Source organism: Staphylococcus borealis (assembly GCF_001224225.1).
Lineage (GTDB): Bacteria > Bacillota > Bacilli > Staphylococcales > Staphylococcaceae > Staphylococcus > Staphylococcus borealis.
This window is the reverse complement of the sequence record NZ_CUEE01000001.1, coordinates 403,699-519,041: the sequence shown is the minus strand read 5'-3', so window position 1 is coordinate 519,041 and position 115,343 is coordinate 403,699. Positions and strand designations below refer to the sequence as shown.

Genomic DNA, 115,343 nt, shown 5'->3' with positions numbered 1-115,343 from the left:
ATTCATGCCGATTATTGGGGCTATGGCTAGATACAGTTTAGGTTTAAAAATTGAATATAATCATGAAGACTATGATATCAGCAATATCTATGAAAATGTGGAGAGTGTAGGACATCTTGATGAAAATGAAAAAAACATGTTATTAAAAAGACTCTTTGATTTTGATAAGATATCTTCAATTAATCATCCTAGGATACTTAATTTTCAACCATTAAGTGAAGGTTCTGATAAAAAAGGAGAAATCAATATAGCTTTATATATAAGTAAAGCTTTTGATTTAAATAATAATTTAACTTGGAAAAACTTTATTAGTACAACCAAATCTCATAATTTAATGGAAAAAATGTTTTTTGATTCAATAAAAAAAATTGGTACTAAAGAAATAAAAAATAGTTTTGTCACATTACCAGATGATTTATTTACTACGCGAAAAGAAGACTTAGATTTTTTATTGAAATATAAAGATTTTGCTTTAAAAAATTTAGATAAATTCTTTGCTTTTTATTATTTTCAGTATATTACACAGACAGTTATCAATATTGATAATTTAAATAAAATTAAAAATGGAGTAGAGTTAGAGCCATTGTATTTCACATTAGATAGTGAAAAGTTATCCTCATCTAGGATTACATACAAAAAAGGATTTAATTATATTAAAGAGAGAAAAAAATATACTTTAACAAATGACAATTTAACAGGGTATTTAAATATTATAATTAAGGATATAAAAAATGACGATAAATTTTATTCATTAACAGAGATACTGAATTTTGATAATAATATGATAAAAAATATAAACTATGAATTAGCTAAAATGATGAGGATTTATAAAGAAAAATTGTCTAAGGAAGACGAAATATCAGATGATTTCATGGAGAATTTAAAGGTCTTCAAAAAATGGTTATACACTGATTTAGATGCTGCTACTAGTTCGCGATATTCAAAATCAATAGACGAAATTGGAGACTTATATTTTCTAAAAAGTCGTGGTAGTTTAGGGAAAACATTGACAATCAGGAACGACTTATTAATATTATTAACTTCAATAATTGTTAAGGATGAAAAGAAATTAATTAAAGAAGTTTTTGTAGAGTTTGAAAAACGAGGAGTCTTTTTTGATCGATATACAAAAGAAGATGTAGTTAATTTCTACGAGAAAATGAATATTCTTGATAAGAAAAGTGATAGTGGGGAGGTAAAGTATGTCAAACCAGTTTTATAATTTTTTAGATAAAGAATTAAGAGCTTATTTAAATAGCACTTCTTTAAACGCAGGGGATAGGTTCTTTTTGATATTAAATAATGACGATGAAATAAGTAGCTTAAAAACAGCAATTGAAAATTCAAAGGATAAGAAAGTTAACAGCTTCAGATCAAATGAATTCAGCTTTGAAACTATTTATTATATGATAAATGATAAAAAAGTAATCTTTGTTTTCGCGCACGATGGCGTTACCAATGATTTTTTAGTGACTATAAGAAATAAAGTATCTTTGCAAAAAGGAGAATGGGAAAATTCAGTAGTTATTTTCTTGATGAAAGAGGACTTAGATAGTATAACAGGCGGCTCATTAGATTTATCTAAAAAAGGAGCACCATTCCATACTAATTCTCTAAAGCAAAACTTAGATAAAATAGTTAATAAGGAGAATCATAGTTTAGAGAAACATGAAAGCGAAATTTTAAAATTTGTAATAGAAAGAAAATTCTCAGATGAACTTGTTAAATATACTTTGCTAGACTTTGAATCTGTATTTAGTATTATTCAACAAGGTGAAATTAAAAAAGAAGATTATTTAAAATTGGAGCTTTTTGAAGATAAACAATTAAAGAGTTTTTCAAATTCAACAAAAGATATAAAAAATAGGCTTATTGAAAATAGTGATTTATTTGAGACTGTTTCAGTTATACATGATAGAGGAAATATTAAAGAAGATATTGAAGAAAAATTCGGTGTCAGTGCCCCTCCTAAATTAGTAAAAGATAATTGGTATGAAGCGGAATTCGAGCCAATTAGAAAAAGTAAAGAGACGGTTGATAATGAAAAAAGGGTGAAAATAGAGTTTAATGATGAAGGATTTTATCATCAATTTAATAATATTGAAGTATGGAATAAAAATTCTGGGACAACTAAGGTTAAATCAAGAGAAAAAAATATAATTATCTTTAAAGAATTCTCAAACTTAGAAACTATAATCTTACCTTTTGACAAACATGATGACATTAATCCATCTTTTATTAATACTAATAGAGCGAAAATATATAACCTATCTAAAAAAGAGACGTCAAAAGTACAATTTAAATCTAAATCTAAAGGTAAATTAGTCATTGATCTTAGTGAAATTAAAAACGAAAATGAGTACTTTATTGATTTTACATATAAACATAATAATTCAACTTCTTTAACTTTTAAATTTAGGATTTTGTTAGTGAATTTTAATAGTTCCAATATTGAAAATCTTAAAACTAAGTATAAGTTGAAATATAATGTTCAAAAGAAAAAGGTTGAATTTATCTTAGATAATGTCGAAAATTTACTATCAATTAATGATGAAAATAATAATCTAAGTAAAGTGTTTGAAAATGGAGAAACTTACGATTTGAATGAAATTTCAAACTTAGACTTCAGTCCATTAGTTAATGCTGATATTGATAATATTTATATTAATTTAAAAATCAATGATATTGAGTATATAGTTAGATTAAGTGAATTTGTAAATAAACCGGTTCCAGTTTCAAGTTCTAATTTAATAAAAAAGGTTTTTGAGAAAAAAGAATCTATGATTGTTAAAGATAATATAGCTATTCAAGATACAAATGAATATTATCTATTTAATGATTTTAAAATCATAACGCAAATTGAAAAATCAATGATTGAAAACAACTTTACTAATGGAGTTATTAAAGATAACAAGCTAGTTGGCGAAACAAAAAGTTTACCGCCTTTAGTAGAAAAAGCATATAAGCAATTGTGTGAGGTAATAATTCAGAAAAAAACAGTTCCTAGTTTAATGTATTATGATGAGGACATTAGTAGAGCTGTTTCTAATTATTGTGAAACTATAGAAGAAGTATTGAAAAATTTAACTGATAATGAAAAAATCACTGAAAAAGAAATATTAAATGTACATGAATTAGGTACTGTGACCGATGATAATAATATATATTTCACCTCATTACATCCACTAATATTAAGATATGAATTAAATAAAACTGAACGTTTTAATGATGATGAAATAAGTGAAAAAGTTTTCAGAAAATATAATCCTATTGGCTTATTACCATATTTTGTAGATGTAGAGTCTAATTATTATTTCGCTAACTATACTGAAAGTGGAGCCAGATGGATTACATATAAACCTTTTGAGACTACAAATAAAATGAGCTCAGAAAAAATGCAGTTTATTATTAAAACACGTTTGAACAACTATAAACAACACTTTAAATATTTATTTGATATTAATAGGAACTATGCACTTAAAGTAAGGTACATTGATGTTAAAGATTATAAGACAGTTATTAAAGGAACTATTGAACACCTTTTAGATCAAATGAAAGATATAAAATCAATTCATTATTTAAATCCAGTAAATGTATATATGGATGCTATTGAAATTATTGATAATATATATGCTTTATATAACATTAAAGACAGCGATGAATTATTAGAAGCATATAATATAAAAATTCCTAGTAATATTAAAAAGAAATTTAACGAAGAAGATATATTGGAAACAATAAAATCTAAAATAAATATATTTGTTAATAAGCAAGAAGAAAATGTTTATCATATTACGTTTTTTAATTTTAATCAAGAACCTAAGTTTAGTGTGAGTAATCTTAAAGAAATTTACTCTTCTGTTACTAGTAAAGGTCTATTATCAAATATTAGCTATACTAAAATAGGTAATTCATATTTATCTGGATTTGGTACGAGAGGTATATCAGAGAATAACGATTTAATTTATAGTGCATTATTGTGGAATAGTTTTGTTTCTAATAATAAAAATTATCGATTAAATCCATATAAGAAGGATGAAGGAATCGTTAATAATGTTATTAGTATTGAAAATCAAAACCTTGATGGTGTTTTTAACGATACGAATTGGGTAACATTTATAGATCCTTCAGTTGATTTATCTTATTTCAATAGTAATGATTATGATTTGTATGTTATTCATTATAATGATCAAACTTCATCGTTTAATTATGAATCAATTACTGTAACAAATGATACAGAACAATATAGTAATATTCTTAAAGAATTTTTAAATAAAGTTAACGTAGATTATACTCCACAAAATATTGATAATATTATCCGATCTTTCAATATCCTTAATGGTGAATGGCTTTTATCAGTTATAGGAAATAGAGGGTCTAAATCAAATTACGGAGATCATTCTATTAGAGAAAAATTAAGTATTATTTCAGCATATAAACAAGTGTTGTCAATATTAGCCCATGAAAAAATAACTTGGATTCCAATTTCTATGGAAGAAGTACTTCGAGTGAGTAGACAACAAGGTCTGGATGCAAGTTCAGATGTTTTCTCGGCTAAGGAACTTAATCATAGTGGCTCTATTTCAGATGACTTGTTATTTATAGGCTTAGAATTGGAAGAAGAAAATGCAAATGTCCATTTTATGCCAGTTGAAGTAAAAGTCGGTATTAATCACACTAATGTGATTGAAAAAGCTAAAGTACAAATAAGTCATTTGTTTAAAGTACTGGAAAAAGAATTGATTACTCCATCTTCTCAAGTTTTAACTCAAGATTTTTATAGACAATTTTTCTTGAATTTATATTTTGGTAATTTAAATAAATTTATTGAAAATGGTGTAATTGTGGATGAAAAGATGCACTACATTTATGAGAAAAGAGCAGAAATTTTAAACGGTAACATTACTTTCTCTACTAAGATAAAGGATGAGTATGGTATAGGAATAGCAGTATTATTTAATCAAGAAAATAGTTTCAGAAAATTAATTAAAGACAGCGAGAAAAATGTATATGAATTACATTTAACTGAACTAGATGCGTATAATGACGCAGAAAAGGACTATGAAACTGTTAAACATGAAATATTAAACAATCAAAGAGGGATTGATTTAGCAAATTTACTAGTTTCCCATACAAATTATAATCTAACTAATGAAAATAGTGATGTGCCAACTTCCACTCTTGAAGATGAAAATAAAGTGAACAATGATTCGAATAAAGTGGAAATTCCTCCTACTAATGATTGGGAAGATAAACCTCCTGTTATTGAGGAAATAGAAAGAACTGAAGAAAATCACGATTTAGAAAATGTGAGAATTTTATTAGGAAATGCAAAAGGTAGTACTGAAAAAGTGTATTGGGAGTATGGTCATAAACAATTACCTAATCGCCATATATTAATTAGCGGCAAATCTGGACAAGGTAAAACTTACTTTATGCAATGTCTTCTATATGAAATGGCTAAAAATAAACTTGATAGTTTAGTAGTTGATTACACAGATGGTTTCTTAAACAACCAATTAGAAGAGGAATTTACACGAAAACTAGGAAATAATCTCAATACTAAATTTATTTTTAGAGATAAGCTTCCGATAAATCCTTTTAAAAGAAATGAAATAGACTTAGGTGGTTTTACCGTGCCAGAAGAAAATGATGATATAGCAGATAGAGTAGTTCAAATTATAGATTTCGTATTTAAACTTGGTATCCAACAAAGTAGTTTATTAAAAGAATCTATCAAAAGTGGTTTAGATATATATGGCGAAAACTTTACTTTCACTAAATTAAAACAAAGATTGATTGATCAAGAAACTACTAATGCTAATACTTTAGTTGGAAGAATTGACAAATTATTAGATAAGGATCCGTTTGCATATAACAACAATGAGTTTACTTGGAAAGAAATATTCAATAATGAAGGTAAAGTAACTATTATGCAATTAAAAGGTTTTGTTGCAAGTATTCAAAAAGTGATAACTGAATTCTTACTATGGGATTTATATAATTTTACCGAACGAGAAGGAAGTAAAAATGTTCCTATCCCTGTTTTATTAGATGAAATGCAGAACTTGAATCATAAAGAAAGTTCTCCTACAACTAAAATTTTAAAAGAGGGTAGAAAATTTGGATGGTCTTCATGGCTTGCTACACAGTCTATCAGCTCTATAAAAAATAACGGGGGAGATATTTCGGCACTATTTAATGCCGCTGAGCAAGTTCACTTTGCCCCACCGGAAGATCAAATCGCCTTTATTAGTAAGAATAAAAATAATGACGAAAAAAGAAAAATGGAACAAGATTTATCATCATTAAATAAAGGAGAATGTCTAGTTATAGGTTTTTCTAACATTAATGGAGAACTAGTCAAAAAAACAGAAATTGTTGAAGTAACTTCTTTAGAAGATAGGGAATAATTAAACTAGACCGCCTAATGGATAGTTATAAGACTACTCATTAGGCGGTTGTTTTAATTGTCTTTATTATTTTGACTGCTACCCTGAGCTGAACTACTTGAACTTTGTGTTGAACTACTTTGAGTTGTTGTTTTGTTCTGAGTATTCGGTTGAGAGGTTGCCGGTTGTTGTGTCGATGGTTGTGTACTTGGTTGTTGTGTTGTTTGTGTTTCTTTCGTCTTTTTCTCTGAAGTAGCACTTTCTGAACTATTTTGTCTAGAACTGTTGTCTTTTGTTTTAGATGATTGTGTTGCCGAGTTATTTGGTTGTGTCGAATAATTTTGTTGAGTATTTACATTATTGTTTGACGCTGGCTCTGATTGTGCATTTTCTCCATTATCAGATGCATTAGATTGAGATTCAGTTTGCGTTTCACTTGTTTTATCTTTTTTGTCTTTTTTATCATGTTTTTCAGTTTTATGGTCCTCGCTCGAATTTGAATGTTTAGTACCAGTTGCTGCAAAAAATATTGAAAAGCCTAAAGCAACAATAAGTAATAAAATGACGATACCTGCCAATACTTTTTTCAAGGTGTATCCTCCGTCCTTAATTCATTTCTTTATCTTATTATAATAAAACTTCATAAAATAGATAGTATTAACACAACTTTATAATATTAAATTTTGTTTACTAAAATTTTTGATAAATAGGTCTTAAGTACAGTGAATGTTTGTATGTATTGTGCGATAATATAAGTGAAGTGTAATTCTAATATAGAAAGAAGGACTAACATGAATAAAGTAGTTAAAACTATTGCCTCAACAACATTAGCATTTGGAACACTTTTAGGAGTGAGTAGCGCAGTACTACCAGTACAAGATACTGCCCATGCAGCAACTCAAACGAAAGGGTATTATTACGCTTATAATGGTTACGTTGATAAAGATGCTAAATTCTTAACAGATAAAAACTTTATTAACTCAATTAAGCATGACAACATTAAATTTAACGGTATTAAACTTGCTAAAACGAACAGTACAACAGTTAAAGAGAAGTATAATCAGAAATTTACTGGTGTAACGAGCGACGGTAAAAAAGCGAATAAGTTACAATTTATAGTTAAAGGTGATTTAACGTATAATCAACTTAAAAAAGCATATGGTAAAGATTTGAAAAAAGTAAAAGGCAACAAAAATGCCAAAGGTAGCGGTATTTACGTATACAAACCTAATAAAAATGGTTTAGCGGCATCATTCGTACTTAATGAAGGCAAAGTTGTAGAAGTAGATATTAGTTATGCAGGCTTTACAACAAGTAAATAACTTTAGATTTGGGAGTGGAACAACACAGTCGAAAGGAATGTGGTTCTACTCCCTTTATTTCAATGTAGCTAAAACGCAATACATGGTTCAGTGACAAGCATCACTCATTGCGTACCACACTTACTCTATATTACAAATAACCGCAAAATCGAGTTTCATTGTTTGTGAGCCATTCTCATTACTAATGGTGATACATCGATTCAATGAATCAATCCGACGTATATAGGCTGCAATGGATTGAATATAGCCATTTCTCCAATAACTAATCATCGCCAGTTGATGCTGTGTGAACTTGTAAGTCAGCTGACGATTAATCATTTCAAATTGATCGTCTGATAAAGAAGGCATGGCAATTTTATTCTGTTCCTCAATAAAATCATTCAATCGTTGATATTGTTCCGGCATTGTCGCAAATGGCGCCCACTTCACCATGCCACGTCCTTGAGGAATATTAGCGTCTAAATATTGTCTTGGTATTTTACGATAATCTGTTTCATATTTATATTCATCTGGCGCATTAGGATTTGGAATCATGTTAACCACCTCAACATCATTATAGAACATATGTTCGTACTTTGGAAGAGGTTTTTTACAATATAAATGAATTTTATATTTATGACGGAAAAGTAAAAAAGACTATATAAAAGAGCCATAAGTTTAACAAAGGGGAAGTAAACTTATGGCTATAGTCATTACATAATATAACTTTTTGTGAAGGAGTTAATGGGGATGTTACTCCTACATTTAGTATAACATAATTTATATAAAAACATTATTTAACGATTTGTGAAATTTAATTTTGTATAATTTGTAACATTCACACATTAAGCACAAATGATCTTTCCTTATCAAAGAATAAAAATTGTATAACCACTTTGAATAGCGTATGATATGTTTAGTTATAAAGAAAGAAGGTTATTCATTTGAGAAAATCAACGCAAACATTCGTCACTGCAACCTTGGCATTAAGCACATTATTCGGTGTAGGTGTTACCGGTACATTAACGGAAACATCTATCGCACATGCCGAATCTAAAACGATGTCAAACACGACGACTACTAAAGCCAATGCGACATCTGCCTATTACAATTATAAAGGGTATGCGGGTCAAGACGTATCTTTTGTATTAGATAAACATTTTAAAAATGCAGTAAAAGCTGAGAATGTCACATTTAATGGTGTTAAATTAAAGCCAACATCATCGACTAAAAATGTTAAAAAATATGATCAATATTTCAGAAATGTATCTAAAGACGGTAAAACAGCATCATTACTAGATTTAAAGGTGACTGGGCAATTATCATTAGACCAATTAAATAAAGTTTATGGTAAAGACTTACAAAAAATTGATAATCATAAACATAATACAACGGGTATTTACTACTACCACCCCAATACAAAGGGAATGACAGTTTGGTTTGATGTAGAAAAAGGTAAAGTGGATCGTGTAGTAATGGGCTATAGTACCGTGAAACAAGCAATGAAAGAAACGAAATAGCATAATGGTGACGCTCCGAAAGTTGAGTAATAATGCTCACTTTTGGAGTTTTTTTGTGAAAATAAATAAAAATTATAGCAAAATTCATGAAATAGCCAACACCACGATTTACGAAAAGATGATACGTTAAAGGTAAGAATACATACAGCTTTATGCTGTATAGGGGTAGAGGAGTTTATAATATGAAAAAGAGTAAACGTCTAGATCTCATCGAAACGGTAGTTAAGAATAATCGATTTAATAAAAAAGAAGAGATTGCAGATTATATTGATACACATTTTGGCGTACGTTATAGCATCACTACAATTTCAAGAGATTTAAAAGAATTAAAGATATTTAAAGTCCCAGCAGTAAGTAACCAATCGTATTATAAAAAGTTAGATAATACGCAACAAATGGATGCTAAAACGAAACTACTTCATTATTACGATAATGAAATTCAAAGTATCATCATCAAAGATAGTTACATACTAATCAAAACCTCTCCTGGATTTGCACAAGGTATAAATTATTTTATTGATCGCATGAATATTGCAGAAATCCTTGGAACAGTGGGGGGCAATGACACATTAATGGTACTTACAAATTCAGAGGAAATGGCAAAATATGTTCACTATAAACTGTTTAATCATAAATATTCAAATTAATGCATAAAATATAATGTAGATTTACGTTTTGATGTTATCTATAATAGTGTGTGAAACGCTTAAAATGCAATGTTCACATCTTGAGCGTTCATCGTGTTAAAAGTGAAATTGATAAGTGTTTATAAATACAGAATGATGCATAAAAAACTTTTTGGGTTAGACATCGGCATGTCAACATGAATGAAATATACATAATAATCACTAATTACCTAACATTATTGTATATTCAATCAAAAATATGCATTGAATAACCAAAAAGCATGAATTAACACACATTTAGAATGTGAAAACAATCACATAATGAAATCTGAAAGCGCTTTATACTCTAGTTGTAGATAAATAAAGGAGGAAATGAATATGACTCAAGGACCTATCCAAGTAAACAGTGAAATCGGCAGATTGAAAACAGTATTACTCAAACGACCTGGTAAAGAACTAGAAAATTTAGTACCAGATCACTTAAGTGGCTTGCTATTCGATGATATTCCTTATTTAAAAGTGGCACAAGAAGAACACGACAAATTTGCACAAACACTTCGTGATGAAGGTGTAGAAGTTGTTTATCTAGAAAAACTAGCAGCTGAAGCCATTGCAGATAAAGATGTGCGTGAACAATTTATTGACGATATTCTTGCAGAATCTCAAAAAACAGTCTTAGGACATGAAGCTGAAATTAAAACATTCTTTGAGACATTATCAGACCAAGAATTAATCGACAAAATTATGGCTGGTGTAAGAAAAGAAGAAATTGAACTTAAAACAACACATCTCGTTGAATATATGGATGATAGATATCCATTCTATTTAGACCCAATGCCTAACCTTTACTTTACACGTGACCCTCAAGCATCAGTAGGTAGAGGTATGACAATCAACAGAATGTATTGGAGAGCACGTCGTAGAGAATCTCTATTTATGACATACATTCTAAAATATCATCCAAGATTTAAAGATGCAGATGTACCGGTATGGTTAGACAGAAATTCACCATTTAACATCGAAGGTGGCGATGAGTTAATTCTTTCTAAAGATGCTTTAGCCATTGGTATTTCAGAGCGTACATCAGCACAAGCGATTGAACGCTTAGCACGTAATATATTCAAAGATGAATCTACAACATTCAAAAAAGTGATTGCGATTGAAATCCCAAATAGCCGTACGTTCATGCATTTAGATACCGTATTCACAATGATTGACTACGATAAATTCACAGTGCATTCAGCAATTTTCAAAGAAGAAAATAATATGAATTTATTTACAATTGAATACGATGAAGCCAAAGACGACATTAAAATTACACATTCTAATAAATTACGTGAAACACTTGCAGACGTACTTGGTGTTGAAAAAATCGAATTTATTCCAACAGGTAACGGTGATGTTATCGACGGTGCACGTGAACAATGGAATGACGGTTCAAATACATTATGTATCCGCCCAGGTGTAGTTGTGACTTACGACCGAAACTACGTATCAAACCAATTACTTCGTGACAAAGGCATTAAAGTACTTGAAATCACAGGTAGTGAGCTTGTTCGTGGACGTGGGGGCCCAAGATGTATGAGCCAACCATTATTTAGAGAAGAAATTTAAAGTATTTCGAGCAAATATAAGGACTTATTTTGAAAATACATCGCTGAGAAAGTGATGTAGCAATATAACACAAGGAGAAGGGTTTGAAGCAAGATTACCAATCAATTGAATAACGATGCTTCAAGCCCTTAATTTAAAAATAATCCTCCTTAGAAGGGGAAATGAATTATGAATGAATCAGACACAAACAAACTTGGTAAAACGTCACTCATTGGTTTAGTCATTGGTTCTATGATTGGTGGCGGTGCGTTCAACATCATTTCTGATATGGGTGGTCAAGCCGGTGGTTTAGCAATTATGATTGGTTGGATCATCACCGCAATTGGGATGATTTCACTCGCATTTGTCTTCCAAAATCTCACTAATGTAAGACCGGACTTAGAAGGCGGTATTTACAGTTATGCACAAGCTGGATTTGGTGACTTTATTGGTTTCTCAAGTGCTTGGGGCTATTGGTTTGCTGCTTTTCTAGGTAACGTAGCCTATGCAACATTATTGATGTCAGCGGTAGGTAACTTCTTCCCAATCTTCAAAGGTGGTAATACACTACCAAGTATTATCGTCGCTTCTTTCTTGCTATGGGGTGTGCACTTCTTAATACTTAGAGGTGTTGAAACCGCAGCTTTCATCAATAGTATTGTAACTGTTGCAAAGTTAATTCCTATATTCTTAGTTATCATTTGTATGATTGTAGTATTTAATTTCGATACATTCAAAGCAGGATTCTATGGCATGACAAGCGGAGGTACAGGTGTATTTAGTTGGGGCGATACAATGTCTCAAGTGAAGAGTACAATGCTTGTAACCGTATGGGTGTTCACTGGTATTGAAGGTGCAGTGGTATTCTCAGGTCGTGCTAAATCGAAAAAAGACGTAGGTACTGCTACCGTTATTGGACTTGTTTCAGTCCTCGTTATTTATTTCTTAATGACCGTCCTAGCACAGGGTGTCATTCAACAAAATCAAATTGCTGATCTTGCAAGTCCATCTATGGCACAAGTGTTAGAACATATCGTTGGTCATTGGGGTTCAGTTCTCGTCAACATTGGTTTAATCATTTCTGTATTAGGTGCATGGCTTGGTTGGACATTATTAGCTGGTGAGCTACCATTCATAGTGGCCAAAGATGGCTTGTTCCCAAAATGGTTTGCTAAAGAAAATAAAAATAAAGCACCTATTAATGCATTATTAATTACAAATATTTTAGTACAAATATTCTTAGTCAGCATGTTATTTACAGATAGTGCATATCAATTTGCATTTTCACTTGCATCAAGCGCGATTTTAATTCCGTATATGTTTAGTGCCTTTTATCAATTGAAATATACAATTGAACATAAAGGACATGCTACAGTGAAACAATGGGCAATCGGTATTATTGCATCTATCTATGCAATATGGCTTGTGTACGCTGCAGGTATTGATTACTTGTTATTAACCATGTTGCTCTATATCCCTGGTCTATTTGTTTATCGTTTTGTACAACGTAATAATCATAAACCGTTAACGAAAGGTGATTATATCTTATTTGCAGTCATCATCATACTTGCAGTGATAGGTATTATTCGCTTAGCGATGGGTAGCGTTTCAGTATTCTAATAAAAAGTTTTAAAAGGTTTAGGAGTGTATCTCAATGGCTGGAAAGACATTTATCAACAACAGAGATAATGATTTAAGTGAAGGACTCAAACAATTAGCGTCTTACTTAAATATTCCAACAGGTGTCATTCAAGCATTCAAGAGTGAGTGTTTCATACGACATTACAATAAAGGACAAATCATATATTATTCATCTGATCAACCGACATATGTGTATTTGTTACTAGACGGGATTGTTTTGCGTGAAACAATAAATGAAGATGGAGACGCTTATCGTAAGCTGAATAAAGCGCAGGTATTATTTCCGTTAAATCATCTCTTTCGGAAAATGGAATTAAACGAGATGTGCACAGCTATTACACCATGTAATGTAATAGGAATACCTAAAGATATGTTGGAATATCTTTGTAAAAATCATGACGACATATTTGTTACACTGTTCGAAAAGTTAAATAACGAACTTGAACTTCTAATGGAATACAATATGGCATTAACTACAAAATTGGCGAGAGAGCGCATTGAGAAAGTACTATATTATTTATGTCATGCAATAGGATGCGATCATGATGAATTTTACGAAATTAATCATATCATGACCATTCAACTACTAAGTGATTTAGCAGGTATTTCACGTGAAACAACAGGCCATATTGTACATGAACTAAAAGAAGAGAAAAAATTAATAAAAAATGGCAAAAATTGGATGATTATAAAGTAATACAATAAGACACAAAGATCCCTTTATATAAAAGAACGTTTATATTAAACTACCAAAACCGATATAAACACAATTGCTACTTTGAGTCCGGGATATAAAGTTCCTGGATACATAAGGTACCTCGTTCATTGAATTAAATGATGCGAAAGGTGCCTTATTTTTTATGCATTCTAATATGAAATGATATAGAAATGCAAAGTAATTTGGCGAGATGACTGAGAGAATCGCGCTTTGGTGACACCTTTGTCGAAAAAAGTGTAAAATGGATATAATAATTTATTATTAGAAGGGATGATAATGAATATGGCACTCATGACAATCAATTACTTCTCACCAGCTTTAGGTATGCAACAATCGTTTGTAGCAATCATTCCAGAAGACGCGAGTTTCTTCGACGATACATTATCGCCGAAATCGTACCAATCATTGATGCTACTGCATGGATTATCAAGTGATGCAACATCGTATACACGTTTCACAAGTATTGAGCGATATGCAGATGAACACCAATTGGCCATTATTATGCCGAATGCAGATCATAGTGGTTATGCGAATATGGCGTACGGTCATAGTTATTATGACCACATATTGGAAGTGTATCACTATGCGCATAAGTTACTGCCATTATCGACACAGCGTAAAGACAATTTTATTGCAGGACATTCAATGGGCGGGTATGGCACGATGAAATTTGCATTAACACAAGGCGAGCTTTTCGCTAAAGCATCACCATTATCTGCAGTCTTTCAGGCACAAGGACTAATGGAACTTGATTATACTGATTTTGCACCTAAAGCGATCACTGGGGAAGATACCAATATCAAAGGGACTGAACTCGATACATATCATTTAGTTGATGAAGCCGTTGACAAAGGCTTAACTCTACTTGAGTTATTCATTCAATGTGGGACAGAAGATTTCTTATATGAAGACAACCAACAATTTATGGCCTACTTGGATGATAAAGGGATAGACTATCAATATGAAGAAGGCCCAGGTGAACATGATTATGCCTTCTGGGATAAAGCGATTAAACGTACAATTGAATGGTTAGTGGAAGCATAAATAGGCGCCCAAATGATTTCATCATTATACGAAGATGGCGCCAATAAAGTGCTATCTTCGAGACTGAAACATAAATAATATGATCATGCTATTTTGCCAATTCGCAGTAGCTGACTGAACTGAGATATCGCTTAAATCAAGCATTTCTCAGTTCTAGTCATCCTTGCGGGCGGAGGCCCGGCAAAGAGAATTTCACTAAGAAATTCAACAAGCAAAGCAAGCTGGGAGTCGGAGCCCCAACACAAAAAATCACGAAAGAGATTTTACAAGCTAAGCAAGTTGGGGTTTGGGGCCCCAGCAAAGAGAATTTCATCAAGAAATTCAACAAGCAAAGCAAGCTGGGAGTGGACGACGAATTTTAAAAGAATCCTGATCCACACCCTATTAACTGTTGAATATCTAACTTGAGCGATTGACAAAAATGTAGCGACAACCTATCATAAATAATGAAAACGGTTTCATTGAAGGTGGGTACTATGGCGACAATTAAAGATGTAGCTCAGAGAGCGGGATTATCCATATCGACGGTTTCAAGGTATATGAACCATCATCCCTATATTTCTGAGGAAAAGAAAATTAAAATCCAACAAGCGATGGATGAACTGGATTATGTTCCGAATTCAATCGCGATGCAATTGCGCTCTAACAAGTCTTATACGATTGGCATTATTGTACCTAGAATTACGAATCCGTATTTCGCATACTTAATAGATGCAATTGACAAAGAAATTAAAGATACGCCATATCATACGTTAATCATGCAGACATATAATCATAAAGATGAAGAGTTACGGTTATTAAATATGTTTAAACAGAAGCACATTGCTGGCGTGATTATGGGTACGCTTGAAAATGATATAGAGGTTTTAGAACCGTATACGCAATATGGTCCTATCGTATTATCGGCGGATCAATCAACTCAGTCAGATAAAGTGAAAATCATACATACCAATCAACGTCAAACGACGTATGATGCCATTCAATACTTAATTAATAAAGGCTATCGTCATATAGCGTATTGTACAGATAATCATTACTATGATCATTGTTTCAATAAGCCTAGAAATATTGGGTTTAGAGAGGCAATGAAAGACAATGGTTTAGCCATTAGACGAGAGTGGATTTTTAATAATGTGCATACGATTGAAGACGGTGAACGCATAGGGGAAACATTGCTAGAACAAGACATGTTGCCAGATGCTATATTTACTGGCAGTGATGAAGTCGCATTAGGGTTAATTCATTTTTTAACTGAGCATCACATTGATATTCCCAATCAAATCGCGATTATGGGATATGATAACCAACCCATTTCTAGTTTATTGAAGATTCCTTTATCGACAGTGAATCAACCAGTTAATGACATTGGTAAGCAATTGATTCACTACTTACTGGCATTGCTTGAAGATACAACATTTGAAAGCAATCATGACGTATTAAAATTAAATATCGTAGAACGACAAAGTACATAAATAACGCCTTCCATTTCGAAGTTTAAACGAAGTGGAAGGCTAGTTTTGTTTTATTTAATTATTTCAATTGTGAATGGAACGACGTGGGATGTATTCTATTAATAATAAAACAATCCAAGGACTCACAAATTTTTAAAAAAGGAAAATATTTATAACTCTCTCTCGACTTTCCAATAGATAATAAATACCATACCATTACTACCAATTCTATGCCTAAACCGGCCATAATGATTAAATCATTGTTTCTCGCTATACCTACAATTTCAATCATGAGTCCGATAATTCCAAACAATATGATTACCCATAAGTATTTTAAAGAATAGATGCCATATTGTTTTTGTGCTTTAATCCAATTGCGATCATTGGCCATGGATTTCTTTGTTCGATAACCGTACCAACCGTTGCGCTCGGTAGGTGGATGGCATTTAAAGATGTAACCAAAGCACCCCATAATGATGCTTAGTGGTAATAATATCATGTTATAACTCCCTATAATAATTAATAAAAATATACAATTAAATGATATATTAAACTATTTTCTTATTCAAATTGCATCGAAATAAGTAATCTACTAAAATTAAATAAAAGCTATGATTATAAAGTGTTATGCAATTTATTTAAAGATGTTCTGAATATAAAAGACATTATAATGCTTCAATGAAAGAGGGCACGTATTGTGATTAAATATTATGTCAGCTGTATAATATTATTTTTTACTTTTGCTATCCTTTGTGGCATGACGTTAGCCGAAGATGTGACTGATGAGGCGTCAGTGGTTGCAGTCGGAGATAATTTAATACATCCGGTTGTGTATAATGATGCGATGCAACAAGATGGCACGTTTAATTTTAAACCTATGTATTCACACATTAAGCAGGACATACAAGCACCTGATCTTGCGTTTATTAATCAAGAATCTCCTTTAGGTGGTGATAATCGCCCATTTTCTGGATTTAAGCACTTTAATACACCAAGCCAAATTGCGCAAGATGTTGTCGCAACAGGCTTTGATATGGTCAATGGAGCCAATAATCATGCCTTAGATCAAGGTGATGAAGGGGTGTTAAATCATCTTAAGGCTTGGAAACCATTTGAAGATCATGTTTTATTTACAGGTGTTTTTAATTCGGAAAAGGACGCTCAAACAATACCAGTCATGACTGTAAATGGCATTAAGGTGAGTTTACTAAGTTATACATATGGTACAAATGATATGACATCACGCTATCCATATACGATTAAAACGTTTGATGAAAAAACGATTAAACGTGATGTAAGAAAAGCTAAACAACAAAGTGATGTCGTGATGGTGTCGGCCCATTGGGGGTTAGAGAATCATCATGAGCCAAATCGTACACAAAGGAAATATGCGCAATTATTTGCGAATGAAGGTGTAGATGTCGTAATAGGCACGCACCCCCATGTCATACAACCGGTTGAATGGGTGAAGAGTCAACATGGTCATCATCAAACATTGGTCGCTTATTCATTAGGTAATTTTCTGAATGGACAAGATACTGGAAATGAACATAATCAATTATTAGGAAGATTGAATTTTGATATCGTTAAAGCGCCTAAAGGTGCACACATAGAACATGTGAAGTGGACAAGTATGGTCAATCACTATCAGCAGTGGGATGAAACCGATAAAGACACGAGACATGATTTTGAAGTGTACAACTTAGATGATTATAATGAGAGTTTAGCGCAACAACATGGTTTGAGACACGACAATAAAAGTCAATGGAATCTTAAACATCTACAAGATATAACGAAAGACGTCATTGATTCCGACTATTTAGATGAAAAGAGTATATAAATAAAGCTATACACAAACAAGGGAGTGGGACAGAATTCTTTTAAATTCGTCGTCCCACCCCTGCAAAGGTGACTAGAACTGAGAAAAGCTTGATTTAAGCGCCTTCTCAGTTCAGTCAACTACTGCTAATTTGCTAAATAGCAGTATTATATTATTTATGTCCCAGACTCTTGATGTTTAGCAAAAGCAATATTTTTATTTATTTTGTGCTGCAAAGGCTTTTGAAATGTCGCGAAGTTTGGCTGGTGCGTCATCCCATTTCATTGTAACTTCAGTGAAGTGTAATTGTTCTGGTGCAGCGTTAATGGCGTCAAAGACGTTCTGTAAGTCATTAGAAGTCTTCACGTCATGCACAGCAACGTTATCGCCACCAAATACTTTCGGTAGCGCTTTATAATCCCACATACGGATATCATTGTACGTCTCTTCCATACCATGGATTAAGCGTTCTACTGTATAACCATCGTTATTAATCACGAAGATAATCGGTTTGATATCTTGGCGAATCATCGTAGATAATTCTTGAACTGTAAGTTGTAATGAGCCATCCCCGATTAATAAGATGTTACGGCGATTTGGATCAGCCATTTGCGTACCTAATGTAGCTGGTAGTGTGTAACCGATAGACCCCCATAATGGTTGCCCAATGAATGTCATATCTTTTGGTAAAGCTAAATCATACGCACCGAAGAATGATGTACCTTGTTCAGCTAATAAGACATCATCATCTTTAATAAAGTGTTGCATCATGTCAAAGTAAGTTGCTTGCGTTAAGATATCATCTGATAAAGTTATTTCATTTGTTGCTTCCTTTTTAAAAGGAGGGAACGTACCCTCATATCGATAATCAATTGTATTCAAGCCGTCGATTAAGCGAGGTAGCGTCACATCTTCAGTAGTTGTTTCGTTCAGCTTGAAGTTATGGTGATTAAGCATAACGACGTCATCAATATCAAATTCATAAGAGAAACCGGCTGTAGCTGAGTCAGTCAATTTAGCTCCAATATTTAAAATGGCATCACTATGATCGACATAATCTTTAATTTGATCTTCTGCAATTTTGCCATCATAAATACCAATATAATATGGATTCTCTTCGTTAAAGGCACCTTTACCTAGCGATAATTGAACGACTGGAATCTGTGTTCGATTAACAAATTGCTCAAGTGCTTCGTGTAAATGGAAACTATTAATTTCATGACCTGTAATAATGACGGGTTGTAATGCAGAACGTAATTTCTCTGCAACCATATCAATATAGTGCTCAACGTTGACGTCTGGTGCTGGTGTCACATCAAATGATGATTCCACCTCAATTTCAGTCATTGCAACATCAATAGGAAGATGAATGTGCACTGGGCGGCGTTCATGAATAGCAGCATTGATGACTCTAGGAATTTCAGTTGTAGCATTCTCAGCAGTAATGTACGCTTGTGCAGTCGTAATATGTTCAAACATTTTCTGATAGCTATCGAAACGACCTTCACCTAATGAGTGATGCACATAATTACCGGCTTGTTCTACTGCTTGTGTTGGTGCACCTGTAATCGCAATAACAGGGACACGTTCAGCATACGAACCTGCAATCCCGTTAACCGCGCTTAATTCACCTACACCAAATGTTGTAACAAGCACGCCTAGTCCATTGATACGTGCATAGCCATCCGCAGCATAACTCCCATTAAGTTCATTGGTTGTGCCAACCCATTCCACACCGTCATGACGCACGATGTCATCTAGAAATGCTAGGTTGAAATCGCCAGGAACACCAAATATTTTATCGACACCTGCACGATGTACTGCATCCATTAAGTATTGTCCTACACGTTGTTTCATATTCATTCCACCTTTATTTATAAATTAGAATACACTTACAATATAATTACATTAAATAATAAAGTCAATTGCGTTGACCTTTTTTCGACTGTTTTTTGAAAATTGATTATAATGTGGGTAATCATTCACAAATGGAAAAGGAAAGAAGCTTATGGATAGTAATAAAAATGATTATGAACATATGTTATTTTACTTCGCATATAAGACATTTATAAAAACGGCAGATGAAATTATTGAAAAATATGACATGAGTCGTCAACACCATCGCTTTTTATTCTTCATTAATAAATTGCCTGGTATTACCATTAAACAATTATTGAAAACACTTGAAATTTCTAAACAGGGATCACATGCGACGTTGCGCAAATTGAAAGAAGAAGGGCTTATTGTCGAACAAACATCTGAAGAAGATCGACGCGTGAAACAATTATTCCCAACACCTAAAGGAAGTAAGTTAGTGGATAAATTGAATAAAGCGCAAAATGAATTAATGCAACGTACATTTCAAAACGTGGGCCATGATTGGTATGACATCATGGAAGAATTATCGAATTACAGAGAAGGGTTTCAAGATATTCAGCATTTGAAAGATGAGTAAGAAAAAGGCATTGCGTAGTCGTTTACGCAATGCCTTTTAATAAGGTTTATTAGAAAGTTTTACCCATTTCTTGTGCTTCGGCAATTGAAGCGGCTTTGATTTCTTCCGTTCTTTCCGGTTGAGCATTGTGACCTTCAATAATGACATTTTCGTATGAAGGGACACCTAAGAAAGTCATAATTGTTCTTAAGTAACGGTCGCCACTTTCAACATCAGCAGCTGGACCTTCTGAGTAGAAGCCACCACGTGATTGAATGTGTAATACTTTTTTATCTGTTAAAAGACCTTGAGGACCTTCAGCAGTGTATTTGAAAGTTTTACCTGCAATTGAAATCGCATCAATGTATGCTTTTAATACAGGAGGGAATGAAAGATTCCACATTGGTGAAACGAACACATATTTATCCGCAGAAAGGAATTCTTCTAAGATTTCGCTGAAACGATCTACTTTTTGTTGTTCTTCTTTAGTAAGATCGTCACCATTTCTTAATTTACCCCAACCAGTTAATACATCTTTATCAATCACTGGAATATCTTCTTTGAATAAATCAATATGTTTTACTTCATCACTAGCGTGATTTTCTTTGTATGATTCAATAAATGCTTTACCAGCAGCCATAGAATTAGAAGCTAATTCATCTAATGGATGTGCTGTAATGTATAATAATTTTGCCACAGTCGTGCACCTCTAATAAATTTATTTCGAAATCGATATAATTAATATATTAGATTTTCAAATTATTGCAATACTTTTGATAAAAAATCAGACCAATGGTGTATAAGATAGTGAAACGTGACTTTAAAAATGAACGATTTTAAGTGTATAATATAGGTAAATTTAGATTTAAATATTTAAGAAATCTAATAAATGTAGAACCTTAAAGGAGTGACAGACATGAAGGGATTATTAATTACAGTAGTTTTAGGCGTAGCTGCATATGTTGGTTTCAAAAAATACCAAAACAAAGTAAACGAAATGCCAAATATTGAATATTAATATTTAAAACCAAGATATTTCTGTGTAGAAGTATCTTGGTTTTTTGTATACATATAATTTATTAGATAAATCACAACGGATGTAACGAATGAAAAGGGTTATTTGTTAAATATACGTTTTTTAAAATATAAAATAATTTATCTCGAGTGGACATATAATGACTGTTCAATATTATATAATGTACGGATAAAGAATTCTGAATCCTTTTATCGGAATTGGGGATAACACTGACTCAAATAATTAGGGAAAAACTACACATTGCGTATTGATGTAGTTTATTTGACACGCATTTACATGATATTTACATAAACTTAAACATATATTCGAAGTAATATTTTAAGATGAAGTGTAAAGGTTTTGTTAATTGTAAAAAATATGTTTTGTCAAGTTGAAGAAAAACAAAATTAATTCGTAATTACAAAGAATAATATTAATTATATTTTAAAATTTTGTTGTAAAAACCATGTTAAAAATATAAAATTAATATCGAAATTAGAATTTGGAGGTTGTCATGGAAAATACATTAGATTTATCGAAATTTATGAACGCTATTAAGAAAAATTGGAAGCTAATTGTTCTATTACCAATCATATTAATGCTAATTAGTTTATTAGTAACAGTGTTTTTAATGAAACCTAAATATGAAGCAAATACGCAAGTGCTAGTTAACCAAAAAGAAAAAAATTCGGAGTTAATGGCTCAAGAAGTCCAAAGTAATATTCAATTAGTAAATACATATTCTGAAATTTTAAAAAGTCCACGCATTATTGAAGACGTGGCTAAGAAAAACTCTAAATATTCAGCTGAAGACATAAAAGATATGTTAACCGTTACAACACAAGCTGAATCTCAAATACTAAATGTGAATGTTAAGAATGGAAGTAAGAAAGACGCAGAAAAAGTTGCAAATGATATTGCAAATGTATTTAGTGATAAAATGCCTGAAATTATGAATGTTGATAATGTATCAGTGTTATCTAAAGCAAACGGGACTGCAACTAAAGTATCACCTAATTTATTGTTAAATTTAGCAATAGGCCTCATTTTAGGGATTATAATCGCTATGATGATTGTCGTGTTAAAAGAATTGTTTGATAGAAGAATTAGAACGGAAGAAGATGTAAAACGTGAATTAGATATTCCAGTCCTAGGTTCAATTCAAAAATTAAAATAGGAGTAGAAAAATTATGGCTAAAAAAAATGAGAAACGTAAAAAGCTACAAACACCTTTATTTGTTGAAGATAAACCTAAATCAATTGTGAGTGAAAAAGTGAGAGGGATTCGATCTAATATTATGTTCTCAGGAGTTGAAGAGATTAGAAGCATTATTGTCACATCTGAGAAACCAGCAGCTGGTAAAAGTATTGTATCAGCCAATATTGCTATTACTTATGCGCAGGCAGGATATAAAACATTGATTATTGATGGTGACATGAGAAAGCCGACGCAACATTATCACTTTGAAACAACTAATTATGACGGATTATCAAATTTAATTATTGGAAAATCGGATTTTGATAAAGCGATTAGAAGTACAAGAATTAATAATTTAGATTTACTAACATCTGGTCCAATTCCACCAAATCCATCAGAATTAATAGCATCGTCTAATTTTACTAGTATACTAGATAAGTTATTTAGTATATATGATTTTATATTAATCGATACGCCACCAGTTATATCGGTGACGGATGCGCAAGTTTATTTAAGAAATGTAGATGACTGTGTACTTGTAATTGATACTGAACATAATAATAAAAACGAAATTAAAAAAGCAAAACGATTAATTGAACAAGCAGATGGACATCTTTTAGGTGCAATTCTAAATAAAACGCCTAAAGAAAAATCATCAACTTATTATTATTATGGAGATGATGAAAGTAATGATTGATATACACAATCATGTGCTAATAAATGTGGACGATGGGCCAAAGACGAAAGAAGATATGCTAAAGCTTCTTAAACAAGGACAAAGTGAAGGAGTTACTGAGATAATCGTAACTCCACATCACTTAAGTCCTCAATTTGATAATACCTACGAGAAAGTTAATGAGAAGTTACAACAAATTATAGACTTAGATGAAGTCAAAGAATTGGGAATTACGCTTCTTCCAGGTCAAGAAATAAGGATAAGCGATCAAATTTTACCGCAACTAAGAAAAGGCGAAGCTATTGGTTTGAATCATTCTAGATATTTATTGATTGAATTTCCATCTAGAGGGGTTCCTCACTATGCGAATCGTCTTTTCTTTGAATTGCAATCAGAAGGATACATACCAATCATTGCGCATCCAGAGAGAAATAAGGAAATTAGTCAAAATTTAGATGTACTCTATAATTTAATCAATCAAGGAGCGCTTGCTCAATTAACATCATCTTCATTACAAGGAATTCAAGGCAAAAAAATACAAAAAATTTCTATTCAAATGATTGAAAATAATTTGGTACATTTTATTGCATCAGACGCTCATCATGAATCTCAAAGACCATTCATAATGAAAAGCTTATACAATAACAAAAAATTAAAAAAATATGAAAAAAATATAGAAACTTTGATTAATAACGCTAAGTATATTGTTAATGATGAGGATGTAATAAAGAAACAACCTACTCAAAATTACAATGATAGAAAATTGTTTGGATTGTTTTAAAAGGAAAGTAAGTTAAGGGGGATAGACGTGTGGACAAGTTAAGTGCAAGAGGACGTCTTCTAATATTAATTATAATAGATTCACTTATTGTAGCTTTTTCAGTTTTTATTTGTTACAACATTTTAGAACCTTTTTTTGAGGGGTATTCAAGGAATCTTTTAATTGTTAATTCAATTGTATTACTGATTTCGCATCATGTCTTTGCATACATATTTAATCTTTATCATCGTGCTTGGGAGTACGCTAGTGTAAATGAACTTCTATTAATCGTAGAGTCGGTTACATGTTCAATTATCGCAACGATGATTTTAGTTCCAATCTTTACTGCACATCCACCGTTTTTCAGATTATATTTAATAACTTGGATGATGCATTTGATCCTTATAGGTGGTTCAAGAATTTCATGGAGAGTTACTAGAGGATTTGTAGTTGAAAAAAAACAAAAGAAAATACCGACGCTAATAGTAGGTGCAGGACGCGGTGGCTCATTATTAATTCGTCAAATGTTAAGAAGTCCTGAAATGGGGCTTGAACCAGTATTAGTTGTTGATGACGATCCACAAAAGAAAAAATTGACTATTGCTGAGGGCGTCAAAGTGCAAGGATTTATTGATGATATTCCAAATTTAGTTAATAAATATAGAATCAAGCGTATTATCATTGCCATACCTACACTTAAACCAGATCGGCTTAAAGAGATAAATAATATTTGTAATAGTACTGGAATCGAGTTATTCAAAATGCCAAGTATTGAACAAGTTCTTGCGGGTGAATTGGAAGTTAATCAATTAAAACGTGTAGAAGTTGAAGATTTACTTGGACGAGAACCAGTTGAATTAGATATGGCGATGATTTCTAAAGAACTCACGCATAAAACTATTATGGTTACTGGGGCAGGGGGATCCATTGGTTCTGAAATATGTAGACAGGTTTGCAAGTTTGAGCCAGAGCGTATTATTTTATTAGGCCACGGGGAAAATAGTATTTATCTTATTCATCAAGAATTAAATGCAATTTACAAGGATAAAATAGAAATTATTCCAATTATAGCCGATGTACAAAATGGAGAACGTATACAAGAAATTATGAATGATTATAAACCATATGCAGTATACCATGCTGCGGCACACAAGCATGTTCCATTAATGGAATATAACCCAATCGAAGCATTTAGAAATAATGTTTTAGGTACTAGAAATGTTGCAGCAGCAGCTAAAAATGCAGAAGTAAGAAAATTTGTAATGGTATCAACAGATAAAGCTGTAAATCCGCCAAATGTGATGGGTGCATCAAAACGTGTAGCTGAAATGGTAGTACAAAGTCTTAACGATGAAAATTGTAAAACAAACTTTGTAGCAGTTCGATTTGGTAATGTACTTGGTTCTCGTGGTTCTGTTATTCCATTATTTAAGAAACAAATTGAAGCGGGAGGTCCAGTTACTGTTACACACCCTGACATGACAAGATATTTCATGACAATTCCTGAAGCGTCTAGATTAGTATTGCAAGCTGGCGCTCTAGCTCAAGGTGGAGAAGTATTTGTGCTAGATATGGGTGAACCAGTGAAGATTGTGGATTTAGCGCGTAACTTAATTCGCTTAAGCGGTAAAACTGAGGATGAAATTCAAATTAAGTTTAGTGGTATACGCCCGGGAGAAAAAATGTACGAAGAACTACTTAATGAAAATGAAATACATCCTGAACAAGTCTACGAAAAAATATATAGAGGAAAAGTAAAAGACTTTTCTAAAGAAGAAGTAGATGCGATTATTGAAGATTTAGGTAATGACTTTAATAAAGACAAAATACTTAAGATTGCTAATGAATAGGAGAGTTAATATGTTTAAAGATAAAGTGTTGTTAATTACGGGTGGAACAGGATCATTCGGTAATGCGGTTATGGAAAGATTTCTAGACACTGATATTAAAGAAATTAGAGTGTTTTCTAGAGATGAGAAAAAACAAGACGATATGAGAAAAAAATATAACAATCCTAAATTGAAGTTTTACATTGGAGATGTTAGAGATTCACATAGTGTTGAAACAGCAATGAGGGAAGTTGATTATGTCTTTCATGCAGCGGCTTTAAAACAAGTGCCATCTTGTGAATTTTTTCCAATGGAAGCAGTTAAAACAAATGTTATTGGAACTGAGAACGTCTTACAAAATGCAATCAGAAATAACGTAAAAAAAGTGATTTGCTTATCTACTGATAAAGCTGCGTATCCAATCAATGCAATGGGTATTTCTAAATCTATGATGGAGAAAGTATTTGTTGCGAAATCAAGAAACGTTGATAGTGATCAAACATTAATTTGCGGGACTAGATACGGAAATGTTATGGCATCACGAGGTTCAGTAATTCCTTTGTTCATTGATAAGATTAAAGCTGGAGAACCTTTAACAGTTACGGATCCAAACATGACACGTTTCTTAATGAGTTTAGAAGAAGCTGTTGAATTAGTTGTTCATGCTTTCAAACATGCACAGACTGGCGATATTATGGTTCAAAAAGCACCAAGTTCAAAAGTTGGGGACTTGGCTGAAGCACTTTTACAATTATTCGAAGCAGATAATGAAATAAAAATTATTGGTACAAGACATGGTGAAAAACAAGCCGAAACGTTATTAACTAGAGAAGAATACGCACAATGTGAAGATATGGGTGATTATTTCCGAGTTCCAGCAGATTCACGTGATTTAAACTATAGCAATTACTATGAAGATGGAAACGAAAAAATCACAGAAGCGTATGAATACAATTCTGATAATACAAACATATTAACAGTTGAAGAAATTAAAGAAAAATTATTATCTTTAGAATATGTGAGAACTGAATTAAGCAATTATAAACAAGGTTAGGAGAATTTACATTGAAAATCGTTATAACTGGTTCAAATGGTTTTGTAGGGAAAAACTTAAAAGTAGATTTAAATGCAACTACAGATAATGAAATTCTAGAAGTAAATAGACAAACTACCGCAGAAGATATGAAAAAACATTTATTAGAAGCTGATTCAGTAGTTCATTTAGCAGGTATTAATAGACCGAAAAATGAAGAAGAGTTTAAAAAAGGCAATGTTGATTTTCTAAGTGAAGTATTGAATATCTTAAAAGACAATACTAAAAAACCAACAATTATTTTGTCATCGTCAATTCAAGCCGAAAATGATAATCCTTATGGAAATAGTAAACGACAAGGTGAAGGTGTACTTGAACAATTTTCAGAAGAAAATGGAAATAAAGTATTAATTTATCGTTTACCTAATTTATTCGGTAAATGGTGTAAACCGAACTACAATTCAGTTATTGCAACATTCTGTTATAAAATTGCTAGAGATGAAGAAATTCAAGTTAACGATGAAAATGTTGTGCTTAATTTAAATTACATTGATGATGTTATAAAAGAATTTAAAAACGCTATTGAAGGTCATCCGAATATTGAAAATGGAGAACCAAAAGTTCCAAATGTTTATGAAGTAAAACTTGAAACGATTACTAATTTATTATATGAATTTAAAGAAATTGCTGATAAAAAATCGCTTCCTAATACAGAAAACTCATTTGAAAAGTGTCTTTATAGTACATATTTAAGTTATCTTCCTGAAGATAAGTTTAGTTATCCTTTAAAAATGAATGTTGATAATAGAGGTTCATTTACAGAAATATTTAAAACTGTAGATAGAGGTCAAGTTTCAGTTAATATTTCTAAACCAGGTATTGTTAAAGGAAATCATTGGCATCACACCAAAAATGAAAAATTCTTAGTGGTTTCAGGTACGGGAGTAATACGTTTTAGAAAAATTGGTGAAGATGAAGTTACTGAATATCATGTGTCAGGTGAAAAATTAGAAGTAGTCGACATACCAGTTGGCTATACACATAATATTGAAAATTTAGGTGATACTGATATGGTAACAATCATGTGGGTAAACGAAATCTTTGATCCAAATAATCCAGACACATACTTTTTGGAGGTCTAAATAATGGAAAAATTAAAGTTAATGACAATTGTTGGAACTCGACCAGAAATTATTAGATTATCGGCCACGATTAAAGCTTGTGACAAATATTTTAATCAAGTATTAGTTCACACTGGTCAAAACTATGACTATACATTGAATCAAGTATTCTTTGAAGATTTAGAGTTAAGAGAGCCTGATCATTATTTGGAAGCTGTAGGTAGTCATTTAGGCGAAACAATGGGGAACATCCTGGCTAAATCATACGAAGTATTAGCTGAAGAACAACCAGATGCATTATTAATTTTAGGTGATACAAATAGTTGTTTAGCAGCAGTGTCTGCAAAGAGACTTAAAATTCCTGTATTCCATATGGAAGCAGGTAATAGATGCTTCGACCAAAATGTACCTGAAGAAATTAATCGTAAAATTGTTGACCATGTAAGTGATGTAAACTTGCCATATACAGAACATAGCAGACGTTACTTATTAGACGAAGGTTTCCAAAAACAGAACATTTTTGTAACTGGTTCACCTATGAAAGAAGTATTAGATGAATATGCTTATAAAATTGATGAGAGCGATATTTTAAATAAATTAGAACTTGAAGCTCAAAATTATATTTTAGTATCAGCACACCGTGAAGAAAATATTGATAATGAGAAAAACTTCCTATCATTAATGAATGCAATTAATGATATTGCTGAAAAATATCAAATTCCAGTTATTTACTCTACACACCCTAGAAGTTGGAAAAAAATCGAAGAAAGAAACTTTAAATTCCCTCCACTAGTTAGACAACTAAAACCATTTGGTTTCTTTGATTACAATGCGCTTCAAAAAAATGCGTTTGTAGTTTTATCAGATAGTGGTACTTTATCTGAAGAGTCATCAATTTTAAAATTCCCTGGTGTTTTAATTAGAACATCAACTGAAAGACCTGAAGTACTTGATAAAGGTACAGTGATTGTAGGTGGTATTTCATACGATAACCTTGTTCAATCAGTTGAATTAGCTAAATCTATGCAAGAAAATGATGAACCTATGATTGACTCTATCGATTATAAAGATACTAATGTATCAACTAAAGTAGTTAAAATTATTCAAAGTTATAAAGATATTATTAATCGCAATACTTGGAGAAAATAAAATTGGTTGAAAATAATAACATGAGAGGGACATGATAATGAAGATTCTAAATATAGTATCTAGCAATATCGTTCAAGATCCAAGAATTTTAAAACAAATGGATACTATTAAAAAGTTGACTAATCAACATTTAATGATTGGTATGAATAATAGTAGAGTTACAGATGAAAGATTATCTAGGTTAGATTTTAATTATATTTTATTTGGAAAAAGAAAAGATACTAAAACACTTGTTGGTAAAATATTAAAACGTATTAATTATGCAAGAAATGTTATAAATACAATTAAATCTTATAATCCTGATGTCATACATGCTAACGATTTTGATATATTATTTATGGTTTATTTGAGTGGTATAAAAAAAACAAATATTATATTTGATGCTCATGAAATTTACGCCAAAAACTCAATGATTAATAAATATGCAATTATTTCTAAAATTGTAGAATTAATTGAAAAGTATATTATAAAAAATAAAGTTAATCATTTTATTACAGTTAGTCATGCAGCAAAATCATATTATTTAGAAAAAGGTTACAAAAAAATGCCTAATGTAATAACTAATGCTCCTTTATTAGATGATTCAATAAAACTATCAAATCAAAAAAATATAGATGAAGTAGTTTATCAAGGTCAATTAGTTAAAAATCGTGGATATGAAGAATTTGTTCAAGCTTCTAATATTCAATTAGGGAAAAAAGTGAAATATATTATAAGAGGTTTCGGACCCTTAGAGAAAGAATTAAAAAATTTAGCTAAAATGACTAATAAAAATGCTGAAGTCGATAACCCAGTTGAAATAACTGAACTAGTTCGTAAATTAAGTGAGAGCGATATAGGCGTTGTTCTTACTAAACCTATATCTATAAATTATGAATATACAGTTTCAAATAAAATATTTGAATGTATTCATGCCGGATTACCTGTTATATTGTCACCAGTAAAAGAACATTATCAATTAAATAAAAAATACAATTTTGGGATTGTAATAGATAAGGTTACTTCCGAAAAAATTGCTGAAGCGGTTAATAAATTAGCCAATAACGAGGATTTATATTATGAATTACGCGAAAACGCTATAAAAGCTTCTAAAGAGCTTACTTGGCAAAATGAAAGTAAGAAATTAGTGGAATTGTATAAAAAATCAGTGTAGTGAAAGAAGGAGTAGAATGAAATTTTTTATGCTATGCTCAATAATAAGTATGAACTTATTTATTGTAGTATCGACTTTATTTAGTCAAGTCTTTCACTTAAACATAATTATGTTTTATTATCCAGTGATGGTATTAGTAATGGTTGGTACTATTTTAAGTTGCATATTTGATATCTTATCCTCAAAAAAATTACCTATTGGAATTATAGTATTAATAATAATATCTATTCTGATTTTAATAGCATTTTTTGTTTCACCGCATAATACGGAAAGATTATCAAAAAATACTATAAGATTTTTTGTATTATGGTGTGTACCAGCATCAATAGCTGGTATATATATTAAAAATTTTTCTAAAAAACAAGTGGAAAATTTTTTTAAATTAGTATTTATTATTTTTTCAATAACGTTTTTATTTGTAGTTCTAATTCCGTATATACTTGGTAAATTACCTACTCCAGTAGTTTATGGATTAATGAATTATCAAAATGCGTCATATTTAGCTGGCTTAACGGTTGGATTAGGATGCTATCTTATTTTAAAAGGAAATATAAAGTACAGAGGTTTTTATGTGATTATGACATTGATTACATTTCCTTCTGTATTTATTCCTGGTGGAAGAGGTGGAGCAATTCTATTAATACTTTACTCCTTGTTCACAATCATTTTAATAACTTTTAAAAGACGTGTTTCTATTTATCTTAAAATTGCAATTTACGCTATAGCTTTTATAGCAAGTATCACTTTACTTACTTTTGTCAGTAATGGAGAAAATAGAACTTTTTCATATATAAAAGATGGAAGTTTTGATATTAATGGAACTTCTGGTAGGGGGCCAATATATGAAATGGCTTTACATTATATTTCTGAAAAACCTTTGATTGGTTATGGCCCATTTAATTATTATCATTTGATTAATAATATCCCACACAATATAGTTTTAGAAATGTTATTATCATACGGATTTTTAGGACTAATAACTTTAGTTTTTCTATTGATTTTGGTCTTTACAAATTTTTGTAGAAACTATGATAAGAATTCAATTGACTTACTAGTCGTTTTTATTACTATTTACCCTATAACAATGTTAATGTTTAGTACAAACTATTTAGTAGTAGGTGAGTTGTGGTTTTCTTTATTTTATTTTTTAACTAAGGGACGAAAACAACATGTCAAAAAAGTTATTTATAATTGATACCTTAAAAACAATTTCAAGTTCATTGTTAATTGCGTTAGGACTACAATTTATTTCTTACCCATTCATTCATAGAATACTTGGGGATAAAGAATTTGGACAAATATTAACAATATATACAATAATCACTATTAGTAGTGTAGTTTTAGGTAACACACTTAATAACATTCGATTAATTAATGTCAATTATTATTCAGCTGATTATTATTATTCAAAGTTTCGCAAAGTATTACACATCTCTGTGGTAATTGAGACATTAATTTTATTTATTATATTTCAAACATTTTTTAATTTAAGAGTTTTGGACACTCTATTAATATTAGTAATTAATTATTTTATGTGCTTGAGAGTATATTTAAATGTCTTTTTTAGAATGAAACTTGACTATAATAAAATATTATATGTTGCTATTATTCAATTTATAGGTATGATGATCGGACTTTTAATCTTTTTAATAGTTCATTATTGGGTTATTGTATTTTTAGTAAGTGAATCTTTCGCTTTACTCTATACAGTTTATGAATTGAGAAGAGTTAAAACTCAATCTCACAATGCTAATTCAAAACCTATAGTTAAAGACTTTATTATGTTATTAAGTACGAACGGATTAAATAATATTAATTTATATTTAGATCGTTTAATAATTTTACCAATTATTGGGGGGGAGGCTGTAACGTTAGCCTTTTTAGCAACATTTATTGGGAAAATGCTAGCTACATTTATGTCTCCGATCAATAATGTATTATTATCTTATATTTCAGTGAATTCTAATTTAAATAAGTTTAAGCAGTATGTAAATGTAAACATTGTCTGCTTCATAGCTATGTTAATAGTGTTAGTAATTAGTTATCCCTTAACAATTTTTGTGGTTTCTAAGTTATATCAAGTAGATGTAAATAACATAAAAAACTTTATTATTATAGGAAATTTAGGAGTTTTGGTTAATTCAGTTACTATAGCAATACAAGCGCTTAATACGAGATATGCTTCTATTACAAAACAAGCTAATTATATAGCTACACATACTATTATTTACATTATACTAAGTTTATTTTTGACTAATAGTTATGGATTAGCAGGTTTTTTTGTAACAATGCTTATTTCAAATGTAATTAAGTTCCTAGTATTAAACGCAATGGGTTTTAAGAATGCCAAAAAGAGTGCATCGTAATAATTTAAACTTTAGTACAAAATTTTAAATGTAATAAACATATAAATTATATTTTGAGATGGAGGATAAAAATTTGAAATTAACAGTAGTAGGATTAGGATATATTGGATTACCGACTTCAATTATGTTTGCTAAACACGGTGTAGATGTATTAGGTGTAGATATTAATCAAAAAACAATTGATAGTTTGCAAAATGGTAAGGTTAATATTGAAGAACCAGGCTTACAAGAAGTATTTGAAGAAGTTCTAAAAAAAGGAAAACTAAAAGTTTCTACAAAGCCAGCTGAAGCTGATGCATTTATTATCTCTGTACCAACTCCTAATAATGATGATGAGTATGAATCTTGTGATATTTCTATCGTTCTAAGCGCGGTAAATAGTATTTTACCTTATCTGAAAAAAGGAGATACCATAATAGTTGAGTCTACTATCGCACCACGTACAATGGATGATCATGTTAAACCTGTTATTGAAAATGAAGGATTTACAATTGGTGAGGATATTTATTTAGTACACTGTCCAGAACGTGTGTTACCTGGAAAAATATTAGAAGAGTTAGTATACAATAACCGTATCATTGGTGGTGTGACGTCTAATTGTGTAGAAGCTGGTAAACGTGTTTACAATACATTTGTTCAAGGTGAAATGATTGAAACCAATGCTCGTACTGCTGAAATGAGTAAGCTAATGGAAAATACTTATCGTGACTTAAATATTGCATTAGCAAATGAACTTACAAAAATAAGTAATAATCTAGATATTAATGTTCTTGATGTTATTGAAATGGCTAATAAACATCCACGCGTAAATATTCATTTACCAGGTCCGGGTGTAGGAGGTCATTGTTTAGCAGTTGATCCATATTTCATCATTGCTAAAGACCCTGAACATTCACCATTAATTCAAAATGGTAGAAAAATTAATCGTTCAATGCCTGAATATGTAGTAGAAAATGTAAAACAAATTTTATCAGGTGTTGATAAAGCTAAAGTGGCGGTATTTGGTTTAACTTATAAAGGCGATGTAGATGACATTAGAGAATCTCCAGCTTTTGATATTTATAAATTACTACAAGAAGAAAATTTAGAAGTAGTAGCTTACGATCCACACGTAGAGTTAGATTTTATTGAAAAAGATATCACAAAAGCCACAACCGATGCGTCATTAGTATTAATCTTGACTGATCATTCAGAATTTAAAAACTTAAATGATGATGACTTTAAAAATATGAAAAATAAAGTGATTTTAGATACTAAAAATGTCGTTAAAACAAACTTTAATGAAGTTTCATACTTTAACTATGGTAATCTATTTAAAACAAGAGATATTGAGTTAAAAAACTAAAATAGGATTGTATTTAGAATATTCAATTAATAAGGGGTATAAAAAAATGAAAAAAATAATGACTATTTTTGGTACTCGTCCTGAAGCGATTAAAATGGCGCCTTTAGTTAAAGAATTACAAAAGAATGAAAATCTAAAGCCAGTGGTAGTAATTACTGCACAACATAGAGAAATGTTAGATAGTGTCTTGAATATTTTTGATGTAAAACCTGATCATGATTTAAATATTATGAAAGCTAATCAAACCTTAGCTGAACTCACGTCAAGAATTACAACTAAATTAGACGCTGTTATTAAAGAAGAAGAACCAGATATGGTGCTTGTTCACGGTGACACAACTTCTACATTTGTTGGCGGGTTAACTGCTTTTTATAACCAAACGCCAATTGGACATGTAGAAGCAGGTTTAAGAACTTGGAATAAGTATTCTCCGTTTCCTGAAGAAATGAATAGAGTCATGGTAAGTAATATGGCAGATTTAAACTTTGCTCCAACTAATAATGCTGCAGATAATTTGAGAAACGAAAACAAAGCTGAAGAAAGTATTGTGGTTACTGGTAATACTGCCATTGATGCAATGAAGACAACTATTAAAGAAGATTATCATTCTGATATTTTACAAAAACATAGTGATAAGAGAATTATTTTATTAACAGCTCATCGAAGAGAAAATACTGGAGAACCAATGCATAATATTTTCAAAGCAGTGAAACAACTAGTGGATGAGTATGAAGATATTGTAGTGGTTTATCCTATGCATAAAAATCCTAAAGTGAGAGACATTGCTAGTCAATATCTAGAAAATCATTCGAGAATAGAGCTTATTGAACCGCTCGATGTAGTAGATTTTCATAATTTCGCAAATCAATCTCATCTAATACTCACTGATTCAGGTGGTGTACAAGAAGAGGCCCCATCTTTAGGTAAACCAGTATTAGTATTACGAGATACAACTGAACGCCCTGAGGGTGTTCAAGCTGGTACCTTAAAAGTAATTGGTACTGATTTTAAGTCAGTTTTAGAAGAAACTAAGAACTTATTAGATAATAAAAATGAATATTTAAAAATGAGTAAAGCTAGCAATCCTTATGGTGATGGAGAAGCTTCAAAACGTATTTGTGAAAACATTGAATATTATTTTGAATTAAGAGCGGAAAAGCCAACCTCTTTTTAAATAATTAGATACATTTCTATACTAAAAAAATAGTATAGAAATGTATTTATCGAAAATTTTTAGGAGAGATAATATGAAAAGTGCAATCTTTTTGACTATCAAAGAAATGGACAATACAAATGAAACTGGTATTTATCATGATTTTATAAATGAGTTAAGTAAATACTATGATAAAGTTTTAGTCGTTTCCCCAACACAAAGAAGAAATAGAAATAAAACTCATATTAAAAGCTTTAAAAACATAAATATATTAAGAGTTAAGATTCCTAATATTACAAAAACAAATGTAATTGAAAAAGGAATTAGTACAGTATTAATTGAAAGTTTATATGACAAAGCTTTAAAAAAATTTTATAGTAAAGAGAAATTTGACACAATATTTTATTCTACTCCACCTATTACGTTTCCAAACCTAATTAGTAAATTAAAAAAACGTAATAATGCTACCACATATTTGATTTTGAAAGATATTTTCCCACAAAATGCTATAGATTTAAATATGTTTAAAAAAACGAGCCCTTTTTATAGTTTTTTTAGAATGAAAGAGAAAAAAACTTATAAAATTTCTGATTATATAGGAGTTATGTCTCCCAAGAATAAAGAATTTATTCTTAAACATAATAAGTTTATTAATCAAAATAAAGTTCATATATTTAGAAATGCATTGTATGATACTTCAAAAGAAATTGAAATTAATAAAGAAAAATTATATACCAAATATAATTTGAATCCTAATAAAATAACATTTATTTATGGAGGAAATTTGGGAGCTCCCCAAGGAGCAGAAAACATTAAAGAAGTAATAAAAAACTTTGACAATGTTGAAAAAGGACAATTAGTTATTGTGGGAAGTGGAACAAAATTTGCTGAAATACAAAATTATGGAGAAAAAATTGATAATGTTTATATCTTTAATCAATTACCAAAAAATGATTACGATGAACTTTTGAAAGTTAGTGATGTGGGTTTAATCTTCTTAGATAAAAGATTTACTATTCCTAATTATCCATCAAGATTATCAAGTTATTTGATGTTAAGTAAGCCAATATTGTCTATGACTGATCCAAATACAGATATTGGATTAGAAATAGTTAATAATCAATGTGGCTATTGGATTAACGACGGTAATGTTGATAATTTTATTAACAAAGCTATCGAAATTTCTAATAACCATGAGTTACGAACTGAGATGGGTAATTATTCTAAATTAATGTTCAACAATTATTTTAAAATTGAAAATAATGTAAAAGATATGATGAACTTCATTCATCGATATTAAAATTTTGTGAGGTGTAAAGATGTTAAAAAGATTACTAGATATATCTGTTAGTTCAATAGGATTGATCGTTTCGGCACCAATCACACTGACTACTGCTATACTCATCTCAAAAAAATTAGGCAAGCCTGTACTTTTCAAACAGACACGACCAGGAATAAATGGAAAACCTTTTGAAATATATAAGTTTAGAACAATGACTGACGAAAGAGATGAAAATGGTCAATTACTTCCTAATTCAGAAAGAATGACGGAGTTTGGAAGGTTAGTAAGAAAAACAAGTATTGATGAAATTCCTCAACTTATTAATGTTTTGAAAGGTGATATAAGTTTAGTGGGTCCTAGACCTTTATTGATGGAATATTTATCACTTTACAATGATGAACAAAAAAAACGTCATGATGTTAAACCTGGGATAACAGGATGGGCTCAAATAAATGGTAGAAATGCTATTTCTTGGGAACAAAAGTTTAAATTAGATATATTATATGTTGAAAATCAATCTCTTAAATTAGATATCTATATACTTTATAAAACTGTTTTAAATGTTTTAAAAAGAAAAGATATAAATGCAAGTGAAACAGTTTCAATGAAGAGATTTGAGGGAAACAAGACATGAAAAAAGTAATATTAATAGGTAACGGCGGGCATTCTAAAGTTATATCAGATATTATAAAATTATCTGAAGATTGTAAGCTTTGCGGTTATTTGGATCAAAAATATGAGCATAAAGATATTTCTAATGGACTAATATATGATAATATTGATAATTTTAAAAATTATGTAAAAGATTATCATTTTTTCATTGCAATAGGGAATAACAAAATTAGAAAAGAAATTTATGAAACTTTAAACTTACCTGATGAAAAGTATGTAACTTTAATTCATCCATCTGTTGTAATAGGTTCTAATGTACATATAGGTCAAGGCACTGTAGTTATGGGAAATGCGGTTATTAATGCTAGTACAAATATCGGTAATCAGTGCATTATAAATACATTAGCAAGTGTAGGACATGATATTAATATTAAGGATTTTGTTCATATTTCTCCCAACTCAACTCTTACTGGAGGGTCGGTTATCAATGAAGGAACTCAAATTGGAGCCGGTGCTTGCCTAATTCCATGTATACAAGTTGGAAAGAATTGTTTAGTTGGAGCTGGCGCTACAGTAGTGAATGATATTCCAGATAATAAATTAGTTGTAGGAAGTCCAGCGAAAGTTAAAAAAGAAATCTAGCGACTAAAATCTTTTTATAATAATAAAATTTTAAAAACATAATATTGAAAGAATTTAGGTTTAAGGAGTAGATTAAAGTGAAAGAAGAAAGAATATTTTTATCAAGACCTCATATGGGAGGTACAGAACTTGATTATATCCATGATGCATTTGAAAAAAATTGGGTGGCACCTTTAGGAGAAAACGTAACCGAATTTGAAAATAGTGTAAAAAACTATACTGGAATTAATTCAGCACTAGCTTTGACGAGTGGAACAGCTGCAATTCATTTAGCTTTAATTGAAAGTGGTGTACAAAAAGATGACGTTGTTTTTTGTAGTTCGTTAACTTTCAGTGCCTCAGCAAATCCAATTATTTATCAAGGTGCTAAGCCTGTCTTTATTGATTCAGATATGGATACTTGGAATATGTCACCTGTAGCTTTACGTAAAGCTTTTGAGAAATACGCTGAAAAAGGCATAACTCCTAAGGCTGTAGTCTCTGTTAATCTTTACGGTCAATCTGCTAAAATGGATGAAATTAAAGAGATTTGCAATCAATATGGTTCAATTCTAATTGAAGATGCTGCAGAATCACTTGGTGCAGAATATAATGGCAAAAAAAGTGGTACTTTCGGTGATTTTGGTATCTACTCATTTAATGGTAATAAAATTATTACTACTAGTGGCGGAGGTATGCTGATTTCTAATGATGAGAAAAGCATAGCGCATGCGTTATTTTTATCAACTCAGTCAAGAGATAAAGCCTTACACTATCAACATAGTGAATTAGGTTTTAACTACCGATTAAGTAATATTTCTGCAGGAATTGGTAGAGGACAAATGGAAGTATTAGATCAGCGTATTCAACGTCGCCGTGAAATTTTCGATAAGTATAATGCAACATTTGGTAGTATTGAAGGTTTTGACTTCCAACCAGAATTACCTAATTCGAAATCAAATCGTTGGTTAACTGCATTAACAATTGATGAAAGTAAAACTGGATTTAGCGCATTAGATTTAATTGATGCTTTACAACAAAATAATATTGAAGCACGTCCTGTTTGGAAACCAATGCACCTTCAACCATTCTTTGAATCTTATGACTATATAACGAGTGGAAATGATAATGGCGCATATTTATTTAATCATGGTGTATGTTTACCATCAGGTTCTGATATGACAGATGCGCAACAAAATCGAGTGATTGAAATTATTAAAAGTCTATAAAAAATGAGTGGTCAATGATTATGAAAAAAAAGAAATCAACTACTTTTAAAGTAATTATAACAATTTTGATTGTTTTATTAGTCCTTATTGTTGCTGCAGCTATTTTTATCTTTACGAAATTACATTCATTAAATAATTCGATTAACGAATCTTTAGATAGGGAGCATTCGCAATTAAGACATAAGGCTGCTAAAGAAGGGGATCCCATGACAGTTGTACTTTATGGTATAGATGATGATGCAGAGAGACAACAAGAAAATCTCGGTCAACGTAGTGACTCTATTGTATTAATGTCTATTAATCCGGACGATAAAAAAACTGTGATGGTAAGTGTACCTCGTGATACACGAACTAAAATTGTTGGACATGGAACTACTGAAAAAATCAACCACGCTTATGCCTATGGTGGCCCTAAAATGGCTGTAAATTCATTGGAAAATTTAATGGATGTACCAGTGGATCATTATATAGCTATTAATATGGATGGTGTTAAAACAGTTGTTGATGAATTAGGGGGAGTTGATATAGTTAGTAATGGTACGTTTACTACTAAGTCACAAACACCATTCCATTTCGAAAAAGGTAAAAAGTATCACATGGACGGTAAAGAAGCTTTAGCATACATGCGTAGTCGTAAGGAAGATGGTGCTGGTGGCGATGAAGGTCGTCAATTACGTCAGCAACAAGTGATTACTGCAGTTGCAAGAGAAGCATTCTCTGTTAATTCAGTAACAAAATTGAATGGTATTTTTAAAGCTGCTCAAGATAACTTGAAAACGGACTTAAGTTTCGTGCAGTTAAATCGCTTCAAATCTGACTATGATAAAGCACAAGACAATGTTGAACGTTTAACAATCAATGGTCAAAATGCGCTTGGCGATGATAATTTGTATTACTTCTATCCTGATAAAAATAGCTTAAATGAAGTAAAACAAAAATTAAAAGAAAACTTAAATCTTAATTAAATGAAAGCACTTTGTCGATGACTTTAATCATTGACAAAGTGCTTTTTTAATCACTATGATCACTTCATATATTTTCAAATACATATCATACAAAAGACAAATAACTACTTTAAACTAAGTGATCATGTTTATTTTTTATTAATTTTGATTTGAAGTGACATCACCGCTAAAGAAATCAAAGATGTTTTTAGCGTTATCTGTATTATCGATATTGCCACGGAATTTTTCTGAACCTGGGCCTTGTGCATAAATGTCTACATCTTCACCGGTATGACCGTAAGTTGTCCAACCTGTATGTGATGCTTCGTTGATTGGTTTTTGAATCGCATCTTGTAATGTCGTTGTTGCTTTTGCTACGTTTTCATCGTCGTCGCTTTTCGCTTTGTCTTGTGCGTCTTTAAGTGCTTTAGTCGCATCTTTCACTTTATCCATTTGTTTAGAAGGGAATTCAATGCCATAGCCTTCGTTGATTACTTTTTCAGGATCTTTACCGTCTACAATTTGCTTTGTCATGTATGAACCAGAATGTTTCATATTACGAATGGCTTCAGGTTTCCATACATATTCATCGCCTGAGCCCATTGATAAACCACCAGTAGCATGGTCGGCTGTTGCAACGACTAATGTATCTTTATGGTTTTCAGCGTATTCCATTGCTTTTTGGAATGATTGATCGAAGCTAGACATTTCAGACATAACGCCTGTGATATCGTTTGGATGTGCGGCTTTATCGATTGATGCACCTTCAACCATTAAGAAGAATCCATTTTCATTTTTCTCTAATTTGTCTAATGCTGCGTCTTGCATATCAGCTAATTTTGGTTCATCAGCTGATGCGTCAATTTGTAATGGCATATCTTTTTCAGAGAATAAACCTAAGACTTGATCACTTTGTGAATTTGCAAGTTCATCTTTGTTTGTAACGTAATCATAACCGTCTTTTTGGAATTTATCTGTTAGGTTACCATTGTCTTTACCGAAGTATTTAGCGCCACCACCTAATAAGACGTCTACTTTATGTTGACCATTAATTTTATCATTATAGAATTGTTGTGCGATTTCATCTTTCTTACCGCGGTCGTCAACGTGCGCAGCATAAACGGCAGGTGTTGCGTCAGTAATTTCAGCTGTTGACACTAAGCCAGTTGCTTTGCCGTTTTCTTTAGCTTGTTCTAACACGGTTTTTAATTTGTTTTTGTTTGTGTCTACACCGATTGCACCGTTATACGATTTATGTCCAGTGCTTAATGCTGTACCGGCAGCTGCTGAGTCTGTGATGTTTTCTTTTTCATCATCGTTATGTGTTTGGTGTGCACCTATTAAGTATTTGTCGAATGATGTTTTTTCAACTTCTTTAGTATCAGGATTATCTGCAAAGTGACGGTATGCAGAAGTGTGTGATTTACCCATACCATCGCCGACCATGAAGATAACGTTTTTAGGATTCTTCGTATTACCTATTGCCATGTAATCTTCATCTTGTCCTTGTTGGCCTTGATTACCTTCGCCAGAACCTGATGCAAATGATACGTGTGTCGTCCCTAACACGGATGCAGCTAAGATTGAACTCGCTAGCGTTGTCTTACCAAATTTGTTGATGAAACTCATTTTAAAAAAAGCCCCCTAATATGTATAGTGTTTAGTTGTTACACTCTTTATATTAAGAAATTTTATTTGATTTTCAGTTAGTATAAAGTTATTTTTAAGTTAAGTAATTGTAAACAATTATTAATGTATAGAATTTATTTTATATTTAGTTTTATCAAATATTGCAAGCTTTATACTTTTACATTGTTCATTAATAAGCTATAATACGTATAAATAAAATAGTTTGTCTTATTAAGAGTGAGTGGAGGGAATTGGCCCTATGAAGCTCCAGCAACTGCGTTTGACGTGAGGTGCTAAATCCAACAGGGATTCCTGACAGATAAGAAGATGTCCGTGAGCGCTTCTTATTTAAGGAGGGCTATTTTATTTACCCAAATTTATAAAAAGGTGGTAAAACATATGGCAACATTGCAAGAACTATTTGAACAATTAGATTATTGGAAACAGTATTCACCAAAGCGTTATGGTGGAAGTATGATGAAAGTGGCTAAGATAGGAGAAACTAAAAAGCAAATATACGATAGTGTTTCTATTGAGGATATTAGAACGTACATCTTAAATAAAAAGTAATAATGGATCTTCATCGGCATAAATGATTAGACGTTATAATATAAGAAGCGGTACGTTGAAATCGTTATGATTTTGGTATCGCTTCTGTTTTATGATGTTCATTTTATAAGTAAAGTTGTAAAATGAAGACGAAGACGATGTAGCTATCGACTATAAGAAATAGAGGTGTTCAATCGATGATATTAATTATGTTATCACCACTACTTATCATTGGATTTATCGCATTATCAATAATGGAAGAACGTAAGCGTAAAAAACGAACTGAACATAAAGATGCAGAATTAGAAAAGGAAAAGAACAAAATTTCAAATCCTGACTATGATGATAATGATAAATCATAAAATTAAACGTGTAATGAAAGGTGAGCAATATGAAAGTATTAATCGTGGAAGATGACTTTGTCATTGCGGAAAGTTTAGAGCAAGCGTTAGCGCAGTGGCATTACGATGTCATTGTGGCCAAACAATTTGATAATGTTCTTGACGAGTTTCAAACACATCAACCACAACTTGTGTTGCTCGATATCAATTTACCAACATATAATGGTTATCATTGGTGTCAAGAAATTCGTAAGACATCTAATGTGCCAATCATGTTTATTAGTTCAAGAACGGATAATATGGATCAAATTATGGCAATCCAAATGGGCGGCGATGATTTTATCGAGAAACCATTTAATCTATCGTTGACTGTGACTAAGATTCAAGCATTACTGCGTAGAACGTATGATTTAGCAGTCTCTAATAATGAAGTTACGGTCAAAGATTGCAAGCTGGTTGTAGACGAAGCAACGCTTTACCACAATGATGAATCCGTTCAATTATCCTTTACCGAATTACAAATTTTGAATATGCTGTTTCGTAATGAAGGTAAGTATGTCAGTCGTACAGCTCTAATTGAAAAGTGTTGGGAATCTGAGAATTTTATCGATGACAATACGTTAGCAGTAAATATGACGCGTTTGCGTAAGAAATTACAATCAATCGGTATTGTAGATTTAATTGAAACGAAGAAGAATGTTGGATATAAGGTGTCGTAATGATGGTGAAAGCATTTTTGAAATCGATTTTAAATGAAATCATTATTGTCGTGATGTTTCTACTGTTGTTTTTACTTATCTTCTTTCTCTTTAATTTGTCACTGAGTGCCTATGTATTGGGTGCAGGAATTATACTGTTTATCATGGTTATCTACTGGTTAGTACAGTTAAGTGGCTTTAAAGCGGAAGTTAAGAAGGAAGATTTGATTCATGAGCTTGAATATGAACTGCAACACGTTAAAAGTAATCAAACTGCGTATCAAGAGAGTGTGGAGAACTACTTCTTAACTTGGGTGCATCAGATGAAGACGCCTATTACAGCATCTAAATTATTATTAGAACGTAACGAAGAGAATGTCGTCAATCGTGTACGCCAAGAAATTATTCAAATTGATAATTATACAAGCTTAGCCTTAAGTTATTTGAAACTAATGAACCAGGAAACGGACATGTCCTTTTCAAAGGTATCCATTAATGATTTAGTGCGGCCATTAATTATGAAATATTCGATTCAATTTATTGACCAGAAGACTAAGATTCATTATGAGCGGTGCGAAGATGAGGTGCTCACAGATGCACAATGGTGTTCAATCATGATTGAACAACTATTAAATAATGCGTTGAAGTATGCGCGAGGTAAGGATATTTGGATTACGTTTGATCAACAACAACGCGTCTTAACCATTCGTGATAATGGTATCGGCATTAGTCGAGCGGACTTACCGAAGATCTTTGATAAGGGCTATTCAGGTTATAACGGTCGGTTGAATGACAAATCATCTGGTATCGGCTTGTTTATCGTTAAACATATAGCGCGACATTTACATCATCACGTAGATGTTCAGTCTGAACTTAATCAAGGTACCGCATTTAGTATTTATTTCCCGAAAAATAATTAAACTTTCAATATTGTAAGCTAGCCAACAACATTTGTAAGAAATTATCAATGTTGTTGGTCTTTTTTTGTTTTATGATAGAGATAACAATAAAGCACTTGAAGTAGTCTTAGCACAAAGCATAGGATGCCATCTTGAATAAGACTACTTTAGATAACAGAACTTTTAAGAAAGTGAGGGTAAGACGATGTTATTAGACGTTAAGAATGTAAAGAAAACGTTTGGTAGAGGACTGAATGCGACGACAGCGCTGAATGGTATTTCGTTCACCGTTAATAAGGGTGAGTTTGTAGCGATTATGGGTGAATCGGGTTCAGGTAAATCTACGTTACTAAACTTAATTGCCACGTTTGATAAAGTGTCTGAGGGTCAGATCACAATTAATCATCAAGATATTCGCAAGTTACGTAATAAACAAATTGCACATTTCCGTCGTGATAACCTTGGTTTCGTCTTTCAAGATTTCAACGTGCTGCCAACGATGACCAATCAAGATAATATGTTAATGCCCCTCGTTCTTGCGAATCGTTCGCATAAAGTGATGGCGGAACGGATTAAATCGTTGAGCGCTAAGCTAGGTGTTGAGACATTGCTTAATAAATATCCGTATCAAATTTCGGGTGGTGAACAACAACGTATTGCGATTGGTCGTGCCTTAATCAATGAACCGGATTTATTACTTGCAGATGAGCCAACGGGTGCGCTCGATTCAAAGACATCTAAACAAATTATGACGTTGTTTCGAGATATTAATGATCATGCACAAACGATACTCATGGTCACCCATTCAACGATTGATGCCGCTTATGCGCAACGCGTATTGTTTATTAAAGATGGGCGTTTGTATCATGAAATCTATCGAGGAGAGGAATCGCAACAAGCATTTCAGAAACGTATCGCCGATAGTTTGGCCATTCTAAATGAAAGAGGGGACTAATATGACCATACACTTGTTATGGAAGATGATTGCTCAGAATTTCAAGATGCAGCGACATGTCATTATGCCCTTCATACTCGCACTGGGTATCATGTTCGCAGCTGAATTTATTCTACTGTCACTTAATATGAATACATATGTGCAACAACGTAGTCAGCTATTGCCGATATTTATTGGCATTGGTAATTTCTTTATGAGTGTCTTGGGGTTCGTATTTATCTTATATGCGAACCGCTTCATAATGAAACGTCGTCAGCAAGAACTTGCGATGAATATGATACTGGGCATGGAGAAGAAACATTTCCGATTGATTATGCTGATTGAAATGTTATATCAATCTATCTTCATTGCACTCATCAGTATTATCGGTGGCTATCTCTTTGGTGTGTTAATCTTTATGCTGATGAACAAACTGATGCATCAAACGGGCATGTCAGTCATGGATTATCCGTTTAATGTGAATGCGATGCTTATTACATTAGCCTTACTAGCAGCAGTGATGTTATTGCTATTCTTCATTAATAACGTGAAAATCATGTTCCAAAGTCCTATCAAATTAATTTCTCAACGTCAGAGGTCTGAAAGAAAGCTACCACAATTTGTGCTGTATAGCTTGCTCGTTATTGGCATCATTACGTTATTTAGCAGTTATCATATTGCCCTTTCTAATCAAATGATTTTGCGCTCGCTATATAATTTGTTCGGTGCCATTGGGTTGGTTATGATTGGGACGTACTGTTTATATTTGTCGTTGGGCATTTTACTGTTGGATTGGTTAAAGCGAATCCCTAAATTGTATTATAATCCCAAATACTTTTTTACCATTTCGGGATTGCAGTCTAGGATGAATTCAAATGCGATTGGACTTGCAAGCATCACGATGTTATGTACATTTTTAATTGTTACTGTGGGTATGACGATTTCAACTTATCGAGGGATATCGGATCAGGTCGATTCTATTATGTCGGATCAATATAGAGTTTCAATAGATGGAAATCTTCACAATAATAAGAAGACTCAGGAGAAAGTACGTCATTTGGAACGTGATATTAAAGATCATGATAAAGTTGATTTCTTTAAAAAGAATGCAGTTTCACTAATTGCGGTGGATTACAAACAACCAGGATTATTTAAACATCGTAATAATAAAGATTATAATATGACGATTAATAGTGCCTATCTCGTGATTATGACACAGCACGATTATAATGAGCTAAACACGAAGAAGGTTAAGTTGAAACATGGTGAATTAGGATTTGAAAGTTTAAATCAACCTTTTAAAAAATTAAGCACGGCAACAATGATGGGTGATCGCTTCAAGGTTAAACACATCAATGGTCATAATTATTCATATCCAGTTCCAGGATCGTTAACCATTATTACTCCAGATGATAAGACATTCCAACAATTAACCAATTATTATGTCAATGCTGATAAGAACGACCATCATGGCACGCAGAAAGTTCAAAACACATTTATGCATTTTAATATCATGACAAAGCACACATCTGACTTTGATAAAGTGAAAAATAAACTAATGCAACGCTATAAAGTGAGTATTGATGATAAAAGAGAAGTGGCAGGCACATTATATGAAATCAATGGTGGGCTTATCTTTATTGGAACGGTAGTGTCTATCATTCTATTCATAGGCACATTCTTAATGATGTATTATAAAAATGTTGCAGAAGGTTATGAGGATCGTAAAAATTATCAAATTATGCAGCAAGTGGGAATTGAAAAAGCGCGTATTAAAGCTACCATTAATAAACAAATTATCTGGATATTTGCATTACCGATTATTGTGGCAACGATGCATGTGATCTTTGCCTCCAAGATTATATTTAATGTTTTAGGCATTCTCAATGTGAACCGCATTGGTGTGTTTGTGACCAGCTATGTCGGTGTCATCATATCGATTGTTGTGATTTACGCCTTAATGTATTGGATTACCTCACGCATTTACTACATGATTGTTAATCGATACCATTAAATATTTGCGTTAGAAATTTGTTATACTTTTTGGAAAATAAGTGTAACCTAGTCCACGCAAGGGTATAGAACAAGAAAAGGAGGCGTAAAAATGGCTAATCAAACAAACGATTATACATCGCATCAAACGCAAAACAACAAAATTAAACGCACAGTAGAACATATTCTTACTTGGTTAGGGGTTGCATTACAAGCATTAATTGCAATCATGTTCTTAGTTCTTAAACCATTAATGAGCAATGATAGTTTCAAAGATCAAATGGTTAGAGAGTCTCAAAATCAAGGTAATACACTCTCTGCATATGAAATGAACCAAGGTTTCGATGCCTTAGGTAGCTTCTTCAGTTTCTTAACTTGGGGTGCCGTGATTACATTGGTATTAGCAATCATCGGTGGTATTCTTATTAGTAAGAAACCTAAAATCGCAGGTATCTTATTAATTATTGCAGCGCTAGTTGCCATCATGTCTAACTGGATTAGTGCTATTCTTTGGATTGTAGCAGGTATCATGTTATTAGTAAGAAAAGGTAAGAAGAAAGACACTTATGACAATGGTTACTACAACAACAACAACCGTAACCATGACTATGATAACCGTCATGATGATAAAGCGGTTAACGCTGAAAATAATGCCTTTATCTTAGATGAAGAAGATAAAGCAAAAGAACAAAGCGCAATTAAAGAACACTATTCAAATGATGATGTGCATCATGATCGTCAGCAACAATCTCATGACGATGTGCACAATGGTAGCCATCAACATTTAAATCATAGTGATGATAACAATCGTTACGTAAATACGCGTCATGATTCTGAACATAATGTGGACCATGACCGAGATGAACATAACAACCATACGCAATATAGTTCTCGTAGCGATAGATATCAAGATGAAGCGCATAAGGATGTAAGTGATTTTGAACAATCACAACACAATCATAAAGATCAAGATTTTGTACGTGAAGAAGCGGACAAATTGAAAGATAAAAAAGATAACGATCCTTACAAATATTAAAAGTTGAGTCGTTTAAAGAGTGAGACGAATGTCTCGCTCTTTTTAATTACAATAAAGAAGTCGGCGACGCTCCTAAGTTAGCATCACCGACGTTACGTTAATTTCTATTATACGGATAAATGAATTGGATAAATAAAATGAATTTTCTATAATGCTACTAGTCTGAGTTTCTCTCAGACACGACCTACATCACTATGGCACACACGCTACAATAATCAAGTTGTCTGGCAGTCACCTCTATTACGCTGTTTAAAGTAAAAAATACGCAACCTTCACACATAGGAAAGTCACGTAAATGATAGATGTAAGCTTATATGAAATAAGGCATAGTTATCTAAACCTTAAATATGATCTACAATTCCGTCCACACTTTCCTACGCTAGTACGACCTAGTTCAGGTTCAAAGGGTTTGGAGTCATACTCCATCTCAGTTTAAAACACCCCTAGTGCATATATTTATACTATATATTTAATTTAGTAGTTTTAAATCTAGAAGTCAAGGCTATACAATGATGCGTTGTGATTATAGCGTGATAAATTAATATAATAATATTAACTAATTTTATTGTAAAAAGTATTTTAATTATCATAAAATGAACATTGCATCATTTTGATCATCGTGAAATAATCACTTTTCAAAATAAGACATCGTTAAACGAATACATCGTAAATGGAAGGAGGTTCAACATGACCTATACGATTGGGTTAGTGCCATCGCCAGGTGTAGCACATAAGCTAGTGGAACATGCGATACCTAAAATCAAACAGCAGTTGCATGAACGTATTGATGAAGTGGATGACTGGCACTTCGAGCGTAAAGTAGATTTGTTAATAGGCTCTGCTGAGGATGTGCATGAAAGTATTGATAAAGCTGCTGAGTTGAAGGAAACACATCAATGGGATGTCGTCATCTGTATTACGGATTTACCAAGTATCTCCGGTAATAAAGTCGTGATTAGTGACTTTAATAGTGAGAAACGTGTGTCAATGCTCTCATTACCTGCGCTAGGTTGGATCGATTTAGAACGTAAGTTAGTGAAAAGTATGACAACGCTCGTCGAACAGTTATATCACAATAATACGAAAGAACGTCCGAAAGTGCATCCGCTTATTCAGCCTAAAGCGGTTGACCCTAGAGAAGATGATAGTCCAAAGAGACGGTATATTAATCGGTTCTTAATATTAGGTTGGATTCAACTTATTTTAGGTTTGACACGCGCAAATGAGCCATGGAAGAACTTGTTTAATTTCAAGAAGATTATTTCGGTTGCGTTTGCTACTGGGACTTACGTATCCATCTTCTCGATGCCATGGGAATTAAGTGTTCAATATTCAACCATCAGATTTATTGTCCTCATGATTATTTCTATATTAGGGATGGCTGGATGGCTATTATATGCGCATCAACTATTTGAAGAAAAGACGGCGAAATCACAACGTGTATATCGTTACACCTATAATGCAACGACATTACTCACTTTAGTCATGATTACATTGATGAATTATATTGTTTTATATGTATTACTTTCCATCAGTGTCTCATTATTCGTACCTGTGAGTTTATTTAATAATTGGACAAGTGCGAACCCTGACTTTACATTTGTGAATTATTTAAAATTATTATGGTTTGTATCCTCACTTGGGTTATTAGCCGGGGCAATGGGTTCCACTGTAGAGAATGAAGAGAAGATTCGTCGCATTACGTATTCGTATCGTCAGTATCATCGTTATAAAGAAGCGCAACAAGAAGAAAAAGAGAAAGAAACGCAACAATCACAAGACGTATCACATCGTGAAGTTGAACAGTCTTCATCAAACCATGAAAGCAATGATGATGAACCTTATGAAGGTAAGAAACAAGACCATAGAGAGGAGGATGACGCATGAATGAAGCGAAAACAATCGGTTTAGTTGTCGCACCGGGTGTGACAGAGAAACTTGCTGAAAGTTTAATGGACGATATTCCGAATATCCTGTCTCACCAGAATAACAACCAACACGAGTGGAAAGTGGACCTTGTGGTTGATCCGCTGACTGGTTACGCTGAATCGGTAGGGAAAATTTTCAAAAAAATACAAGACTATCATGATCAGCGCCAATGGGATTATGTTGTAGCTATCACAGATTTACCCATGTTTCACAACGAGCGTGTGTTAGCGTTGGATATCAACAAGAAGAACGGCGCGGCTGTATTCTCGTATCCTGCATTTGGTTGGCGTCCGGTTAAGCAACGTTTCAAGAATGCGATTATAGCAATTATTAATGAAGTGCATCATTCTGAAGCGGAAAACAGTGACTATGATAGCCATAATGAGGTCGCATACGCTGTTAACAAACAATTCCCATTTTCCAAAATTGAAAAAACTGAAGTGCGTCTAGATGAGACAGGCAATGATCATTTACGCTATTTATCTAACACACGGTCAATGGGAATGATTCGTCTCGTTAGTGGTATGACCTTTGCGAATAACCCGCTTAACATGATGGCCAGCTTAAGTAATATTGTGGCAATTGCTTTCACTACAGGCGCATTCGGCTTAATATTCACCACTATGTGGCAGATGAGCATGGAATTCTCAATGTGGCGCCTCTTTGGTATCTCAGTGATTGCAGTGTTAGGTATGTTGCTTTGGATTATGATGTCCCATGATTTGTGGGAGTCAGTAAAACAAAGTCGTAATAAACGCATTACATGGTTATATAATTTAACTACTGTGATGACACTATTTGTAGCGATTATTATTTATTATTGTATTCTCTACATGTTATTTTTAATTGCTGAATTGGTATTATTACCAGCTGATTTTCTAGGACAACAGGTTGGTTTGAAAGGGCCGGCTGGCATCGATTTATATCTTAGCATTCCATGGTTCGCAGCATCTATTTCGACTGTTGCAGGTGCCATTGGTGCTGGACTATTGAATGACCAATTAATTAAAGAAAGTACGTATGGTTACCGACAACAAATGCGATATGATGACAGAAATCAGAACGAGAATGATTAAATTGAAGTCGAGAAGCGCAATGCGTTTATCGGCTTTATTTTTTTAGACACGATTAAAAAAATGATAGAAAATCACGGTTGCTTACTTTAAAATGAACTATAACGTGGATGTCGACATAGATAAAAGACCTAATCTCACACCCAACATCTAGATTTAACAGCATGAAGTGAAAGAAGGTAATATCATGAGATTTTGTCCTAAGTGTGGTAACAAGCTGATAAACGAGCAACATTTTTGTAATAGATGTGGCTATGATTTACATCTATTTGAAGATATTTCAGAAAGCGTGCAATATGAACCGCCTACTCATAAAACAAGGATTTGGCCATTTGTATTAGTTGGGTTGGTCGTTATTGGCATTATCGTCAGTTGTTGTTTTGCGTATTATCATTTCTTTTTAAAGGAAACAGAACAGCCAAAACAGACTGCGACTACGACGACGCATGTGAAGAAAGAGAAAGCGACAACGGATGAAGATAAAGTGTCTAACGATCCTGTTAAAGCTGAAAAGCAAAAAGCCAAACAAAGAGAAGATGAAAAGCACAAAGTGACAGATACGACGCAATTACAAGGCCCTAAAATTGATGTCATGAGTGAAGATTTCCATAGATCATTTATGCAAAAGGATACAAGGGATGCTTATATGGGCATTAAACCAGGCATGACTAGAGCAGAAGTAGAGAAACGATATGGAAAAGGTACTTTAATGCCTCATATTGAGGGGTTTCATGAAGATTTTGTAAAGTATGGCAATATAGCCGTGGTATATAGTTTTCATACGCAATATAATACTGTAGCAAGGATTGCAGTTGCACCCGATAACATTAGTGAGCAAGCATTTATAACTAGATATAATTCTTATGAAGATCATAATTTAGCTGGGCAATACATATACGATAGTGTTAAAAATAATGGTTTTCAAATTATAGCCACTGCAGTAAATGGCAAAGTTGTCTTAATTGAATGTGCACCAGGTGAGTAAAGCGCATTAAAATTTTTGAAATAAAAACCATTAATCCGATTTAATATGTTGGATTAATGGTTTTTATTTATCCAGTTGAACCTTCCCATAAGGTAACTGGTAATATATACTCTTGTTCTGTAGGTTCCGAATTTAGTCTTTTTTCTAAAATTTCAATTGCTTTGTCAGTAATCGCATCGATGGGTTGGATAATAGATGTAAGTTGAGGCATTAATGTTCTAATTAATTGCGTGCCATCATAGCCGATAATTTTTAAGTCTTCAGGAACACGTTTACCCATTGATAGTGCGAGTTGATAAATTTGTAAAGCATCCGTATCATTTGAAGCAAATATTGCTTCTACATCAGGATGTTCTTGGAAAATGGATTTAAAGATATTGAGTTTGCTAGAATAGTCTAAGCTGAAGTCTATTGTATAAGTTATTGGAGTAAGTTGATGTGACTGCATGGTATCTTCGTAAGCACTTTGTCTTAAATTTGCAGGTGTATTTACATCAATGGGACCATTCGTATGAATTATTTTAGATGCGCCATTTTTAATTAAACGTTTAGTTGCTAGCAAACCACCGTAGTAATTATCTGAACGAATATCAGGAATATCTTCGTTAACAATTCTATCAATTGCAACAATTGGTAAATTAACATTTTTATATTGATCAATGCCTATATTATGTGTACCAACGACTAATGCATCAACTTGATTAGAAAGTAACTGATTCATATAATGGGTCTCTTTTTCGGGATTATTCATGGAATTGCCAATAATAACGTTATAACCTCGATTATATAATTTAGTTTCAAGTTCATTGATAAGTTCACCAAAAAAAGGATTCGATACAGTAGGGAAAAGCAATCCAATAATGTTGGTTTTTTGTTTGAATAGCTGACGAGCCGCTGAATTAGGTTGATAATTTAAATCCTTCATTGCCTTATAGACATTATCTTTAGTTTTTTGACTGATATAACCCCGATTGTTTAGAACTCGGGAAACAGTCGTTTTAGATACATTAGCTAACTTGGCAACATCCTCTAATTTTGGCTTCATATCTTTCACTCCAATTTCCAATAATATCATTAGTTATTATCTCTTAATTAAAATAATAATGCTAACTAAAAAGGAACAAGATTAAGATTCAAAGTAAAAAATGAATTTTTTCTTGTTCCTATTAAATAAATTAATTGCAATTCAAAGTATTTTGTTTTTAATTATTAAAATGAAATGGTATTATTTTTTAACTCATAAATGCTTGATTCTATTAGAATATTGTCATTACTAGAGACCCATACTTGTGGAGGTTCTTCACTATAGTAGCGCTCAGTAAAAACAGATTCGCCATCATTAATGAAAATTTCAACTGAACTTGTATCTAAATATAATTGAAGATTTATGATGTCACTGTCTTTGATAATAGAATATCGATAATCACCTTTATCAAAGCGATAAAGACTAAATTTATGAGATAGAGCATCATATGTTAAAGATATGAGTTGATTATTAGCGTTTTTGAATTCAATATTAAAATTTTTATTTGGACCTTTTAAATTGATTTCAGCATGGTACTTATCATTTAATAATAACCTTGGTTGATTAAGATTAAGTGAATTGTGAGTACCATCATTTATACGTAACGTTGTTAATTCGCTAACTGGGCGCATATATAAATGATTATTCTTAAGATATAACTCTCTAGGTAATGTTAATGCTCCAGACCAACCGTCATGTTTTTCAGGCATTTCACTTTCCCACATAGCCATCCAACCAATAAGAATGCGTCGGCCATCAGGTGCTTGCATTGTTTGAGGTGCATAGAAGTCATGGCCGTGGTCTAGTTCTTTAAATTCACCTCTTGTGAATTTATGGCTTTCATAATCAAGTTCACCAACAAAATAGCCATTTTGGAATAAATTTAAATATTGCTCTTCTTCAGCATCCATACCTTGAGGAGAAAATAAGAATACATATTTATCATCAACTTCAAACAAATCAGGACATTCCCACATATATCCTTCAGTTTGTTTCCCTTTTGATTCATTGACAGGGCCTAAATATTCCCATTTTAGTAAATCCTCTGAACGATACATGATAATTCGACCGAGTTCATCTTTGTTTTGACTACCAACAATCATATAATAGCTATCACCGTGTTGCCATACTTTAGGATCTCGGAAATGATGTGTATTATCTTCAGGTGCTTGAGGAATAATAGCGTTTTTTTCATATTTAATAAAATGAACCCCATCATCACTATAAGCAAGATTTTGATTTTGCCAGAAATACTCTGGATCATTATCTCCATAATAATGATGTCCTGTATAAAAGAGGTATAATCTATCATCTTTCTCGATAGCTGTACCTGAAAAACAACCATTCTTATCTTCTTCGTCACCAGGAGTTAGTGCTATTGGAAGTGTTTCCCAATGGACTAAATCTTTACTTCTTGCATGTCCCCAATGCATAGGGCCCCACTCTGGCGCATAGGGATAATGTTGATAAAAAATATGATAGTAGCCATTATAATAAGTAAAACCATTAGGGTCATTAATCCAACCTGATTTTGGCATTATGTGATAGCCTAAACGATAGCGTGTGTTAGTTACTGTAATTGGTTCTTTATTCATTCTTTTCTTCCTTTCAATTATATTTGATTTTTTATAAAGGGATCACCATATACATATTCGTCATCTTTTCTTAAAGTGATGAAAGCAAAAATACCAGCCAGTAATACAATGAATGAGATAACAAAGAATGTCGGTTGATAACCGATATTATCTCTTAATATTCCAAGTGGACTTGACAAAATAACTTGCCCAATTTGAGCAGATACTTGATATCCAACCATGTAGATAGTAGCTGAGACTTTAGTGTCAAAATGTAGCGTTATGTAACGAAATATTGGTAAGACAAATAATGGTACTTCTAGGGCATGAAACATCTTAATAAATGAGATGCTTATTGGACCTTGAGCAATTCCACATAAACCTATTCTTAAAAACATTACGGTTGCACCTAGTAATAAGGTTTTTCTGACGCCAATTTTTGACATAATGATTGGAACAATACCCATCATCAGTGCTTCAAAGAAAACTTGTACAGAATTTAATACACCGTACGTTTGTTGTCCTACACTAGGATTCTCAAATAGTTTAGTGTAAAATTCTGGAAACATTTGTTGGTCAAAAATTGTATAAAATGACCATGAAAAAGTAATGAAAATAACAATAATCCAAATGTCTTTCACTTTTAATAATGCCAACATACTTTTGATAGACGGAACAGATTCTTCTTCATTTTGTTCAATATTATGCTTGGCACGTTGCTCTGCATCAGTCTTCCAAAAAATTAAGACAAGTAGTAAAATGGCACCTAATATTGAACCTAGCCAAAAGTTTAAGTGAGGGTCAATGACAAAAGTAAATCCAGCAACTAATGCCATAACAGCATAACCAAATGATCCCCATGCTCTCGATTGCCCATAATTAAAATTAAAAAATCGGCTAAATCTTTCTCCAACTGCTTCATAAGCACCAACGGCAGCCAAAAATCCACATGATAAGAAAATGGCACCAATAATCGCACCTAACCAAAAATTTGATTGAATAAGAGGCGCATAAATCCAAATGAAAAATGGTCCAACAAACGTTGAGAATAAAGAACAAAAAATTAATAGTGTTCTCTTGATTGCAAGTTTATCTTGGGTAACGCCATATACAAACATTAAAAGCAAAGTTACAAATGAATTTGCTGAGTAAATGGTACCTACTTGGCCACCAGTTAAGCCTAGTCCATTATCTTTAGAAGTTAACCATATCTGGAAAAATGACCACCATATACTCCAAGATGCGAAGAATAACATAAAGATTAATGACGTTTGTAAATAAGATTTGTTTTTAAAAGGACTAATTAAATGTGACATATTCATAATATCTCTCCTCAATATTTGGAAACGCTTTCTTAAATTTAATTAAAGTTTATATTCAGCGTCCTTTTATGTCAACCGGTTGTCATAAAATGTTTAAATTTTATTTAACACATTTTAATTTCTCTCCAGCACCTTGACTTTATAGCCGAAACTCGATAAAGTAGTAACATATTATTCTGACAATTCTGATAGGTATTAGATTAATAAATTTGTGAAATTTTAGGGGGGACCATAAGTTTATGTCAGTACCGGCAATTACATATGAACATTTTGAGGGTGACCCTTTCATTGATACGATGTCTACTGATGACGCTACGAAAGGCGCGTATCAAATATTAGAATGGGCGTATCGCACATATGGTGATTCCATTGTTTATTCATGTAGTTTTGGAGCGGAAAGTATGGTGTTAATTGATTTAATTTATCAGATTAAGCCTGATGCACAAATTGTTTTTCTAGATACGGATTTACATTTTCAAGAAACGTATGACTTAATCGATAATGTGAAAGCACGTTTTCCAAAGCTTCGAATTGAAATGAAGAAGCCCGATTTAACCCTTGAAGAGCAAGCTGATAAGTATAATCCAGCATTGTGGAAGAATAATCCTAATCAATGTTGTTACATTAGAAAGATTAAACCTTTAGAAGAAGTGTTAGGTGGAGCTGTGGCTTGGGTTTCAGGTTTGAGACGCGATCAATCGCCAACACGTGCACATACCAATTTCATTAATAAAGATGAGCGTTTCAAATCAGTTAAAGTGTGTCCATTAATTTATTGGACAGAAGATGAAGTTTGGGATTATATCAAGAAGCATGAGTTACCTTACAATGCATTACATGATCGACACTATCCTAGTATTGGTTGTATTCCATGTACGTCGCCTGTATTTGATTCGGATGATTCTAGGGCCGGACGATGGTCTAATTTTGATAAAACAGAATGTGGCTTGCATGTTGCTGATAAACCATAATACGTATGGGTAAAATTTTTTAAATATAAAACATAGTATTCTGATATGTTTTATATTTAAGGTGACAAAATATGCCTGGTAATAGTGTACAGATGGGCATATTTCTTACATAATAAAAGTAGTATAAAGCTATTATCAAATAATTGTTATTTTACGGAATAAGAGGTGGATGCAATTGAATTTAAGTGTTACAAATAGTCCTTTTACAGAAGGGCAAGCGGCACAAATTAATGAACTATTACAAACACTTACGCCTGAACAAAAAGTATGGTTAAGTGGATATTTAGTAGCTAACCAACAAGTAACATCAAATGGAGCGATATCATCACAAACTGCTTCACAGTCAGTTAATCAAGATGGGTTAACGGAAGGTACAGAGGCGATGCTCCAACAAAATGAACCTGTGATTACACCAGAAAAAAGAGCAATCACACTCTTATATGGCTCAGAAACAGGTAATGCACAAGGTCTAGCTGAAATATTTGAAGAGCGACTATCAAATATCGGTCATAACGTGACATTGAAGGCGATGGATGATTTCAAACCTAAGCATCTTAAAAATGTTGAAGATTTATTCATTATTACGTCTACGCAAGGTGAAGGAGATCCGCCTGACAACGCAGCAGAATTACACGAGTTTATTCATGGTCGTAAGGCACCTAAGCTTGAAGGCGTACGCTTCTCAGTGCTTGCTTTAGGTGACCAAACGTATGAATACTTCTGTCAAACAGGTCGCGACTTTGATAGAAAGTTAGATGAATTAGGGGCAGAACGTATTTATGATCGTGTTGATTGTGACGTAGATTATGAAGAAGACGCTGAAAAGTGGATGGCTAACGTTATCAATGCAATTGATACCGCACCGGAAGGCACTCAAAATGAACAAATTGTGAGTGAGTCTATTAAATCAGCGAAAGAGAAGAAATTCTCTAAAGCTAATCCGTATCAAGCAGAGGTCTTAGAAAACATTAATCTTAACGGCCAAGGATCTAATAAAGAAACGCGTCATATTGAGTTTCTATTAGATAACTTCGGTGAAGATTATGAAGTTGGTGACTGTTTAGTCGTGCTACCTCAAAACGATCCGGCATTAGTTGATTTACTAATAAGCACATTAGGTTGGGACCCGAATGATCAAGTTCAAATTTCGGATGAAGGTGACACACTAAGCTTGGAAGAAGCGCTAACGTCTCATTTTGAAATTACGAAGTTAACGAAACCGCTTCTAATCAATGCGGCAGCATTCTTCGAAAATGATGAACTTAAAGAAAAAGTCAATGATAATGAATGGGTTCAAAATTATATTGCAGGTCGTGACTTAATTGATTTATTAAATGACTTTGCGACAACAGAATTGCAACCTGAAAATTTATATCAATTATTAAGAAAATTACCACCTAGAGAATATTCAATTTCAAGTAGCTACGAAGCGCTACCAGATGAAGTGCATATTACAGTTGGTGCTGTCAGATATAACGCGCATGGTCGTGACCGCTCAGGTGTATGTTCCGTTCAATTTGCTGAACGTATTCAACCAGGTGACACAGTACCGATTTACTTAAAACGTAATCCAAACTTTAAGTTCCCTAAAGAGGGCGATACACCAGTAATCATGATTGGTCCTGGTACAGGTGTTGCACCATTTAGAGCTTACATGCAAGAACGCGAAGAACATGGCTTTAAAGGTAATACGTGGTTATTCTTCGGAGACCAGCATTTCACTACGGATTTCTTATACCAAACAGAATGGCAAGAATGGTTGAAAGACGGTGTGCTAGGTAAGATGGATGTGGCCTTCTCACGTGATACAGATGAAAAAGTATACGTCCAACATCGTATTGCTGAACATAGTAAAGAATTTAATGAATGGCTTCAAAATGGTGCTTCAATTTACATTTGTGGTGATGAAAAACATATGGCGAAAGATGTACATGAAGCTATCCGTAGCGTTCTAGTGAAAGAACAACACTTATCTGAAGCGGATGCTGAAGCATATCTTAAACAAATGAAGAAAGACAAACGTTATCAACGCGATGTGTACTAATAGAAAGGGTGGTACTTAATGGCTAAGACAAATAAGCAGATGTCAGATGAACTGGATAAGAAGCTAGATGCTTTAGAATATTTAAAAGACGAAAGTAATTATTTGCGTGGGACAATTGAGCAAGGCTTAGCAGACCCACTTACTGGTGCCATTTCAGATGATGACACTAAACTATTGAAATTCCATGGTAGTTATCAACAAGATGATAGAGATTTACGCGATGAACGTCGTAAACAGAAGTTAGAACCAGCCTATAGCTTTATGATTCGTGTACGTCTACCTGGTGGGACTGCGACACCTGAACAATGGATTGCCATGGATGACATTTCAAACAACTACGCAAATCATACATTGAAATTAACGACACGTCAGACGTTCCAATTTCACGGCATTTTAAAAAGAAATTTAAAAACATCTATGAAGAAAATTAATGAATCAGTACTTGATACGATTGCGGCATGCGGGGACGTGAATCGTAATACAATGTGTAATCCTAATCCATATCAATCACATATTCATAAAGAAATTAACGATTATGCAACTCAAATCAGTGACCATCTATTACCTAAGACGAATGCCTATCATGAAATTTGGTTAGACGGCGAAAAAGTATTAGATTCTTCAGAAGAAATCGAACCAATGTATGGTAAGAAATATTTACCACGTAAATTTAAAATTGGTATTGCACTACCGCCATCTAATGATATTGACGTGTATTCTCAAGATATCGGGCTTATCGGTATTGTTGAAGATGGAACACTTATCGGATTCAATGTCACAATTGGTGGCGGTATGGGTATGACACACGGAAATACCGATACGTACCCACAAGTTGGTCGTTTAGCTGGCTTTGTTCCTAAAGGTAAAGTCGTTGATGTTTGTGAGAAGATCTTAACCATTCAACGTGATTATGGTAATCGTGAGAACCGTAAAAACGCACGATTCAAATATACAGTTGACCGCTTAGGCGTAGATAAGGTTGTCGAAGAATTGAATACGCGTTTAGGTTGGGACATTGAAGATGCGCGCGACTTTGAATTCGAGCACAATGGTGACCGTCTAGGTTGGATAGAAGGTGACGAAGGTGTTTGGAATTATACATTATTCATTCAAAATGGACGCGTGAAAGATACAGAAGATTATCAGTTAAAAACGGCATTACGAAAAATTGCAGAAACACATACGGGCGACTTCAGATTATCTCCAAATCAAAATTTAATTATTGCAAATGTAACTCCTGAGAAAAAAGAAGAAATTCAAAATCTCATCGATCAATATGGTCTTACAGATGGTAAAAATTATACAGGATTAAGACGAAACTCTATGGCGTGCGTTGCATTCCCAACATGCGGTTTAGCTATGGCTGAGTCAGAACGTTATTTACCATCATTAATTTCTAAGATTGAAGATTTATTAGATGAAGCGGGTGTGAATGATGAAGAAATCACAATCCGAATGACAGGGTGTCCAAATGGTTGTGCAAGACCAGCACTTGCAGAAATTGCATTTATTGGTAAAGCACCAGGTAAATATAATATGTATTTAGGCGGTGGCTTCAAAGGTGAACGCTTAAATAAATTGTATAAAGAGAATATTGGAGAACAAGAAATTCTTGAAAGTTTACGTCCAATTCTAATGGACTATGGTAAAGAACGTCTTGAAGGTGAACGCTTCGGTGACTTTGTTATTCGCTCAGGTGTAGTAGCTAAAGTTCATGGCGGACAAGATTTCCATAGTTAAAGTTTGAGATAAGTTGTTTTAAACGGGGTGACAACATGGGGAAAGTTTATCTAGTAGGTGCAGGACCTGGCGATCCTGAGTTACTAACGATTAAAGGTATGAAAGCCATTCAAACGTCAGATGTCATTTTATATGATCGCTTAGTTAATAAAGATATTTTAGAATTAGCTAAACCTGGGACGAAGTTCTTCTATTGTGGTAAAGATCCAAATAAACATTCCTTGCCACAGGAAGAAACCAATCGTATGTTGGTCAATTTAGCGAAAAAAGGTCATGTTATCACTCGTTTAAAAGGTGGTGACCCATTCGTCTTTGGGCGTGGTGGTGAAGAAGCGGAAATCTTGGCACACCATCAAATTCCATTTGAAATCGTGCCAGGCATTACATCTGGTATTGCTGCACCGGCTTATGCAGGTATTCCTGTCACGCATAGAGATTATAGTTCGTCAGTTGCGCTTGTAACGGCGGTGAATAAACCAGGTATGTCTAAAGATGATTATTGGGCACATTTAGCACATGGCCCAGAAACACTGTGTGTGTATATGGGCGTCAAACGCTTACCTGAAATTTGTCAATTACTCATAAATCATGGTAAATCCATAGACACTCCTGTGGCGCTCGTACATTTAGGTACGACATCGTCTCAAAAGACCATCGATGGTACATTAGGGAACATCGTAGAACGCGCTTCAGAAATTCAAAATCCAGCTATGATTATTATTGGTGATGTTGTCCAAATGCGACACAAAATCAGCTGGTTTAAAGAACAAACTTCAGATTTAGAAATGACGTTACCTTAATTTTTAATAAATTAAAATGAAACATAATTAATGTTCAAGGAGGAAGCAATATGAGCAGTATGCCACTTATGATTGATTTACAAGATAAAAAGATTGTCATTGTTGGTGGTGGGAACGTAGCAACGAGACGAGCAACATCTTTAGTAGAATATGGTGCCCGTGTTCATATTGTTAGTCCTTCAATCACCACAGAATTACATACATTACTGCAGCAACAACGTGTCACGTGGTCTGAAAAAGGCTTTGAACCACAAGATATAAGTCACGCATATCTAGTCATTATTGCGACTGATCAACCAGAAGTAAATCAATATGTTAAAGATAGTTTGCCAGAAGGTACGCTATTAAATCATGCGGCTGATGCTTCTGCTGGTGATGTGACGTTTCCTAGTGTGCTGAAACGTGGCAAATTAACCATTAGTGTATCGACTGATGGTGCAAGTCCTAAATTAGGACGACAAATTATATCGACATTGCAAGATACTTATGATGAACGATATGAAAACTATATCGATTTTTTATATGAAAGTAGACAACGTATTAAAGCGTCAACGATAGAGCCATCTAGAAAGCAAGCATTATTACAACATGTATTGTCTGAGGACTATTTGGATGAGGAGAAACAAATTGAATTCATGCGATGGCTTCAATCACAAGTTTAATGTCAGGGGGCATGTGATATATGAGGAAATTATTTATATTTGCATTAGCTGGTTTTTTAGCCCAACTTGTTGATGGATCACTAGGAATGGGATTCGGTGCCTCATCATCTTCCATATTATTAACTTATGGTATTGCACCAGCAATTGTATCGGCGACGGTGCACTTTTCAGAAATAGCGACGACTGCTGCATCCGGAACATCACATTGGAAATTCGAGAATGTGCATAAGCCAACGATGTTAAAGTTAGCGATTCCAGGTGCCATCAGTGGCTTTATTGGTGCAGGTCTACTGACACAAATACATGGAAATTATATTAAACCATATATCGCATTGTTCTTACTTTCAATGGGGTTATATATTTTGTATCAATTTTTATTTAAAAGAAATAAAGAAATCCATACGCATGTTGGTAAGTTAAGTAGCTTTAAACTAGTACCTCAAGGTGCCATCGCTGGATTCTTAGATGCAATTGGTGGCGGCGGTTGGGGACCCGTTAATACACCTTTGTTATTAGCGAGTCACAAGATACAACCACGGTATGCGATTGGTACAGTATCCGCGAGTGAGTTTTTTGTAACATTATCAACGTCATTAAGTTTCATCATCTTCTTAGGTATTACACAAATTAATTGGTGGTTTGTGATTGCATTAAGTGTTGGTGGCATGGTGGCGGCACCTATTTCAGCTTACTTAACTAAGATATTACCTATTAATATTTTGGCCATTTGTGTGGGTGGATTAATCATCTTCACCAATAGCAACGCATTAATGACGTATTTTGTACATGATGACACAATTACAAATGTTGTAAGATTCGCAATTGTTTGTGCGATTGTGATACTTGTTATTATCACTGTCATTCGCAACAAAAAATTGTCTTTTTCTTATAAATAAAACCGAGTAAACTAATCTAATTAATTGGAAAAGGGGTTATCAATAATGGCAACACATGAACAGATTATTAATTATACGATTAAACCACATGGTGGCGAGTTAATTAACCGTGTAGTAGAAGGCGAAGAAAGAGCACATCTTCTTGAAGCAGCACAATCTTATAAAGTGATTACGTTGAATCCTTGGTCAATTTCTGACTTAGAATTAATCGGCATTGGTGGTTTTAGTCCATTAACAGGATTTATGGGCGAAGCGGATTATACTAAAGTAGTTGAAACAACACATCTTGAAAATGGATTAGTGTGGAGTATTCCGATTACATTACCAGTTACTGAAGAAGAAGCGGATAAATTAGCTATTGGCGATGACATCGCTTTATATGGCGAAGATGGTGAATTATATGGCACATTGAAATTAGAAGAAAAATATACGTATGATAAGACTAAAGAAGCGAAAAATGTCTACGGTACAACAGATGACGCCCATCCAGGTGTTAAAAAAGTGTATGACAAAGGTAATGTGTATCTAGCAGGTCCAATTCAATTAATCAATCGACCTAAACATGATGAATTCTCTGATTTCCATTTAGATCCAGCAGAAACACGTCAATTATTCCATGATTTAGGATGGAAGACTGTCGTAGGTTTCCAAACAAGAAATCCTGTTCATCGTGCACATGAATATATCCAAAAATCTGCATTAGAAATTGTAGATGGTTTGTTACTTAACCCATTAGTAGGAGAAACGAAAGCAGACGATATTCCAGCAGATGTTCGTATGGAAAGTTATCAAGCTATTTTAAAGAACTATTTCCCTCAAGATAGAGCGCGTTTAGTCATTTATCCAGCAGCAATGCGTTATGCTGGACCACGTGAAGCGATTCTACATGCGACCGTACGTAAGAACTATGGTTGCACACACTTCATTGTAGGTCGTGACCATGCAGGTGTAGGCGATTATTACGGCACATATGAAGCACAAGAATTAATTTCTCAGTTTGAAGATGAATTAGATATTCAAATATTGAAATTTGAGCATGCCTTTTATTGTGAAAAATGCGGCAACATGGCTACAGCTAAAACTTGCCCACATGACGCATCAGAACATGTTCACTTAAGTGGTACGAAAGTAAGAGAAAAATTAAGAAACGGTGAATCATTACCTACTAAATTCTCTAGACCTGAAGTAGCGGAAGTCTTAATTAAAGGTTTAAAACAAAATTAATTCGGAGGGGTTAACATGAGTCAATCAACGAATATTACATGGCACGATTCTGAAGTTACCAAGTCAGATAGACAACAACAAAATGGTCATAAAAGTGTAGTGATATGGTTTACAGGATTATCAGGCTCTGGGAAATCAACCGTATCCGTTGCACTTGAAAAAGCATTGTTCCAATTAGGGAAGCATTCCTATCGCTTAGACGGAGATAACGTTCGTCACGGTTTAAATAACAACTTAGGCTTCAGTCCAGAAGATCGTAAGGAAAATATTCGACGTATCGGTGAAGTGAGTAAATTGCTTGTAGATGCAGGTACAATTGCTATTACAGCTTTTATCTCGCCGTACAGAGCCGACCGTGATGACGTTCGCGCGATTTTAGAGGATGGCGAATTCATTGAAGTATATACAGCATGCAGCGTTGAAGCATGTGAACAACGTGACCCTAAAGGTCTTTATAAAAAGGCACGCGCTGGCGAAATCAAAGAATTCACAGGTATTAGTGCACCATATGAAGTACCACATCAACCAGAAATTACTATTGATACTGAACATCAAAGTGTAGAAGCATCAGTTAATACAATTATTGAATACTTGAAAGAAAAGCAATATATTTAATGAAAGCAAGCGTATTGTCAGTTATTTTGAAATTGGCAATACGCTTTTTAATTGTCAATGTTGAGAGAACTACAAATTTCAAAAATATATCGCGGTATGTCCATCTTTTACAATGAGTCTGGGACATAAATAATATAATAATGCTATTTAGCAAATTAGCAGTAGTTGACTGAACTGAGAAGGCGCTTAAATCAAGCTTTTCTCAGTTCTAGTCACCTTTGCAGGGGTGGGACGACGAATTTAAAAGAATTCTGTCCCACTCCCATTCTTATGCTTATGATTATATATCATCCACTCTAAAATGACTTCCCGCTATTATGAGAAAACGCTTCACACTTCCCACTTTTCATGAAATAAAACATGTCTAAAATAATCAGATAAATTACAAAGCGTGTGAATACACTGTTGATTAACGTGCTATAAGTCTTGGCACAGGCGTGTTTTACAAGTTGTAATATAAGTCTATGTTTATTACATACGAAGTAAAATTATTATGATTCATTTACAAAGCCTTAACATTCCACACAAACCGTTGTGTGTCTGTTAGAGTATGTCTTGTCGTTAATTAGCGAAGAAAAAATTACTTAAAAACATTTTGAATTGAATGATTTAAAATTTCTAATATGTCAATTGCAGGTAGCCACGAGATAAAAAGCTTTAAACATTCTAGGAGGATATTTAATTATGAAAAAGATCGCTACAGCTACAATCGCAACAGCAGGTATTGCAACATTTGGATTAGCACATCAGGATGCAGACGCAGCGGAAAATAATAATGGATATAACCCTAATGACCCATATTCATACAGTTACACATACACAATTGACCAACAAGGTAATTACCATTATCAATGGCAAGGTAACTGGAGCCCAGCTCAAGCGCAACAAAGTGGTCAACAATACACTGGCAACCAAGCAGTAAACAATACACAATCATACAATAACTACAATTACAACTACAATAACAATCAATCTAGCCAAAATACACAATCTTACACAGCAAACAATAATGCTGGTGGCGGTTTAGGTGCTAACTATTCAACTTCAGATCGTAACGTTAAAGTAACAACTCAAAACGCACCAACTACTCAATCAACAAGCTCAAGTAGTGCAGCATTATCAGGTAAATCAAGTGGCGGTGCAAACCTATACACTGCTGGTCAATGTACGTATTATGTATATGACAAAGTAGGCGGTAAAATTGGTAGCACTTGGGGCAACGCAAATAACTGGGCAACTGCAGCTGCTGCAGATGGCTATACAGTTAACAACACACCTAAAGCAGGTGCAGTAATGCAAACGTCTCAAGGTGCATACGGTCACGTTGCATACGTTGAAAGTGTTAACGCTGACGGTTCAGTTAAAGTTTCAGAAATGAACTATAACGGTGGACCTGGTGTCGTATCATCACGTACAATCTCAGCTAGCCAAGCTGGTTCATATAACTACATTTCATAATTTGAAATCATTTTAACCACGATGTCTAATCTAACGGCGTCGTGGTTTTTTCTTTTTGGAAAAGGGCATGTCAAGATAGCGCATCGTGTGATTGAAGCGGAGGTATAACGGGAAACATAATAATAAGTGAAATTAATATTAGATTGTATATGTGAATCGTAAAGGAGGGTGACTAAAGATGACGTTTGATGTAATCAAATGGATTATATTAGCATTAATTATCATCGTAACGATTGCGGTGATATGTGGCCTTATTTGGGGATCATTACTAGAAGAACGTGCGTATGATAAGCGTTCAAAAAAAGAAAAGCGTAAAGAAACTGAGAAAAATGTAGAAATGGCTAAAGGTCATACTGAAGATAAAGAAATCGAGGGTGATTACGAAGCGGCCCCAATTAAAAAAGGAACACTCAAAGATGACCATCCAAAATAATAGATAATATCGACCTTGAAAGATGCTAGAAGCAGCATACTTTCAAGGTTTTTTAGAGTGGGATAATAGTTAATTGAAATGAGTATGTCAGAATGTGAGTTCACATTTTATTTACATTTAATATTTTAAATTATCTACAATTCTATACTTTTGACATCTGCAAGTGATAAACTATTTATGTTAAAAAAATCACAATAATTTTCAGAAAAGTTAGGAGCTTTCATCATGCTACTGTTTGTAGTAGAAATCATCATAATGATACTAGCTATATTATTAGGGCTTCGTGCGGCTGGTGCATTAGGGTGTGGTATCTTCGCCATTGTGGCACAACTCATAATGATCTTTGGCTTTCAATTGCCCCCAGGTTCAGCGCCTGTTACTGCAGTATTAATTATTTTATCCATTGGTATCGCTGGTGGTACCTTGCAAGCTACAGGAGGTATTGACTATTTAGTCTTTCTCGCTTCCAAAGTTATCGAACGCTTTCCAAGATCGATTATTTTTATAGCGCCAATGATTGTCTTTTTATTTGTGTTTGGCGTAGGTACAGCAAATATTGCGTTATCCTTAGAACCTATTATTGCCAAAACTGCGGTTAAGGCTAATATACAACCTAAGCGACCGCTTACTGCTTCTGTATTGACTGCTAATTTAGCTTTATTATGTAGTCCGGCAGCATCAGCAACAGCCTACATTATTTCGGTAATGGCAGGTTATCATATATCGATGGGACAATATTTAAGTATTGTATTACCTACAGCGATTATTACAATGCTAATGTTAAGTGTCTTTTGTACGTTTGTCGGTCGAAAGACATCAGTTACGCCGAGTGAAATGGCGCATACACCTGAAGTATCTGTTAAACAATCATTTTCAACTAAAACTAAATTAGGTGTAGTTAGCTTTTTACTATGTGTGTCAGCAATATTAACATTTGGTATCTTTCCAAATTTAATGCCAGCCTTTAACGTCGATGGTGAACAAGTTAACGTAACAATGACAGAAATTGTACAGTTCTTTATGTATTTGAGTGTTGCGATTAATCTATTAATGATGAAGATTAATACGAGTGATATCTTGTCTTCCAATATTGCACAATCCGCTATTGGTGCACTCTTTGCAGTACTCGGACCTGGCTGGTTAGGTGCAACTGTATTTAACGCACCTCAAAACTTAAAAATTATTCAAGAGGATATCGGACAAACAATCCAATCTATACCTTGGTTAGTCATTGTCTTAGTTGCTGTAGTGGCGATGATCGTCATCTCTCAAACTGCAACCGCATCGATTATGGTGCCAATTGTTATGAGTATGGGCATTCCACCAATGTACTTTATTGCAATGGTGCAAACGCTCAATGTCAACTTCGTTATTCCTGCACAACCAACGCTATTATTTGCGGTTAATTTAGATGAGACTGGACGTACACGAGCAACAAGTTTCATTATTCCAGGATTCTTTGCGATTGGCGTATCGATTATAGTTGGATTCTTAATAAAATCGATATTAGGATTTTAAATATAGAGACTACAAATTTTTGGGCGACATGCTCGATGATTTGTAGTCTTTTTTAGGAGTAAAATGAGAAATTTAAAAAATGTTAAATAAATATAAATTCATTATAAGGGTATGATTATGCAAAAATAATACAAAATAAAATTTGTTAAATACGTTAAGTTTAAATTTAACGCTGTTGTTATAGCAATTTCTAAAGCTTTAAAATATGTCTGAAATATATATTTATTCAATAAACTGAAAAGTATAATTTGAATGTAATTTGCATTTTTATTTAATTTTAGATATCGTCAATATGTGAATAAACCGTGACAAGAAAGTGGTTTTTTAATTTTTATCGAAACAACTATTTTGAGGAGGAACATAATTGAAACGAGAAAAAATTATGGATTGGCCGACTTTTATAGGGACGGTAGTCGTATTACTTGTGGCTGTTACACCGATGATGATTTTTCCGGAAGCCAGTGAAAAAGTAATTACTGATATCAACAGTGCGATATCCAATTCAATTGGATCAGTGTATTTATTTATGGGATTAGCCGTTTTATTCTTTGTATTATATATTGCGTTCGGTCGCTACGGTAATGTGACGCTTGGAAAAGCAACGGATAGACCTGAATTTAATAACTTCAGTTGGGCGTCTATGTTATTCTGTGCAGGTATTGGATCAGACATATTATATTGGGGTGTCATTGAGTGGGCTTTCTATTATCAAGTGCCACCAAATGGTGCAAAAGCGATGTCAGATGAAGCACTTACATATGCCACGCAATATGGTATGTTCCATTGGGGACCAATCGCATGGGCGATTTATGTCTTACCAGCACTACCTATTGGTTATTTAGTATTCGTTAAGAAACAACCTATTTACAAAATTAGTCAAGCATGTCGTCCAGTTCTTAAAGGACAAACAGATAAATTTTTAGGTAAATTAGTAGATATATTATTCATTTTCGGACTACTTGGCGGGGCTGCAACATCACTTGCGCTCGGTGTTCCTATGATTTCTGCAGGTATTGAGAAATTGACAGGTATCGATGGCGAAAATATGGTTGTACGTTCAATTATCTTATTGACAATCACAGTTGTGTTTGCAGTAAGTTCCTATTCTGGTCTGAAAAAGGGAATTCAAAAATTAAGTGATGTTAACGTATGGTTATCATTCTTATTACTAGGCTTTGTGTTTATCGTGGGTCCTACCATTTTCATAATGGAAACGACAATTACAAGTTTTGGTAATATGCTAAGAGACTTCTTCCATATGGCTACTTGGATGGAACCTTTCGGTGGAATTGAAGGACGCAAAGAAACTAACTTCCCACAAGATTGGACGATATTCTATTGGTCATGGTGGTTAGTATACGCACCATTTATCGGTCTGTTTATAGCGCGTATTTCAAAAGGACGACGCCTTAAAGAAGTTATTTTAGGTACGATTATTTATGGTACATTAGGTTGTCTATTGTTCTTTGGTATCTTTGGTAACTATGCAGTGTACTTACAGATTACAGGCGAATTTAATGTGATTAACTTTTTAAATACGCATGGTACTGAAGCGACGATTATTCAAGTAATGCATCAATTGCCATTCTCAACATTGATTGTTGTATTATTCTTGATTTCTGCTTTCTTATTCTTAGCAACAACATTTGATTCAGGTTCATATATTTTAGCTGCTGCATCACAGAAAAAAGTTGTTGGCGAACCATTAAAAGCTAACCGTCTATTTTGGGCATTTGCGTTATGTTTATTACCTTTCTCACTGATGTTAGTTGGAGGAGAACGTGCACTTGAGGTATTGAAAACTGCATCTATCTTAGCGAGTGTGCCATTAATTGTGATATTTATCTTTATGATGATTTCATTTATTATTACGCTTAATAGAGACCGGATTAAACTGGAAACAAGGGCAGATAAGCATAAAGAAATTGAACGACGTTCATTACGTATTGTTCAAGTTAAAGAAGAACCACATGATGATAACTTATAAATAATAAAAAGCTAGAAGATTTTCGAAGTGTCATACTTTCGAAAATCTTCTAGCTTTTTTAAATATCTTCTTTTTCTGGAATTGGGTAATGTTCGAAGATTTGGCCACTTTCAATCGCGTTACTTAAGTTTTCAAGCCATTTACAATATTGCTTTGTATGATCCAATTGTGCTTGGATTTTATCAACTTCTGCTTTAGATGCTTCATCTAAGTCAGCGTTTTTTAATATTTCATCTAACAATAATTGCGCTTTTTCAACGGCTTCTAAGTTCGTGTCAACTTCACGTTCCCATTTTTGTGTAAAAAAGTTTCGGAAAAATTGGAAGAAGTTCTTCTCTGCAATGAAGTGTTGCTTTCTGCTGCCACGAGTGAATTGCTGTTTCACAATATCAAATTCTTGTAGTTTCTTGACACCAGCACTCATGCTCGGCTTGCTCATTTGCAAATGTTCACGCATCTCATCAAGCGTCATACTGCCTTCAAAGACCATTGTGCCGTATAGATTACCGACGCTACGGTTTGTACCATACAAATCCATTGTTTCACCGATTGAATTGATAACAAGATCTTTTGCTTCTTCAATTTTTTGGTCATAATTCGTTGAACGTGCCATGGTGCACCTCCATTGTTACTTATTAGTTTTTTAAAGAGAAATAAACGAAGACGTTCATTTTTCAATTCTAAATCATTATAAAGTGTTTGGTGAAAAGTTTCAAAATCGCATATTTATTATTAGCACTTTTGACACTGTATTTTCAAGTCTATCTCAAAAATTGTGTCGTTTTATATCGTTTGCAAGGCTATGAAAAGTATGATAACCTAGTTCTGTAAAATTCGTTAAATAAAAATTTAACAAAATTAACGGAGGTCGTTTGATGGAACTTGTAGAGAAATTGTCTAACCGTCAGTATATCGATGGTGAATGGGTAGAAAGTTCAAATAAAAATACAAGAGATATTATTAATCCTTATAACCAAGAAGTTATCTTTACGGTTGCAGAAGGTACTGCTGAAGATGCAGAAAGAGCAATACTTGCAGCACGTCGCGCATTTGAAGATGCCGAGTGGTCATTAGAAACAAGTGAAGTCAGAGGTAAAAAAGTAAGAGCGATTGCAGATAAAATTACAGAGCATCGTGATGAATTAGCTAAATTAGAAACATTAGATACTGGTAAAACATTAGGAGAATCATATGCAGATATGGATGACATCGCCAATGTATTTACTTATTTCGCTGGATTAGCAGATAAAGATGGTGGCGAAATCATCAATTCACCAATTCCAAACACTGAAAGTAAGGTCGTTAAGGAACCTGTTGGTGTCGTAACACAAATCACACCTTGGAATTATCCATTACTTCAAGCTTCATGGAAGATTGCACCAGCATTAGCAACAGGATGCTCACTTGTTATGAAGCCAAGTGAAATCACACCGTTAACTACAATTCGTGTATTCGAATTGATGGAAGAAGTTGGCTTCCCTAAAGGTGTTATCAACTTAGTATTAAGTAGTGGTGAAGAGATCGGAGATACACTATCAGGTCATGAAGAAGTAGATTTAGTTTCATTCACAGGCGGCATTGAAACAGGTAAACATATCATGAAGAATGCTGCTAATCATGTTACTAACATTGCATTAGAACTTGGTGGTAAGAATCCTAATATTATTTTTGATGATGCTGACTTTGAAGTTGCAGTGGATCAAGCCTTGAATGGTGGTTACTTCCACGCAGGTCAAGTATGTTCAGCAGGGTCACGTATTTTAGTACACAACAATATTAAAGACGACTTTGAGAAGGCGTTAATTGATCGTGTAGGTAAAATCAAACTTGGTAATGGTTTCGATGATGATACTGAAATGGGACCTGTAATTTCTACAGAACACCGCAGTAAGATTGAAAACTACATGGAAATTGCAAAAGAAGATGGCGCTACAATCGCAATTGGCGGTAAACGCCCAGAACGAGAAGATTTACAAGCTGGCTTGTTCTTTGAACCAACAGTAATCACTGATTGTGATACGTCAATGCGTATCGTTCAAGAAGAAGTATTTGGTCCAGTTGTGACTGTTGAAGGATTTGATAGTGAAGAAGAAGCAATTAAATTAGCTAATGACTCTATTTATGGTTTAGCAGGTGCAGTCTTCACTAAAGATATCGGTAAAGCACAACGTGTAGCCAATAAATTAAAACTTGGTACAGTTTGGATTAATGATTTCCATCCATACTTCGCACAAGCACCATGGGGTGGTTATAAACAATCAGGTATTGGACGTGAACTAGGTAAAGAAGGATTAGAAGAATATTTAACTAGTAAACATATTTTAACGAATACAAATCCTGAGCCAGTGAACTTCTTTAGCAAATAACAAATCCATGCAAGAGCGATAGAGTCGTAATATAAATCAACTATGCGACTCTATTTATTTGAGTTATAAAGTTGTACGTATCGAACTTAAAAGCATGAAATATAAAGACATCATAATCAATTTAAGGGAGGACGAATTTATAATGAGTAAAAAGAAATCATATGATTACGTCATTATTGGTGGCGGTAGTGCCGGTTCAGTATTAGGTAATCGTTTAACAGAAGATAAAGATAAAGATGTATTAGTGTTAGAGGCAGGACGTAGTGACTATCCTTGGGATTTATTCATTCAAATGCCAGCAGCGTTAATGTTCCCATCAGGTAATCGTTTCTACGATTGGATTTATCAAACAGAAGAAGAACCACATATGGGACGTAAAGTAGACCATGCACGTGGTAAAGTTCTTGGTGGCTCTAGTTCAATAAACGGTATGATTTACCAAAGAGGTAACCCAATGGACTATGAAGGTTGGGCTGAACCAGAAGGTATGGAATCATGGGACTATGCACATTGCTTACCATACTTTAAACGTCTAGAGAAAACATACGGTGCTACACCATTTGACCAATTCAGAGGTCATCACGGTCCAATTAAATTGAAACGTGGTCCAGCAACTAATCCATTATTTAAATCATTCTTTGATGCAGGTGTAGAAGCGGGATACCACAAAACAAAAGACGTTAACGGTTATAGACAAGAAGGATTTGGACCTTTTGATAGCCAAGTGCATAACGGACGTCGTGTATCAGCATCAAGAGCCTACTTACACCCAGCAATGAAACGTAAAAATTTAACTGTTAAAACACGTGCATTTGTCACTAAAATCCATTTCGATGGTAACAAAGCAACAGGTGTAACATTTAAACGTAATGGTAGATACCATACGGTTGATGCAGGTGAAGTTATATTATCTGGTGGTGCGTTCAATACACCTCAATTATTACAATTATCAGGTATTGGTGACGCAGAATTCTTGAAATCTAAAGGAATCGAACCACGTATGCATTTACCAGGTGTCGGAGAAAACTTCGAAGACCACTTAGAAGTATATATTCAACATGAATGTAAAGAACCAGTGTCATTACAACCAAGCTTAGATGTTAAACGTATGCCATGGATTGGTTTACAATGGATATTTGCACGTAAAGGTGCTGCAGCATCAAACCACTTTGAAGGTGGTGCTTTCGTAAGATCTAACAACCAAGTTGCTTATCCAAACTTAATGTTCCACTTCTTACCGATTGCTGTAAGATATGACGGACAAAAAGCACCAGTAGCACATGGTTATCAAGTACACGTAGGACCAATGTATTCAAACTCACGTGGTAGCTTAAAAATTAAATCAAAAGACCCATTTGAAAAACCAAGTATTGTCTTTAATTACCTTTCAACAAAAGAAGACGAACAAGAGTGGGTTGAAGCAATTCGAGTAGCTAGAAATATCTTAGCGCAAAAAGCAATGGATCCATTCAATGGCGGTGAAATTTCACCAGGACCATCCGTACAAACAGATGAAGAAATCTTAGATTGGGTACGTAAAGATGGTGAAACAGCATTGCATCCATCATGTAGTGCTAAAATGGGACCTGCATCAGATCCAATGGCAGTTGTAGACCCATTAACTATGAAAGTTCATGGTATGGAAAATTTACGTGTTGTTGATGCATCAGCAATGCCTCGTACAACAAATGGTAATATTCATGCACCTGTATTAATGCTCGCTGAAAAAGCAGCAGATATCATCCGTGGTAGAAAACCATTAGAACCACAATATGTTGATTATTACAAACATGGTGTGAGTGATGAGAACGCTGGTGCAATGGAATTTGATCCATATTATCAACACTAATTGTAAAACAGTAAATTAATACTAAAAAATAGAAAAAGAAGATAACTTAGGGAGCGGGACGCTGAATTCAAAATGAATTCTGTTCCGCTCCCAATTTGCTTTTTAATACCTTATTTAATCCGTTTAGTATTGTATCTCATGTTTTCAATCTTCATAGACATTGAATTTTGATATGATAGTTAAGAAGAAGTGGTTTAGAAGGGTGGATGAAGACCTCTTGAATACAAATTATGAAATCACGTTCGACACGAAAAAAGAAGATGTCGCTTCTGATTACTTATCATTGAACTTAATATTAAAAGGCAATGTTACTTGTCAAAGTGAGAATCAAAATAGACAATATCACGTTGGCGATTTAATTTTAATTAATAGCTATCAAAATTTTTTGATTCTAGATGATACAGATGTTAGCTATATGTCACTACGACTGTCAAATAAGTATTTCTCTCATTATATTGAAGATAAAAATATTTATTTTCACTTTGAAGAGGTATCTCAGAAAATACATAATGATATTAAAACGTTATTGGCTAAAGTAGGCATTACCTATTTAAGGAAAGGGAAGTTTCATCAACTGCATATGGATCAAATGATGATTCAATTAATCGAGATGCTAGTGAAATTTATTCCGTATCAGTCAAGACAAGAAATGATACATGAGCAAAATAAAGATGACGTTTTTGCTAGTCTTGCCTCAGAATTTATTAATCAACATTACATGGAACATATCGGTTTAGATGATTTAGCAGACTATATCAATTTATCTAGTTCATATACGTCACGTTTATTCACAAAGAAATTAGGAACGTCGTTTAATAGTTATCTTAATAAAGTTAGAACGAGAAATGCTGAACATGATTTAAAATATACTGATATTTCAATTACCGATGTTGCTTTGGGGAATGGATTCTCCAATTCGACATCTTTAGCTAAAAACTTTAAATTATGGTATCACATGACGCCAAGTGACTATCGTAAGCAATATCATGTTGAAGATAGCCACCAATCGGATATTAAACCAATGAATAAGCAAAGTATCAGACGGTATATTCAATATTTATCGTCGTTTGTGAATAATCAAATGGATGTCGTCATTCAATCAGCAGAACCTCAAAAGGAAATTGACATCCAGTTAGATGACAGTCTTGGTCACTTAAATAAATATAACCATATCGTTCAAATAGGGAGTATTGTTAATTTGCGGGTACATCGCTATAGAGAACAGTTATTAGAAGTAAAAGATAGAATTGGATTAGATACGGTTCTTGTACAAGATTTTGTTAACGATAACGCTTGGAAAGAGCATGTTGTCGCATCAGATGAAATTATTCCGCATAGCCATCAATATATGACGTTAGATGAATGTTTATTATTTTTAATGAATCACCAAATACATTTGAGTATTCGTCTGAGACCGCCACGTAGCGCTTCAGCATTTCAATCGTATTGTGCACATTGGATAGAGATTCTTAAACATTTTATAAATATGACCACACACAGTAGTAGCATGCAACTATCAGTGATTATAGATGCCATTGAGTTGAAACAATATGTACAATTATATGACGTATTTAAACATTATATTTCTAACGTGAAATTTATTGTGCATGACCAAGACGTTAGTGATAAGAAGGATAATTTGAAACAATTATTTAAAGATCACGCTGAAAAGGTGCATATGTTAGCGTTCGAAGCCAATCAGAATGACGTCGTTAATTTAGAAGTGTCTGAAGATATACAGTATCAATATGCGAAAAATCATATTAACGAAACAGTAGAAGCCTTACTCGAATGGCTTCCAGCCAATCATAAAGCGATTCCACTTATGTTGCTGAATTGGAATACTTTAACCGGCAATTCTAATTTGACAAATGGCGAGTATTTTAGAGCGGGTATTATATTTAAACAGTTATTAGATATCAATGAGAAAGTGTGCACAGTAGGCTACTGGTTGAACTACGAATTACATCAAAAGTATGGTGTCATGAATGAACATCGTCTGATGGGAATTGATTTATATCATCAATTTGATGGCAAGCGACCTGCATTCTTTACAAGTAATTTCTTTAGAATGTTGCAATCTCATGTGAGATTCCGCAATGAGGAATGTATGGTTGTGGGTGATGATACGCATCTTCAAATCGTTGTGTGGGATGCTGATCATTATAATCCATATTACACTATTTCAGAACAGCCTAATGTAATGGAGAAACGGAACTTTAAACTTGAAATTAAAGACCTTCAAAGTGGTCTATATAAAGTTAAACACTATACGTTAGATAAAGAGAATGGCGCGTTATATCGTGTATGGCAACAACATAATACAACGTATGGTATGGACCAAGAAACGATTGATTACGTGAACCGTATTTCATACCCTAGATTAGATATTTCAGAACTAGAAGTAGCGGAAACACTAACATATCATTTAAAAGTAATGACGAACTCCATCCATATCATAGAAATAAATAAATACGTATAATTAGGAGAATGACAAAAATGTATCATTAATTTTTGTCATTCTCCTTTTTAAATTAAAAAATTAAACAATTTGGTGTCTAAGAGGACATAGATTAACTATTAAATTGAGAAATAAACGATACAATTATAGGTGAGGAGAGATGAATTATGAATAAAAAATTAATTAACACTTTACAAGAAAAAGAAGCACGTATGATTGAAATAAGAAGATATTTACATGAACATCCTGAGTTATCATTTAAAGAAGAAGAAACACCAAAATATATTGCGGATTTCTACAAAGATAAAGATTGTGAAGTAGAAACGAATGTAGGGCCTAATGGTGTTAAAGTGACGATAGATAGTGGCAAACCTGGTAAAACGATTGCGATTCGAGCAGATTTTGATGCTTTACCAATTAAAGAAGCTACAGGTTTACCATTCGCATCAAAAAATGAAGGCGTGATGCACGCTTGTGGTCATGATGCGCACACAGCTTACATGTTAATTCTAGGTGAAACATTAATAGAAATGAAAGATCAATTTAAAGGTAAAGTGATTATTATTCATCAACCAGCAGAAGAAATGCCTCCAGGTGGCGCACAAGGCATGATTAAAGATGGCGTACTTGATGGTGTAGATCACGTGTTAGGTGCGCATGTGATGAGTACGATGGAAGCCGGTAAAGTCTTCTATAGAGAAGGATTTGTTCAAACTGGACGTGCCTACTTCAAATTAAACGTACAAGGTTCAGGTGGTCATGGCTCTTCACCACATATGGCTAATGATGCGATTGTAGCAGGCGCTCAATTTGTTACGGAAGTACAAACGATTGTATCTCGACGACTAAGCCCATTTGAAACAGGCGTGATTACAATCGGTTCATTTGACGGCAAAGGTCAATTTAACGTGATTAAAGATGCAGTAGAACTTGAAGGTGATGTTAGAGCGTTAACCGATGACACACGTGACACAATTGAAAAAGAATTAAAACGTTTAGTTGAAGGTCTTGAAGCAACATTTGGCGTAACGTGTGATTTCGAATTTAAAAAAGATTATCCAGCATTATATAACGACCCTGAATTTACACAATATGTTGCACAAACAATTCAAAACGCGGATGCAGATGATATCAAAGGTATTGAAGTTTGTGAACCTCAACCACCATCAGAAGACTTCGCTTTCTATGCAGCAACATTACCAAGTACATTTATTTATTCAGGTGCTGCACCAAAAGATGGTAAAATTTATCCGCATCACCACCCAAAATTTACAATTGATGAGTCATCAATGTTAGTAGCTGCAGAGGCAGTAGGGACAGTCGTGTTAGACTACTTAAGTTAAGGAGAGAGCATTATGGAAATGAGACAACAACAATTCACTGGAAATAATAAACTTTTATTAGGTATTGTACTTGGAGTAATTACATTTTGGTTATTTGCGCAATCACTACTTAACTTAGTACCAACCATACAACATTCATTTTCAAGCAGTATTGGTACAACGAGTATTGCGATAAGTATTACGGCATTATTTAGTGGGATGTTTGTCGTTGGTGCGGGTAGTTTCGCTGATAAATTAGGCCGAGTAAAAATGACATATATTGGCTTAGTATTGAGTATTATTGGGTCATTATTGATTATAGCGACACCATTTACTTCAATGTTAATTCTTGGACGTATCATTCAAGGGTTATCAGCGGCGGCGATTATGCCTTCTACCTTAGCGATTATTAAAACGTATTATCAAGGTTCAGATCGACAACGCGCGTTAAGTTTCTGGTCGATTGGTTCATGGGGTGGTTCAGGGTTCGCTTCTTTATTTGGCGGTATGATTGAAACGGCAATCGGTTGGCGTTGGATTTATATTATTTCTATCATTGTAGCGATTGTAGCGATTCTTCTAATTAAAGGAACACCTGAAACAAAATCGAATCAAACAACAAATACAAGATTCGACTTTTTAGGTTTAACATTGTTTGTCATTATGATGTTAAGTATTAATGTGGTGATTACACAAAGTGCTAAATTAGGGTTATTCTCACCAATCATTTTAGCGTTAATTGCAGTGTTTATTATTTCAACGATTATCTTTGTACGTGTAGAAATGAAAATGCATCACCCATTAATTGATTTTAAATTATTTAATAATAAAGCGTATACAAGTGCTACAATTTCTAACTTTATGCTTAATGGTGTTGCTGGTACGTTAATCGTTGCGAACACATTTGTACAACAAGGTTTAGGTTTTTCAACATTCCATACAGGATTACTTTCAATTACGTATCTTATTACAGTATTATTGATGATTCGTGTCGGTGAAAAAATCCTTCAAAAAGTTGGTGCAAGAAAACCTATGTTACTAGGTACTGCACTCAATATGGTAGGTATATTGTTAATCTCATTTACATTCCTATCTTCACAAATGTATGTAGTCGTTTGTGTCATTGGTTATTTATTATACGGTTTAGGCCTTGGTTTCTATGCGACACCTTCAACAGACACTGCCATTTCAAATTCTCCTGAAGATAAAGTAGGTGTAGCATCAGGTATTTATAAAATGGCATCTTCACTTGGTGGTGCATTTGGTATCGCATTATCAGGTACGATATATGGTATAGGTGCAGCCATGGTTAATATTAATTTCGGTGCCATGCTAGGATTGTGGTTGAACATTTTAATGGCAATCATTTCATTTATTGTCATACTCATAGGTGTTCCTAAACAACAATCTAAATCATAGAGTGATATTTAATGAAATGGAAGCGTATGCAAGAATTTTTTGGAACTTGCATATGCTTCTTTTTTTTCGGGAAGAGAAGACCATACAGAGATGTGAAATTAAAAAATGATTTAAGTTATAAGAAACCGTAGCGCAACATTGAAAATAGAGAAAGGCATATAATGAGAAAAAAGGAGTGGATATCATGACGAAAGATTTAGTAAAACGTCTACAAGATAAAGAGGAAAAGATGATTGAAATACGTAGACACTTACATGAACATCCAGAATTATCATTCCAAGAGTCAGAAACACCGAAATATATCGCAGAATTTTATAAAGATAAAGATTGTGAAGTAGAAACGAATGTCGGTCAAAATGGTGTGAAAGTGACAATCGATAGTGGCAAACCAGGAAAAACGATTGCGATTCGAGCAGATTTTGATGCTTTACCAATTCAAGAAGATACGGGCTTATCATTTGCGTCTAAAAATGACGGCGTTATGCATGCATGTGGACATGATGCGCATACAGCGTACATGTTAATCTTGGCAGAAACATTAATTGAAATGAAAGATCAATTAAATGGTAAAGTGATTGTGATCCATCAACCTGCTGAAGAAATGCCTCCAGGTGGCGCCAAAGGTATGATTGAAGATGGCGTGTTAGATGGTGTCGATCATGTGCTTGGTACACATGTGATGACTAATATGGAACCTGGTAAAGTGTTCTACCGCCCTGAAAATGTGCAAACAGGTCGTTCATACTTTAAATTAACGATTCAAGGTGAAGGAGGTCATGGCTCATCACCACATACTGCAAATGATGCGATTGTTGCTGGTGCAAACTTTGTTACAACTGCGCAAACGATTGTTTCCCGTCGACTTAACCCATTTGAAACAGGCGTTGTAACGATTGGTTCATTTGATGGGAAAGGTCAATTTAATGTGATTAAAGATAAAATTGAACTTGAAGGTGATGTTCGAGCGCTAACAGATGCTACACGTGATCGCATTGCTGAAGAATTACAACGCATGGTTGAAGGTCTTGAAGCCACATTCGGTGTTAAATGTGACTTTGAGTTCAGTAAAGATTATCCTGCACTCTATAATGACCCTGAATTTACGAATTATGTAGCAGAAACAATTAAAAATGCTGATTTAGATGACGTAAAAGGGGTAGAAGAATGTGAAGCACAACCCCCATCAGAAGATTTTGCATTTTATGCTAAAACATTACCAAGTACATTTATTTACTCAGGTGCTGCGCCACAAGATGGTAAAGTGTACCCGCATCATCACCCTAAATTTAATATTGATGAGAAAAGTATGTTAGTTGCAGCAGAAGCTGTAGGTGCAGTTGTGTTAGATTATTTGACTTCTAAATAAATCCAAATTTATTTCACTTTAGCCAACAAAGCTTAAAAAATGTTGGCTTTTCAGTACTAGTGTAATACTACGTATCATGATAGTATAAGCGTATATCTAAACGCTGGGGTGAGATAATGAGTTTTTACGAGTTTATGCAAGGATTTATTGGTGACCAAACCCCTTTGGGAGAACTTGCACATTGGATTAGTCAAGATCAACATTTTCCTAAGTATGAGCGTATCTCTGACAATATACTTAGCTATTTTACGACAATTGCAACATTGGACCATGAATTTTTAGAAATCGTGAAGCGATCTATCTCGCTTTATGAACAAAGCCAATTATAATGACCGAATGAATATAGATATACAAATTAAATCGTAGCTCAATGCTAGTTTAGAAATGAAGGATAAGAATCATGATTTTAAAAGACAGTTATAAAACATATGTAGTAGAAGAAAAGGGCGACAACATCATTTCAATAAAGAAAAATAACGATGAACATCAATACGATGTATTAGAGGTAATTGATGATCTATCTAATGATTCTTTTTGTGTTTTAAATCATTTGTACGTCAATGAAGGTATGGAGGATGCATTTGAGAAGAAATTCTTAGAACGTCCTAAATATTTACAAAATGTGCCAGGATTTAAAGCTTTAAGATTTTTACGTCCGCAAGTAGCAGGACGACACTATATTATTTTAACTTTATGGGAAGAACGTCAGGCATTTTATGATTGGCAAAATTCCAATGAATATAGTCAAACGCATAAACATAGAGGCACTGATAAAGGTGTTGATCGTGACATTGTGAATCGTGATTTATCATATAATGTGCGAATTGAGTTAGCAGGTTTAGAATCAAAATTAAATTTAAGCAATATTTTTTAATATAGATGTAAAGATTAAGCCATTTGCCGTCATTTTTCGGCATCTGTGCTTAATCTTTTTCTTTTTTCAACATAGGATTAAAACGTTTACATAAAGGCTTTTGATTTCATCGGACTAAAGCGTTTGATAAGATAATAAATAAGGTCGAACTGAAAGGGAGTATAGTAATGGATAATTCAAGTTTATTGGCACCAGAGACTTACAATATTGTTTCTGAAATTGAGAAACATGCTTCTAATACATCTAAGAAAGCCCTCATTTATGAAAATGGGGTAGACGAACCAATTACAGTGACATATTCAGAACTAATCAAAAATGCAAATAAAGTGGGACATGTATTATTAAATCATGGACTTCAAAAAGGCGATAAAGTATTAATTATGATGCCACGCGCAATCATGACATATGAACTTTATCTTGCTGCTCTAAAATTAGGTATCGCGATTATACCTAGTTCTGAAATGTTAAGAACAAAAGACTTACAATACCGTATTACACATGGTGAAATTAAAGCCGTGATTGCCAAATCAGACTTCATCGAAGAATTTAAAGGTATTAAAGAGTATGACACATTAACAAAATTTATTGTTGATGGACATGAAGCGGGTTGGACAAGCATCAAAGACGAAAAAGCATCTCAAAGTGATGTACTTGATATAACGCGTACATCAAGAGACGATCTAGCAATTCTATCGTATACGTCTGGAACAACAGGTAATCCTAAAGCTGTTACACATTCTCATGGTTGGGGCTATGCACATATGAAAATGGCGCCAGAACACTGGTTATGCATTAGAGAAGATGATTTAGTGTGGGCAACTGCTGCGCCAGGTTGGCAAAAATGGGTTTGGAGTCCATTCTTATCAATAATGGGATCAGGTGCTACAGCATTTGTTTATAACGGTAAATTTAACCCTTCACGCTATCTTGAATTATTACAAGACTTTAAAATTAACGTCTTATGTTGTACGCCAACAGAATATCGTATGATGGCGAAATTGGATCATTTACAAGATTATAATTTAGACCACTTACATAGTGCAGTATCAGCAGGAGAACCATTAAACCGTGAAGTGGTAGAACAATTCCGCAATAACTTTGATTTAACAGTACGTGATGGTTATGGTCAAACTGAAAGTACATTATTGATTGGTTTCTTGAAAGACACTACATCACGACCAGGGTCTATGGGGAAAGAAATTCCGGGCAGTCGTGTTACAATCGTTGATGATGAAGGCCAACAGGTGGAAACAAATGTTAAAGGTAATATTGCATTACCGCTTGATTTCCCAGGTTTATTTAAAGGCTATTATAAAGATGAAGAACGTACAAAAGCAGCTCAAGCAGGTGGCTATTATATTACTGGAGATTTAGCACATATTGATGAAGATGGCTATTTCTGGTTTGAAGGTCGTCGAGATGATATTATCATTAGTTCAGGCTACACAATTGGACCATTTGAAGTTGAAGATGCTCTAACTAATCACCCAGCAGTAAAAGAATGTGCTGTTGTTGCGAGTCCTCATGAAATTCGAGGTAATATCGTTAAAGCTTTCGTTATTTTACAAGATAACTATCAAGGCAATGATGAACTAGTTAAAGAATTACAAACCTTTGCGAAGAATGAAGTTGCACCGTATAAATATCCACGTGCAATTGAATTTGTAACGTCACTACCTAAAACAAATTCAGGTAAAATCCGTCGTGTTGAATTACGCGATGCAGAGCGTGAGAAATATAATAAAGCAAACGGTTTTAAATAATAGAATATTTAATGAATGAAAAGACGGGAGTGGGACAGAATTTTTTTAAATTCGTTGTCCCACTCCCGTCTACATTTTGTATTATAGGTCGCAATGATTATCTCGCTGTATAACCACCATCGACCGTTAATGCTGCACCTGTAATAAAGCGTGCTTCGTCACTTGCTAAGAATAATACAGCATTAGCGACATCTATAGGTTCACCTAAATAACCAATTGGATGACGTTCAGACATTTTAGCAGTATAAGCGTCTAAGCCACCTTCTGTTTCAGCTCCTAATTTCTTCACTAAAGGTGTTAAAATTGTACCTGGATGTACAGAGTTAACACGAATATGATCTTTACCGAAGCTGATGGCATCTTGACGTGTCATGTTTGTCACTGCACCTTTTGCTGCTGCATAAGGTGTTAATTCATCAGTACCAACTAATCCTAAAATAGATGAGAAGTTGACGATAGAACCGCCACCATTGTCACGTAATAAAGGCACTGCATGTTTTGTACAGAAGAATACGCCTTTTACATCAACAGCAAATACTTGATCCCATTCTTCCTCTGTGAGTTGGTCCGTCGTTTTATCTGCACCAGTAATACCAGCGCAATTGATAAGTATATCTAATTTACCAATGTCCTGTTTAATGTGTTTAAAGGTAGCTTCGACACTCGCTTCTTTAGAAACATCTAAAACATAACCATAGACATGTTGATCTGTCGTTTTAGATAATGTGTCGACGGCTTGATTAACGATGTCTTCCTTAAGGTCTGAAATAATGACTGTTGCACCTTCTTCGGCGAAACGTTTAGCTGTTTCAAAGCCCATGCCACCACCAGAACCAGTAATTAAAGCAACTTTATTTTCTAATCTCATAATGATCCCCCTTTTTCAAAGCTGAAATAATTGCCATTACGATTTAATGGTAGCACCCGCAATAAATAATGTATAATTCATAATAATTATATTTTTATAACTTTAAGTTATGAAAAGAGGTGTAAGATATGGAAATGACTAAACTGAAATATTTTAAAGTTGTGGCTAAAATGAATAATATGACTGAAGCGGCTAAGCAATTAAATATTTCACAACCGGCCTTAAGTAAAGCGATAGCTTCAATTGAGGATGAATTGGGTGTAGCATTATTTGATCGTAAAGGACGACAAATCTATTTAAATCGTTATGGTGAATTAATGCTGAATTATGTGAATAGTGCAGTTAGGGAGCTTAATGAAGGTGAACGTATCATTAAAGAATTAATCGGTGTTGAAAGTGGTCAAGTTTCGTTTGCTATTACCTTTCCACATGTAATGCCATCGCTCATTCAAAGCTATGTGGCACTACATCCGAATATCAAGTTGAAACAGTATCAAGCTGTGTCTGAACGCGCTACGCAATTAATATTAAATAATGATGTGGATTTTGCAATAGCGTCATCTAAAATTGAACATAAAGACGTGATTTGGGAACCTATCATTCAAGATGACATTTATTTAACAATTAGTAAAGATCATCCGTTTGCTCAATATGACACTATTAATTTACAACAAATTAAAGACGAACGATTAATCGGTCAAATAGAAGGTTATGGTTTTCGGGATAGGATAGATTACATCTTAGAACAAGAAGGGATTGTTCCAAATTATCAAATCGAAGTTGAAGATTCGAGTGCAATTTTAAAATTAGTCGCGATGAATATTGGCGTTTCATTTACGCCTAAGCAAGCTTTAAGAGGACTTGATGAGCAAATTGTAGCGATACCCATTGATAATGCCCTTTGTTACCGCATGATTGGTTTGGCATATAAAAAAGCCCATTATTTTACAGAAGTAGCGGCATCATTTAAGACGTTTGTAACGCATTATTTTCAAAATGATATCCAATAATCCATAACTATACAAATAGTATGACACAATTAAAACGTGTGAAATAGGCATAATGGTATGTATTCAAATGTCTATGTAACGCTTTAATTGTGTCTTTTTTATAAACCTTTAACATAAATATGATGTTTTTAATTGTATTTATTTATATTATATGACATACTCATTATTAATTAGTATGACATAATAATTAATTGAGGTGACATTATAATGACTAAATATATTTATGCTTTTGATGAAGGAAAAAAATCGATGAAGGATTTGCTTGGTGGTAAAGGTGCCAACCTTTCTGAAATGAAACGATTAGGTTTACCTGTACCTGATGGCTTTACGATTACGACTGCTGCTTGTATTGAGTATTTACGTCAAGGCAAATCATTATCAACAGAAGTGAAAACACAATTAATTGATCATCTTGCTGCATTTTCAGAGAGAACTGGTAAAAGTTTCTCATCTGATGCCAATTTATTACTTGTGTCTGTGCGTAGTGGTGCTAAAATTTCGATGCCTGGTATGATGGATACCATTCTGAACTTAGGATTGAATGATGATAATGTTAAAAAATTAGCTGATAAAACAGGCGATGCACGCTTTGCATATGATTGCTATCGTCGTTTACTTCAAATGTTTGGTGAAGTGGTATATAACGTGCCAATGCAATCATTTGATACATACTTTGAGGATTATAAAGCACGTCATAACTTTGAGAATGATGCTGCCATTACAGCTGAAGGTTTACAAGAGATTTGTGAACGATTTAAAGAGATTTATGTCGAGGAAGTGTATAAACCATTCCCACAAGAACCTTTAAAACAATTAGAAGAAGCAATCGAAGCAGTCTTTAAGTCTTGGGATAATGATCGTGCGCGTATATACCGTGATTTAAATGACATTCCTCATGACATTGGTACAGCCGTAAATATTCAAGAAATGGTCTTCGGTAATAGTGGGGACAATAGTGGTACAGGTGTTGCCTTTACACGTAATCCGGTTAGTGGTGAAAATAAATTGTTTGGTGAGTACTTATTAAATGCACAAGGTGAGGATGTTGTAGCTGGTATTCGTACACCTAAAGATATTTCGACACTCCATGACCAAATGCCTGATGTACATCAAGAATTTGTAGATGTAACAAAGCAACTGGAGCAACATTATAAAGATATGCAAGACATCGAATTTACAATTGAAAATGGCAAACTTTATTTATTACAAACGCGTAATGGTAAACGTACGGCACGTGCAGCAATTAAAATTGCAGTAGATTTAGTCGCTGAAGGTGTGATTAAGAAAGAAGAAGCAATGTTAAATGTTGACGTGAAATCAATAGATCAATTATTACATCCTAATTTTGATGACAAAGCGTTAAAAGAAGCTACTGAGATTTCAAAAATTGGTTTACCTGCGAGTCCAGGTGCAGCGACAGGACGAATTGTATTTTCAGCTGAGGATGCGAAAGTGCAAGCAGCATCAGGACATAAAGTCATCTTAATGCGTCCTGAAACATCTCCAGAAGATATTGAAGGTATGATTGCAAGTGAAGCAATTGTGACGACACATGGTGGTATGACATCTCATGCGGCTGTCGTTGCACGTGGTATGGGTAAATGTTGTGTGACAGGATGTTCAGATTTGGAAATTAATACAATAGCTAAAACGGTGTATTACGAAGGCGGAGAACTTCACGAAGGCGATACCATCTCTGTAGATGGTTCAAAAGGGGACATCTATATTGGTGAAATCAAAACAGTTAGTGCTGAACATAGTGAAGAATTCAATCAATTTATGTCATGGTCCGAAGATATTGCACGACTAAATGTGCGCATGAATGCAGAAACACCGCAAGATATTAAAGCGGGTTATGAGTTCGGTTCGAAAGGTATTGGTTTAGTTAGAACTGAGCATATGTTCTTCGGAGCAGAGCGTTTAGTTGAAATGCGTCGCTTCATATTATCTTCATCCTATGAACAACGTGTTGAAGCGTTAAATAATATTCGAAAGTACCAAGTAGAAGATTTTGAAGCTATCTTTAGACTGTCAGGTGAACGTCCGACGATTGTGCGTCTTCTAGATCCACCATTACATGAATTCTTACCAAATTCAGATGAAGATGTTGAACATGTAGCACAACAATTAAATATTCCTAAAGACGTGTTAAATAAACGTATTGTTGACTTACACGAAGTGAATCCAATGTTAGGACATCGTGGTTGTAGACTTGCAATCACGTATCCTGAATTATATGAAATGCAAGTTGAAGCCATCATGGGAAGCGTATTAAAACTTAAAAAAGAGGGTATAACATGTAAACCTGAAATCATGATTCCACTCGTTTCAACTGTAGAAGAATTTACGACACTTAAAGACAAACTTGTTGAGACGATTCATAAACTAGAGAAAGAACAAGGGGACAGCGTACCATATTTAATCGGTACGATGATTGAAACACCGCGTGCATGTCTAATTGCAGATACGTTAGCGCAACATTGTGATTTCTTTAGCTTTGGTACAAACGATTTAACACAATTGACATATGGTTTCTCTAGAGATGATGCAGGCAAATTTATAAATGTGTATACTGAAAGTAATATATTGAAGCTTGACCCATTCCAAACGTTAGATAGAGATGGTGTCGGAAAATTGATTGAAATTGCAGTTGAACAAGCTAAGAAAGTGAATCCTAACATTAAAATCGGTGTTTGTGGTGAATTAGGCGGAGATGCTAAGTCTATTCGTCGCTTCAATCAGCTAGCGATAGACTACGTGTCATGCTCACCATTCCGAGTTCCAGGTGCAATTTTAGCAACAGCTCAGAGTCAAGCGGAGGAAAGCGAGCAATAACGTGAAAGAAACGAATTCAAACGAACAAATGTTAAAGTTATTTATTGTATCAGATTCCATTGGTGAGACAGCGCAAAGAATGATTCATGCCACCTTAACGCAGTTTCCAAATTTGCATAATGTAGAAATTAAGAAATTCCCATATATTAAGGATGAAGAGGAATTCTTAAATATTTTAAATTTGGCGCGTGAACAGCATGCGATTGTTGCAACAACATTAGTGAGTGAATCATTTAATGCACTGGGTCATGAATTTGCACGAGAGCATGATATTCCTTACGTCGACTATATGTCTGATTTAATTGGGATTATTGAAAAGACGACACATAGCCATCCGTTAATGGAAAGTGGCGCTTTACGTAAATTAAATGATGAATACTTCAAACGGATTGAAGCGATTGAATACTCAGTTAAATATGATGATGGCAAGCATTTTACTGATATTGGCGAAGCGGATGCACTCATTGTAGGTGTATCAAGAACTTCTAAGACGCCATTAAGTATGTATTTAGCTAATAAAGGCTACAAAATCGCTAATATACCATTGGTGCCAGAAATTGAAATACCTGATAACGTGTATAAGCAAAAGGGGTTAAAAGTATTTGGCTTGACTGCAAGTCCACAATATATCGCCAATATTCGAAAGAATCGTGCTGAGACACTAGGCTTGTCTAGTGAATCTCGTTACAATAACTTAGAGCGCATCAAGAAAGAACTGATTTATGCTGAAGAAGTCTTTAAGAAATTGAATGCGACTGTCATTAATACAGAATATAAATCAATTGAAGAGTCAGCATTTTATATTGAGAAGTTCTTACAACCTAAATTGCAATCATAAGTCAAAATCAATTTATCAGTCTAATTAGAATGATGGAAATTAAGGGGAGCAGAACAGAAATAAAATTTTCCGAAATTTGTTTCTGTTCCGCTCCCCTCATCGTATTTTATGATAATAATTGTCCTAGAAAGGCTTTCATTTTGAGTTGCTTAATGATGAGAAAAAACACTTAGTGTGGATTCATTCGATTTTGTATAAAAAAATATTTTTAATTAAGTTTCTCCAATTTACAATTTACCATATTTGTTTTAACATAGAAATGAAAGGCTTAACAATCTTAATATAAAAAGATATTACTTGATGGTTAGGGAGAAAGAGTAGTAAGTAATAGCTTTTTAGTTGTTAACTAATAAAATTGGAGAGGTGTACAACCATGGCAGAATCAAAAGATGTCATTTTAATTGGTGCTGGTGTCTTAAGTACAACATTTGGTTCTATGTTAAATGAGCTTGAGCCTAATTGGAATATCAAGCTTTACGAACGTATGGATCGACCAGGTCTTGAAAGTTCTAATGAACGCCACAATGCTGGTACTGGTCACGCTGCACTTTGTGAATTGAACTATACAGTTCAACAACCAGATGGTTCGATTGACATTGAAAAAGCAAAAGAAATCAACGAAGAATTTGAAATCTCAAAACAATTCTGGGGTCACTTAGTGAAATCAGGACATATTGAGAACCCTAGAGAATTTATTAATCCTCTTCCACACATTAGTTTTGTTAGAGGCGTTAATAATAAAGAATTCTTGAAAAAACGTTACGAAGCAATGAAACAATCTCCAATGTTCGATAACATTGAATATACTGAAGACATTGAAGTAATGAGAAAATGGATTCCATTAATGATGCAAGGCCGCGTTGATGACGGCAAAATGGCTGCTAGTAAAATCGACGAAGGTACTGACGTAAACTTCGGTGAGTTAACTCGTAAAATGGCACGTCACTTAGAATTAGACGAGCATGTTGAAGTTAAATATAGCCATCAAGTGCTTGATTTTGAACGTTTATCTAATGGTAAATGGCAAGTTAAAATCAAAGACCTTAAATCTGGTAACGTATTTGAAGAAGTTACTGACTATGTATTTATTGGTGCCGGTGGTGCAGCAATTCCATTACTACAAAAAACAGGTATCCCTGAAAGTAAACATTTAGGTGGATTCCCAATTACTGGTCAATTCTTAGCATGTACAAATCCACAAGTGATTGAAGCACACGATGCGAAAGTATATGGTAAAGAACCACCAGGTACACCACCAATGACAGTACCTCACCTTGATGCACGTTACATCGAAGGTAAACGTACGTTATTATTTGGACCATTTGCTAATGTTGGACCTAAATTCCTTAAAAATGGCTCAAACTTAGATTTATTCAAATCTATCAAACCATATAACATTACAACAATGTTAGCTGCTGCAGTTAAAAACTTACCATTGATTAAATATTCATTTGATCAAATCATCATGACTAAAGAAGGTTGTATGAACCACTTACGCACATTCTACCCTGAAGCACGTGATGAAGATTGGGAATTATACACAGCAGGTAAACGTGTTCAAGTTATTAAAGATACTGAAAAAGAAGGTAAAGGATTTATCCAATTCGGTACTGAAGTGGTTAACTCTGAAGACCATTCAGTAATTGCTTTACTTGGTGAATCACCAGGGGCATCAACATCAGTATCTGTAGCTTTAGAAGTACTTGAAAAGAACTTCCCAGAACACATCAGTGAATGGAATGCTAAAATTTCAAAAATGATTCCTTCATATGGTAAATCATTAATCGAAGATGTTGAGTTAATGAGAAAAATTCGTCGTCAAACGTCTAAAGACCTTGAATTAGGTTATTACGAAGACGCGAAATAAATAGAAGTTAAGCAAAGCGTCTCCTGAGATTTTGAATCTCTGGAGACGCTTTTTTTAGCTTTCTATAGGAATAAAAAAGTTGGCATATTTGTAATGATAGACAATATTTGAATAATCGAAAGGTATGCCTTTAGTGGTATAAAAGGTCAAATCATGACGCATGCATGGATCGTTTTGATTGAGATTTAAATGCTGTGCTTCTTGTTCAGAGAGAAAGTCGATATAAAAATAGATATCCGAGAAACCAATATTGATCTTAAGCTGCGACTGAAGGTAGTCGAATATTGAACGCTCTGCACTGGCAAGGTCAAGGTGCGTAACTAATGATTGATTGAAGTAGGATGTTTCAATACATAGCGGGTTGTGGTCCAAATAGCGAATCCGTTCAACATAATAAACGTTAGTATCTTCGTCAGTTAAGCGTAAATGTTCTCTCACTTCATCATTTGGCGTGATAGATTTAAAAGTTAAGACTTTACTTGTGACTTGATGGCCTTGTAGATTGTCTGAGAACCCTTTTGTTTTTAACAAGTTAATATAACCTGATTTGTTTTTGTTTCGGACATAAATACCACTACCTTGTGTTTGGTAAATCATGCCATCTTTTTGTAGCATGCCTAATGCTTTAATGATGGTACTTTTACTGACTTGATATTGAGATTTTAATTGTTCTACACTAGGAAGTTTATCGCCAACTTTATACTCGTTATTTGAAATAGCATTTGTAATTTCTTGTGCAATTCGTTCGTACTTTAACATCATTTTACTCCCTTTATTTGAAATTCAAATATAGTATAGCAAATTTGAACACCGATTTGTAAATTGTACCGGTATAATTCGGGATAAATCGTTTACAAATTGTACCGGTATAATTATAATAAGTTGTGAAAGGGTTTGCATTTTAATAAAAAATATGACAGTTGTTAAGAAATAAAAACGCATGATTAATAATTTGGAAAAGGAGTTTTAAATATGTCTAAATTACCAAATGATTTCTTATGGGGTGGCGCATTAGCGGCCAATCAATTCGAAGGTGGTTATGATCAAGGTGGTAAAGGATTAAGTGTGATTGATGTGATGACAGCTGGCGCACACGGTAAAGCACGTGAAATTACACAAGATGTAGAACCAGGCAAATACTATCCCAATCATGTAGGTATTGATTTCTATAATCGTTATAAAGACGATGTGAAAATGTTTAGTGAGATGGGTTTGAAGTGCTTAAGAACGTCAATTGCATGGACAAGAATATTCCCACAAGGGGACGAAGTTGAGCCGAATGAAGAAGGGTTACAATTCTATGATGACTTATTTGATGAATTATTGAAATATAACATTCAACCTGTGATTACACTTTCACATTTTGAAATGCCATTACATTTAGCGCGTGAATATGGTGGTTTTAGAAGTCGTAAAGTGGCAGACTTCTTTGCGCATTTTGCGGAAACGGTATTTAAACGTTACAAAGATAAAGTGAAATATTGGATGACATTTAACGAAATAAACAACCAAATGGACATCAATAACCCAATCTTCTTATGGACGAATTCTGGTGTTTCATTATCAGATGACGATAATAAAGAGGAAGTATTGTATCAAGTGGCGCATAATGAATTAATCGCGAGTGCCAAAGCGGTTAAAATTGGTAAAGCAATCAATCCTGACTTTGAAATCGGGGCGATGATTTCACACGTGCCAATTTATCCTTATAGCTGTAATCCAGAAGATATTATGGAAGCAGAAGTGGCAAGCCGTATGCGTTTCTTCTTCCCAGATGTACATGTTCGTGGTTATTACCCAGGTTATGCGACGAAGATGTTTGAACGTGAAGGCTTCGATATTGGTTGGCAAGAGGGTGATGACGTTATTTTACGTGAGGGTACGGTGGATTACATTGGATTCAGTTATTATATGTCTACAGTTGTAAAACATGATAATGAATCAAGTGTAGAAGATAATGTTGTTAATGGTGGTTTACCAAACTCAGTTGATAATCCTTATATTAAGAAGAGTGATTGGGGTTGGGCGATTGACCCAGTCGGTTTACGTTACACATTAAATGCCCTATATAACCGTTATCAAATTCCATTATTTATTGTTGAAAATGGCTTTGGCGCTGTAGATGAATTTGATGAAAATCGACAAATCCATGATGATTATCGAATTGAATATTTACGTGAACATATTAAGGCCGCTATCGATGCAGTAGATAAAGATGGTGTAGACTTAATGGGTTATACACCATGGGGTATTATTGATATTGTTTCATTTACAACTGGTGAAATGAAAAAACGCTACGGTTTAATTCACGTCGATCGTGATAATGAAGGTCATGGTTCATTAGAACGTACGAAGAAAGACTCATTTGGTTGGTATCGTAAAGTAATCGAATCAAACGGAGAAACATTATAACATTTAAGATGTATTATTGAGAATAGAATAATAATAAGCTTTCAATTACTCTAGCGTGTTGTCTTTATACTATAGAGTGATTGAGAGCTTTTTTAGTATAAAGCGAATCAGTTTATTGATTATATGTGAGAGGGTAAGATGAGACTATAACTATCAGACAAGGGAGTTTCTTTATGCGGAAAGATATATTTAGTAATCAATATTGGGAGAAAGCGTGGGAAGACGATCCTAATACACAAGATAAAAGAATGAAACGTGCCGGCTTAGGTGATCCATCTGCACCTGGATTTGAAAAGTGGGCAGAAAACTTTAATAAACATTCATTTACTGAAGAAAGCCAACAACGTACGAAACGTATTATGGATTGGATTGAAAGACAAACAGGTGCATTTAGCAATTTGAGTATATTAGATGTCGGGGCAGCCTCTGGTGTCTTTAGTGTGCCATTCGCTAAAGAAGGCGCAACCGTTACAGCGTTAGAGCCATCACCCATATTACATGAGATGTTACAGGAAAATGCCCACCATTATGGTGTAACGCTAGAAACCATTCATCAATCGTTTGAAGATGCTCGAAAGGAGGAATTAGGACATCATGATTTAGTATTTGCGTCTATGTGTCCGGCAGTGACGACGTGGGAAGCGGTTAATAAAGCCATTGATATCGCACAGAAATATGTATATGTTAGTTTAATTGCTGGTCCTAAAGAGAATTCCATTGTTGATGAAGTTGTGGCATTTTTAGATGAAAAAAGTCAGACTATGACAGCAGATATGTATTACTTATTGCAGTTATTATATGTCAATGATTACACGTATGAGACGTTAATCGAACGACATACACAACACAATGATAGAACGCTAGATGATGTTATGCAGCAACTACCTCAATGGCTAAAAGAAGTTGAAGTGGAACTAGATACGCAACAACTTGCAAGTGTGAAACCCTATTTACAAGATCAATATGGTGATACGATACCTGTCATTACTGGTGGTAAATTTGGTAAAGTATTGATTCATGTCTAAAGCGGTGTATAAAATGGCGTACTATATCGTAAAATTTGAACACACGGATTTATGAAAGCAAGTCAAAGTGCATTACAAGATGAGAAAAAACAACAAGAATTAAATGCTTCTATTGAAGAAACAAAAATTGAAACAATTCTACAAATAATAGATATTAAAAAAGCCGGCTGGTCGAAATAACCAGTCGGCTTTGAATCATTCGAGTGAAGTTGTAGTGAACTTCGCCGGAATGATGAGAGGGCTACAGTGAGCAGATTGCTCAACAATTATACGCATCGCGCTAAAACTAAAGAACAGTTTTCGCTTGATGCTAGTAATTGTTCGCAACCTAAGCGCTCACTTTCGCACCTAGTGATAAGCGCTCACTTACGCACCTAGTGATGAACGGGCTACGAAAAGCAGGTCGTTCGGCAATAATACGCTAATCGCTAAAATCAAAGAACGATTTTTGCTCATAGCTCGTTATTGCTCGCGACCTAAACGCTTTTCTTCGCACCTAGTCATAAACGGGCTACAGTGAGCAGATTGCTCAACAATTATACGCATCGCGCTAAAACTAAAGAACAGTTTTTGCTTGATGCTAGTAATTGTTCGCAACCTAAGCGCTCACTTACGCACCTTAGTTTTTGTTTACTGATGCGTCGTAGATTGAATCTACTGCGTCGCCTAATGCTTTATCGAATTCTTCTTGTGATTGGCTAGCGCGTAAGTCACTTGCTAATGCACGTGAGAAGCTTGCGATTAATTCATCGTTGTCTTTCAATAATTTGTTTGCTTCGTCTCTGCTGTAACCACCTGATAATACAACCACGCGTACAACATTTGGATGATCTGCTAATTCTTTGTATAAGTTAGCTTTAGTTGGGATAGTTAATTTTAACATCACTAATTGATCATCATTTAAAGCGTCTAAGCCTTTTTTAAGTTCAGCTTTTAATACTTCTTCGATTTCAGCTTTGTCTTTAGCGTTAATGTTAACTTCAGGTTCAATAATTGGTACTAAACCTTTAGCAATGATTTTTTTAGCGAATTCAAATTGTTGTTCAACAACGTCTTTAATACCTTGTTCGTTTAATTCTAAGATATTAGAACGCATTTTAGTACCGAAGATGTGACGTTCAACCGCACGGTCTAATGTATCGTCTAAATCATCGATAGGTTTCATTAATTGAACACCATTTTGTTGTTCAGCTAAGCCTTTGTCGACTTTTAAGAAAGGAACAACACCTTTGTCAGCTAAGTAGTCGCCAGTGTATTTGCCTTCAACTTCACGATCCATTGTTTGTTCGAAAAGGATAGCACCTAAAATTTTGTCTGGAGAGAATGAAGGTGAAGTTACAACTCTAGTACGCATATCGTGTACAAGTTGGAACATTTCATCATCATTACTATATTCGTCCTCGTTTACACCATATTCTTTTAATGCTTTAGGAGTACTACCGCCACTTTGGTCTAATGCTGCGATAAAACCTTTCCCATTTGTCATTTTTTCTAATTGTTCTTTATTCATTACTCTTTCCACTCCTTTAATTAACTTTCATATTCATTATGATAAAAAAGAAGTACATTCTCAAGTTATAAAACTTATATTTATTGAAAATTCTTATTTTACAGTTTATAGTTTCATAAATTGTACTTATTTTGTTGCATGACTCATTTTCAAAAAATATGCGAGGTAAAAAACATGGAACATCGTATCTTGATTATTGGTAGCCCAGGTTCAGGAAAATCAACGTTATCAATGCGTTTACAACAGAATTATAAGATACCTTTGTATCACATCGATAAAATACAATGGCTTAACGATCAAGCGACTGTAACGCCGGAATCCTTGCACGCTCAGTTGAAAGAAATTGTAGCGACGCCATCTTGGATTATTGATGGTCATTATTCAAATACATTACTCATGAGACTAGAACGCGCAACGACAGTGATTTGGATTAAAGAATCGAGGTGGAAGTGTATATACCGTGTCATCAAGCGTTATCTAATGACTGTATTTAGAAAGCCAACAGTAGGTGGCAATCCTAAGACAATAAGTTTAGACTTTCTCAAATATGTTTGGGATTTCCCTAAAAATAATTACGACAAAGTAGACGCCTATTATCAACAAACGCAACATCATACGCAATGGATTATTGGAAATACGCAATCAATTTATTCAAAATTAAACCTATGATTACGAGATTTAATTTAAAATTCATTTAAAAACATACAAATATTAGATAATTTAATTTATAAAATTTTATCTTAGTGAATATTTTTGTTAAAAATATGCTATTCTAAAGGAAAGTTAGGTTCTCTTATTTAGGATAATGAAACTTTTTAAATCGCTTACTATTCTAAATAATGAGAACCTAATTATACATATAAAGCATATTCGGAGGCTAAGGGAATGAAAAAGAACAAATTATTTGCTGTATTAACAACAAGTGCTTTGTTACTCGCTGCGTGTAGTAATGGAGATCATTCATCTAGTAGCGGACAAAAAGGGGACAGCCAGAAGAACGAACAGACAAACAGTCAAAGTGAAAAATTAAAGCAGAATAATGATAAGAACAACAATGAGAATAAGGTTGACTATCCTAAGGATGGTGTCAAAGGGATTTATGTAACAAGTAATTCAACACAAGGCGATAAAATTGATGAGTTAATCAAATTTATTAAAGATTCCAATTTAAATACTATGGTTATCGATGTTAAAGATGATGAAGGTAACATAACAATGAATCTTAACACTGGCAACAAGCAAGTGGATAAAAACACATTAGACATTGTTGATGGTAAGAAATTACTGAAAAAATTGCATGATAACAACATTTATCCAATTGCGCGTATTGTTACATTTAAAGATTCTAAACTAGCGAAAGAACATCCGGAGTGGTCATTTAAAGAAAGTGATGGTTCAGTTTGGACAAATGGTAAAGGTGATAGCTTCGTTAACCCATTTATGAAAGAAGTTTGGGATTACGACATTGATGTAGCCAAAGCGGCAGCTAAAGCCGGTTTCCAAGATATTCAATTTGACTACGTGCGTTTCCCAGAAGGCTTTGAAAATGAAGCAGACAGTCTAACTTATAGTAAAGGTGACTATAAAAATACCAAGTTAAGTTCTGGCGACCAACGTGTGGATACCATTACGAAATTCTTAGAACACGCTAATAAAGAGTTGAAACCGATGGGTGTTAATATATCTGCGGACGTATTTGGCTATTCTGCATTAGTTAAAAATGCACCTGGTATTGGTCAAAGTTTCCCTAAAATATCTGAAAATGTAGACGCAATTTCATCAATGATTTATCCATCACATTGGAGCAATGGTGACTTTGGTTTACAAGCGCCAGATACAGAACCATATAAAACAGTGAATCGATATATTCAAAAAGAAAATAACTTATTAGATTCACTTGGTAAGAAAAAACCAATTTCACGTCCATGGATTCAAGACTTTACAGCATCATACTTAGGCGATGGTAATTATATTGATTATGATGCGAAAGCCGTATCTGAACAAGTTCAGGCATTAAAAGATAATGGAGTAAATGAGTTCTTACTATGGAATGCCGGCAACGAATACACTGAAGATGCGAACTATAATCCTAAAAAAGGTAGCGCGAAAGAACGTGACCCTGAGGGTGTAGAACAAGATACAAAACAGCAAGACAATAAAGACGACAATAAAACAGATACTAATGAAGAGAATGAGAACAGCAATCAATAATAAAAAAAGCGAGATGACTTTGAAGTCATCTCGTGTTTTTTCTATGAGATTTTTTTATGAGATTGTTTAGCTATTAACGCACCGCCTAGTAATAAGAAAATGCTACCTAATAATTGAGTGGATTGTTCACTGTCTGAATGACCAGTTTCAGGTAATGAAGATTGATCATCTGTACTATGATGGTTTTCTTGCTTTTGATCTGATTGAGACGAAGGTACTTCATTAGATTTAACGTTACCAACATAGTAAGTATTTAATTCACGTGCACAATCTACGGAATTGACTTTTGACGCTGCTTCTTGTCGGTCATCTAATTCAGCGGCATTCGCAATACCGTGTTCAACATATGTTTCTCCACTTTGAAGTCGATTGAAGTTACTGTATCTATCATTTTTATATTCGACTTGGCCATTTTTATAAACTTTATAGACGCCTATACCAGCATTTGCCTTATTGTGGCTTTCAATTTTGAAATAGTCCCCTTTATCAATTGCTTTGTCAAAGTTTTGTAAATCTGGATTACCACCACTATTTGATAATGCTTCCGAAGCAATTTCTTGTGCATTGTCTTTCGTCACTACATCAGCTGCGAGTGCATGTTGTCCGTTAAACGCAGATAATATTACCGTACTTGTTAAAAGTGTTGACGCAAATAGAGAAACCTTCACCACAATGAAAACCCCATTTCATTATTTATCTTTTACAACATTAGTGTAACACTCAGATTTAATTAAAATAGGGGATTAAAGTAAACCATATTGAAACTTTAAATTAGCTTAAAGAACGGCGTATTTGTAAAGTTAAATTTACAATAGTAATGTTTTAATGACTATAAGCGATTGTTTATATAACATGCATAGTTTTCAACTTACCATTTCTTTTTAGAAAAATAAGGAATCGACCATGCCATCAATAAAGTGAATATCAAGTGTGCGATCATCCATAAGGCATACTCTACACAATTAAATTGGAACAGTGTACGTTCAGCTAACGTAATAAGTAATGGGTATAAGATTAGAAAAATAATAATTAATAAGAGATAACTTAATTTGTATAAAGGTTTGAATAACAGATAAATGATTAGAAACGTTATGTAAATACAAAATCCAATAATGATATGAATTGAAAGTTCTAAAATAAGTGGTGTCTTATTAGGATCTGCGATGAAATCAATGTTGATTAATAGCAAAGTAAGGTGTGTCGTATGCATGACCACATCCATGACAAACATGATAAGTAATAATAAAATACTAATGAACAATGCACTAAGTAAGTGATAGCTGTAACGTAACATAATCATCAACCCTTCGAATGTGTTTAACAAGCTATTCCCTTCAGTAAAACAACTTACACATTTTAAAAATTTAGAATATTTAAAAAATGATATTGACCCAAGCTTGATCCAATGCTAATATAATATCAATTCAATAAAACTTGTTAACTCTTATCAAGAGTGGTGGAGGGATGTGCCCTGAGAAGCCCAGCAACCGTCGTCTAACGAAATGGTGCTAATTCACATAAAGTAGACAATACTTTAAGAGATAAGAGAAAGTGTATCGATACTTTCTCTTAAATAATAGAAAGTATTTTTTTATGTCTTCTAACTATTTAAGAGTTGAAGTGTAGTTGAATCATTTTAAAAAAGAGGTGTCGATATACATGAGAAAATGGTTAAGTATGATCAGTATTTTAGTTTTAATTATCGTGTTAGCAGGATGTGGCAAAGATAAAGAGGATGATAAGACAATCACAGTTGCTGCTTCACCTGCACCACATGGAGATGTGTTGAAGAAAGCTAAAGAACAATTAAAGAAAAAAGGTTATGATCTAGAAGTTAAAGAGGTTAATGATTATAAAGTACCAAATAAATTATTAGATAAAGGCGATGTAGATGCTAACTTCTTCCAACACGTACCGTATCTAAAAGCTGAGAAGAAAAGTCATGGCTATAAAATAGAAGAATTAGGTAAAGTATTTACAACGTCAATGGGTGTCTATAGTAAAAAATATAAACATTTGAAAGACATTCCTGAAGGATCAACGATCTATGTTTCAAATAACCCTGCAGAGGAAGGACGATTTTTATCTTTCTTTGTAGATGAAGGTCTGATTAAGTTGAAAAAAGGTGTCAAAATTGAAGACGCCAAGTTTGAAGATATTGCAGAAAATAAAAAGAATTTAAAATTTAATCATCAACAAGGGGCTGAGTTTTTACCTAAAACATATAAAAACGGTGAAGGTGCAGCAGTTATTATGAATTCTAACTATGCTATTGATAATGGTTTAAAACCGTCTAAAGATGCAATTGTAATGGAAGGTAAATCATCACCATTTGCCAACATTATCGCAGTTCAAGAAGGACATAAAAATGATAAGAAGTTCCAAGAATTATTAAAAGTCATGCAATCTAAAGAAATTAAAGACTATATTCAAAAAGAATATGGAGACGATGTCATTCCATACGAAAGTAAATAATCCTACAAGCAAAGCAAAATGGGAGCGGACGACGAATTTAAAAGAATTCTGTTCCGCTCCCTCATTTTTTTAATAAATATTTATCATCAAAAATACTAAAAATAGCAAATTATAATTATTTTGATTATTCAGAAAATATTTACAAATCTGATAATTATTAGTAAGATATTGAATATTATCAATGAAACATTGTTTATTAAGATGGCCGGAGACTTTTCAAAGAGAGGGATGTAAAAGGGATGGTCGATTATGGGAGGATGAGTCAATATGAGTAAAGCAGAGGAATTAATACAAGAAGATGGGAAGTACTTTGCGGCATCAGGAAGAATTAAATATTACCCATTAGCCATTGATCATGGTTATGGTGCGACACTCGTAGATGTGGATGGTAAAGAATACATTGATTTATTAGCAAGCGCGAGCTCGCAAAATGTAGGGCATGCACCTAAACCGGTGATTGAAGCGATTCAGAAACAAGCTGAGAAATTGATTCATTATACACCTGCATATATGTATCATGAACCAGCAGTGAAATTATCTAAGAAACTATGTGATATTGCGCCAGGTGATTATGAAAAACGTGTGACGTTTGGATTGAGTGGATCTGACGCCAATGATGGCATTATTAAATTTGCGAGAGCGTATACTGGTAGACCGTATATCATTAGTTTTACGAATGCCTATCATGGTTCAACATTTGGGTCACTATCGATGTCAGCCATTAGCTTAAATATGCGCAAGCATTATGGTCCTTTATTAAATGGCTTTTATCATATTCCGTTTCCAGATAAGTATAGAGGTATGTATGAACAACCTAATCCTAATACAGTAGAAGCGTATCTTGCACCACTTAAAGAAATGTTCGCCAAATATGTGCCAGCAGAAGAAGTTGCATGTATTGTCGTAGAAACGATTCAAGGTGATGGTGGTTTGCTAGAGCCAGTAGAGGGTTACTTTGAGGCGTTAGAATCATTATGTCGTGAACATGGCATTTTAATTGCTGTAGATGATATCCAACAAGGACTAGGGCGCACAGGTACATGGAGTTCAATTGATCACTTTAATTTCACACCGGATTTAATCACATTTGGCAAATCATTAGCTGGTGGGTTACCGATGTCTGCGATTGTTGGTCGCAAAGAAATCATTGAAACGCTTGAAGCACCGGCGCATCTATTTACCACTGGTGCCAATCCTGTAAGTTGTGAAGCGGCTTTAGCAACATTGAAAATGATTGAAGATGACGCATTACTAACTGCTAGCTTAGAAAAAGGCGCCTATGTACGCAACCGAATGGACAAATGGGTTGATAACTATCAATTTGTCGGAGATGTACGTGGTAAAGGTTTATCTATTGGCGTTGATATAGTGTCAGATAAACAAATGAAAACGAGAGCCTCAGAAGAAGCGCTAAAGATATGTAATTATTGCTTTGATCATGGTCTTGTACTGATTGCAGTAGCTGGCAATGTGCTTCGTTTCCAGCCACCATTAGTCATTACGTACGAACAATTAGACTATGCGTTAGATACGATTGAAGATGCGTTACAAGCATTACAAGATGGACAACTTGATACTTATAATATAGATGGTCAAGGCTGGTAATACGTAAAGAAGGGAGTGGGACAGAATTCTTTTTAAATTCGTCGTCCCACCCCCGCAAGGATGACTAGAACTGAAAAAAGCTTGATTTAAGCGTATTTTCAGTTCAGTCAGCTACTGCGAATTTGCAAAATAGCATTATTATATTATTTATGTCCCAGCCTCTTCTAGTTTATTTGATGATATTAATCTTTCGGTACGATGTACTCTTTTTCTTCATTTTTCTTAGAATGTCGAACACCGTAACTTAAATAGATGATGATACCAACGACAAACCAAATTAAAGTATATAGTTTAGCGTCGAAGCTTAATCCCCAGAATACAAGTAGTACTAAAATGAATGTAATAATTGGTAGTACTGGGAAGAACGGTACTTTAAATGACGGTACGGGTAAATCTTTACCTTCACGTTTTCTTAGTCGATACATTGCAAGAGATACAAACATGAATGCAACTAATGTTCCGGCAGAAATAAGTTGTGCTAAGAATGCGAATGGGAACATTGAACCAATTAATACACCAATAATAGTAAGTATTAAAAGCGCTCTGTTTGGTAAGTGCTTATGGTTTAATTTAGATAACCATGATGGTAATAAACCATCACGACCGAATGAATAAAGTAAACGTGATCCTGCTAACATCATACCAATTAAAGCGGTGAACATACCTATTACTGAAATTGCTTGAATGACAGCCGCGATAATGCCATGACCACTTTGACGTAGCGCCCAACCTACAGGCTCTGCATTACCAGCATATTTAGAGTAATGGAACATACCTACTAATACTAATGCTACACCTACGAATAATACAAGTGCGACAGCTAATGAACCAAGAATACCACGTGGCATGGTTCTTTGCGGATTGATTGCTTCTGCAGAGTTAGCTGCAATAGAGTCAAAGCCGATATAAGCTAAAAATATCATTGAAACCCCAGCATAAATACCTTGCCAACCACCGAAATCACCATTTTCAGTGACTTTATGTTCTGGGATAAATGGTACATAATTGGATGCTTGAATGGCTGTTAAACCTACAATAATGAATAATACAATTGCTAATACTTTTAAGATAACTAAGATGTTTTCAATACGTGCAGTCTCAGTCATACCACGTGATAAAATAATTGCAGTAATAATGATAACTACAGCCGCGATAATGTCTATGACGCCACCATCAGCGCCAAACGGATTGGATAATGCTTTAGGCAATACAATACCTAAAGGGGAAATAAGTCCTCTTAAATTTGCTGAGAATCCGGATGCTACAAAGGCAACGGCAATAAAGTACTCAGCTAAAAGTGCCCAACCCGCTACCCAACCTGAAAATTCGCCAAATAAAACGTTAATCCAAGAATACGCAGAACCAGCGAAAGGCATAGTTGATGCCATTTCAGCATATGAGAAGGCAACTAAACCTGCTACAATTGCTGCTAATAAGAATGATAACGCAACGGCAGGACCTGCATGTTCAGCTGCAACAACACCAGGTAATGTGAATATTGCAGTTGATACAATTGTACCAACACCTAATGCAAGAAAATCTCGAACACGTAATGTACGTTTCAAGTGACCATCTTTATTTTGATAGATTGTGGGATCTTCTTTTCGAGTTAAATTTTTAAAAAAACTGGCCATAATCATGAACCTCCACTTACTTAATAAAATGAGTTATAAGATTAGCTTGTTAGCTCTAGAATATTTATTATCTTAGCATAAAACTTTATATTTTTGTCTAAAATTTCTGAAAATTTTAAGTTTTCTTACTTCTTATAAAATGACAGAGTATAACAAGGAAATTTTAAATGATAGATTTGATTATAACAGATTAAAAAGAAATAAAAACAACTAAAAAGAGTAAAATTATACTTAAAATATAAAAAGTAGTCTTTTGACTGAGAATAATATACTAAAAACTTAGAATAAGTCAAGTAATTAGACCTATTTTTAGCTGCTTTTTATTAAAAAAATTAAACTTTGTTGACCTATTCCATTATGGAATAGGTTCTATCGAAAATATGTATTTTATTAATAGTTACGCACATACTATAATGAGTCATGTAATAAAGTTACATCATATTCAAATGCTTCTATTATGTGTAATAAATCCATCCCCTTATATTGTATCAACGCTTAAGTGTTGAACTTTATGATTTGTTACACCTCTTGACATAAATAGAAGACTCCCATCTCGCATTTGAATATGCATCCCTAACTGAGATTACTAGCAACAATGAAATAATGAAGTAACTTTAAATATAAAGAAGCCACAACTCATGTAACTAAGTCTTTCCCTCTTTTTCCCTTAAAAATAGACATGTATGTGGCTTCTTTTTAATATTAAAAAATAATTGGACTTTGAAAGGATATGAATTTAGATGACTAAAGAAAACTACTCTGCTGCAGATATGGTCATTGATACTTTAAAAAATAATAATGTGGATTATGTATTTAGTATTCCGGGAGCAAAAATCGATTATCTCTTTAACGCACTTGAAGATGATGGTCCAGAACTTATTGTGACACGCCATGAACAAAATGCTGCTATGATGGCGCAAGGAATTGGACGTTTAACTGGTAAACCAGGTGTGGCATTAGTTACAAGTGGCCCAGGCGTGAGTAACTTAACAACTGGATTATTAACTGCTACATCAGAAGGAGATCCAGTGTTGGCTATCGGTGGCCAAGTTAAACGTAATGACTTATTACGTATGACGCATCAAGCAGTAGATAATGCTTCTCTTTTAAGATCATCTACAAAATATAGCGCAGAAGTACAAGATCCTGAGTCTCTTTCTGAAGTAATGACAAACGCTATCCGTACAGCGACTTCAGGTAAAAATGGTGCAAGTTTTATCAGTATTCCGCAAGATGTTATCGAATCACCTGTAACATCTAAAGCAATTGATTTATGTGAACAACCACAATTAGGTGTTCCAAATTTAGAAGACATACAAGATGTAATTAAAGCGATAAAACATGCTAAATTCCCAGTGTTGCTAGTAGGTATGAGAAGTTCAAGTGAGAAAGAAACAGAAGCCATTCGTCAATTAGTTGCGAAATCAAATTTACCAGTTGTTGAAACATTCCAAGGTGCAGGTGTGCTTAACCGTGAGTTAGAAAATCACTTCTTCGGACGTGTAGGATTATTCCGTAACCAAGTGGGTGACGAATTATTAAGAAAAGCTGATTTAGTCGTCACAATAGGGTATGATCCAATTGAATATGAAGCAAGTAACTGGAACAAAGAACTTGAAACAGAAATCATTGTTATTGATGAAGTACAAGCCGAAATTACAAACTTCTTACGTCCTAAAAAAGAATTAATTGGTAATATTGCAGGTACGATTCAATTATTATCTGAGAATGTGCATGAACCAATCATTAATCAAAGTCGTTTAGATGACTTAGAACGTTTAAGAGCAGATGTTATTGAAGCAACAGGTATTAAATACACTCATGAAGATGGTGTGATGCATCCATTAGAAATTATTGAAACAATGCAAAACACATTAACTGACGATACTACAGTTACTGTCGATGTGGGTAGTCATTATATTTGGATGGCACGTAAATTTAGAAGTTATAACCCAAGACACTTATTATTTAGTAATGGTATGCAAACACTTGGTGTTGCTTTACCTTGGGCAATTGCAGCTGCGTTAGTACGTCCAAATACACAAGTTGTGTCAGTAGCAGGAGATGGCGGTTTCTTATTCTCAGGTCAAGATTTAGAAACAGCCGTACGTAAAAAATTAAACATCATCCAATTAATTTGGAATGATGGTAAATATAATATGGTAGAATTTCAAGAAGAAATGAAATATAAACGTTCAGCTGGTGTTGAATTTGGACCAGTTGATTATGTGAAATATGCTGAATCATTTGGTGCTAAAGGGTTACGTGTTACTAGCCAAGCAGAATTAGAAGCAGCATTAAAAGAAGGCTATGAAACTGATGGCCCAGTATTAATTGATATTCCAGTTAATTATAAAGATAATATCAAGTTATCAACAAATGTATTACCAGATTCTTTAAATTAATTTTTAGATAAACAAACTTAGGAGTGAATATTCAATGAGTCACGTATTATATCAACATGGTACGTTAGGTACATTAATGGCAGGTCTATTAGAAGGAACTGCATCTATCAATGAACTATTAGAACATGGTGATTCAGGGCTAGCGACATTAACTGGTTCTAATGGTGAGGTTATCTTTTTAAATGGTGAAGCATTTCATGCCAATGAACATAAAGAATTTAAGAAATTGAATGGCGATGAAATGACACCATACGCAACGATTACACGTTTTGAAGCAGACCAATCTTATCAAACCTCAGATAAGGATTCTGAAAACGTATTAAATGAAGTTAAGGAACATATGTTAAGTGATAATCTATTTTCTGCAGTGAAAATAAGTGGCACATTTAAAAAAATGCATGTACGTATGATGCCTAAACAAGAGCCACCGTATACTAGATTGATTGATTCAGCACGTAGACAACCAGAGGAAACACGTGAAGATATTAAGGGAACAATCATTGGTTTCTTCACACCTGAGTTATTCCATGGTATTGGGTCTGCTGGTTTTCATATTCATTTCGCTAATGATGATCGCAACTTTGGCGGCCATGTATTAGATTTTGAAGTGGATGATGTCACAGTGGAAATTCAAAACTTTGAAACATTTGAACAACACTTCCCAATCAATAATAAAACATTTACAGAAACAGAAATTGATTATGCGGATGTTGATGCAGAAATTAGAGAAGCTGAGTAATTAATAATCATACCTAAAAGAGTCCGGGACATAAATAATATAATGAAGCTATTTTGCAAATTCGCAGTAGCTGACTGAACTGAAAATGCGCTTAATTCAAGCTTTTCTCAGTTCTAGTCATCCTTGCGGGCGGGGCCCCAACAAAGAGAATTTCACTAAGAAATTCTACAAGCAAAGCAAGTTGGGAGCGGACAACGAATTTAAAAAGAATTCTGTCCCACTCCCTCCTTTTTTAATTTATAAAATATAATATACGACACAATATAAAATAATGGTATAATGACTTAGAATTTTATATTTATGGAGGTAGCCCTAATGCAATGTCCAAATTGTGGTCAGACATATCAACCAGGAGATCAATATTGCGGTAGTTGTGGTAAGAAATTAAATGATTCAACGCTCCAATCAACGCAATCAACAACAGAATCAGTCAATTCGGAGATTCAATCTGCAACGCATTCTAAAACAGTTAAACAAGAAGGTTTCAATGAAACACAACGTGATAATGCGTATGAACATGGTGAATTTGCACATAGATATATGTCTTATGAACACCGTTATGCTGAAGGTCCATTCACACTGAAAGTGAAAACAACATTTAATGAAAGTAAGTCATTTTTTAAACAAGCATTTACTGCTCATGATGCTGTAATTAAAGGGGAACATTCATTTAGCCATACGTTACTTGCTTCATTAGTCGTTATTGGTTTGATCATATTGGGAATGTTTTTACACATATTTTCAGCAAGTTTATTTGATGGTTATTTTGTTGATACTGCAACAATTATCTTGAAATTTGTATTAACAATCCTGTTAGCGCTTGTGTTTTTACTTGTCGTAACATTTGGCGTTATTCGCTTAATGATCGTAGAACGTATTTTATTTAAAAAGGTATTATCAGATTATATATTGATCAATACACTGTCAGTCAGTGTGCTATTTTTAGGATTTGTTGTCTTTTTCCTTGAGTTCTATATTTTCAGTGGTATATTGATTGCGTTCTCTACGATTTTACTTATAACATCATCAATATACTTAATTTCGAAATATAGTGTGAATCATACACTGCGTATAGCGAGTTTTTATGGCATCATGATTTTCTTTGTCATTATAGCCTTCGCCATGCATTTGTTCGGGTCAACGCTTGTTCATCATTACGATGATTTAGGTATTGTGCATCAACTGTTCTGGCGTTGGCTCTAATGATAGCTTGAGATAATTATTAATGAGTGATGATATATATAAATTTAAAAGCCAGTAAGTGAATTTTAAAATTCATTTACTGGCTTTTAGGTATTGAGATAGGGAATATATTTAATGTTTGTTTTACTTTAAATAATTATTCAATTACAGGAATGATTAAGTGTGAATCATAATTGTCGCCAGTATATACAAGATGACGACCTTTGTTTACTGTATCTTCATGTTCATAGCGTGTTTTCATATTAGGTAAAGGTGTGCTATTACCTTTGATAACTTCGTTACCTTTAACAACAACTACTAAAGATTCACCTTTTTTAAATAATGTTCCTGATGATAATAATTCTATTTCAACTGGCACGATTTCATTTGGGTTAACTTTTTGTTCGTGTTCATGTGTATGCCATGGTTGGGTAATTGTACGAAAACCAACAAAGTCGGTATAATTGTACAAAAACAAACATGTAAAGTGAGGTCTATCAAATGACTCAAGATCGTAGAATTAGGAAATCACAACAAGCGATTAAAATGGCATTTATCAATTTATTACATAAATATGATTTCAATGATATAACTGTACAACAAATTACAGATTTAGCTGATATTAATCGCGGTACGTTTTATACGCATTACTTAGATAAATACGATTTGCTAGACAAAATGGAAGACGAACACGTAGATGTAGTGCGTACGTTTATTAAAGAAAGCAAACAAAGTAGTGGCGGGAAGTTCTCAACAGAGGATTTAAGACACATCATGGAATTTCTGATTGCACATATTGAGGATAATATAGCATTTTATCAATTAATGTTCAAAATAGGGACAGCGTCTAAATTGCATGAAAAATTATATGGCCTATTAACAAGCTATTTAAATAGTTTTACAAATACACAGGGTGATATTAGTGGTATTCCATTTTCTTATTTTATGAGTTATGTATCAGGTGCAGGATTATCATTCTTAAGACATTGGGTTGAGGATGATAACCGTATCCCTAAAGAAGATTTAATTCAATATTTTTACGATATTGTTAATAATGGTCCAGCTACAATAATACAAAGAGAAATGAATCGATAAAGTAAAGTTTCTAATTACTGATACCGGTGATTAGGAGCTTTTTAATTTTAAAAAGATTATTATAGATTGTTGAATTAAGCATATATTATTGAGTTTTATATCATAGCATACGATGTATAATGAAACGCATAAAAATGAGGGAACCTATTACGTTGTTATGTATCTTGGGTTATATAATTATTTTAATATTTGAAATAAAGTATAAAAAATAACGTTTTCTTAAGTCACAATTAAGAAAACGTTAGCCCAATAATAGAAATTGGAGATACATATTGGCTTACCTATAAGTCAGTAATATGTCCTTTATTTTTACACCTAGTTCCAAATCTCAAACGATCTAGGTGTTTTTTATTACAATTATTGTAGCATAACACTTGATGTTAAGCAATCTAAATAGAATCTTTGTGTCGTCTATATTTGACATATACAGAAATGTCGTTTATATTTTACATATACCGTAATTAATAATCTTGAGGTGATCAAAGATGACCAATTTTCGAGATAAAACGATTAATCGACTCATCGGCGTAATGACTGAACGTGATGAGCGAGAAAAAGAAATGCTATACACACATGTTACGACAACTTTTGTTATTACTTATTTTGGCTTGCTTATATTAGCTTTCATTAGTTTAATCAATGATTATGTTGTGCAGCATGTTAATATACCAACCATTGGTGTATTCATTTTGTTCTTTATTGTGAATATAGTCTTATCGATAGGTATTCGAAAACATCATTTAGATGAAAATCGAGTTTATACTAAAGAAGCCTATCAAAGGGTGTTAAAAAAGCATAAGTTAAGTTGTTTACTCGGTGGTATCATGTTCGGTGTCATTATGAGTTTACTTAATTTAACGCGATTATATTTTTCTGATCAAAAGATTGAATTAGGATTTTTTATAACGATTAATTTGATGGCATCTTTAATTTTCGGTTTAGTCAGTTATTTTGCTGGTAAGCGTAAAATTGTTAAGGCATACAATGAAGGGGCGTATAAAGAATGAATAAATTTAGTAATGCGTTATTCAATTGGTTTACACAAAATCCTACAGGTCGAGATGAGCGTGAACAAGGTGTCCTTGAACATAAATTAGCGGTTATGTTTTTAATAACCTATATATTAATAGTTATTTTAGGTACAGTTAGTTTGATTATAGATATGATGAGAGAAACAGTAAGCTTCGGAACGGTGTGCTTATTAGTATTAAGTGTTATTTTAACGTTTGCTTCTCTATGGATTAATAGAAGAAATCGTTTAGATGAGTTAAAAGCTCATTCAGCTGTAGAATACAAACAATGGGTGAAAAAGCTTGCAATAAAATGCGCGTTTTTCGTCGTTTATTTTGCAGTGATGATGTTTATTATTACTGGCGTTATCTTTCCGTATATTTTTAATGACGGGTTTGACTTTAAAGCGCAATTCATCCGATGTGTCATCTCTGGCGTGCAATTCGGAGTTTTCATGTTTATTTATTACATGATGATGTTGAAAAAAGAATATTAACAATGATTCAACTCCTTAAGTATTATATAATAAATTTATATAATATTTAAGGAGTCATTTTATGTTAAACGCGGATCCAATTATTGCTAAAATGAAAAATCAAAAAATCAACTATGATCGAGTACTGAAAAAATTAATTCATCAATGGGAAAGGGAAGGATTGAGACCTAAAATCTTGCTGCATAGTTGTTGTGCGCCATGTAGCACTTACACGTTAGAATATTTAACAGAGTATGCTGATGTGGCGATTTATTTTGCTAATCCTAACATCCATCCTAAAAATGAATATTTAAGACGTGCAAAAGTTCAAGAACAATTCGTTAAAGATTTTAATAAGAAGACTGGAAAGCAAGTTAAATATATTGAAGCGGAATATAAGCCGCATGAATTTATGAAAATGGCGAAATCGCGTGGACTTACTGAAGAACCAGAAGGTGGCTTACGTTGTACTGCATGTTTTGAAATGCGTTTAGAGCTTGTTGCTGAAGCTGCTGTGAAATACGGCTATGATTACTTTGGTAGTGCCCTTACATTATCCCCTAAAAAGAATGCGCAATTAATTAACGAGTTAGGGATGGAAGTGCAACATTTATATGATGTGAACTATTTACCAAGTGACTTTAAAAAGAATAAAGGATATGAACGTTCAATAGAAATGTGTAATGATTATCACATTTTTAGACAATGCTATTGTGGATGTGTCTTTGCTGCGATGGCACAAGGGATAGATTTCAAACAAATCAATCAAGAAGCGAAAGATTTCTTACAACAATTTTAATTAAAAATGACTCCTAATTTGAAGTTGAAGCATTTCAAATTAGGAGTCTTGTTTTATAATGTTCGATTAATAAACCGTATAATAGCTAAGACGGCAATCACAAATGCAGAAAGCACACCTGCAATTTTTAATCCTTTTTTCTGTTTCTCAGGTTCTGGATCTTCATTTTCCATCATTTCAAGCAACTCGCGTTCGATTTCAAGATCAAGTGCGGTCTTCTTTTCGCCATTATAGCCAATGCTATTATCATCATTTGATGATTGATGATTCGGTTTAGATGATTGCGTTTGGTTTTTAGACGCTTGGTCTGCATTGTGTTTAGTATCTTTATCTTCTGCAGTCATACGCATACCCCTCCGGTAAACTAGTTATCTTTGGCTTTAGTATAGTACTTTTTAAAATTAAGTAAAGCTATATCACCATTATTATTTGGCATCTAAACCAATGATTTCACTTACATTGTTGTATTGATGTTGTTTTAAATATGCAGCGATGTCTTTATTAATCTTCTTAGTTAATCCAGGACCTTCGATAACTAATGACGAATAAATTTGAACGAGAGAGGCACCATTTCGCATCATTTGAATGGCATCTTTAGCACTAAATATACCGCCTGTGCCGATAATTAAGAATTCACCTTTAGTTTGTTGGTATGCCCATTTCACTAATTCTAAATTTCTTTTGAAAAGGGGACGCCCACTTAAGCCACCGTCTTCTACTTTATTAGAAGAAGTGAGACCATCACGCTTACGAGTTGTATTCGCTAGAATCATACCATCAAATATTTCAGTAATCGCTGGTAAAATCGTTTTAAATCCATCAAGCTCTAAATCAGAAGTTAATTTTAAGAAAATAGGGACATTTACTTCTGTATGCGCTTTGAAATCTTTTAATGCTTTGCATAACATTGAAAACTCATCTTTATCATGGAAACTTTGTAAGTTCTCAGTGTTTGGTGAACTAATATTAACTGTAAAGAAGGATACATCTGCTTTAAACGTATCAATCACTTTAATGTAATCTTGATAGCGATCGTTGTATGGCGTCGTTTTGTTTACGCCAACGTTTAGGCCAACAGGAATCGTGTATGAATGGCGACGTAAATTCCATAACGCACGGTTCATACCAATATTGTTAAAGCCCATACGGTTAATTAAGGCATTATCTTCTACTAGACGATACATACGTGGTTTCGGATTGCCATCTTGAGGTTTTGGAGTAATACCACCTAATTCAAGTGCACCGAAGCCAACATTTTCAAGTGCTTTAGGGACTTCACAAGATTTGTCAAAGCCTGCAGCTAAGCCGATTGGATTATTAAATGTAATACCTTTAATCGTTTGCGTTAATGATGGGTCTTCATAATTAAATAGTTTATGCATCACAGGTAATAAGAAAGCACGCTTCTGTGCGAGTTTCAAAGCGTCGATCGTCATACCGTGTGCTTTTTCAGGGTCAAATTTAAATAATAGTGGTTTAATTAGTTTATACATAATAATGCTCCTATTTCATTGTATTTGAGGCTTACTATCCTCATTTAATATCATTGAAAAAACATTCCTCTCTAAGACTAGCATGTTCAACAATAATTGCATAGTTAATTTAAAGACTGTTTGAAAATTTGCCTTAACTAAAATCTATATAAGGACATACGATTAGTTAACACATTTTCAGGAAATATAATATAGTAAGAAGATGTATGCGAAGGAGGAATCATCATGAAGAAAGATTGGCAAGCACAGCTACCATTAGACCAAATCCGTGATATTTCACCAGTCAGTGGTGGAGATGTCAATGAGGCATTCAAAGTAACGACTACAGATGATGTGTATTTCTTGTTAGTTCAGCGTAATCGAGATAAGTCATTCTATGCAGCTGAAATCGCTGGACTCAATGCATTTGAACACGCAGGTATAACGGCACCACGTGTCATTGATAGTGGTGAAATCAATGGGGATGCTTTCTTGATATTAAGTTATTTAGATGAAGGAGCAAGTGGTAGCCAACGTGAATTAGGTCAGTTAGTAGCAAAAATGCATAGCCAGCAACAACAGGATGGTCAATTTGGATTCGATTTACCACATGAGGGTGGAGATATTTCTTTTGATAATTCATGGTCAGAGTCATGGGTTGAAATCTTTGTCGAACGTCGCATGGATCACTTGAGAGATGAACTGATGCGTAAAGGGTTATGGAATGCCGAAGATAATAAAGTATATGAACAAGTCCGTACTGTGATGGTAAATGAATTAGAGGATCATCACAGCAAACCATCGTTGTTACATGGAGATTTATGGGGTGGCAATTACATGTTTTTAACGGATGGACGTCCAGCGCTATTCGACCCGGCTCCGTTCTATGGAGATAGAGAGTTTGATTTAGGTATTACGACGGTATTCGGTGGCTTTACCCAAGCATTCTATGATGAATATGAGAAACATTATCCTTTAGGAAAAGGTGCACGTAAACGTTTAGAATTTTATAGATTATATTTATTTATGGTTCATTTACTTAAATTTGGTGGAATGTATGCAAGTAGCGTGAACCGATCAATGGATGAAATATTAGCGTAATTAATAACTATGGGTGGTACAGGTACAGTGATACCGGTGCCACCCATGTTTATTATTTTTCTTTAATTGTTTTTAATAATTGTTTGCCGTTATCATATAACATTTTTTCAAGTTCATGTCGTGAGATGAATTCAGTTGTTTCCAATTCATCTGCTAACATTGTAACGACTTGATCTGTTGTATACGGTGCATCTGAACCATATACAATTTTATTCATATCTACACTTTGAGCAATATTTGGAAGCTGATAAGGTAAGACTTTTCCAGCTAAATCAAAGTATAACTCTTTCATAACTTGTTCTAAATCATCAGGTTGACGCTCACTTCCAAACATCTTATTACCCATTGCAACACGTTGAGCAATGACAGGAAGTAATGCACCACAATGTGGAATAATCCACTTAATATTTGGATATTTGCTAAACACATTATTTTGGCTCATATAAATGACTGTGCGTGTGGTATCAAAGATGAATTCCATTAATGGTGCAGGAACAACGTCGCTCATTGCTTCGATATTCGGCTTAGGTTCATTCGGATGAAGTGCAACAACGGCATGACGCTCATCTAATTTAGCTAAGACTTTATCTAGGCGGTCATCACCAATATAAATACCTCGTGCATTTGTAGGCAAGGTGAAACCTAAAGCACCTTGTTGATCTAATGCGGTATCAATCGTGGCGATACTTTCTTCAACCAATGGTAGTGGTAACGTCGCAAAGAAACCTAATTGCTCTGGATATTTGTGTGTAAATTCAGATGCATACGCATTGACTTCTTTAGCTAAGTCAATCATTTCTTCATCTGGCGCCGCACTGATATGTGGGCTCGAAATAGATAGCACACCATATTCAATGTCCATACGTGTCATTAATGCTAAATAACCTTCAGGTGAGAACTTCGGTGTTGCCACACCATCGCCTTTGCCGTCGAAATAATCATCTAGAAATTTCGAGAATCCAGGTGATATATAATGTGCATGTAAATCAATTTTCT

The 115,343-nt window shown here is 33.7% G+C and carries 99 protein-coding genes, 1 pseudogene and 3 riboswitches (2 of these 103 only partly in view); of the genes and pseudogenes, 80 read left to right on the top strand and 20 right to left on the bottom strand.

The annotated features are described in order from the left end of the window. Together dptG and AK212_RS02480 are read left to right on the top strand one after the other, a co-directional pair. On the top strand, positions 1-1,222 hold the 3' portion of the coding sequence (gene dptG / locus AK212_RS02485) for a DNA phosphorothioation-dependent restriction protein DptG (RefSeq protein WP_053029014.1). The gene continues 137 nt to the left of window position 1, outside the view; 1,222 of the gene's 1,359 nt are visible here — the last part of the coding sequence; its start codon lies beyond the left edge, outside the window; the stop codon is at positions 1,220-1,222. Next, on the top strand, positions 1,203-6,413 hold the full coding sequence (locus AK212_RS02480; protein WP_053029012.1) for a DUF87 domain-containing protein: 5,211 nt from the start codon (positions 1,203-1,205) through the stop codon (positions 6,411-6,413). Before dptG ends, AK212_RS02480 begins: the two co-directional genes overlap by 20 nt. A gap of 53 nt (positions 6,414-6,466) precedes the next feature. Here the strand turns inward: AK212_RS02480 and AK212_RS02475 are convergent, their stop codons facing one another. Further along, a complete protein-coding gene (locus AK212_RS02475; RefSeq protein WP_053029010.1) occupies positions 6,467-6,982 on the bottom strand; it encodes a hypothetical protein in 516 nt (171 codons plus the stop codon). Between the two features lie 201 nt (positions 6,983-7,183). Between AK212_RS02475 and isaB (AK212_RS02470) the strand changes: the two genes are divergently transcribed. Further along, positions 7,184-7,714, top strand: coding sequence for an immunodominant staphylococcal antigen IsaB family protein (gene isaB, locus AK212_RS02470; protein WP_053029008.1), 531 nt, complete (start codon positions 7,184-7,186; stop codon positions 7,712-7,714). A gap of 120 nt (positions 7,715-7,834) precedes the next feature. Here the strand turns inward: isaB (AK212_RS02470) and AK212_RS02465 are convergent, their stop codons facing one another. After that, positions 7,835-8,248 carry a YolD-like family protein gene (locus tag AK212_RS02465; RefSeq protein WP_053029006.1) on the bottom strand — a complete coding sequence of 138 codons (414 nt, stop codon included), beginning with the start codon at positions 8,246-8,248 and terminating at the stop codon, positions 7,835-7,837. 389 nt (positions 8,249-8,637) lie between these two features. Between AK212_RS02465 and isaB (AK212_RS02460) the strand changes: the two genes are divergently transcribed. From isaB (AK212_RS02460) to AK212_RS02430, 7 genes are all read left to right on the top strand, one after another. Continuing rightward, a complete protein-coding gene (isaB, locus tag AK212_RS02460; RefSeq protein WP_053029003.1) occupies positions 8,638-9,213 on the top strand; it encodes an immunodominant staphylococcal antigen IsaB family protein in 576 nt (191 codons plus the stop codon). A gap of 182 nt (positions 9,214-9,395) precedes the next feature. Beyond that, a complete protein-coding gene (locus tag AK212_RS02455; RefSeq protein ID WP_053029001.1) occupies positions 9,396-9,860 on the top strand; it encodes an arginine repressor in 465 nt (154 codons plus the stop codon). A 357-nt stretch (positions 9,861-10,217) separates the two neighbouring features. After that, a complete protein-coding gene (gene arcA, locus AK212_RS02450; protein ID WP_053028999.1) occupies positions 10,218-11,453 on the top strand; it encodes an arginine deiminase in 1,236 nt (411 codons plus the stop codon). A 168-nt stretch (positions 11,454-11,621) separates the two neighbouring features. After that, positions 11,622-13,052, top strand: a complete 1,431-nt coding sequence (gene arcD, locus AK212_RS02445) for an arginine-ornithine antiporter (protein ID WP_053028996.1) — start codon at positions 11,622-11,624, stop codon at positions 13,050-13,052. A 34-nt stretch (positions 13,053-13,086) separates the two neighbouring features. Continuing rightward, positions 13,087-13,770 carry a Crp/Fnr family transcriptional regulator gene (locus tag AK212_RS02440; protein WP_053028994.1) on the top strand — a complete coding sequence of 228 codons (684 nt, stop codon included), beginning with the start codon at positions 13,087-13,089 and terminating at the stop codon, positions 13,768-13,770. A gap of 303 nt (positions 13,771-14,073) precedes the next feature. Beyond that, positions 14,074-14,835, top strand: a complete 762-nt coding sequence (locus AK212_RS02435; protein WP_053029062.1) for an alpha/beta hydrolase — start codon at positions 14,074-14,076, stop codon at positions 14,833-14,835. 476 nt (positions 14,836-15,311) lie between these two features. Then, the gene (locus AK212_RS02430; RefSeq protein ID WP_053028992.1) at positions 15,312-16,307 is read left to right on the top strand and encodes a LacI family DNA-binding transcriptional regulator; all 996 of its coding nucleotides are present in this window, start codon (positions 15,312-15,314) and stop codon (positions 16,305-16,307) included. Positions 16,308-16,365: 58 nt separating this feature from the next. Here the strand turns inward: AK212_RS02430 and AK212_RS02425 are convergent, their stop codons facing one another. Then, a complete protein-coding gene (locus tag AK212_RS02425; RefSeq protein ID WP_080365509.1) occupies positions 16,366-16,785 on the bottom strand; it encodes an SdpI family protein in 420 nt (139 codons plus the stop codon). A gap of 198 nt (positions 16,786-16,983) precedes the next feature. Here AK212_RS02425 and AK212_RS02420 point away from each other — a divergent pair, with 198 nt between their 5' ends. After that, a complete protein-coding gene (locus AK212_RS02420) occupies positions 16,984-18,126 on the top strand; it encodes a CapA family protein (RefSeq protein ID WP_053028990.1) in 1,143 nt (380 codons plus the stop codon). 195 nt (positions 18,127-18,321) lie between these two features. Here AK212_RS02420 and AK212_RS02415 read toward each other — a convergent pair whose 3' ends face one another. After that, complete coding sequence (locus AK212_RS02415) at positions 18,322-19,962, bottom strand: alpha-keto acid decarboxylase family protein (protein WP_053028988.1); 1,641 nt, start codon at positions 19,960-19,962, stop codon at positions 18,322-18,324. 151 nt (positions 19,963-20,113) lie between these two features. Here AK212_RS02415 and AK212_RS02410 point away from each other — a divergent pair, with 151 nt between their 5' ends. Continuing rightward, on the top strand, positions 20,114-20,560 hold the full coding sequence (locus AK212_RS02410) for a MarR family winged helix-turn-helix transcriptional regulator (protein WP_053028986.1): 447 nt from the start codon (positions 20,114-20,116) through the stop codon (positions 20,558-20,560). A 49-nt stretch (positions 20,561-20,609) separates the two neighbouring features. Here the strand turns inward: AK212_RS02410 and AK212_RS02405 are convergent, their stop codons facing one another. Next, the gene (locus AK212_RS02405) at positions 20,610-21,236 is read right to left on the bottom strand and encodes an FMN-dependent NADH-azoreductase (protein ID WP_053028984.1); all 627 of its coding nucleotides are present in this window, start codon (positions 21,234-21,236) and stop codon (positions 20,610-20,612) included. 219 nt (positions 21,237-21,455) lie between these two features. Here AK212_RS02405 and AK212_RS12865 point away from each other — a divergent pair, with 219 nt between their 5' ends. The 18 genes from AK212_RS12865 (at position 21,456) to AK212_RS02320 (ending at position 40,046) form a co-directional block, all read left to right on the top strand. Then, positions 21,456-21,557, top strand: coding sequence for an SE2200 family small protein (locus tag AK212_RS12865; protein ID WP_016930637.1), 102 nt, complete (start codon positions 21,456-21,458; stop codon positions 21,555-21,557). A 511-nt stretch (positions 21,558-22,068) separates the two neighbouring features. Further along, positions 22,069-22,731 (top strand): Wzz/FepE/Etk N-terminal domain-containing protein, encoded by a 663-nt coding sequence (locus AK212_RS02400; protein ID WP_053028982.1) that lies wholly within the window; start codon positions 22,069-22,071, stop codon positions 22,729-22,731. Positions 22,732-22,744: 13 nt separating this feature from the next. After that, on the top strand, positions 22,745-23,449 hold the full coding sequence (locus AK212_RS02395) for a polysaccharide biosynthesis tyrosine autokinase (protein WP_053028980.1): 705 nt from the start codon (positions 22,745-22,747) through the stop codon (positions 23,447-23,449). Continuing rightward, positions 23,442-24,209 carry a tyrosine-protein phosphatase gene (locus tag AK212_RS02390; RefSeq protein ID WP_053028978.1) on the top strand — a complete coding sequence of 256 codons (768 nt, stop codon included), beginning with the start codon at positions 23,442-23,444 and terminating at the stop codon, positions 24,207-24,209. The genes AK212_RS02395 and AK212_RS02390 overlap by 8 nt, the downstream gene beginning before the upstream one ends. Before the next feature lie 29 nt (positions 24,210-24,238). Next, on the top strand, positions 24,239-26,038 hold the full coding sequence (locus AK212_RS02385; protein ID WP_053028976.1) for a polysaccharide biosynthesis protein: 1,800 nt from the start codon (positions 24,239-24,241) through the stop codon (positions 26,036-26,038). 10 nt (positions 26,039-26,048) lie between these two features. Further along, entirely contained in the window at positions 26,049-27,071 is a 1,023-nt protein-coding gene (locus AK212_RS02380) for a nucleoside-diphosphate sugar epimerase/dehydratase (protein WP_053028974.1), read from the top strand. Positions 27,072-27,082: 11 nt separating this feature from the next. Then, positions 27,083-28,192, top strand: coding sequence for a polysaccharide biosynthesis C-terminal domain-containing protein (locus tag AK212_RS02375; RefSeq protein WP_053028973.1), 1,110 nt, complete (start codon positions 27,083-27,085; stop codon positions 28,190-28,192). Positions 28,193-28,195: 3 nt separating this feature from the next. After that, positions 28,196-29,320, top strand: coding sequence for a non-hydrolyzing UDP-N-acetylglucosamine 2-epimerase (wecB, locus tag AK212_RS02370; RefSeq protein ID WP_053028971.1), 1,125 nt, complete (start codon positions 28,196-28,198; stop codon positions 29,318-29,320). Positions 29,321-29,357: 37 nt separating this feature from the next. Continuing rightward, entirely contained in the window at positions 29,358-30,473 is a 1,116-nt protein-coding gene (locus AK212_RS02365) for a glycosyltransferase (protein WP_053028970.1), read from the top strand. Positions 30,474-30,489: 16 nt separating this feature from the next. Next, positions 30,490-31,668, top strand: coding sequence for an O-antigen ligase family protein (locus AK212_RS02360; protein WP_053028968.1), 1,179 nt, complete (start codon positions 30,490-30,492; stop codon positions 31,666-31,668). Then, complete coding sequence (locus AK212_RS02355; RefSeq protein WP_053028967.1) at positions 31,643-32,839, top strand: polysaccharide biosynthesis protein; 1,197 nt, start codon at positions 31,643-31,645, stop codon at positions 32,837-32,839. The genes AK212_RS02360 and AK212_RS02355 overlap by 26 nt, the downstream gene beginning before the upstream one ends. 73 nt (positions 32,840-32,912) lie before the next feature. Beyond that, positions 32,913-34,184 carry a nucleotide sugar dehydrogenase gene (locus AK212_RS02350; protein ID WP_053028965.1) on the top strand — a complete coding sequence of 424 codons (1,272 nt, stop codon included), beginning with the start codon at positions 32,913-32,915 and terminating at the stop codon, positions 34,182-34,184. Between the two features lie 46 nt (positions 34,185-34,230). Then, entirely contained in the window at positions 34,231-35,358 is a 1,128-nt protein-coding gene (wecB, locus tag AK212_RS02345; protein ID WP_053028964.1) for a non-hydrolyzing UDP-N-acetylglucosamine 2-epimerase, read from the top strand. Positions 35,359-35,431: 73 nt separating this feature from the next. Beyond that, positions 35,432-36,637, top strand: coding sequence for a glycosyltransferase family 4 protein (locus tag AK212_RS02340; protein WP_053028962.1), 1,206 nt, complete (start codon positions 35,432-35,434; stop codon positions 36,635-36,637). Between the two features lie 19 nt (positions 36,638-36,656). Further along, on the top strand, positions 36,657-37,253 hold the full coding sequence (locus tag AK212_RS02335) for a sugar transferase (protein WP_053028961.1): 597 nt from the start codon (positions 36,657-36,659) through the stop codon (positions 37,251-37,253). Continuing rightward, the gene (locus AK212_RS02330; RefSeq protein ID WP_053028959.1) at positions 37,250-37,873 is read left to right on the top strand and encodes an acetyltransferase; all 624 of its coding nucleotides are present in this window, start codon (positions 37,250-37,252) and stop codon (positions 37,871-37,873) included. The genes AK212_RS02335 and AK212_RS02330 overlap by 4 nt, the downstream gene beginning before the upstream one ends. Positions 37,874-37,950: 77 nt before the next feature. Continuing rightward, a complete protein-coding gene (locus AK212_RS02325) occupies positions 37,951-39,081 on the top strand; it encodes a DegT/DnrJ/EryC1/StrS family aminotransferase (RefSeq protein ID WP_280513654.1) in 1,131 nt (376 codons plus the stop codon). Between the two features lie 20 nt (positions 39,082-39,101). Continuing rightward, on the top strand, positions 39,102-40,046 hold the full coding sequence (locus AK212_RS02320) for an LCP family protein (RefSeq protein ID WP_053029060.1): 945 nt from the start codon (positions 39,102-39,104) through the stop codon (positions 40,044-40,046). A gap of 138 nt (positions 40,047-40,184) precedes the next feature. On the opposite strand, the gene AK212_RS02315 is transcribed toward AK212_RS02320, so the two are convergent. Then, positions 40,185-41,654 carry an alkaline phosphatase gene (locus AK212_RS02315; RefSeq protein ID WP_053028957.1) on the bottom strand — a complete coding sequence of 490 codons (1,470 nt, stop codon included), beginning with the start codon at positions 41,652-41,654 and terminating at the stop codon, positions 40,185-40,187. A gap of 225 nt (positions 41,655-41,879) precedes the next feature. Then, positions 41,880-41,980: riboswitch (SAM riboswitch) on the top strand. Positions 41,981-42,053: 73 nt separating this feature from the next. Here AK212_RS02315 and AK212_RS13570 point away from each other — a divergent pair. The 10 genes from AK212_RS13570 (at position 42,054) to AK212_RS02275 (ending at position 52,090) form a co-directional block, all read left to right on the top strand. After that, the gene (locus AK212_RS13570; RefSeq protein ID WP_174841336.1) at positions 42,054-42,224 is read left to right on the top strand and encodes a hypothetical protein; all 171 of its coding nucleotides are present in this window, start codon (positions 42,054-42,056) and stop codon (positions 42,222-42,224) included. A gap of 176 nt (positions 42,225-42,400) precedes the next feature. Continuing rightward, the gene (locus AK212_RS13565) at positions 42,401-42,565 is read left to right on the top strand and encodes a hypothetical protein (RefSeq protein WP_174841337.1); all 165 of its coding nucleotides are present in this window, start codon (positions 42,401-42,403) and stop codon (positions 42,563-42,565) included. Between the two features lie 29 nt (positions 42,566-42,594). Then, positions 42,595-43,263, top strand: coding sequence for a response regulator transcription factor (locus tag AK212_RS02310; RefSeq protein WP_053028956.1), 669 nt, complete (start codon positions 42,595-42,597; stop codon positions 43,261-43,263). A 2-nt stretch (positions 43,264-43,265) separates the two neighbouring features. Beyond that, a complete protein-coding gene (locus tag AK212_RS02305) occupies positions 43,266-44,162 on the top strand; it encodes a sensor histidine kinase (protein ID WP_053028954.1) in 897 nt (298 codons plus the stop codon). 184 nt (positions 44,163-44,346) lie between these two features. Beyond that, positions 44,347-45,096 (top strand): ABC transporter ATP-binding protein, encoded by a 750-nt coding sequence (locus AK212_RS02300; protein ID WP_053028952.1) that lies wholly within the window; start codon positions 44,347-44,349, stop codon positions 45,094-45,096. Position 45,097: 1 nt separating this feature from the next. Beyond that, positions 45,098-47,089 (top strand): FtsX-like permease family protein, encoded by a 1,992-nt coding sequence (locus AK212_RS02295; protein ID WP_053028950.1) that lies wholly within the window; start codon positions 45,098-45,100, stop codon positions 47,087-47,089. Between the two features lie 90 nt (positions 47,090-47,179). Then, on the top strand, positions 47,180-48,103 hold the full coding sequence (locus AK212_RS02290) for a DUF4064 domain-containing protein (RefSeq protein WP_053028948.1): 924 nt from the start codon (positions 47,180-47,182) through the stop codon (positions 48,101-48,103). A 354-nt stretch (positions 48,104-48,457) separates the two neighbouring features. Next, a riboswitch (TPP riboswitch) is annotated at positions 48,458-48,558 on the bottom strand. A gap of 232 nt (positions 48,559-48,790) precedes the next feature. Beyond that, positions 48,791-49,990, top strand: a complete 1,200-nt coding sequence (locus tag AK212_RS02285; protein ID WP_053028946.1) for a 5,10-methylene-tetrahydrofolate dehydrogenase — start codon at positions 48,791-48,793, stop codon at positions 49,988-49,990. After that, entirely contained in the window at positions 49,987-51,108 is a 1,122-nt protein-coding gene (locus tag AK212_RS02280) for a hypothetical protein (protein WP_053028944.1), read from the top strand. The genes AK212_RS02285 and AK212_RS02280 overlap by 4 nt, the downstream gene beginning before the upstream one ends. Positions 51,109-51,292: 184 nt before the next feature. Continuing rightward, a complete protein-coding gene (locus AK212_RS02275; RefSeq protein WP_053028942.1) occupies positions 51,293-52,090 on the top strand; it encodes a zinc-ribbon domain-containing protein in 798 nt (265 codons plus the stop codon). Between the two features lie 67 nt (positions 52,091-52,157). Here the strand turns inward: AK212_RS02275 and AK212_RS02270 are convergent, their stop codons facing one another. From AK212_RS02270 to AK212_RS02260, 3 genes are all read right to left on the bottom strand, one after another. Further along, the gene (locus tag AK212_RS02270) at positions 52,158-53,135 is read right to left on the bottom strand and encodes a LacI family DNA-binding transcriptional regulator (protein ID WP_053029059.1); all 978 of its coding nucleotides are present in this window, start codon (positions 53,133-53,135) and stop codon (positions 52,158-52,160) included. A gap of 164 nt (positions 53,136-53,299) precedes the next feature. Beyond that, positions 53,300-54,709 carry a glycoside hydrolase family 32 protein gene (locus tag AK212_RS02265; protein WP_053028940.1) on the bottom strand — a complete coding sequence of 470 codons (1,410 nt, stop codon included), beginning with the start codon at positions 54,707-54,709 and terminating at the stop codon, positions 53,300-53,302. 17 nt (positions 54,710-54,726) lie between these two features. After that, positions 54,727-56,010 carry an MFS transporter gene (locus AK212_RS02260; protein ID WP_053028938.1) on the bottom strand — a complete coding sequence of 428 codons (1,284 nt, stop codon included), beginning with the start codon at positions 56,008-56,010 and terminating at the stop codon, positions 54,727-54,729. Positions 56,011-56,249: 239 nt separating this feature from the next. On the opposite strand from AK212_RS02260, the gene AK212_RS02255 reads away from it, so the two are divergent. The 12 genes from AK212_RS02255 to AK212_RS02200 all read left to right on the top strand — a co-directional run bounded on the left by AK212_RS02255 (position 56,250) and on the right by AK212_RS02200 (position 70,358). Next, on the top strand, positions 56,250-56,981 hold the full coding sequence (locus AK212_RS02255) for a phosphoadenylyl-sulfate reductase (protein WP_053028936.1): 732 nt from the start codon (positions 56,250-56,252) through the stop codon (positions 56,979-56,981). A gap of 175 nt (positions 56,982-57,156) precedes the next feature. Continuing rightward, positions 57,157-59,025 (top strand): assimilatory sulfite reductase (NADPH) flavoprotein subunit, encoded by a 1,869-nt coding sequence (locus tag AK212_RS02250; protein ID WP_053028934.1) that lies wholly within the window; start codon positions 57,157-57,159, stop codon positions 59,023-59,025. An 18-nt stretch (positions 59,026-59,043) separates the two neighbouring features. Beyond that, a complete protein-coding gene (gene cysI, locus AK212_RS02245) occupies positions 59,044-60,765 on the top strand; it encodes an assimilatory sulfite reductase (NADPH) hemoprotein subunit (RefSeq protein WP_053028932.1) in 1,722 nt (573 codons plus the stop codon). Between the two features lie 35 nt (positions 60,766-60,800). After that, positions 60,801-61,565, top strand: coding sequence for a uroporphyrinogen-III C-methyltransferase (gene cobA / locus AK212_RS02240; protein ID WP_053028930.1), 765 nt, complete (start codon positions 60,801-60,803; stop codon positions 61,563-61,565). Between the two features lie 50 nt (positions 61,566-61,615). Then, positions 61,616-62,227, top strand: a complete 612-nt coding sequence (locus AK212_RS02235; RefSeq protein WP_053028928.1) for an NAD(P)-binding protein — start codon at positions 61,616-61,618, stop codon at positions 62,225-62,227. A gap of 20 nt (positions 62,228-62,247) precedes the next feature. Continuing rightward, positions 62,248-63,123 carry a sulfite exporter TauE/SafE family protein gene (locus tag AK212_RS02230; protein ID WP_053028926.1) on the top strand — a complete coding sequence of 292 codons (876 nt, stop codon included), beginning with the start codon at positions 62,248-62,250 and terminating at the stop codon, positions 63,121-63,123. A gap of 45 nt (positions 63,124-63,168) precedes the next feature. Then, positions 63,169-64,347 carry a sulfate adenylyltransferase gene (gene sat / locus AK212_RS02225; protein ID WP_053028924.1) on the top strand — a complete coding sequence of 393 codons (1,179 nt, stop codon included), beginning with the start codon at positions 63,169-63,171 and terminating at the stop codon, positions 64,345-64,347. Positions 64,348-64,362: 15 nt separating this feature from the next. After that, complete coding sequence (gene cysC / locus AK212_RS02220; protein ID WP_053028922.1) at positions 64,363-64,962, top strand: adenylyl-sulfate kinase; 600 nt, start codon at positions 64,363-64,365, stop codon at positions 64,960-64,962. A 684-nt stretch (positions 64,963-65,646) separates the two neighbouring features. After that, a complete protein-coding gene (locus AK212_RS02215; protein ID WP_053028921.1) occupies positions 65,647-66,420 on the top strand; it encodes a CHAP domain-containing protein in 774 nt (257 codons plus the stop codon). A 178-nt stretch (positions 66,421-66,598) separates the two neighbouring features. After that, complete coding sequence (locus tag AK212_RS02210) at positions 66,599-66,853, top strand: hypothetical protein (protein ID WP_053028920.1); 255 nt, start codon at positions 66,599-66,601, stop codon at positions 66,851-66,853. Positions 66,854-67,078: 225 nt separating this feature from the next. Beyond that, complete coding sequence (locus tag AK212_RS02205) at positions 67,079-68,371, top strand: anaerobic C4-dicarboxylate transporter family protein (protein ID WP_053028919.1); 1,293 nt, start codon at positions 67,079-67,081, stop codon at positions 68,369-68,371. A gap of 364 nt (positions 68,372-68,735) precedes the next feature. Next, positions 68,736-70,358 carry a BCCT family transporter gene (locus AK212_RS02200; RefSeq protein ID WP_053028918.1) on the top strand — a complete coding sequence of 541 codons (1,623 nt, stop codon included), beginning with the start codon at positions 68,736-68,738 and terminating at the stop codon, positions 70,356-70,358. Positions 70,359-70,416: 58 nt separating this feature from the next. On the opposite strand, the gene cudC is transcribed toward AK212_RS02200, so the two are convergent. Then, on the bottom strand, positions 70,417-70,971 hold the full coding sequence (cudC, locus tag AK212_RS02195) for a choline uptake/conversion transcriptional regulator CudC (protein WP_053028917.1): 555 nt from the start codon (positions 70,969-70,971) through the stop codon (positions 70,417-70,419). A 262-nt stretch (positions 70,972-71,233) separates the two neighbouring features. Here cudC and betB point away from each other — a divergent pair, with 262 nt between their 5' ends. The 9 genes from betB to mbcS all read left to right on the top strand — a co-directional run bounded on the left by betB (position 71,234) and on the right by mbcS (position 83,778). After that, positions 71,234-72,724: a betaine-aldehyde dehydrogenase gene (betB, locus tag AK212_RS02190; protein ID WP_053028916.1), complete on the top strand. Its 1,491-nt coding sequence runs from the start codon at positions 71,234-71,236 to the stop codon at positions 72,722-72,724. Positions 72,725-72,863: 139 nt separating this feature from the next. Next, the gene (betA, locus tag AK212_RS02185) at positions 72,864-74,573 is read left to right on the top strand and encodes a choline dehydrogenase (protein ID WP_107629243.1); all 1,710 of its coding nucleotides are present in this window, start codon (positions 72,864-72,866) and stop codon (positions 74,571-74,573) included. Positions 74,574-74,790: 217 nt separating this feature from the next. Next, the gene (gene aryK / locus AK212_RS02180) at positions 74,791-77,055 is read left to right on the top strand and encodes a transcriptional regulator AryK (RefSeq protein WP_053029058.1); all 2,265 of its coding nucleotides are present in this window, start codon (positions 74,791-74,793) and stop codon (positions 77,053-77,055) included. A gap of 146 nt (positions 77,056-77,201) precedes the next feature. Further along, positions 77,202-78,377, top strand: coding sequence for a M20 family metallopeptidase (locus AK212_RS02175; protein WP_053028914.1), 1,176 nt, complete (start codon positions 77,202-77,204; stop codon positions 78,375-78,377). 12 nt (positions 78,378-78,389) lie between these two features. Then, positions 78,390-79,775 (top strand): MFS transporter, encoded by a 1,386-nt coding sequence (locus AK212_RS02170; RefSeq protein ID WP_053028913.1) that lies wholly within the window; start codon positions 78,390-78,392, stop codon positions 79,773-79,775. 184 nt (positions 79,776-79,959) lie between these two features. Then, positions 79,960-81,141 carry a M20 family metallopeptidase gene (locus tag AK212_RS02165; RefSeq protein ID WP_053028912.1) on the top strand — a complete coding sequence of 394 codons (1,182 nt, stop codon included), beginning with the start codon at positions 79,960-79,962 and terminating at the stop codon, positions 81,139-81,141. Between the two features lie 116 nt (positions 81,142-81,257). Then, complete coding sequence (locus tag AK212_RS02160; protein WP_053028911.1) at positions 81,258-81,470, top strand: sterile alpha motif-like domain-containing protein; 213 nt, start codon at positions 81,258-81,260, stop codon at positions 81,468-81,470. A 71-nt stretch (positions 81,471-81,541) separates the two neighbouring features. Further along, a complete protein-coding gene (locus AK212_RS02155; protein WP_053028910.1) occupies positions 81,542-82,015 on the top strand; it encodes an antibiotic biosynthesis monooxygenase family protein in 474 nt (157 codons plus the stop codon). A gap of 167 nt (positions 82,016-82,182) precedes the next feature. Then, a complete protein-coding gene (mbcS, locus tag AK212_RS02150; protein ID WP_053028909.1) occupies positions 82,183-83,778 on the top strand; it encodes an acyl-CoA synthetase MbcS in 1,596 nt (531 codons plus the stop codon). A 97-nt stretch (positions 83,779-83,875) separates the two neighbouring features. Here the strand turns inward: mbcS and AK212_RS02145 are convergent, their stop codons facing one another. After that, complete coding sequence (locus tag AK212_RS02145; protein ID WP_156304889.1) at positions 83,876-84,646, bottom strand: SDR family NAD(P)-dependent oxidoreductase; 771 nt, start codon at positions 84,644-84,646, stop codon at positions 83,876-83,878. A gap of 128 nt (positions 84,647-84,774) precedes the next feature. On the opposite strand from AK212_RS02145, the gene AK212_RS02140 reads away from it, so the two are divergent. The 4 genes from AK212_RS02140 (at position 84,775) to lqo (ending at position 91,196) form a co-directional block, all read left to right on the top strand. Continuing rightward, positions 84,775-85,656, top strand: coding sequence for a LysR family transcriptional regulator (locus AK212_RS02140; protein ID WP_053028907.1), 882 nt, complete (start codon positions 84,775-84,777; stop codon positions 85,654-85,656). A gap of 207 nt (positions 85,657-85,863) precedes the next feature. Beyond that, the gene (ppdK, locus tag AK212_RS02135) at positions 85,864-88,491 is read left to right on the top strand and encodes a pyruvate, phosphate dikinase (RefSeq protein ID WP_053028906.1); all 2,628 of its coding nucleotides are present in this window, start codon (positions 85,864-85,866) and stop codon (positions 88,489-88,491) included. Position 88,492: 1 nt separating this feature from the next. After that, complete coding sequence (locus AK212_RS02130; RefSeq protein ID WP_174841341.1) at positions 88,493-89,329, top strand: pyruvate, water dikinase regulatory protein; 837 nt, start codon at positions 88,493-88,495, stop codon at positions 89,327-89,329. Between the two features lie 373 nt (positions 89,330-89,702). Further along, positions 89,703-91,196 (top strand): L-lactate dehydrogenase (quinone), encoded by a 1,494-nt coding sequence (gene lqo / locus AK212_RS02125; RefSeq protein WP_053028905.1) that lies wholly within the window; start codon positions 89,703-89,705, stop codon positions 91,194-91,196. 54 nt (positions 91,197-91,250) lie between these two features. Here the strand turns inward: lqo and AK212_RS02120 are convergent, their stop codons facing one another. Beyond that, positions 91,251-91,955, bottom strand: coding sequence for a GntR family transcriptional regulator (locus AK212_RS02120; RefSeq protein ID WP_053028904.1), 705 nt, complete (start codon positions 91,953-91,955; stop codon positions 91,251-91,253). A 213-nt stretch (positions 91,956-92,168) separates the two neighbouring features. Between AK212_RS02120 and AK212_RS02115 the strand changes: the two genes are divergently transcribed. The 3 genes from AK212_RS02115 (at position 92,169) to AK212_RS13920 (ending at position 94,813) form a co-directional block, all read left to right on the top strand. Continuing rightward, on the top strand, positions 92,169-93,608 hold the full coding sequence (locus AK212_RS02115; protein WP_053028903.1) for a 6-phospho-beta-glucosidase: 1,440 nt from the start codon (positions 92,169-92,171) through the stop codon (positions 93,606-93,608). 173 nt (positions 93,609-93,781) lie between these two features. Then, the gene (locus tag AK212_RS02110; protein WP_053028902.1) at positions 93,782-94,633 is read left to right on the top strand and encodes a class I SAM-dependent methyltransferase; all 852 of its coding nucleotides are present in this window, start codon (positions 93,782-93,784) and stop codon (positions 94,631-94,633) included. A gap of 51 nt (positions 94,634-94,684) precedes the next feature. After that, entirely contained in the window at positions 94,685-94,813 is a 129-nt protein-coding gene (locus AK212_RS13920) for a hypothetical protein (protein WP_269204122.1), read from the top strand. A gap of 439 nt (positions 94,814-95,252) precedes the next feature. Here the strand turns inward: AK212_RS13920 and AK212_RS02105 are convergent, their stop codons facing one another. Next, positions 95,253-96,143, bottom strand: coding sequence for a fructose bisphosphate aldolase (locus tag AK212_RS02105; protein ID WP_011274776.1), 891 nt, complete (start codon positions 96,141-96,143; stop codon positions 95,253-95,255). A gap of 174 nt (positions 96,144-96,317) precedes the next feature. Between AK212_RS02105 and AK212_RS02100 the strand changes: the two genes are divergently transcribed. Both AK212_RS02100 and AK212_RS02095 read left to right on the top strand, forming a co-directional pair. Next, a complete protein-coding gene (locus tag AK212_RS02100) occupies positions 96,318-96,812 on the top strand; it encodes a P-loop NTPase family protein (RefSeq protein ID WP_053028901.1) in 495 nt (164 codons plus the stop codon). A 216-nt stretch (positions 96,813-97,028) separates the two neighbouring features. Next, a complete protein-coding gene (locus AK212_RS02095; protein ID WP_053028900.1) occupies positions 97,029-98,354 on the top strand; it encodes a putative glycoside hydrolase in 1,326 nt (441 codons plus the stop codon). 41 nt (positions 98,355-98,395) lie between these two features. On the opposite strand, the gene AK212_RS02090 is transcribed toward AK212_RS02095, so the two are convergent. Together AK212_RS02090 and AK212_RS02085 are read right to left on the bottom strand one after the other, a co-directional pair. Then, positions 98,396-99,025, bottom strand: coding sequence for a hypothetical protein (locus AK212_RS02090; RefSeq protein WP_053028899.1), 630 nt, complete (start codon positions 99,023-99,025; stop codon positions 98,396-98,398). Between the two features lie 197 nt (positions 99,026-99,222). After that, positions 99,223-99,654, bottom strand: a complete 432-nt coding sequence (locus AK212_RS02085) for a hypothetical protein (protein WP_174841356.1) — start codon at positions 99,652-99,654, stop codon at positions 99,223-99,225. 141 nt (positions 99,655-99,795) lie between these two features. Next, a riboswitch (SAM riboswitch) is annotated at positions 99,796-99,902 on the top strand. A 111-nt stretch (positions 99,903-100,013) separates the two neighbouring features. Between AK212_RS02085 and AK212_RS02080 the strand changes: the two genes are divergently transcribed. Further along, complete coding sequence (locus AK212_RS02080) at positions 100,014-100,829, top strand: MetQ/NlpA family ABC transporter substrate-binding protein (RefSeq protein WP_053028897.1); 816 nt, start codon at positions 100,014-100,016, stop codon at positions 100,827-100,829. Positions 100,830-101,096: 267 nt separating this feature from the next. Further along, positions 101,097-102,434, top strand: coding sequence for an aspartate aminotransferase family protein (locus AK212_RS02075; protein ID WP_053028896.1), 1,338 nt, complete (start codon positions 101,097-101,099; stop codon positions 102,432-102,434). 182 nt (positions 102,435-102,616) lie between these two features. Here the strand turns inward: AK212_RS02075 and AK212_RS02070 are convergent, their stop codons facing one another. Next, positions 102,617-104,068, bottom strand: coding sequence for an APC family permease (locus AK212_RS02070; RefSeq protein ID WP_053028895.1), 1,452 nt, complete (start codon positions 104,066-104,068; stop codon positions 102,617-102,619). A gap of 740 nt (positions 104,069-104,808) precedes the next feature. Here AK212_RS02070 and alsS point away from each other — a divergent pair. The 3 genes from alsS to AK212_RS02055 all read left to right on the top strand — a co-directional run bounded on the left by alsS (position 104,809) and on the right by AK212_RS02055 (position 108,415). Next, a complete protein-coding gene (gene alsS, locus AK212_RS02065) occupies positions 104,809-106,473 on the top strand; it encodes an acetolactate synthase AlsS (RefSeq protein WP_053028894.1) in 1,665 nt (554 codons plus the stop codon). A 34-nt stretch (positions 106,474-106,507) separates the two neighbouring features. Continuing rightward, a complete protein-coding gene (gene budA, locus AK212_RS02060; RefSeq protein ID WP_053028893.1) occupies positions 106,508-107,212 on the top strand; it encodes an acetolactate decarboxylase in 705 nt (234 codons plus the stop codon). 315 nt (positions 107,213-107,527) lie between these two features. Then, positions 107,528-108,415, top strand: coding sequence for a zinc ribbon domain-containing protein (locus AK212_RS02055; protein WP_053028892.1), 888 nt, complete (start codon positions 107,528-107,530; stop codon positions 108,413-108,415). A gap of 136 nt (positions 108,416-108,551) precedes the next feature. Here AK212_RS02055 and AK212_RS02050 read toward each other — a convergent pair. Next, positions 108,552-108,833, bottom strand: a pseudogene (locus AK212_RS02050) (CocE/NonD family hydrolase C-terminal non-catalytic domain-containing protein); the annotation flags it as partial. Positions 108,834-108,895: 62 nt separating this feature from the next. On the opposite strand from AK212_RS02050, the gene AK212_RS02045 reads away from it, so the two are divergent. The 4 genes from AK212_RS02045 (at position 108,896) to AK212_RS02030 (ending at position 111,774) form a co-directional block, all read left to right on the top strand. Beyond that, positions 108,896-109,489, top strand: coding sequence for a TetR/AcrR family transcriptional regulator (locus tag AK212_RS02045; RefSeq protein WP_053028890.1), 594 nt, complete (start codon positions 108,896-108,898; stop codon positions 109,487-109,489). A 485-nt stretch (positions 109,490-109,974) separates the two neighbouring features. Beyond that, entirely contained in the window at positions 109,975-110,496 is a 522-nt protein-coding gene (locus AK212_RS13745; RefSeq protein WP_231119748.1) for a hypothetical protein, read from the top strand. Beyond that, positions 110,493-110,996 (top strand): hypothetical protein, encoded by a 504-nt coding sequence (locus tag AK212_RS02035; protein WP_053028889.1) that lies wholly within the window; start codon positions 110,493-110,495, stop codon positions 110,994-110,996. The genes AK212_RS13745 and AK212_RS02035 overlap by 4 nt, the downstream gene beginning before the upstream one ends. Before the next feature lie 61 nt (positions 110,997-111,057). Continuing rightward, complete coding sequence (locus AK212_RS02030) at positions 111,058-111,774, top strand: epoxyqueuosine reductase QueH (protein WP_053028888.1); 717 nt, start codon at positions 111,058-111,060, stop codon at positions 111,772-111,774. 53 nt (positions 111,775-111,827) lie between these two features. Here the strand turns inward: AK212_RS02030 and AK212_RS02025 are convergent, their stop codons facing one another. Next, a complete protein-coding gene (locus tag AK212_RS02025) occupies positions 111,828-112,118 on the bottom strand; it encodes a hypothetical protein (RefSeq protein WP_053028887.1) in 291 nt (96 codons plus the stop codon). An 81-nt stretch (positions 112,119-112,199) separates the two neighbouring features. After that, entirely contained in the window at positions 112,200-113,267 is a 1,068-nt protein-coding gene (locus tag AK212_RS02020) for a quinone-dependent dihydroorotate dehydrogenase (protein ID WP_053028886.1), read from the bottom strand. Between the two features lie 225 nt (positions 113,268-113,492). Here AK212_RS02020 and AK212_RS02015 point away from each other — a divergent pair, with 225 nt between their 5' ends. Beyond that, positions 113,493-114,347, top strand: coding sequence for a fructosamine kinase family protein (locus AK212_RS02015; RefSeq protein WP_053028885.1), 855 nt, complete (start codon positions 113,493-113,495; stop codon positions 114,345-114,347). A 52-nt stretch (positions 114,348-114,399) separates the two neighbouring features. Here the strand turns inward: AK212_RS02015 and AK212_RS02010 are convergent, their stop codons facing one another. Next, positions 114,400-115,343: the 3' portion of an amidohydrolase family protein gene (locus AK212_RS02010; RefSeq protein ID WP_053028884.1), read on the bottom strand. 4 nt of this gene lie beyond the right edge of the window; the window shows 944 of its 948 coding nt (coding positions 5-948); its start codon lies beyond the right edge, outside the window; its stop codon occupies positions 114,400-114,402.

What these genes read in the sequence shown, in the direction of transcription:
- wecB (WP_053028964.1), top strand. Translation starts at nt 34,231, where the DNA reads ATGAAAAAAATAATGACTATTTTTGGTACTCGTCCTGAAGCGATTAAA.
- AK212_RS02380 (WP_053028974.1), top strand. Translation starts at nt 26,049, where the DNA reads ATGTTTAAAGATAAAGTGTTGTTAATTACGGGTGGAACAGGATCATTC.
- AK212_RS02410 (WP_053028986.1), top strand. Translation starts at nt 20,114, where the DNA reads ATGGATAGTAATAAAAATGATTATGAACATATGTTATTTTACTTCGCA.
- AK212_RS02045 (WP_053028890.1), top strand. Translation starts at nt 108,896, where the DNA reads ATGACTCAAGATCGTAGAATTAGGAAATCACAACAAGCGATTAAAATG.
- AK212_RS13565 (WP_174841337.1), top strand. Translation starts at nt 42,401, where the DNA reads ATGATATTAATTATGTTATCACCACTACTTATCATTGGATTTATCGCA.
- AK212_RS02140 (WP_053028907.1), top strand. Translation starts at nt 84,775, where the DNA reads ATGGAAATGACTAAACTGAAATATTTTAAAGTTGTGGCTAAAATGAAT.
- budA (WP_053028893.1), top strand. Translation starts at nt 106,508, where the DNA reads ATGAGTCACGTATTATATCAACATGGTACGTTAGGTACATTAATGGCA.
- AK212_RS02230 (WP_053028926.1), top strand. Translation starts at nt 62,248, where the DNA reads ATGAGGAAATTATTTATATTTGCATTAGCTGGTTTTTTAGCCCAACTT.
- mbcS (WP_053028909.1), top strand. Translation starts at nt 82,183, where the DNA reads ATGGATAATTCAAGTTTATTGGCACCAGAGACTTACAATATTGTTTCT.
- AK212_RS02175 (WP_053028914.1), top strand. Translation starts at nt 77,202, where the DNA reads ATGAATAAAAAATTAATTAACACTTTACAAGAAAAAGAAGCACGTATG.
- AK212_RS02295 (WP_053028950.1), top strand. Translation starts at nt 45,098, where the DNA reads ATGACCATACACTTGTTATGGAAGATGATTGCTCAGAATTTCAAGATG.
- AK212_RS02080 (WP_053028897.1), top strand. Translation starts at nt 100,014, where the DNA reads ATGAGAAAATGGTTAAGTATGATCAGTATTTTAGTTTTAATTATCGTG.
- sat (WP_053028924.1), top strand. Translation starts at nt 63,169, where the DNA reads ATGGCAACACATGAACAGATTATTAATTATACGATTAAACCACATGGT.
- AK212_RS02315 (WP_053028957.1), bottom strand. Translation starts at nt 41,654, where the DNA reads ATGAGTTTCATCAACAAATTTGGTAAGACAACGCTAGCGAGTTCAATC.
- AK212_RS02035 (WP_053028889.1), top strand. Translation starts at nt 110,493, where the DNA reads ATGAATAAATTTAGTAATGCGTTATTCAATTGGTTTACACAAAATCCT.
- AK212_RS02265 (WP_053028940.1), bottom strand. Translation starts at nt 54,709, where the DNA reads ATGAATAAAGAACCAATTACAGTAACTAACACACGCTATCGTTTAGGC.
- AK212_RS02120 (WP_053028904.1), bottom strand. Translation starts at nt 91,955, where the DNA reads ATGTTAAAGTACGAACGAATTGCACAAGAAATTACAAATGCTATTTCA.
- AK212_RS13920 (WP_269204122.1), top strand. Translation starts at nt 94,685, where the DNA reads ATGAAAGCAAGTCAAAGTGCATTACAAGATGAGAAAAAACAACAAGAA.
- AK212_RS02215 (WP_053028921.1), top strand. Translation starts at nt 65,647, where the DNA reads ATGAAAAAGATCGCTACAGCTACAATCGCAACAGCAGGTATTGCAACA.
- AK212_RS02145 (WP_156304889.1), bottom strand. Translation starts at nt 84,646, where the DNA reads ATGAGATTAGAAAATAAAGTTGCTTTAATTACTGGTTCTGGTGGTGGC.
- AK212_RS02430 (WP_053028992.1), top strand. Translation starts at nt 15,312, where the DNA reads ATGGCGACAATTAAAGATGTAGCTCAGAGAGCGGGATTATCCATATCG.
- AK212_RS02260 (WP_053028938.1), bottom strand. Translation starts at nt 56,010, where the DNA reads ATGAATATGTCACATTTAATTAGTCCTTTTAAAAACAAATCTTATTTA.
- AK212_RS02275 (WP_053028942.1), top strand. Translation starts at nt 51,293, where the DNA reads ATGAGATTTTGTCCTAAGTGTGGTAACAAGCTGATAAACGAGCAACAT.
- AK212_RS02480 (WP_053029012.1), top strand. Translation starts at nt 1,203, where the DNA reads ATGTCAAACCAGTTTTATAATTTTTTAGATAAAGAATTAAGAGCTTAT.
- arcD (WP_053028996.1), top strand. Translation starts at nt 11,622, where the DNA reads ATGAATGAATCAGACACAAACAAACTTGGTAAAACGTCACTCATTGGT.
- AK212_RS02440 (WP_053028994.1), top strand. Translation starts at nt 13,087, where the DNA reads ATGGCTGGAAAGACATTTATCAACAACAGAGATAATGATTTAAGTGAA.
- AK212_RS02165 (WP_053028912.1), top strand. Translation starts at nt 79,960, where the DNA reads ATGACGAAAGATTTAGTAAAACGTCTACAAGATAAAGAGGAAAAGATG.
- AK212_RS02425 (WP_080365509.1), bottom strand. Translation starts at nt 16,785, where the DNA reads ATGATATTATTACCACTAAGCATCATTATGGGGTGCTTTGGTTACATC.
- AK212_RS02300 (WP_053028952.1), top strand. Translation starts at nt 44,347, where the DNA reads ATGTTATTAGACGTTAAGAATGTAAAGAAAACGTTTGGTAGAGGACTG.
- AK212_RS02390 (WP_053028978.1), top strand. Translation starts at nt 23,442, where the DNA reads ATGATTGATATACACAATCATGTGCTAATAAATGTGGACGATGGGCCA.
- betB (WP_053028916.1), top strand. Translation starts at nt 71,234, where the DNA reads ATGGAACTTGTAGAGAAATTGTCTAACCGTCAGTATATCGATGGTGAA.
- AK212_RS02255 (WP_053028936.1), top strand. Translation starts at nt 56,250, where the DNA reads ATGTCAGTACCGGCAATTACATATGAACATTTTGAGGGTGACCCTTTC.
- AK212_RS02160 (WP_053028911.1), top strand. Translation starts at nt 81,258, where the DNA reads ATGAGTTTTTACGAGTTTATGCAAGGATTTATTGGTGACCAAACCCCT.
- cysC (WP_053028922.1), top strand. Translation starts at nt 64,363, where the DNA reads ATGAGTCAATCAACGAATATTACATGGCACGATTCTGAAGTTACCAAG.
- AK212_RS02075 (WP_053028896.1), top strand. Translation starts at nt 101,097, where the DNA reads ATGAGTAAAGCAGAGGAATTAATACAAGAAGATGGGAAGTACTTTGCG.
- AK212_RS02270 (WP_053029059.1), bottom strand. Translation starts at nt 53,135, where the DNA reads ATGAAGCCAAAATTAGAGGATGTTGCCAAGTTAGCTAATGTATCTAAA.
- AK212_RS02105 (WP_011274776.1), bottom strand. Translation starts at nt 96,143, where the DNA reads ATGAATAAAGAACAATTAGAAAAAATGACAAATGGGAAAGGTTTTATC.
- AK212_RS02210 (WP_053028920.1), top strand. Translation starts at nt 66,599, where the DNA reads ATGACGTTTGATGTAATCAAATGGATTATATTAGCATTAATTATCATC.
- AK212_RS02085 (WP_174841356.1), bottom strand. Translation starts at nt 99,654, where the DNA reads ATGATTATGTTACGTTACAGCTATCACTTACTTAGTGCATTGTTCATT.
- AK212_RS02030 (WP_053028888.1), top strand. Translation starts at nt 111,058, where the DNA reads ATGTTAAACGCGGATCCAATTATTGCTAAAATGAAAAATCAAAAAATC.
- AK212_RS02025 (WP_053028887.1), bottom strand. Translation starts at nt 112,118, where the DNA reads ATGACTGCAGAAGATAAAGATACTAAACACAATGCAGACCAAGCGTCT.
- AK212_RS02020 (WP_053028886.1), bottom strand. Translation starts at nt 113,267, where the DNA reads ATGTATAAACTAATTAAACCACTATTATTTAAATTTGACCCTGAAAAA.
- AK212_RS02235 (WP_053028928.1), top strand. Translation starts at nt 61,616, where the DNA reads ATGAGCAGTATGCCACTTATGATTGATTTACAAGATAAAAAGATTGTC.
- cysI (WP_053028932.1), top strand. Translation starts at nt 59,044, where the DNA reads ATGGCTAAGACAAATAAGCAGATGTCAGATGAACTGGATAAGAAGCTA.
- arcA (WP_053028999.1), top strand. Translation starts at nt 10,218, where the DNA reads ATGACTCAAGGACCTATCCAAGTAAACAGTGAAATCGGCAGATTGAAA.
- AK212_RS02465 (WP_053029006.1), bottom strand. Translation starts at nt 8,248, where the DNA reads ATGATTCCAAATCCTAATGCGCCAGATGAATATAAATATGAAACAGAT.
- AK212_RS02340 (WP_053028962.1), top strand. Translation starts at nt 35,432, where the DNA reads ATGAAAAGTGCAATCTTTTTGACTATCAAAGAAATGGACAATACAAAT.
- AK212_RS02360 (WP_053028968.1), top strand. Translation starts at nt 30,490, where the DNA reads ATGAAATTTTTTATGCTATGCTCAATAATAAGTATGAACTTATTTATT.
- AK212_RS02320 (WP_053029060.1), top strand. Translation starts at nt 39,102, where the DNA reads ATGAAAAAAAAGAAATCAACTACTTTTAAAGTAATTATAACAATTTTG.
- AK212_RS13745 (WP_231119748.1), top strand. Translation starts at nt 109,975, where the DNA reads ATGACCAATTTTCGAGATAAAACGATTAATCGACTCATCGGCGTAATG.
- AK212_RS02305 (WP_053028954.1), top strand. Translation starts at nt 43,266, where the DNA reads ATGGTGAAAGCATTTTTGAAATCGATTTTAAATGAAATCATTATTGTC.
- AK212_RS13570 (WP_174841336.1), top strand. Translation starts at nt 42,054, where the DNA reads ATGGCAACATTGCAAGAACTATTTGAACAATTAGATTATTGGAAACAG.
- AK212_RS02100 (WP_053028901.1), top strand. Translation starts at nt 96,318, where the DNA reads ATGGAACATCGTATCTTGATTATTGGTAGCCCAGGTTCAGGAAAATCA.
- AK212_RS12865 (WP_016930637.1), top strand. Translation starts at nt 21,456, where the DNA reads ATGAAGGGATTATTAATTACAGTAGTTTTAGGCGTAGCTGCATATGTT.
- AK212_RS02400 (WP_053028982.1), top strand. Translation starts at nt 22,069, where the DNA reads ATGGAAAATACATTAGATTTATCGAAATTTATGAACGCTATTAAGAAA.
- AK212_RS02395 (WP_053028980.1), top strand. Translation starts at nt 22,745, where the DNA reads ATGGCTAAAAAAAATGAGAAACGTAAAAAGCTACAAACACCTTTATTT.
- lqo (WP_053028905.1), top strand. Translation starts at nt 89,703, where the DNA reads ATGGCAGAATCAAAAGATGTCATTTTAATTGGTGCTGGTGTCTTAAGT.
- AK212_RS02155 (WP_053028910.1), top strand. Translation starts at nt 81,542, where the DNA reads ATGATTTTAAAAGACAGTTATAAAACATATGTAGTAGAAGAAAAGGGC.
- AK212_RS02280 (WP_053028944.1), top strand. Translation starts at nt 49,987, where the DNA reads ATGAATGAAGCGAAAACAATCGGTTTAGTTGTCGCACCGGGTGTGACA.
- isaB (WP_053029008.1), top strand. Translation starts at nt 7,184, where the DNA reads ATGAATAAAGTAGTTAAAACTATTGCCTCAACAACATTAGCATTTGGA.
- AK212_RS02330 (WP_053028959.1), top strand. Translation starts at nt 37,250, where the DNA reads ATGAAAAAAGTAATATTAATAGGTAACGGCGGGCATTCTAAAGTTATA.
- AK212_RS02335 (WP_053028961.1), top strand. Translation starts at nt 36,657, where the DNA reads ATGTTAAAAAGATTACTAGATATATCTGTTAGTTCAATAGGATTGATC.
- AK212_RS02170 (WP_053028913.1), top strand. Translation starts at nt 78,390, where the DNA reads ATGGAAATGAGACAACAACAATTCACTGGAAATAATAAACTTTTATTA.
- AK212_RS02285 (WP_053028946.1), top strand. Translation starts at nt 48,791, where the DNA reads ATGACCTATACGATTGGGTTAGTGCCATCGCCAGGTGTAGCACATAAG.
- ppdK (WP_053028906.1), top strand. Translation starts at nt 85,864, where the DNA reads ATGACTAAATATATTTATGCTTTTGATGAAGGAAAAAAATCGATGAAG.
- AK212_RS02415 (WP_053028988.1), bottom strand. Translation starts at nt 19,962, where the DNA reads ATGAAACAACGTGTAGGACAATACTTAATGGATGCAGTACATCGTGCA.
- AK212_RS02435 (WP_053029062.1), top strand. Translation starts at nt 14,074, where the DNA reads ATGGCACTCATGACAATCAATTACTTCTCACCAGCTTTAGGTATGCAA.
- AK212_RS02095 (WP_053028900.1), top strand. Translation starts at nt 97,029, where the DNA reads ATGAAAAAGAACAAATTATTTGCTGTATTAACAACAAGTGCTTTGTTA.
- cobA (WP_053028930.1), top strand. Translation starts at nt 60,801, where the DNA reads ATGGGGAAAGTTTATCTAGTAGGTGCAGGACCTGGCGATCCTGAGTTA.
- AK212_RS02055 (WP_053028892.1), top strand. Translation starts at nt 107,528, where the DNA reads ATGCAATGTCCAAATTGTGGTCAGACATATCAACCAGGAGATCAATAT.
- alsS (WP_053028894.1), top strand. Translation starts at nt 104,809, where the DNA reads ATGACTAAAGAAAACTACTCTGCTGCAGATATGGTCATTGATACTTTA.
- AK212_RS02365 (WP_053028970.1), top strand. Translation starts at nt 29,358, where the DNA reads ATGAAGATTCTAAATATAGTATCTAGCAATATCGTTCAAGATCCAAGA.
- cudC (WP_053028917.1), bottom strand. Translation starts at nt 70,971, where the DNA reads ATGGCACGTTCAACGAATTATGACCAAAAAATTGAAGAAGCAAAAGAT.
- AK212_RS02290 (WP_053028948.1), top strand. Translation starts at nt 47,180, where the DNA reads ATGGCTAATCAAACAAACGATTATACATCGCATCAAACGCAAAACAAC.
- AK212_RS02310 (WP_053028956.1), top strand. Translation starts at nt 42,595, where the DNA reads ATGAAAGTATTAATCGTGGAAGATGACTTTGTCATTGCGGAAAGTTTA.
- AK212_RS02110 (WP_053028902.1), top strand. Translation starts at nt 93,782, where the DNA reads ATGCGGAAAGATATATTTAGTAATCAATATTGGGAGAAAGCGTGGGAA.
- AK212_RS02015 (WP_053028885.1), top strand. Translation starts at nt 113,493, where the DNA reads ATGAAGAAAGATTGGCAAGCACAGCTACCATTAGACCAAATCCGTGAT.
- AK212_RS02070 (WP_053028895.1), bottom strand. Translation starts at nt 104,068, where the DNA reads ATGGCCAGTTTTTTTAAAAATTTAACTCGAAAAGAAGATCCCACAATC.
- wecB (WP_053028971.1), top strand. Translation starts at nt 28,196, where the DNA reads ATGGAAAAATTAAAGTTAATGACAATTGTTGGAACTCGACCAGAAATT.
- AK212_RS02355 (WP_053028967.1), top strand. Translation starts at nt 31,643, where the DNA reads ATGTCAAAAAAGTTATTTATAATTGATACCTTAAAAACAATTTCAAGT.
- AK212_RS02205 (WP_053028919.1), top strand. Translation starts at nt 67,079, where the DNA reads ATGCTACTGTTTGTAGTAGAAATCATCATAATGATACTAGCTATATTA.
- AK212_RS02115 (WP_053028903.1), top strand. Translation starts at nt 92,169, where the DNA reads ATGTCTAAATTACCAAATGATTTCTTATGGGGTGGCGCATTAGCGGCC.
- AK212_RS02455 (WP_053029001.1), top strand. Translation starts at nt 9,396, where the DNA reads ATGAAAAAGAGTAAACGTCTAGATCTCATCGAAACGGTAGTTAAGAAT.